The sequence below is a fragment of the Streptococcus sp. ZY171113 genome (assembly GCF_057748235.1).
In genome coordinates, this window is sequence record NZ_CM173243.1 from 1,952,035 (window position 1) to 2,067,377 (window position 115,343).

Genomic DNA, 115,343 nt, shown 5'->3' on the forward strand with positions numbered 1-115,343 from the left:
GTTGACCACCTGAAAACTGGTGGGGGAAATCATCAAATCGCTTGTCCGCAGATGGAATCCCCAAGCGGTTCATGAGGTCAACCGCCTTGGCCCTAGCCTCAGCCTTGGTCACCTTGTAGTGTTCGGTCAAGGCTTCGGTAATCTGGCTCCCCACCGAATAGACCGGGTTCAGGGCTGTCAGCGGGTCCTGGAAAATCATGGCCAGCTTGTCAGCACGGAGCTTGCGAAACTCTGGGCCGTACTGGGGCAGTTTTTGCAGCTCGGTCACCGTGTCATCGGTGTAGAGCTTAATTTGCCCTTCCTTGATGTGGCCGTTTTTAGGCAGGAGGTTGATGATTGTGTTGGCCAGCATGGATTTGCCACAGCCTGACTCACCCACAATCCCAAGAACACGTCCCTTTTGAATCTGGTAGGTGATGTCCTTGAGGATGCTAACCTCAGTTTTCTTTTTGGTGTTACGAATCACCGTTCTGACCTGATTGAGGTCAATAATTGTCTCTTGTTTGACCATAAGTCCTCCTATTGTTGTTTGGCATCCATGGCATCTCGAAGACCGTCACCAATGAAGTTGGTGGACAGGGTAAAGAAGGAGATGATCAGGCCAGGAATCATCCAAACCCACCATGAGTTTTGAATGACATTGATTGACTTAGCAGCGTTGATGATGTTGCCCCAGGTCGGTGTTCCAGACGGCACACCCAGACCCAAGAAACTCAAGCCAGCCTCTGTCAGGATAAAGTGGGCCACGTTCATGGAGAAGGACACCACAACTGGCGACAGGGTATTGGGCAAAATATCACTGAAGATAATCCTCAGGTCGCTGAGACCAAAGGAGCGTGAGGCCTCCACATAGACTTCTTCTTTGACTGACATGAAGCGGTTTCGGACCATGCGAAAGGTCGTCATCCAACCACGAACCGACAGGACCAGGATGATGTTGGCCACACTTGGCCCCAAAATACTGGACAACACCAGAATCAAAATCATGTTGGGGAAGGTCATCAGAACTTCCGAAATCCGCAGGACAATGGCGTCAAACTTGCCACCAAAGTAGCCCGCCAAGGCCCCCAGAACCACCCCGATAGCCCCTGAAATCAGGGAAGAGATGATGCCGACTGCGATAGAGACCCGCCCGCCGTAAAGGACCCGAGCAAAGATGTCCCGCCCCAGCTCGTCCGTCCCAAAAAGGTGGGCCATGGACGGTTTCTGCATAAAGGCCGTGTAGTCGATGGCATTAGGGTCGTATGAGGTAAATAGCGGAGCGAAAATGGACATGATGGTAATGGTCAGAAAGACCAACGTCCCAAGAACGGCCAACTTGTTGCCCATGAACCGTTTTAAATTCCGCTTCCAGAGTTGTTCAACTTGAGTGTTTGACATGGCTCTACTCCTTTCTTCCTAATCTTCCAAGCGAATCCGTGGGTCCAAGTAGGCCGACACGATATCTACCAGCATACTTGACACCAGCATGACAAAGGATACCATGAGGGTGGTAACCATGATAACAGGGTAGTCTCCTGAGGTCACGCTGTTAACCACGATGTTGCCGATACCTGGCCAAGAAAAGACGCTCTCCAAGGCCACCGAACCAGAAATCAGGGCTGGCAAACGGAAAATCAAGAGCACCAAAACTGGGGTCAGGGCATTTCGCAAGATGTGTTTGACATAAACCTTCCACTCAGGAATTCCTTTTGCCCGAGCCGTCTTGACATAGTCTGAGTTGAAGACGTCCAGCATGGCATTACGTGTGTAACGCAGAACAGCTGGGGTCAGGCCAACCGACATGGTCAAGGCTGGCAAGAAGAGGTGCTTGAGGTGGCCGATAAAACCAGGGTTAGCAGTTGAGAACTTGCCCCCGATTGGGAACCATTTAAGCTGAAGGGCAAAAATGTAGAGCAAGATAATCCCGAAGAAGAAGGCTGGCAACGAAGTTCCCAAAACCGCAAAGAAGCGGGTAACGTTATCAATGAAGCCATTTTGCTTAACCGCTGTAATCACCCCCAAGCTGATGCCGACAACTGTTGAAATAATCATAGACACCAAAGCCAATTCAAAGGTTGCTGGCAAAGCTGTTTTTAGGAGGGTTGAAATCTTGTTGCCGTTGACAATCGAGTAACCCAAGTCTCCAGACAAGAGGTCTCCCAACCAGCGGAGATAGCGAACCAAGAAGGGATCGTTCAAGCCCATCCGTTCTCGCAAGGCCTCCAGGTTGGCTGAATTGGTGGCTGCCATATCAGGCGACACCAGGTACTTGATGGGGTCCGCAGGAGTCAGCTCCAGGGTGAAGAAAATCAGAAAACTGATCATCAGGAGCATGGGAATCATTTGAAGTAATTTTTTGATGATAAATTTTGTCATGTGACGTCATCCATCCTTATCTGTTGAAAAAATTTAGGCCAGCAGGCGGTGGAACCCTTGCCTACTGACCTAACAAATGTTGAGGGGGCTTAACTGTGTTTAGGCAGTCTTATCCCTTACTTGATTGACCATTCTTCAAAGCGAAGGTCATTGTAGTACCAAGGGTTGCCAAATTTCAGGTCTTTTGGCACGTCAACCTTGTCGGTATTGATGTAAGTATAGGCTTCTGATGTAAACATTGGGAGTTTGAAGAGTTTTTCTTGCTCAAGAGCTTGCAAGTCTTTCAAGAGTGCCGCACGTTCCTTCTCGTCAGAAGTTGCTGCCAACTTGTCAATCAAGGCGTCAAAGCTGGTGTCCTTGTTCAAAATGGTACCAAAGGTTGGGCTAGTTGACGCATAGTGGCCGTACCAGTTTTCGTAGGCAAATGAGGCAAAACCAGCCAGGGCCATGTCGTAATCACGGGTTTGGTAGAGCATAGCACTTGCGTCTGACGTGATGGCAAAGGTTTCAACGTTGATGCCCACTTCTTTCAACTGCTGGGCAATGGCCGCAATCAGGTTGGTGGTTACAGGGTCAGTATGGTAGTGGGTAACCTTGAAGGTCTTAGAGAAGTCAAAGCCAGCTTCTTCCAGCAATTTCTTAGCCTTGGCTGGGTCATACTTGTAGGTATTGGCAGACTTGTCATACTCAGCCTCATCAGTTGGCACACCTGTGTTGTTAACTTTTACTGTGTCCTTAAAGATGCTCTTAGCCAGGGTCTCACGGTCGATGGCGTAAAGGAGGGCCTCACGCACCTTCTTGTCAGCCAGGGCTGAGTTGCCTTCGCCCAGGTGACCAGTCAAGTTAAGAACGAAATAACGGTAGTACATCACGTCAACATCGAACTGGGTCACACCAGACATCTGACCGAGCTGCTCGATTTCCTCCAGCTTGGTTGCGGTATGGATATAGCTCTGGCCTTCTTGCATGGCAATGACTGGGTCATTGAGGAAGGTGCTAACCACCTTGGTGATTTTTGGCTTGGTGCCTTCGTAGTGTTCGTTTTGGTCAAACTCGATGTAGTTGCCTGCGTTGATTTCCTTAACCTTGAACATACCGCTTGACACTGGGTTCTTCCAGAATTCGTTGTTGTGGATTTCAAGTGGGTCAGCGTTTTCCAACTTGTGTTCTGGCAGAACCAAGGTTTGACCCAAGATGTTGGTAAAGAGACCAGATTTCTCCGTCAACTTGATGGTGATGATGTCATCCTTAACGGTAATACCAGAAATGCTGTCTGCCTTGCCTTCTTGGAAGTCCTTAGCCCCCTCAATCTTGAGGAAGTTTTCTGGGAAAATCCCGTCAACGATAGAGGCTTTCAGCAAGGTCTCAATGGTGAAGACCACATCTTCTGCGGTCAAATCATCACCATCAGACCACTTGAGGCCATCTTTCATGTCCAGCTCGTAGGTCAACTCGTCGTCAGACACCTTCCAGGCCTCAGCCAGGTCTGGTTTGAACTCGCCGCTGGTTGGGTCATATTTAACCAATGGGCGGTAAAGGATGTGAGTGATGAAGCGACCATGAGCTTGACCCGCTACTGGTTCGATGGAGTCGTTTGCCCCCTTACCCAAGCGCTGGGTAATGTGGAAAACCTGCTCTGCTGCAGGAGCTGCTGAGCTGGCTGCTGAATCGCTTGCTGGCTCAGCTTCCTTGCTGCCACAGGCTGCCAAGGACAAAACTGCTGCTGCCGTCAACACCGAACCACAAACAAGTTTAAGATATTTCTTCATTTTATGAAGCCTCCTTATAATTTTTTGAATTGAGTATTCAGTTGGTTTGAATACGTTTTCTTTTGACACTCTTATTATCCCTTTTTGCATAGATTTTGACAAGGTTTTCATGTTTCGTCTTTTATAACATATGTTTCTTATTGCTGTTTTGAAAAATCTTTGATTTTATGCTATACTAAAGCCAAATTTTACTCAGGAGGCCTCCATGAAAAAACAAGTTACCGTCACTGATATTTCCAATCGCCCCAACCTGGATAATGTCACCTTCAAACACTATACTAACCTCTTTAGCTCTTCCTTCAACCTATCCGTCTATCAAAGTGGCCACAAATCCTATTCCACCCCTGGATTTTTATCTCGGGTGAGCATCTACGACCACTACATCATTCACTACATTACCCAGGGCAGGGGCACCTATTTTATCGACGGCCAGGCCTTGCCTGTTGAGCAGGGCCAATGTTTCCTCATCCCACCCTACAAGTTGGTCCAGTACCAGGCTGACCAGGACGACCCCTGGGCCTACTATTGGGTCGGCTTTAATGGCCCCAAAGCCTTGGATGTCTTGCATTCCTCAGACTTTTATCACCAGTATGTCATCACACCAATAGCCACTAATTTAGAAGAACTAATGGAAAATCTGGTCAAGCTGGATCTGCCCAAACGCTCTATGGAATATGGTCTTCTCGGGCACCTCTACTTGATTTTCTCCCAATTGATTACCGATAAGGTTCAAGACACCAGCGAGCAAAATCATTACTACCGTCAAGCCATCGCTTACATCCAAGAGAACTTTGCTGACCCTGACCTCTCTGTTGAAGGGGTGGCCAACCACGTTGGCCTGACCCGCTCCTACCTCTACAAGATTTTTCAAAAAATGGCCAATAGTTCTACTTCCGATACCATTCAAAACTTGCGATTGAGTAAGGCTGTCAGCCTCCTGGAACGCAACGAGCATTCTATTAAAGAAATTTCTAACCTGGTCGGTTTCAATTCCCAGGCCTACTTCTCCAAGCTCTTCAAGGAACAGTTCCAACTCAGTCCGACCGACTACCGAAAAAAACTCATGGAAAAAACAACCGACTAAAAGGGAGTGGGACAGAAAAATTTTGAGTTTTCCAAATCTCATACAATTATCCCCTGCTAAAACAAAAAAGCGAACAAAGAGAGGTTCTGATTTTCAGAAATCCTTCTTTGTTCGTTTTTAATATTGGGGTTTGGACTTTTGTCCCAGTCTCTTTGCTCTGCTATTTTCCAAAATCCTAAAGCTTGAGGGTTAAGCCGTCGTAGGCTGGATAGATGCCATAGGTTGCCCCCTGAGCCACCAGGTCTTCATGATTGCCACAATAACCGTGGACAAAATGGGTGCCATAAACAGGAACCTCAGGGCGACTCTTGACCCCAATAGCCGACAGGGTCTGGGCAATCTCAGGAAAGCCCATGTGTTCCTTGTAGGGGCAGGAGTGGGGGCCGCTGGTGGCATCAAAAATGTAGAGGTCCAAGGGGTGTTGCTTCAGGTAATGCTCAGTTGCCTCTGGCAAAAGCCCCGTGTCCGTCCCATAGAGCAGGGCCTTGTCCCCTGACTGGATTTGGTAGATGTAAGCCTCCTCATCTGGCCCAGCATGGTGGGCAGGAAGGGCTGTAAAGGTCAAGTCCCCAACTGAGAACCGTTCAAAGGGTTGGACGGTCACTAGGGTCATGACCTCCGCCAGCTGGTCCAGACTCCGTTTCATCTCCCCCGTCAGGCAATCCTTGATGTGGCTGATGACCGTCTCATTGCCGTAGATGGTCAGGGGTAGGTTGGGATTGTCAACAGCCATGGGTGGCAAGAGGTTGACCAGTTCCCGTTCATAAAGGTGGTCAGGGTGAGAATGGGTGAAGACCATGTCCGTCACGGCCGACAAGTCCACCACCCCTGTCAGATTAGCCGTGTAGAGGTCGGGACCAAAATCCAGCAAGATGTGGTCGTTGATGAGCCCACAAGACCTGCGACGCAGGTTTTTCCCACCCAAGCGTTTGGCCTCCTGACAGGTTGAGCACCCGCAGAAAGGGGCTGGATACCCTTCCGAGGCTGCCGTCCCAATAAAGGTAAACTTCATCAGCTACTCCCCTTGATAAGGCACAAAAGCCCTCATGTCCTCAAAAGTCGTGTAGTCAATTCGAGAAATCTTGACCTCGGTCAAGTGGTCCAGCAAGACCGCAACCGCCCGCTCCCGGAAGGCGTCGAAATAAACCTGCTCATCAGCGGTCAGCTCCTCGCGGATATAACCGATGGTGATGTGGAACTGATAATTGTTATGGTTGGGGAAAATCACGCCCGTCTGCAAGGAGATGTACTGGCGGATGTCCTCCAGCCGCTGGCGAGTGGCCTCATCTGCCGGCTCCAGCAGGATGTTCTGCCGCCCAATCCCCGTCACCCGCATGGTGATGGTTTCGTCTTTTAGGGGAAAATGGCTGAGCTTGTCACCAAAATAGGCTGAGACAGCTTGGATGGGCAGGTCCAACGGCAAAAACTTGCTCCAAAAGTCTGCCTGACGGTTCTGGTCACACAAGAGCTCCATGACCGTCATGTGAATGGACTGGGGTGGGGTCAGGGTAAACTTGTCAATAAAGGGCAAGGTTTGATAGAGCTCTTGCAGGACAAAAACAGCTGCCATGACCTGCTCATTGTCATAAAGATTAGCGACGACGGTATTTCCCGCAAAGGCATTGAAGTCGCCATTGGGTTTGAATTTGGCTTTGGTCAGATTGGTCATATTTTCTTAACCTTTCTTCTTAAAGTCATCAAAGTAAGTCAGGACCTCAATCCCCAATTCTTCCGCAAAGGCCTCGGCCTTCTCAATGGGCTCACCAACCAAGTGCTCAGGGTCGTGGGCATCCGAGTTAATCAGGTAACGCAGGTCATAGCGTTTGGACAGCTCAAAGGCCCGTTTGTCAGGGTATTCCCGACCGTCACGGAGGCCGTTGGCATTGATTTCAACAGGAATGTCCAGTTTCTCACAGACGGCAAAGACCTGCTTGAGGGCTCCTTGAGCATAATCATCCCAGTCAGGATAACCAACCAGCACCAAGTCTGGGTGGGCCAGGAAGTGGAATTTTCTGGTCTCTAAGGCCTCTGACACCTCGTCCGCATAGAGTTGGAGTTCCTTTTTCCCCTTAGGGGCAAAATGGTCCACCTCACGGTTCTTGCCAGACCGATGCTGACCAAGCACAAAGAGCTCGTAGCCGTAGTCCTTGGCAAACATGTCGTAGGCCGCCAGACTTTCCTTGTAGAACTCGCACTCCCAGCCCTTGTAGATTTTGATTTTGCCCTCGTATTTGGCAATGGCGGCGTTCAGGGCCGCATCGTAGGCTGGAAATTCCTCCCATTGCAGGCGGCGAGGGTCCAGGTTATCCTCATGGGGAACGTGTTCAGTGATGGCCATCTCTGTCATGCCATAAGCCAGGGCTTTTTCGATATAGTCTTCAATCTCACCGACCCCGTGTTTGCACCAACGGGTATGAGAATGGTAGTTAGCAACTTGTTTCATGAGATTCCTCCAATAGATTTAAGATGGTTTCTGGGTAATCACTCTCGATGAGATTGACACCCAGGTCTAAGGCAAGCTCGAGGTCTGCTCTGCTATTGACCACCGAACCGTCCACCAAATAGCCCGCCTGCTTCAGGTCAGCCACCAAAGCTGGGGTCAGGTCCGATAAAAAGTTGAGGTAGATATCGGCCCCCAGGTCAGCCATGAACTGGGCAGGCTGCTCAGGACGCTCTTGGCAGATAACCCCAAGCGGCAGGTCAGGCTCCTGGGCCTTCATGAGCCGCAGCAGGTCCAGGTCTTTTCCAAAAACAAAGCACTGACGCACAAAGTTCTTTTGCTGAATCAGCTCAACCAACTCTTGGCCCAGAGGCAAGCGGTCCTCGGCCATCTCAGGGTAGCGGAGCTTGAGCTCAAAGGCTAGCCCCATGTCATGGATTTTGGCCCAGTCAATGGCCTCAGCCACCGTGCAAAGGTCAAAACTGGCTTGTAATTGGGCCAGGGTATAGTCCCGAACCATGCCGGTCAAACTGGTCTTCTGACTCAAGTCATGGTCGTGGTAGAGCACCAAAATCCCGTCCTTGGTCAGCTGAACATCCACCTCCACATAGGGAATGCCTTTGCCAAGAACTGTGTCAAAGGCTGCCAGGGTGTTTTCACGAACACCCTCCAAAATCTGGCCGCGATGCCCCCCGACAACCATCTGGGATGAGCGTTTTAGGCTTTCAATCAAATCCATACCGTCCTCCTTTAACCGCTTTCATCTCCTTCTATTATCGCTTATTTTAAGCAAATAAACCATTAAGTCATGTTTCCAAAATGATAAGATTTGTGACCTCAAAAACTAATGGTGTGAACCTTTCTCAAAAACCACCAAAAAAAGCACCTCTGGTGTGAACCATAAGGTGCTTGAAAGGTTGATATATCGCTGATAATTAACGTTTTGAGAACTGGCTAGCTTTACGAGCTTTCTTAAGACCTGGTTTTGGGTGTCAGAAGTAAAATGCCTGTAAAAGACTATTAAATCAAGCTTTCAATACTCATTTTCATCTCAAATAAACACTTATAACCCAATCTTACAAACAATGGATTACCATTAGATTACCAAAAATCTGTTTTCGGAGCTTATGTAGTTGAGGAATATCGGCTACTGTATCCTACTGTATCCTACTGTATCCTACTGTATCCTACCTCTTAGAGGATAGACTAATTTTTCGTTAAAGTATAGTATTGATTTCTGTCATTTTTATTGGCACCATACCAGTCAACCATACCCAATTCTTGTAATTTTTTCATGGTTTTTACAATAAACTTACGACTTCTTCCTGTCAGTTCAATCGCTTTGGCCGTTGTCATTTTCTCACCTGAATTATACATGTAGTGAATCAGCAATTGCTCATCAGCATTAAGGTCGCCAAAATCAGAGAACTGTTTTTCTAGGCTGTCTCGTGTACGGAGATGGCGACTGACAATATTGTTTTCAAGCGTCAGAACCACCTTATTTCCAGGCTCTGAGTATTTTGGTTCATGGAGAAAGGCTGATTCCATTTCTGAATAGATCCGTTTAACACCTTCATTCATCTCACGAACCCAGCCAAACTCCGTCAGGGTTCTGGCAATCCGAGGATTTCTTGAAAACCGTTCATGCTTGATATTGTCAACGGTGACGATATTGGGCAATTTCCCTGGGCTATGAATTTCCAAGCGGTCATCAAACATGAGCACTCGAATATGATCGCCATAGACAGAGTAATCACGGTGAGTAACAGCATTGACAACACCTTCAAACCAGGCAAATTCTGGATATTCAGGCAAGATTTGGAATTGCCCATTGTCATCCAGATATTGGAACTCACGCAGCTGGGTACGAATAAAGTCACGAGCCTTGATAATCAGGCTTGGCAGGGCTTCTTCAAAGGTCACTTCCTTAATGACATTAAAGCTAGTTCCTGTTCCCATGTCCGTGCCATCAAACCGCTGAAAACGAACACGAGCTTGAGGGAAGAAAGCTGACGGGTATTTACTAAAGAGTAAGATGGCTGCCTTGGTTAATTTTCCATTGACCAAAAAACGCCGAGCTTTGAGAATTTCTTCGGTGGAACGGTCTGAAATATCAAATCGATTTTTGAAATCCTGAACCAGGTCATCATCGATGTCTTCCAAGGTTGCGTCAGCCACAACTTCATCCTCAAAGAAACGTTGTCCTTTATCATAGCTGAGTTGAGTTCGTTGTTCATAACTAAGTTTAACGGTCTCATCACCCTGACGCAGGTAAACCTCATCATTAGGCGCAGCAATCACTCGGTTTGAGGACAATTCAACTGAGATAACCAAAATCACATCTTCTTCACCCTTGTGATTAACCACAGGAATTTCTTCAAATGACAAATCCAGAGGAGTATCACGCATCTCACGGTCAATCTTTTTGAAGTCATCAATGGGATAGGCTCTACCATCTTTGAAGCCAGTAATGATGTTATTTTGCTTGTCGTCCTCAATACCGATGACCAGCTGGCCACCATCTGCATTAGCAAAGGCAATCAGGTGTTTAAGCAGTTCAGACGGTTTCTTTCGGGCGGATTTCCTGTCCAAATGTTGACTTTCTGGTGAGAATTGGTAGTGGGATAGGGTTTGATTCATGTCATTCTCCTGAGTGTTATAGCTCTATTATAGCACATCTCTAGAACTTTCTTACCTATACCTTATTATCCTAAGAAAGTTTACGTTAACACCTCAAACATTGTCCCTTCGGCTGTTGAAGAGTTCGCCTACCAAAATTTTAAAAAGTAATGGTGTGAAAAGTGGGGTGAACTTTGCTAAAAAACAAGAAAAAAGCACCCATGAGGTAAACTCTTGAGTGCTTTGAAACGTTGATATATCGCTGATATTAACGTTTTGAGAATTGGCTAGCTTTACGAGCTTTCTTAAGGCCTGGTTTTGGGTGATAGAAGTAAAATGTCTATAAAAGATTATTAAATCAAGCTTTCAATACTCAGTTTCATCTCAAATAGACACTTACAACTCAATCTTACAAACAATGGATTACCATTAGATTACCAAAAATCTGTTTTCGGAGCTTATGTAGTTGAGGAATATCGGCTACTGTATCCTACTGTATCCTACTGTATCCTACTGTATTCTACTGTATTCTACTGTATTCTACTGTATTCTACTGTATTCTACTGTATTCTACTGTATTCTACTGTATTCTACTGTATTCTACTGTATTCTTATTACTAATAGTACCCTGACTGCAATCACTTATCAACCAAAAGATAATATTGATTGCGGTCATTTTTGCTTGAACCAAACCAAGTGATGATTTCTAAATCACGAAGATGATGCAACATTTTAACAACAAACGAGCGACTTCTTCCCGTCAGCTCAATGGCTTTTGCGGTGGTCATCTTCTCACCAGAATTGTACATGTAATGAACTAGCAATTGCTCGTCGGCATTGAGGTCTCCAAAATCAGTAAACTGTTTCTCTAAACTGTCTCTGGTTCGTAGGTGTCGACTGACAATATTATTTTCAAGCGTCAGAACCACCTTATTTCCAGGCTCTGAGTATTTTGGTTCATGCAGAAAGGCTGACTCCATCTCAGAATAAATCCGCTTAACCCCTTCATTCATCTCACGGACCCATCCAAACTCCGTCAGGGTTCTGGCAAGCCGAGGATTTCTTGAAAACCGTTCATGCTTGATATTGTCAACGGTGACGATATTGGGCAATTTCCCTGGGCTATGAATCTCCAGTCGATCATCAAACATGAGCACACGAATATGGTCACCATAGACAGAGTAATCGCGGTGAGTGATGGCATTGACCAGACCTTCAAACCAAGCAAATTCAGGATACTCAGGCAAAATTTGGAATTGTCCATCGTCATCCAGATATTGAAATTCACGCAGCTGGGTACGAATAAAATCACGAGCCTTGATAATCAGGCTTGGCAGAGCATCATCAAAGGTTACCTCCTTGATGACATTAAAGCTAGTCCCTATCCCCATGTCCGTGCCATCAAACCGTTGGAAACGAACACGAGCTTGAGGGAAGAAAGCTGACGGGTATTTGCCAAAAAGCAAGATAGCAGCCTTGGTCAATTTTCCATTGACCAGAAAACGCCGAGCTTTGAGAATTTCCTCGGTGGAACGGTCTGCAATATCAAAGCGATTCTTGAAGTCCTGAACCAGGTCATCATCGATGTCTTCCAAGGTCGCGTCAGCCACGACTTCATCTTCAAAGAAGCGTTGTCCTTTATCATAGCTGAGTTGAGTTCGTTGTTCATAACTTAATTTTACCGTTTCATCCCCCTGACGCAGGTAAACTTCATCATTAGGCGCAGCAATCACTCGATTTGAAGACAATTCAACTGAGATAACCAAAATCACATCGTCTTCACCCTTATGGTTTCGCACAGGGATTTCTTCAAAAGATAAATCCAAGGGAGTGTCACGCATCTCACGGTCAATCTTTTTGAACTCATCAATGGGATAGGCTCTGCCATCTTTGAAGCCAGTAATGATGTTATTCTGCTTGTCGTCCTCAATACCGATGATCAGTTGACCACCGTCCGCATTAGCAAAGGCAATCAGGTGCTTGAGGAGCTCAGATGGTTTCTTACGGGCAGATTTTCTGTCCAAATGTTGGCTTTCTGGTGAGAATTGAAAATAAGATAAGTTGTCTGTCATATATTTTTCTCCACACCATCGTTTATTAGTTCAATAATTCTTCTATTTTCTCATAAAAGCACATAGCTAAGTATCTCCCTCTATTTTCGATAGATATGTCATTAAAATCATTTATATCCCATTCCATTGCATGTCTTTTCCTAAAGCCAGTATTTCCTTTTCTATGTTTTTTTATCAAAAATTCCTTCATCTGGTGATATCCTGATTTCTCATACTCTGACAACTTCAATCCAACCGCAATATCACCCAAATCATTATTAATTTGTTTTTCCAATACGACTAAATTCCCTATTGTATATTCTGGTGAAGTCACACCCGCACTAGCACTACTTTTGGGCTTAATGTGTTCAATTGAATATTCATCATCATCTCTCGTTCTATATTCAACACCAGCCCCATGGTTTGTTGTATCTAGCCAATTATTAAGTGTATATATAGCATACCGTGACAATAAATTTTCTTGTTGAACAGTATCCCATGTTCCTTCCTCATGAAACCGTAAGTGAGTAAAAACACCCGTGAAAGTCGACAAATCAGGTAAGTGATTTTTAATAGCTTCTTTTAAGCTAAGTATAGCACTAGATATATCGTTATCAGTTATTCTAATACCCCCCTGAACCGTCAATAATTGTTTACCAAATTCAAGATAGGCTAAATCAAGATCGGAATAATCTACTTGTGAGGTTATTACTCTTGTAAATTCAATAACCGTTAATAATTCAACTAGCTTCACTCTCTGTCTATTAGTTATAACTTGTAATCCCATAATAGCAGCCCATACTTGCTCAGAATTAGACATTTTAATTAACCATTTCAAATTGCGACCAATTTTGTTGTCATTCCCATCGGCATTGGCTTTCCATTTACTAATTGCTTCTGCACCCTGCAACCAATTTTGTAACAAGTTCAGATACTCTGATGATGGAAGTTTACCAAGAAATGATTTATAGAGTCCCTCTTGCTCTATTTTATAGTGAGTATCCCACCAGATTTTTATAAACAAATCGATTGATAAACCTAATGTTGAAGTCTTTTGCAGAAGCTTTTTCCACGATTTCAATACTTCATCATCACCAGTTGGAGGAAGTCGTCTCTCCGTCTCATAAAACAATTTATGCTTAATTAAATCAACATCACTCAACGACAACCCACGAGTATTCAATCTTCCAAAGAGTAGATTACTTTCCAGTTCATCATCTACCACAACGACTGACAGTTTCGTTTTATACAAATGTTCTAATAAAAGAGCTCTATCAATATCACTGTTTTCTTGAAGCATGGTTTTAAAATATACACAGGCTTGATGATAAGAATGTCGCTTCTCATCTTGCGTCAAACAAGAACCTTTCTTTTCTTGTTCCTCTTCCCTACTCAAACTACGACTCTGTTCAAGCAACCACCAAGAACTTAATTCAGCTATTTTTCGCCAGATTTCATTAGTATCAACATTATGAAATTTTAGAGGAAGGTAACCATTATTTTTTTCAATCTCAGTCAATGAAGCAATGAAAAGTAGTAGTGTAATAACTCGTTGTTGACCATCAACCAATTCAAATTCTTTATTTTGTGCATTCTTATAAACAATGATGTTTCCCCAATAATCAGTATCTATCTCTTTCTTAAAGGAGTGTACCAAATCATCAAACAATTCTTGCCATTGCTGTTCACGCCAAGAATACTCTCTTTGATAAATCGGAACTGAAAACTGATAGTTCTCCCCATCAACGCTTAGAAATTCCGAAAATAATTCTCTAATTGTACTTTCTTGAGAAACACTAATATCCATCTATTGTTTTATTCCCTGTTTAATAAGATTATTTTCTAATCGCTTTATGTACTGTTCCATAAAATCAAAATCGACGTGACCATCACTAGTAATTGGTAACAAAAGTTTTTCACGTTTCAATCGACCATCTGTCATCTCGCGACTAAAATGATACTTTTCTTGCATTTGTTTTTTGATAACTAACGAGAGAAAAAGATAATGGTATTTATTCAGATTATCTCCCTTAAATTGCGTCACATGGTCAGTAGCAATAAATTTATATGGATGATAGTACGCAAAACCGGCAGACACACCACCATTAGCAACGCTTAGACAATTTTGATATTCTCTAACGTTATCGTCATTACCAATAAATGCAATCACACCATTATTTCCCCCAGCAAAAGACACAATCGGCTTATTCCCAAATTGATAATTAGAAGAAATAATCCGCTTACCCCTTTTAGGTGTATGAAAAATATCTGTTACAAAAAACTCTCGCCACTCAACCTCATCTAAACCTCTAAAACCACTTATTTCATGCTGTTTAGGAGACTGATAGGTATTCTTGATTTGATTTGATTTGATTTGAACATATTCTTCCATAAATGTCCAGTCGGGCGTACCGTCATTTTTTACAGGTAAATAAATTGGTGTTTTACGCAATCGAACTGGTCGCCATTTTCTTGCATAAGAAAATGGTTCACCTGCCCTCTCCAACATCTTAATTAAAAACAGCGCTAAATGTTCAGTAAGTTCTCGGTCAGGTAAATACAAGGAGGTAACATCATGACTAGATGTATACTGATAAGGCATAAAATAAGCATGACCAACCGAACCATTATTAGTCACCGCAATCCAATTCGGTCCAAACAGCTTATTTTCAGTTGTTTTATCTGTCGCTTCTCCAGTCTTTGTCCATGTATATACAGTATCTACATCGGTATAACCTGTAATACCATTGTTTTTTTCAGTCGCTCCCAAAAATGGTAACTTCCCCCCTGTCATAGGTGGCTTTTTATTATAAAAGCCATCTACAACAATAAAAATTTCTTCTATTCTAAAGGATTTCCACTCTCTATTATTCATCATCATTTCCTTCAAATAAATAACCTCGTCCATGAACATACATATCAAACTGGAAACTTAAATAGTCAGCAATAGTTTTTTCAAAATCTTCGTCTGTTGGAATCTCATCATTGAAGTAATAAAAACTATGCAACCATTCATCGTCTGGTTGTACCGTGGATTTAACCATAAATTTAGTGGTATAGTCATCTTCATTTCCATTGATAACATCAAATAAGTATTGTCTCTTTTCCTTAGCTGATCCATCATTAACTAAGCCAATATGTTTACGAACAACAAAACCATCGTCCTCGAAATTAACAAACTTGACCTTTTTACGTTCGATATCATGTTTTTTACCTGCTTCAAAAATAGCGATGACTGGATTAGTTCCCACACCATGAAAGGTATTTTTATTAACTGTAATAACCATGTCCAACGTGTGTTTCTCAAGAATTTTTTTCTTGTATTCTTTTTCTTCCTTAGACTTTCCAACCATTGTCGATTGTGGGACAATAACTGCTAGCTTACCTCCCACGACTAACATATCTAAAGCATGCTTAATGAAATTGATTTCTGTCAACGTTTTATCTGTTTTCCCCTGTGAATAAGGCGGGTTGAATAAAATCTTATTGACATTCTGGGACTGCATCACCTCACCTGATACCGAGAACATATCATTGAGTTGTAGATTACTTTTTCCATCTCCACGCAAAATCATATTAGTGGTTGCAACTGTAAACATTTTTTCTTGCAATTCAATCCCCAAGAGCTGATGTTGCTTGATGTGTTTAACTTCCTCCTCATCTCTCGCTCTCTCTGTCATTCTATTCATAGCTGAAATCAAGAAAGCACCGCTACCACATGCCGGGTCAAGAACATAGTCATTAGATTGGATATCAATCAATTCTGTCATCAGTTCAGTGATATGGTGAGGCGTTAAAACAATTCCCAATCCATTACCATCACTGCCACCATATTTAACAAATTCCCCATAAAAATTTCCGAGAATATCATAATTAGTGTTTTGCTTAAAATGATGAATGACTTTAGCTTCTAATTTCTTTGCAAAATAATGTAGAGGAGATACTCCTAAAGTCACATTGGTTTCATTAAGTTTGATACTTGTTTCAAGAAAAGCAAATTTATTTAGGAGAATATTAACCTTATCCTCTGGCATAATTCCTTCTGTTTCAATATAATCTTTAACTGCTTTAAGAATACGCCTCCCATCATTATCAATAACTTTTCCCTTTTTATTTAGCTTATTACCCGTCAGCGTCTGAATATCAAAATCAGGCTCATTCAATGCTAAAAGAATGGCCGACACAACTGTTGCCTTATTCTCTCCTTCCAAAGACGCATAGTTGCGTAAATCCTCATGGAGTTCTCGAGAAACATTTTGTAACTCAAAAATTCGCTTTTGCTCCGCAGAGTACTCACCTAGAACATTTACCGAATACCATTCATTGATATTATCTGGGTGAATATCTTGTAAGCTAGAAAGTTTAGGTAGAATTCGTTCACTCACCTGACCATCTGCTATGCTTACTAAAACAGGCTGAATTTCGTGCGATTCCTCATTTCCAGTTATACCAATAGCAATAACTTCATCAAATAGTGTGGCTTTGGTAACAATATGGTTGGCATAATGTACCGCTCCATTAACCGCAAAATGAACTAAAGACGAAATATCTTTGGCAATTCCCTCTTCATCCAAATTAATTAATCTTGAATTGTCTCGCTTGTCTTCAATAACAATTAAATAATCTAAAATTTGGAGAACAAATTCAGGCTTACCAACACCCGTTTTCCCCTGCTTGCTAGCACCCTTAAGTGCTTTTGCAATCTCGGGATGAGACGAACCTTGCTCATCGTAACGAACACCAAACCTCTCTATCTCTCTTCTAACATACTGATCTGTTAGTGTTAATTCATTAACCATATTCTCCGCCTCTGTTTTCTTTTTCCTTTCTATTATACCATTTTCTAACCTTATCTCGAACTATTTTCTCAAGGGGGTTGGGGCTTTGCCCCAAGTGTTAAAATCCATCACCTAAAGGAGCTGTCTGCTCACTCTTGGTGATGGATTTTTTGCGATAGTGTGTATACACTATCTGAGCTCGCAAAGACCTAAACTCAAGTTTCTAAGTCCTTTCTCATTGTCCCGGGTCGGATACGGGGATTGATATTGCAAGGCAACTGATTTTTCAGAAGAATACAAGAAAACCGCTGGCAGCTGCCAACGGCTTTGTTCACTTATTTATTTTTTGCTCGGCTTTTTCCTGGGTTTAACTGAGAGTTCCCTCTCCAATTCCTCCATCAATCGAGTCACCAGCTGACCAAGCTCTATAAAATCCGATTGCGAAATCATTCCAACCTGAGTTGACAACTTAGCAATCGCATTGATTGATCGACCAATCTGAATCAAGTTCTCTGTCATTGGCTCATACTCAGGAAAGCTAACTGTCCATGAGGCTAGTTCATTGTTAAAAAGTTTCTTTCTGGCATAGGCTGAAAAATTCGTCTCCTCTTCCTCAGCCATCAAAGCTAGCAATCTGGTATTTTCTTCTTCAGTCAGAAAGACTTGCTTCACAACATTCTTGATTCTCTTCTTCCTCAATCCACTTTTGATAGCAATCTCTCCTTCTTCTGTTTATGGCGTTTGAGTAGCACTTTTTCATACTTTCCAATCATTTGAACACTATATCCCGTAGCTCGCATGGCTTGAATATTCTGAGATTCTTCTGCAATCCTTGATAGCTGATTCAAATTATTATTGATACGCCTCAAGGAAAATATCAACGACTCAAACGATGTTTCATCAAATGTCACGACAATAGGCTTTTTCTTGAACAACATTTTCCTAGCATAGCTGGAAAAATTTCTTAATCCTGTATAGCTGATAAGATAATCTAAGGCTTGATTCTGTGATTCAGTAATGTAGAATTTTTTTAGAACTGTCCGATAGCGTTCAGCCATGCTGCACCTTCTTTCCATAAAATTCCGCCTGAACAACATCATGCTTCCGTAAACATTCCACCAGGGTTTGATAGTCATGTAGCAAACCTACTTCTAAATCTGGAAAGTCATTTTCCTTGGTTTCGATAATAACTTCCAACTGACTAACAATTTCTCTGACTGAAAAGCTGTAATCCAACGTCTCGGCTTCATAGTCTTGTTTTAACTCTTGATAGTGTTCAAATTCATCTTGCGACTTAAAACCAGCCACCAGCATGTTCTCAAGTTGATAATAATCCGTCATTTCTTCTTACCTCTATTTCTTTTGATACTTTCTTCTAGCATTTTCATGGGCAATGGCTTTCGCTTCTAACAACCTCTCCTCTTTTAACCGTTCTATGGAACTGATTAGATAAGCTAGGGGAGATTCTACATCTTCTGGAATCCTATCAATCATAGCCAAAACCTCATCACTTGTCATGTAGCCATCACTCAAAAATTGACCAATTAGCATCTTTTGTTGATGAGTCAGACTATAGTTGTAAGGATAAATAAACTTTTCGTTGTACTTGTCTGCAATGATTTGTAGCAGAGAATAATATTCAGGTTTGATATAAGGTTGAGTCTCTCTAGAACTATTATCCAGTATAGTCTTATTCTCCTTCTTACTCTTGTTCTTAATCTGTTGCGTTACTTGACCGTTACCATCCGTTACATGTAACGCTTCTGTAACGTTACATTCCAGCTTTAACTGCTCTTTGCCATTGACCACCGCTTTTTGCTTTTGACGAAAGCGTGTTACCCTTTCTCTAGTTTGCTGACGAATTTTCTCAAGGCCATCAATATTCTGATGTTTTTCCCAGTTAGGAATGGTGACAGCACCATCTACAAAGGCTATCATGCTAAACTGTTCAAAGGTCTTTAAGGCTAACTTGACCGTTGTAGCTTTTCGCCTGAAAACTGTCGTCAGCATTTCCTCCGTGTAAAAGATTTTATCACCTAGAGCTAATACGCCACTATAATTCTGTTTGCCCGCTAAGACTAACAACTTGAACCAAATAACAATTAGGGTATCACCCTCTGGCATTGATTCAATCAACTGAATCTTTTCGTCATCAAAAATATCCGTTGTTATCTTAATCCACCGAACATCACTCATAAATGTTCCTCTTTATCTTTCATATTGCTTCAACCAGCGTGTCACAGCCCGTTTATCGTAGAGAGTTACACCATCTATCACCATAGTTGGCATGCCCTCACGTGTCCATTTTTGCAAAGTGGTTGTGGAAACATCTAACCATCTTGCTAAAGCGGCCATTCGCACCATCGGTTTGTAGAGCTCTTTATCCTCTAAAGCTCGCTCCACTGCTGTTGCAATCATCTCATCATAGTGAGCTCGTAATTGCTTTTCTAGTGCTTTTGGAAGTTGGACAACTAAAGTTGTTTCTTCTGACATATCGTTACCTCATTTCTATTTTTCAATTAAATAAACTCCGAAATTTGTATATTTTTTTATACATTTTAAATTATATATACTTTTTGTGTTTTTGTCAACTAAAATTATACTTTTTGTATTGAATGTGTTACAATATCTAATAGGAGGTTACCCATGACCAATAATATCGCCAAACTTATCGAAGAAAGTGGCAAAAAAATAAAAATTATTAGTGAAGCACTCGATATATCTTATCCCACATTATCTAGCTACAATCAAGGTATACGGAAACCCAAAAAAGAAAATGCCCAAAAACTTGCGGACTACTTTGGTGTTTCGGTAGCCTATATTCTAGGTCTAGATGATGATAAGAACGCTCCATCTAATTTGAAAATCGTCGCAGATAGTTTTAAAACATCAGAAATCACCTCTGTGACGCCTTTTAAGAGCGATATGGATAGGCTTAAGAAAAGTATCGAGCTTGGAGAAATTCATCTGTCTATGCCTCTAAATGAGACGTTCTCAGATGAATTTAGACGTGTCTTATCAGGTTACTTGGTTGATTATGAAAATACATTTATCAAACATTTAATCAAGCACATGAACAGTCAAAATCGTGAATCAGATCTTTGGAAGACCTGGACTCAGACAGAAGAGTATCAAATTAGACGAACAGATCGCGAAAAAAAATAAGCTAACATTTCTCAATTACATAAGCTCCGAAAACTTGAATAATACGGAGGAATGTTATGTCAGTTCACAAATACCAATCACTTAAAGGAACAACCTATTTTGTCAAAATTTACCTTGGTCTAAACGACTATGGTAAGAAAAAGTATTACACCAAGCGTGGTTTCAAAACACGAAAAGCAGCCAAAGCTCACGAAGCTGCTGTCAATCATCAACTCAATAGCGGTACCTTTGTTCAACTTTTCCAGAAAACCACCTACACCTACCAAGAATTGTATGACAAGTGGTATCAAGCCTACCAAGACACTGTCGAAGCAACAACTGCGGTAAAGACCGCTGACCTTTTTCGCCTCCACATTCTACCAATTTTGGGCGATAAAAAGATTTCAAAAATCAGTCCTTTTGACTGCCAAACCTTTATCACAGATAAGGCAAAGTCCTACAAAAACATGAAGCAAATCAAATCCTATACTTCAAAGATTTTTGAATTTGCCATCAACATGAATTACATTGAACGTAATCCAATGAGCAAGGTGATTATGCCTAAAATCAAAAAAACTGCCAGCGAAAATTTCTGGTCAGTTAGTGAGTTGCAGCAGTTTTTGCAAATCATTTTAGAAAATGAACCTTACAAACATTTTGCCTTATTCAGACTATTAGCTTACAGCGGCCTACGAAAAGGTGAATTGTATGCTCTTAGATGGTCAGATTTTAATCCAGATACCCAATTACTAACTATCAATAAAAGTCTGGGTAGAATAGATGGTCATGCTCTTGAAAAAGGCACTAAGAACTCTTTTTCTGTACGCACTATCTACCTTGATGATGAAACGTGTGGCATACTCAACAAATGGAAACAAGAATCTATCCAAGAGAACGGCCAGCTACATACCGCACCTCTCTTCATAGAAGATAATTTTATGTTCACTTACTGCTCAAGAACAGGCGATATTGAACCTCTTCACGCTGACTACATCAACAACATTCTAAAACGAATTATTCGCCAGTATAAACTAAAGAAAATCAGTCCACATGGTTTTAGGCATACTCATGCAACACTGATGATTGAGATGGGAATAGACCCTGTCAATACTGCCAAACGGTTAGGACATGCCAGTAGTCAAATGACTCTAGACACCTATAGCCATGCCACAAAAGCTGGTGAAAAACATTCCATTACCAAATTCGCTGAATACCTCAATAGAGCTAACTAACCCTAGCTTTATTTTCCTAACTAAATTTAACCAGGTCTTAAGAGATTACCAAAAGGATTACCAAGCCCACTTTTCCACAAAAAAAGACACCTTGCAAGTGACTTGCAAAGTGCCTGTAAACGTTGATATAACTGGATATTAACGTTTTGAGAATTGTGAAGCTTTACGAGCTTTCTTAAGACCTGGTTTCTTACGTTCAACTTTACGAGCGTCACGAGTCAGAAGACCAGCGCGTTTCAATGAATCGCGGAAGTCTGGGTCAACTTGCAAGAGGGCACGGGCGATACCGTGACGGATTGCACCTGATTGACCAGCGTAACCACCACCAACAACGTTAACGAAAACGTCGTATGAACCAGCAGTTGATGTTACTGCAAATGGTTGGTTGATAACAAGACGGAGGTCAGCGTGTGGGATGTACTCTTCAACATCTTTTTTGTTGACAGTGATTTTACCAGTACCTGGAACCAAACGAACGCGAGCAACAGCGTTCTTACGACGGCCAGTACCTGCATATTGTGCTTTTGCCATAATCTCTATACTCCTTTCTCTTAGATAAGACCTGAAATGTCAAGAACTTCTGGTTGTTGAGCAGCGTGGTTGTGCTCGCCACCAACGAAGACTTTCAACTTCATGCCTTGTGCGCGTCCAAGAGTGTTGTGTGGCAACATGCCCTTAACTGATTTTTCGATCAAACGCACAGCGTTTTTAGAACGAAGCTCACCAGCAGAGATAGCCTTCAAACCACCTGGGTGGAGTGAGTGAGTGTAGTAGATCTTGTCAGTCGCTTTTTTACCAGTCAATTTCACTTTCTCAGCGTTGATAACGATAACGAAGTCACCAGTATCAGTGTGAGGGGTGAAAGTTGGCTTGTTCTTACCACGCAGTACGCTAGCAACTACTGCAGAAAGACGTCCAAGAGGTACATCAGTTGCGTCAACAACGTACCATTTGCGTTCAACTTGGCCTGGTTTAGCCATAAATGTTGTTTTGTTCATGGGTTCTCCTATATATAGTGAATATTTGTTTACAGGTGGTGGGTGTTCCGGCCCACCGAAAGTATTTGGAAGGTTCCGGGGCCTTTCAAATGGGGTAAACAATACCGTCTACTATCATACCAAGAATAGGCCTTGCCGTCAAGTGGTTTGCCTATTTTTTCTTTTGAAAAATGGCAGAGCTAACAATCACGCTAACACTTGTCCCGCAGATCTCCCTCACCAGCAAACGGCTTTGGACTACTAAGCCATCTCCTGCTAAAAATCGCCTCAGTTGCTCGGCTATTTCCCAAAAACAGCAACAGCGATAAGAACCTATCGCTGTTGACTGATGACTTAGTGTCGTGCTTGACGCTTGGTAAGGTAACCAAGGGTTACAAGGCTAAGCACTGCCCAGCCCAAGCTCACCAAGAAGTGGCTATCGCGGGCATTAGTTTGAGGGAGGCTCTTAGGTGATGGAGCGTTTGTTCCCCTAGCTTGACTGGCTGATGGGGCCTGCCCTGTTGGGCGAGGAGCAGCTACTGTTGGCTGAACAGACTGTTTAGGAGTAGATTTTCCAGTCTCTGAGCTGGCTTGACCGCTTGATTGAGGTGCTTTCGCGTCCTCTTTGGTCTTATCAGTCTCTTTTTCAGTCGGCATCGGCGGGGTGACTTGATTACCTTGGCCTGGCTCCTGAGCTTGAGGGCCTGGTTGAGGAGTTGGTGTTTTGTCAGGGACTGGCTTAGCTTCCTCCTTCTCCTTATCCGTTTCCTCACCAGTTCCTGTTGATGGTGGGGTCAAACCTGGTGTTGGAGCGACACCATCCAAAAGCTCATCAGCTGCCGTCAAGAGGGCAAAGGCCTCATCAACCTCCGCTTGAGTGGCTCTTGCTTTAGCCAACAAGACTGTGGCTTGAGCCAATTTAGCTTCAAAATCAGCCTTGTCTGCCTGAGCAGCATAGCGGTAGCGAACAGCATTGGTGGCAACCAGGGCTTGCGACGCTCCTACCAGTTGTTCCAAGGCAGATTTATCGGTCTCTTTACCGTCAAGAGACCTGATGGCTGCTTTCAAAGCGGCAAGGGCCTTATCAACTGCCTCCTGCTCACGGGCTGTCTTATGAGCTTCTTGAGCGGCTGCGAGAGCTTGGTCATAGGCTTCCTTAGCTGAGGCACTACCGTTATAGTAGGCTGGGGTTACAGTCACATCATCGGCAATAGTCGCTTCCAAGGCTGATTTGTCCGTTGGTTTGCCATCCAAGGCGTCGATGGCTGCTTTCAAAGCGACAAGAGCCTTATCAACTGTCGCCTGCTCACGGGCTGTCTTATGAGCTTCTCGAGCGGCTGCGAGAGCTTGGTCATAGGCTTCCTTAGCTGAGGCACTACCGTTATAGTAGGCTGGGGTTACAGTCACATCATCGGCAATAGTCGCTTCCAAGGCTGACTTGTCAGTTGGCTTGCCATCCAAGGCTTTGATAGCCTCGGTCAAAGCGGCAGTCGCAGCGTCAACATCAACTTGATCACGGGCTGTATCAAAGGCCTTGCGAGCACCTACCAAAGCTGTTTCGTAAGCCAGTTTGCTGGCTTCTGTGCCATTATAGTAAGCTGAAGTCGTGAACACCTCTTTGGCAATGGCTGCTTCCAAAGCTGACTTGTCAGTTGGTTTGCCGTCCAAGGCTTTGATAGCCTCGGTCAAAGCGGCAGTCGCAGCGTCAACTGTCGCCTGTGGGTTCTTGTTGTTGAGAACCTCAAGAGCTGCTGCCAAAGCTTTGTCGTAATCTGCTTTCAATTTAGGTGTAGCATTATAGTATTTAGGCTCTGACTTCACCTCTTCCTTGCTGGCCAGAATGAGGTCCGTCTTGTTAATCAGGGTAAAGCGGGTCAGGGACTGGCCATCTTCACCGACAACAACCGCCAAATCTTCCAGAATCTCATAACCTGCTGGCAGTTGAACCGCCAAGGTGTAGTCACCAACCGGAACCTCCTTACCATAGACTTGCTTGTTGTAACGAGCAACTGGTAGGTTGATTTGGGCACCTGAGGCATTTTCAAGAGCCACGGTGCTACCAGCTGGCAGGGTCTGGTCAAAGGCCACTACTGTGACTTGCTTGGCCAGAAGTTTCAAGAGGAAGTCAACCGTCTGACGGCTATTGTCCTCGGTCAAGTCAACCGTAAATGAGGTTTCGCCGTCCACCGCAGAACGCTCCGCGTCGTGGATGAAGAGGTCGATGGTGTAGGTGCCAAATGGCAACTTGAGCACATTCTTGGTCTCTGCGTAGCGAGGAATTTCCATCACCATCTCACCCTTGTCATTCTTAACGGAGAAGGAATGGGTCACGCTGGTTGGCTCACCTGTTTCGCTGTCAACCACACGCACCTCCAGCAAGCCATTCTCATTGCCAATGGTCACCAAGTCAGCCACCTTGGCTGAGGTCAGGTTACCGGCAAAGTCTTCCACAGTATAATAGAACTCTTTCAACTCGGCCAAATCAAGCGGCAGGGTGAAGCTACCATCTTCATTTTGAGCAATGTAAACCCGGTTGTCCACGATGCTCAACTTGCCAGAATCGGCGTCTTTTTCCACCTTGCTGGCATCACCGTCCGCATCACGCACCAGGTAGAAGACCCGCTCCCGCAAGAGGCCAGAAGGGCCATCTTCCACAGCTGGACGAGGGTTGAAGACAAAGGTCGCCTCATCGTAGGTCGCTGTTGTGATTTTTGGTACTTGACGGTCAATCAGCAAATCAAAGGTCATGGTCTGCTTATCCGCCCCAACCACATCTGGGTAGTAGGTCAGCACATACTTGTAGCTGCCATCCTCAAGGGCATTCCCGTCCTTATCTCGACCCAGAAACTCTGTTGGGAAGATGACGCTTGACTTCTCATTTCGAGGGTTACCACTAAAGAAGTTCTTACCGCCACCTGTAGGCTTACTGGCCCAAAGCGGCGTGTTCATCTCGGTATCATCCGCCTTATAAACAGCAGCCACCAGGTTGTTGTAACTTCTCAGGAAGACCCCACGCAGGGCAAGGGAATCTTGGTTGCCATCTCCGTTTGGTGAAATAGCAAAGCGGGGAACACCAGTTTCATCCACCTCCAGAACGAAGGCCCCAGCATCATTTTTGAAGGTTCCCAAGGTCTTGAGTTCAAAACCAGTCCGAGCATTGTTGTTAGAGTAAACCACATCACTGCTGTCCGTCACCAGACCAGTAAAGTTTTCCTTACCTGGGATGGCTTGACCAGCTTCTGGGGTAAAGTAAACCCCACCCTTACCATCGGCCAAGAGCTTGTAAACAGGCTCTTCCAAAACAGCCAAGTTAGCGAAATCACCCTTGAAACCAACGTAAGGGATGCTGACCACATCAGCCTCATCAGTTGGATCCACAAAGCGAACAAAGCCTTCCAGGTAGTAACCATTTGGCATGGCAGCCGTCGCATCTGCGGTAAATTCAGAGGTATCAACGGTGACGGTTACCGTCTTGCTACCACCAGCAGGCACCGTAATCACCTCGCCATCAAACTTGCCCAATTCAATCGGCTTCAGGATCATAAAGCCATTTTCAAAGAAGTCTGTGTTGACATGGGTCACATACTTGAGGGTCTTATCTTCCTTGGTGATGTTGTGAACAGTCACCTCAAAGCTGAAGGTCTCATCTACATTGCCCAAACTGATGCTACCGTAGTTTTCGGCCCCTGTCAGGTAGAGACCTGTCGAGATGGCTGCCTTGGTGTCCAAGACACCTGCCCCCTGCTGACGTGGCGAGGTGTAAGCCCCCATCTCAGTATTGACGTGCAGACGAGCTGTACTCATCATCAGGTACTTAACAAGAGCTTCGTATTCCTCAGCAGACTTACCTGGATAGGCTTCTTTCAGGTACTGTTTCACCAGAACGGCGGCACCAGCAACGTGTGGAGAGGCCATACTGGTTCCGTTCATGGAGTCGTATTTGTTATCGTTGATAGAGGCGTAGATACCGCCACCAGGAGCAGCCAGGTCTGGCTTCAATTCACCATCAGCACTCAAGCCCCAGCTAGAGAAATCAGAGAGTTTACCAGCTGCGGGGTGGGTAGACTTGTCCTTCTCGCCCTTGAAACTCAACTTGAGGGTTGGGTCGTCTTTCAAGGCATTACCAAATTCGTAAGGGATGAAGATGGATGGGATTTCCTTGGCCGTATCATCCAGGGACATGTTGATGTTGGCTGCACCAGCAGTGTGGTTGAAGACAACAACCCCGATGGCACCCCTGGCTGTCGCGTTGGCAATCTTCTCTGAGAAGAAGAGTTCGCCACGTTGAACCAGGGCCACTTTACCCGTCACATCGATACCGTCAAAGTCCTCAGGACGGCCCAAACCAGCGTAAACCAGTTCATACTCGGTGTTTGGCTCGAACTTGTTCTTGCTCAAATCAGGGTTGGTAAAGGAACTCTTACCGTTGTTCAGCTCGGCATTTCCCTCAAGACCAACGATTTGAACCACTTCACTCATGATGGTGGTGTTGTTGAAGGAAGCAACCGAAATAGCATCCCGAGCCGTTGATGGGCTACCCACCAAACCGTAGTCAGGGTTGGTCACTAGAGGGTTGCTGTGCCCAGAACCGAAAGTTCCGTCGTTACCACCCGCCATGACCACCGACACGCCAGCCTTACGGGCCATCTCGATGGCGGCAATCAGGTCTTCACCCACGTTGACCACGGAACCATTGGCCCCACCGAGACTGAGGTTGATGGCATCAGCCTTGAGTTTAACCGCATCCTTGATGGCTTGAACATAGAGGGCCTGACCAGTTGTCGAATGCACATCGGAGAAGACCCTCATGAACATGACCTGAGCTTCTGGCGCCACACCCATGATCAGTTCGTCGCCTACTGGCTGGCTTGGGTTACCTGTTGCGATGCCCGTCACGTGCATGCCGTGGGAACTGGTGGCCGCTTCCTTGAGGTCGGTGTTCACATCCACATAGTTGTAGCCAAAGACCACCTTGTCGCTGTACCATTGGCCGTAAGTGATGCCCGCTTCCGCCAGAGCCGCCTTCATCTGGTCCTCAGACTGGTACTTGGCCTTGGAGACATCGGTCAGTCTCATGGCATCGTGTTCGACATCCAAACCTGAGTCGATAACGGCCACGATCATGCCCTCACCCTTGTAGCCCGATTCCCAAGTTTCTGGAACAGTGATGATGGCATTGCTATCATTGTTTTGAGGAGTTGCGACGACAGGTGCAGCGGCTGCAGCGGGCTGAGCTGGCTTTTCCGTCACCACAGGCAGACCTGCCAGAGGATTCATTGCTGGAGCTGGGTTTTCAGCTGCTACTTCTGCTGCTGGTTCACTAGCTGATCTGGTCGCTGGAGTCACTGCTTCAACTGGCTCAACAGGTGCTTCAGGTGCGCTTTCTGGGCTAACGACAACTTCTGAAGTCGCTACAGCCTCTGGACTGGCTACTGCTTCTGAGGCTGATACCGCTTCAGAACTGCTGCCTGCTTCCGAGGCCACTTGGTCCGTTTGGTTGCTGAGCTGGGTCACAATAGCTGACGCAGCTGTTGTCACATCGGCTTGAACCTGTTGGACTCCTGAAAGGAAGAAGAAGGTACCGATTAACACCGATACTGCTCCAACCTTATATTTCCTTAATGAAAAACGTTCGTGTTTCTGCATTGGTCTGTTCTCCTTAAAATGTTACTAATAGCTAGGCTATTGGTTATATTAAAACACAAATTATCAAAATATTCAATAGTTTTTAGAAAATTTTATCTTTTCTAAAAACAAAGAACAACTGAAAAATTTTCAGTTGTTCTACACTCCAATTACCCCTCCCAGAAAAGCTCATCCAGGGTCTTGTCCAGAGCCTTACAAATGGCCACACAGAGGTTGATGGTGGGGTTATAGTCCCCTTTTTCGATGGCTGAAATGGTCTGGCGGGACACGCCAACCACATCAGCCAAGGCCTGCTGGGACAGGTCCTTGCCTGCCCGCGCAGCCTTTAGTCGCAAATTCTTCATGTCAGTCCTCCGCCTTGTCCTTGATGTGGCGGTAGAAAAGCGCCAGCAAGAGGCCAGCAAAACTGCCTGATAGGACAAAAAAGTTAATCCAGTCCTCGCCTGTCACCTGAACCGAGCCCACATTGACCCAAAAATGAAGCACCAGGGCCAGCAAACTAAGAGCGGCCAGGCCAGTCAAAGGGAGCAGGCTCTTGCCCAGGGGAGCCATGCAGAGCCCCCAGGCCAGAAGCATGCTGTACTTGTAGCTCTTGTAGGTGATTAAGAGCTGGCGCTCGTCGTAGCCCTTTTCCTGAGTGGCCAAACGACGGGCGACGCTGACAAAGAAGATTAGGGCCAAAAGAAAGAGGCCGGCAGTCATTTCAAAGGTTGTGTTCATAAAAAGTCCTCCAATCTGTTTAATACCTAAATGCTAGTCCTCGTCCGCCTCAGCCAACTTGTCCAAGCCTTTCCGATAAAGAAAGCTACAAGCCACGGCAAAGAGGTTGCCGTAGAGGACAAACATGCTGGCTGAACCCCCTCGACCAAAGATAACTGGCAGGGTCTTGTCCATCATCAGCATGTTCCAAACCGACCAAGCCATGACACCAAGTGACAGGACTGCTAGAAGTGGCGCTGTCAGGCTTACCAGCTTGACTGTCTTCGTATGCATGAAGGGATGGGCTCCCTTGATAATGCCGTAGCAAGTCTGAATACAAACCCCACTAATAAGGATGGCAAAGATCACAAACTCCCCTGAGACTACATTTTTCCAAAAGGCACCGAACACCAACTGCACCCAGAGAAGGAGAGCCAAACTCCAAAAACCATAGAAATAAGACTGGTAGGCAAATAGTTGCTGCCGTTCATCCAGTTGAGCGAAATAAGAGTTGTTTTTTGAGTTGTTTGTCATGATTATTTCCTCCTAAACTAGTGATTAATCAGCCTTGCATCGCTTTTCCCAAACTTCCTTGGCCGCAAGCGTCAGAACAATCAAGGTGAAAAAGAGAGCCTGGAAAAAGAGCATAGCACCATCCTTTTCAACAATATAGCTAAACCAGTCACCACCTACTAACAAATCATGACCTCTCAACAGTCGGTGCCAGCTCAGAACCGCTAGAATCAAAAGCCAGAAGAAGCTCCCCCTATGCTTGCCCTTATCCTGCCAGTTAAAGTAGGCATCGGTCCAAATGGCATAGACCGTCCAGCTACCAGCCCCTACAAAAATTGTTGACGCGTAGAAAAAGTGAGTCGATATCTGAAAGCTCTGATTCAGAAATAGCATGTAAAGCAAGGTGAACCAAATCAACATGGCATTAAAAGCCAGACTATAAGCCTTTCCCCTGGCTCGCTCCTGGCGCTCGTCAAAATTCTGGGACAGCACCCCGCCCTTCTTCACATAAATGGCCACCAGCCCAAAACCAAGGGCCAACATCACCAGCATCAGTAGATTTTTCATGATTGTTCCTCCTCCACTTCTTCTCGTTTTTCCTGCCACATGCGGTAGAAATAAATCCCACTCTCCACCAAACCAGATAGCGGGATAAAAAGCGCCTGCCCCGCTCCGCTATGTCCCCAAAACGCCGAAAAAGACTGCTCACTGGCCACCGTTACCGTCATGACCAGCATGCCCAGGCTGATGACCGCCAGGAGGCTAAAGAGCCTGTGGTAGTGCTGTGGCTTGGCGTTAAGGGCAAAGTAGGAGCCCGTCCAAATGTTATGAGCCGCAAGAACAGTCGCCGGTAGCCAGAAAAAGCTGGAGACCACAAAGCGCGCCGAAACGGTCGGGAAAATCCAGAAGCCCAAAACCATGTAGAGGGCTGCCAGCACAAACGTCGTGAAGACCGCATAGCCCAGCCCTTTTCTAGTGAGAAATTGCTGGCGCTCGTCAAAGACGGGTTGGTTCAGAGCCTTGAAAAACCCCTCCTTATGGTAGCGATGGACCAGGCGGAGCAGGTAAATGGTGCCCGCAAAGAGACCCAAGAGCAGTAAAGCAACAATCAGATAAGCCATGATAACAGCCTCCTTTGTAATTGGTTTTGTTAGTGTTACCCTTATTCTACTCCTTTAGATGATTTTTGTCAACTATATTTTACAAAAAGTTTTTTATTTTTGATAAAAATCATCTAGAACTGGGAGGCTTCGCTAAGTCAAAGTTGTTCGTTTCCTCCTTCTTATCACTCAAGCTGAAACGGTTAAAACCAGTGATGTGAGCTGGCTGATTGAGCGAGCCATTACAGACAAGATGATTGACTGCAGGACCAAACGGATTAAAACAAAAAGGACTTAGTCCTGTGCTATACAGAACTAAATCCTTTGCTTACATAAACTGTCCAACTTTTTTATGGTCAGTCCTCATTGCAAGACAGCCCTTTAATTGACTGACTGGGTCAAGATTTTCAGGGTTTCCAGCAGGTTTTCAGCATGAACTTCGATGCTGTCGCCTGTGGCCTTGATTTTGACTTCAACAATGCCTTCGCTGGCTTTCTTACCAACGGTGACACGGATTGGCAGGCCAATCAGATCGCTGTCTGAGAACTTGCTGCCGACCCGTTCGTTACGGTCGTCGGTTAGGACTTCATAACCTGCACCTTGCAAATCTTTTTCAAGTTTAGCCGTCAGGTCGTTGGCCTCTTCGTCCTTGACGTTAACGGTAATCAGGTGGACGTCATAGGGCGCCAATTCTTCTGGGAAGTTGATGCCCCAGGCAAACTTGAAGTCGCCTTTTGGTGTTTTGTTGACGAAGAGTCGAGCGTGTTGTTCAATCACGGCAGACAGGATACGGCTAACGCCAATCCCGTAACAGCCCATAATCATGGGAACAGCTCGGCCATTTTCATCCAAAACCTCCGCCCCCATGCTAGCCGAGTAGCGGGTGCCCAGCTTGAAGATGTGGCCAATCTCGATGCCGCGGGCGAACTGGAGGGTGCCCTTACCGTCTGGCGAGAGCTCGCCCTCTCGGACCTCGCGGATGTCCACGTAGTCAGCGGTAAAGTCACGATCAGGGTTGACACCGGTGTAGTGGTAGCCGTTGTCGTTGGCACCAGCCGCAGCGTTGGCCAGGTCCTGAACCTTGCGGTCGGCGATGATGCGGATGTTTTCCGCCAGGCCAACTGGGCCAAGAGAACCGAAGTTGGCACCTAAGTGTTGAAGGGCTTGATCCTCGGTCGCAGGCTCAAGGAAGTCGGCACCTAGGTAGTTTTTGAGCTTGACATCGTTGACCTGGTCGTTGCCGACAAGGAGGGCCAGAACAGGCTGGTCGTCAGCCATGAAAAGCAGGGTCTTGATGGTCTGGCTCTCGTCAAGAGACAGGAAGGCTGCGACCTCGTCGATGGTCTTGCAGTCAGGGGTCTCAACCTTAACCAGCTCGTCTTGGGTAACCACCTTTTGTTTTGGCTGGTAGAAATCGGTCGCCATTTCCAGGTTGGCGGCATAGCTGGACTCGCTAGAGTAAACAACCGTGTCCTCACCAGACACCATCCAGTTGGTCAATTCAGCCTTGATTTGGTCCAGCACATCTGCTGGAATTTCCTCGATAGAGGCAATAGACTTGTCCAAGACCAACCAGCGGTTGAGATCGGTCCGGTCTGGGGTGATGGCCATGAATTCTTGGCTATCCTTACCGCCCATGGCCCCACCGTCACCGATGATGGCCTTGAACTCCAAACCAGCACGGGTAAAGATGGCCTCGTAGGCCTTGCGGTAGTCTTCGTAGGTCACATCCAGGCTGTCATAGCTCTGGTGGAAACTGTAAGCATCCTTCATGATGAACTCACGGGTACGGAGAAGACCATTCCGAGGGCGTTTTTCATCACGGTACTTGGATTGGATTTGGTAAAGGCTCAAGGGAAGTTGCTTGTAAGACTTGACCGCATCACGGACCAACATGGTAAAGGTTTCTTCGTGGGTTGGCCCCAAAATGAAATCCGACTGGTCACGGTTTTTGAGCTTGTAAAGGTCAGCACCGTAGGTCTCATAACGGCCTGATTCCCGCCAAAGGTCGGCCGTCAAGAGGGCTGGCGCCAGCATTTCCACGGCACCAATTTTGTCAAATTCTTCCCGCATGATTTGCTTAGCTTTTTCAATGACACGGTTGGCCAGGGGCAAATAAGCATAGATACCAGCTGAGACCTGGCGGACATAACCTGCCCGCACCAGGAGGGCATGGCTAATTACCTGGGCCTCACTTGGCATTTCACGCAGGGTTGGGATGAGTAAATTACTTTGTTTCATAGGAAAATTCTCCAATCATGTCTTAAAAGAAGGTTCTGACAATGTCGTTCCAGGTGGTGGCAATCATGAGCAGTAACATAACCGCAACACCAGCCAGGGTAATGTAACCTTCGGTTTCTTGTTTGAGGGGCTTCTTGCGGATGCCTTCCAGGATATTGAGGACAATCTTGCCCCCATCTAAAGCAGGAATGGGCAGGAGGTTGAAAATCCCCAGGTTGATGGACAACATGCCCATGAGGCTGAGGATGGCCACCAGGCCCTCCTTGGCTGCCGAGGTGCTCATCTGGTAGATGGCAATAGGGCCACCGAGCTTGCTCATATCAGGTTTGAGAATGAGCCCCTTGAGGGCATTGATGATGGCAAAGGCTGATTCCCAAGTCATCTTGAGACCACCGACCAGCTTGTCCACCAAGCCCGTTTTCATGCTGGGCAAAACCCCAATCAGGTAACGGTCACCATCTTTTTTAGGTGCGATAGCAACCTTACCTTGGTCCGCCAATTCAACCGTCACCTGACCGCTGGTTTGAACCTCTTGACCAGCAGCTTGAACGGCCTCGCTCAGGCTTTCCCAGTCGGTGACCGCTCGGCCATTGACCGACAAAACCGTCACCTGACCGCTGACGCCAGCAGTAGCCAGGGCACCGCCCTCAGCCACCTGGACCTGGTTGGTTTCGTAGTTACGAACCCCACCTTGGAGGAAAACCAGAAGGGTAAAGAGGACTGCTCCCAAAATGAAATTGTTCATAGGGCCTGCAAAGTTGGTCATCATGCGGCCTAGAACGCTGGCGTTCTGGTACTGGACATCCAGCGGTGCAATCCGAACCTCGGTCCCGTCTTCTTCGACAATGGTAGCATCATGGGCCACCGTGTAGGTCTGGCTCTGACCCTGAACCAGGCCAGTGATTTCCAAACTGTCTTCCAGATCATAGCTGGTCACTTCCAAAGGCAAAGCCGCTGGATCCAGTGACTGGTCTGACAGGTTGATGCGGACCACCTGACCATCAGGGGCCAAACTCAAACTGGCCAAGGTTCCCGTCCGAATCTCGGTCTTGTCCTCGCCCCAGCCTGCCATACGGACATAGCCTCCCAAAGGCAGGGCCCGAAGGGTGTAGAGGGTCCCGTCCTTGCCTTGATGGGCAAAGAGTTTCGGCCCCATGCCGATGGCAAATTCCCGAACCAGGATACCTGCCCGTTTGGCAAAGTAGAAATGGCCGAGCTCATGGATCAGGACTAAAATTCCAAAGATGATGATAAAGGTTATAAACCCTTGCATAATTCTGACTTTCTAAATTAAAACAATCCGAAAAGGTGCATGAGAGGCAGGACAAAAATGAGGCTGTCAAAGCGATCAAAAATGCCGCCGTGGCCAGGAATCAACTGGCTAGAATCTTTCGCACCGTATTGGCGTTTGATGGCACTCTCAATCAAATCCCCAAACTGAGAAAAGACACTGAACAGAGCAACCAAAGGAAGCAGGGTCAGCAGAGACTGAGGGGCAACTGCTGGACGAACGGTCACGAAGATGCCCGCCACCACAAGGGCAGACACAATGCCACCAATAAAGCCTTCAACACTCTTGTTGGGAGAAACCCGAGGTGCTAACTTTCGTTTGCCCTTGAGCATGCCAATGGTATAGGCACCAATATCTGTTGCCCAAACAATCAAGAGGGCAAAGAGGGCCTTGTCAAAACCAGCCTGACGAGCCAAAATTAATTGCTGGAAACCAATTCCCATGTAAAAACTGACACCGATAGCAAAGCCAGCATCCTCCAAACGGTACTTAGGGAAGTTGAAAACCAAGCCTGAGAGCAGGAGAAAGGCAAACAGGGTAAAGACCGCTAAACTCCCATCCAGAGGCAGGGAAGTGTAATAATTGCCCATCGGCACAGCCAAGGAAAAGGCAGCCAGCATGGCCAAAACACCCTCGAATGAAAAAATCTCAAGCCCCTTCATTCGGAACAATTCACTGACAGCCAGCATGGCCAGGCCACCAATAAGAAAATCAAAGGCCACACCACCTAAAAACAAAATCGGCAGAAATAGACCCGCAGCCACAAGGCCAAAAATCACACGTTGTTTCATGACTTACCTCTCCTTAAATCCCACCAAAACGGCGGTGACGACGATTATAGGCGGTGATAGCCGCCACCAATTCTGGCCCCTTAAAATCTGGCCAGAGCACTTGCGTAAAATAAAACTCGCTATAAGCAGCCTGCCAAGGCAAAAAATTGCTCAACCGCTCCTCACCGCTGGTTCGAATAATCAAATCAGGGTCTCGATAGGCAGGTGGCAAAGTAGCCGTCATCAAATGCTCTGCAATTAGGCTTTCCGTGATGGCCTCAGGCAACAGTTGCCCACTAGCCACCTGTTCAGCCAACTGCTTCATGGCTAAGGTCAACTCAGCCCGCCCACCATAGTTTAGAGCAAAGTTTAGCACCAAACCAGTATTGTCCTTGGTCAAGGCAATGGCTCGCTCCAAGGCCTGCAAGGTCTCCTGGGGCAGTCGATCAAGTTCCCCCATCAGTTGCACCTTGATGTTGTTAGCATGAAGTTTAGGCACATACTTGTCAAAAAACTCCACTGGTAATTTCATGATAAAGTTGACCTCATCAGCTGGACGAGCCCAGTTCTCCGTCGAAAAAGCATAGACCGTCAAGACCTTAACCCCCAACTCAGACGCTGTCAAGGTCACCTCCTGCAAGGCATCCATGCCCGCCTTATGCCCGAACACCCGAGGTTGCAGGCGTTTCTTGGCCCAACGACCATTGCCATCCATGATGATGCCGATATGGGCTGGAACGGTCAATTCTTCCGCCCCTTTTTTGAAGACATTAAACATGATTTGTCCTATCTTATTTTAGAATACTCCTTTTATTTTACCATAAAAGGCTTGATTTGTGCTAGTTTGCTATCTCTTTGGATGGGAAAAAGGGTTGAGACCACAGGTCTCAACCCTTGCTCGCGCTAGTTTTTAGCGTCGTCAGCTGTTTGCAAGCTACCATCTGCCAGATGAGCCTTGATAACACGCTTGATAGCGGTCAATTCAAAGGTCAAAAAGATGCCGTCCGCATCAAGCACAACCGTGCCTTTTTCAGGGTCAACAGCATCCACCGTGGCATACAGCCCACCGATGGTGACAATCTGATCGCCCTTAGACAACTTTTTCAACTGCTCAAACCGCTCCTTGGCCTGTTTGGTCTGACGGCGTTGCATCAAAAACATCATGCCAAAGATGGCAACAAAGGTAATAATGGTAATTGGGTTGATGTTCATGTCAGTTCTCCTTTTTTCTTAACCCTACTATTATACCATTTTAGGGGGATTTTTCAAGTCCTCATCAGTCCTTAGACACGCCGTACGCATGAAGAAAATGCATGAAACTATCTTTTTGAGTTACATGAATTTTTCAGAAATTTTCTTGAAAATGCCTCGATAATCGGTACTATTCTATTCATCTCACGAGATTTATACCAATATTTTCATCTAAAAAGTGCAACACTTCTCTAAAAAAGCGTTTTCTGAAATCGTCGTTTTCTTCATGCGTTTGTCCTAGTCCTTAGACAAGTCTGCTATCCGCTTCTTCATCTCCTCCATATCATAGTCAAAGAGCAGGTCTCGACAGAAGGTAAACATCCCCTTGAGCCGTTGACGATTGACCATGGCCAAGTCCACCCCTCGGTCATCATAGCAATGATAAAGCACCTGGTCCGTGGACGACAGAAAACTCACCGATGCTGCCAGATAGAAAAGTCCGCCCAGATTTCGATGATCGTTCCAAACAATCTCTCGCAAAATGGCCTTGAGGTCCTGGTTAGTCACTGGAAAGAGATGTCGCCGCCAAGTAAAGAACTCCCCCACACCATCCATCACCTCAGGAAAATCGACCTGGACTGGACGGTCAAAGCCAAACCGCTCCATAAAATCAGCCAAGTCCGCATCCCAATCCCTGTCTTCATGAGGAAATTGGGAAAACATCACATAATCATAATCAGCTTTCGAAGCCTCCAAGAGCCTGACAGCACGCCGATAGGCCCGCTCTAAATACTCCTCCCGAGGAAGGTTGGCAGCTTCGAATGCTGGTCCGATTTCAAATCGCAGGGCCAGAGGGGTCTTGTAGAAAAATGGGCCGACGAGAGGGTTCTCATCCAGTTGGAAAGCCGCTAAGTAGTCGTTTAAATCCATATCATAAATCCTCCTTTTGTCTATTTTAACATATAATGAAATAACTGTCTAGCAGCTCTGCTATTTCCCAAAAGAAAACCCGCCAAAGGGCGGGCAAAAACTAGGCGATAAAGGCCGCGATGGCGTCAACAGGAAGCGAGGAGTCGCAGACCACACTCACCTGGCCGCCCTCAGCCACCAAGAGCCCTGGAACGGTCTTGATGCCGTGGGTGGAACGCAGGTCAGCAAGAGCCTGGTCAGCGGCATTGCTGCTATCGACAAAGTAAACCTTGGCGCCAGTCTCCGCCTGAACCTGAGCCAGTTTTGGAGCAAAGCGTTGGCAGTAAGGGCAGGTGGCACGGCCAACAAAGGTGATGGTTTTCTGACCAGAAGCAATGAGCTTGGCCAGGTTTTGGGCAGTTGTTGACTCAAAGTGAGTCAGGGCTTGTTCAAATGACATAAGCAGTCTCCTTTACAAATCTTAGCCCCAGTATAGCAAAAAGTTTGGTCAAGTTCAATTTTCTGACACGGTTTGCGATAGGGGAAGACGAGTTGTTTTCAGGACCTAGTTTTCAGAGAACTCTCTGAAAACTTACAAAAACCAACTCAAACTGAGTTGGTTTTCAAGGGTAAACCTAATCTTTTCGTTCCAAATCCCGTAGCATTTGGTCAATCTTGTTGCCGTAGGCGATGGATTGGTCTTTGACAAAGGTCAAATCAGGAATCTTGTAGAGGGTCAACTGTTTGCCCAGTTCCCGTTTGATGGTGCCTTTGGCCTTTTCCAGACCTTCCTGGGCTTTTTTATTGTCCGAGGCCAAATCTGACAGAATGGTGTAGAAAACCTTGGCACTAGACAGATCGCCCACCATCTGCACATCAGTGATGGTCACGCCCTGAACCCGTGGGTCACGAACTTTTTTCTGCAAAATCTCGTTGACCTCACGCTTGAGCTCCATGCCCACTCGGTCCATCCGAAATGAATTTCCCATGCTTGCTCCTTTCGTTCTTAATCTCACAAGATAAGATGAAAGCTAGGAAAACCTAGCTCATCTTTTTGTTGTTTCGTCGGTTTTTCTGAAAGTTTCAGAAAATTAACAAATAAACATTACTCCGAAAGACTCAACTCTTTCTAGTCTTTAGGCAAGGTCCCGTAGGACTTGCCGTAGAAGGACAGAAACCAAGGGTTTCTAGTCAGTCTTACGACGATTTTCTTAGCCGTTCGATCATAACGGCGAAGAAAATCTAGTTTGAGACTTAGAGAGTTGTCATAGCAACTCTCGTGTTGCGATTAGCGTTTTTAAACGCAATCGCAACTAGTCTCATCGTTTCGACGATTTTCTCAACCAGTCGATAACACTGGTTGAGAAAAGCTAGTGTAACGTTTAGGCAAGGTCCCGTAAGACTTGCCGTAGAAGGACAGAAACCAAGGGTTTCTAGTCAATCTTACGACGATTTTCGTCGCTGTTCGATTATAACGGCGAAGAAAATCTAGTTTGAGACTTAGAGAGTTGTCATAGCAACTCTCGTGTTGCGATTAGCGTTTTTAAACGCAATCGCAACTAGTCTCATCGTTTGATTTCTTCCATGATGTAGGCTTCGATCACGTCGTCAATCTTGAGGTCGTTGTAGTTGTCAATCATGAGACCACCTTCACGGCCGACACCAAGTTCCTTGACATCGTCCTTGAAGTGCTTGAGGCTAGCCAAATCGCCATCGTGGATAACCACGGCATCACGGATGACACGCACCTTGGCGTTGCGTTGGATTTTACCACGGGTAACCATGAAGCCACCGATGGTGCCAATCTTAGCGACTTTGAAGGTTTCACGGATAATAGCTTCACCGATGATTTTCTCGGTAAATTCAGGATCCAGCATGCCCTTCATGGCATCTTCAACTTCCTCAATCACCTTGTAGATGATGGAGTGGAGGCGGATTTCCACCTCGTCAGTATCCGCCTGAACACGGGCTTGCGGGGTCGGACGGACGTTGAAACCAATCAGGATGGCGTTAGAGGCTTCTGCCAGGGTCACGTCAGATTCGTTGATGGCACCAACGGCTGAGTGGACCACATTGACCTTAACGCCTTCCACGTCAATCTTCAAGAGGGAACCAGCCAGGGCCTCAACCGAACCTTGCACATCCGCCTTGATGATGACGTTAACTGACTTAACTTGACCTGCCTTGAGGGTGTCAAAGAGGTTCTCCAAGCTAACCCGTTGGGTGTTCTGACGCTGTTTGTGGAGGGCACGTTTGGCACGCTCTTCACCTGCTGCACGAGCGGTTTTCTCATCCTCGTAAACCACGAAGTGGTCACCCGCCATCGGGGTCTCGTTCAAACCTGTGATGGATACTGGGGTAGATGGCAGAGCGGTCTTGACGCGACGCCCCAGGTCATTGGTCATGGCACGGACACGGCCGTAGGTGTTACCAACAACGATTGGGTCTTGAACGTTCAGGGTACCTTGTTGCACCAAGAGGGTCGCTACCGCACCCTTACCTTTGTCCAACTGGGCTTCAATAACTGTACCGATAGCACGCACGGTAGGGTCAGCTTTCAGCTCCTGCAATTCCGCCACCAAAAGAACCGTATCAAGGAGTTCAGTGATGTTCTTGTTGAACTTGGCAGAGATTTCCACAAATTCAGAATCGCCACCCCAGGCTGTTGACATGACCCCATGCTCGGCCAATTCGTTGATAACCCGTTGGGGGTTGGCCTCTGGTTTATCAATCTTGTTGATGGCAACGATGATTGGTACGGCAGCAGCTTTGGAGTGGTTGATGGCTTCAATGGTCTGTGGCATAACACCGTCATCTGCCGCCACCACCAAGATGGTGATGTCGGTAACAGAGGCACCACGGGCCCGCATGCTGGTAAAGGCCGCGTGACCTGGGGTATCCAGGAAAGTGATCAGCTTGCCATTTTCTTCAATTTGGTAGGCACCGATGTGCTGAGTGATACCACCCGCCTCACCTGTGGCCACACGGGAATTGCGAAGCGTGTCAAGGAGGGTTGTCTTACCGTGGTCAACGTGACCCATGATGGTCACGACTGGTGGCCGCTCAACCATTTCCTCTGGGTTGAGGTAGTCCTCATCCACAAAGAAGCGTTCAATGTCAGCATTGTCCACTTCCACCTTGGCCTTGGCCTCGATACCATAATCCACCATGAGCAGCTCGATGGTGTCCCCATCCAGTGACTGGTTCTGAGTGGCCATCACGCCCATCATGAAGAGCTTTTTAACAATCTCAGCAGGCTCACGTTTGATCCGCTTGGCAATCTCAGCGACAGTCATGCCCTCGCTGTATTCAAATTCTTTTGGCAATTCGTGGAATTTACGCTCGGTGACTGGTTTTGGAGCCTCGTTACGCTTGCCTTTTTTATTTTTCTTGGTGTTGTTCCAGTTAGAGTTTCGTTGATTTCGCACTTGGTTTTGGTTCCAGTTTTTCTTATTTTTACTTGGTTTTGGTCCGTCTTCGTTGTCGCTGACAAAGTCACGCTCCTTCTCAGGACGGGCTTTCTTTCTCCGATTGTCCGTTGCCGCTGGGCTGGTCGCTGGGGCAGCAGCTGGTTTAGCCTCCGCCACCACGCTCTTCTCCAACCGCTCTTGAGTGGCCAATTCCTCAGCCAGACGGGCTTTCCGTGCCTCTTCCAGAGCCTGCTCTTGACGGCGTTTAGCCTCTTCTTGCTCACGGAAACGTTGCTCGCTGGTGCGGCTGTATTCTGCGTTTTGCTCCGCTTTTAGAGCCGCTGCCCGAGCCTTAAAGTCAATCTTAGGTGCAGCTGCTGCACGGTTGGGTTGGCGATTATCTTGACGGTTGCCCTGACGATTATCCTGGCGACGGTCCTGGCCACGGTTGTCCCTGCGGTCATCACGGCGGCGGTTATCACCAGCTTGCCCACGCTCATCACGGCGACGGTCGTCACGACGGTTTTCCCGCTGCTGGGCGTTGCGGTCACGGTTGCCACCTTGGCCCTGCTTGCGACGCTCAGCCTCTGCCTTTTGGCGGGCCTCACGCTCGGCCTTAAAGTTCCGACTCTGAGGTCGCACTGGGGCTGGCTTGGCCTCAGCAGGGGCCTCCTGCTTGGCTTCTGGCTTAGCCTCTGCCTTCTCCTCTTTTGGAGCCAATGGCTGAGCTGGAGCAGGTTTTTCGACCGCTGGTTTCGCTTCTGCTGGCTTAGCAACTACTGACTCAGCCTTTTTCTCAACCTTAGGTTGGTCAGCCTTAGGGGCCACCACAGGCTTGGCCCCAAAACTGGCCAAGAGTTGCTTGGCCTGGGCCTCATCAATGTTGCTAGAATGCGTTTTAACTGGCAGGCCCAGTTCCTGGGCCTTGGCCACCAAATCCTTGTTGCTGATGCCCGTTTCTCGGGCAATTTCGTTAATTCGTTTCTTTGACAACTCGTGTCCTCCTTGTCCTTAGTCCATAAGAGTCCTCATTTTCTTTGAAAATCCGGCGTCAAGCACAGCCAAGACCTTTCTGGCTCGGCCGATTGCCGTACTGAGTTCCAGCGTGTCAAACGCTGTCGAGACTTCTAATTCATAATAGTTGCATTTATCGGTGATGGTCTTGGTCAGGTTAGGACCAGCATCCTTGGCTAGAAAAACCAAGTGGGCCTGGTCGTTTTGGATGGCCTTGATGACCAAATCCTCACCTGAGATAACCTTCCCCGCCCGCTGGGCCAAACCCAACAGGTTCAATAATTTCTGTTGATTAGTCAAGGCCTAACTCTCTTCTTTTTACCTTGTGGTCCACGTAGGCAATCAGTTCATCGTAGAAGGCTTCTGGCACGTCCATGGAGAAGCTGCGGTTAAAGACCTGTTTTTTCTTGGCCTGAGCAGCCTCCTCGTTGTCCAGTTTGATGTAGGCCCCACGGCCGTTTTTCTTGCCGGTCGGGTCGATAAAAATCTCCCCTTCCTTGGTCTTGACAATGCGGAGCAAGTCCCGTTTGTCAATCACCTCACCAGACACGACCGATTTTCTCAAGGGTACTTTTCTGGTCTTTGCCATTTGGGCCTCCTTAGTCAGCTGCCTGACTGTCCTCAAGTACCGGCTCAGCCAAGTCCACTTCAGCCTGGGCAGCTTCCATCTCCTCATAAGCAGAGGCAGACTTGATGTCGATGCGGTAGCCTGTCAAGTGAGCGGCCAAGCGAACGTTTTGCCCCCGACGACCAATGGCCAAAGACAATTTGCTATCAGGAACGACCACCAGGGCCCGCTTGCTGTCGTTTTCGTCGAAGATGACGTAGTCAACTTCAGCTGGGGCGATGGCGTTGTAGATGTACTCGGCTGGATCTTCTACCCACTGGATGACGTCGATGTTCTCCTCAACAGGGACCAAAAGACCTGTTTTTTGGTCCAAGCGTTTTGGATGGAACTTGCTGATAACCTTCTGGATGTTGGCACCCTTACGGCCAACGATGGTACCAATGGCATCCACGTTAGGATTGTGGCTGCGGACAGCCACCTTGCTACGGTCACCAGCTTCACGAGACACGCCCATGATTTCAACGGTGCCGTCAAAGACTTCAGGAATCTCCTGCTCCATCAGGCGTTTGATGAATTCTGGATGGCTACGGCTAACGAAGACGTTAACGCCACGCGGGTTGTTTTCTACCTTGTAAACGTAGACCTCAATGCGGTCGTGGGACTTAAAGGTCTCGCCTGGGATTTGATCCTGATGAGACAGTTGAGCCTCGATAGAACCCAGGTTGACGTAGATAAAGCGTTGGTCAAAGCGTTCAACGGTACCCGTCATGATTTCACCCTCATGCTGCTTGTACTCATTGTAGGTCACTTCGCGGAATTGCTTACGCATTTTTTCCATGATGGTCTGCTTGGCAGACTGAGCCGCCACCCGACCAAATTCCTTAACCGACTCTTCAAAACGAATCTTGTCGCCCAACTCGTAAGCTGAACTGATGGCCAGGGCGTCTTTAAGGCTGATTTCCAGACGGCTGTCAAAAACTTCGTCAACCACTTCACGGACGGTAAAGACCTTGAAGTCGCCAGTTTTTTCGTTAAATTCGACCACACAGGATTCAGCTTGGCCGTAACGGCGACGATAGGCAGACTTGAGGGATTCTTGAACCGTCTCAATGATGTCGTTTTTGTCGATGTGTTTTTCTTCTTCCAGAATGCGGAAGGCTTCTAGCATTTCTTTGCTCATTGTTGTTATTTTTCTTGAGAAATGAAGCGACGATTGGTGATTGGCTCGCTCCACCTTCTCTTGAACAAATCCTTTCTTGTCTTATAATTTTACAGCCATGCGGGCCTTGGAAACCAGCTTGTAGGGGATGTCAACCGTTTTTTGACGGGTCTTGTCCAGATAGGCCAGGGTCAGGGTCTCTCCGTCAAAGCTCTGCAATGTTCCCTCAAAAACCTTGACCTTATCAATAGCCTGGTAGAGGCTAACGTTAATGTAACTGCCAACCGCAGCTTCCAGGGCCTCCTTGGTTTTGAGCGGACGCTCAAGGCCAGGGCTGGAAATCTCAAGGAAATACTGGGCCGAGAAGGGGTCAGGCTGGATGGTGTCTAAAAGTGGGCTGATAACCTCGGTCAACTCCGCCGTGTCCTCGACCGTGATGCCCCCAGGCTTGTCCACCAAAATAGACAGGACATAGTCGCCACCCATCTTCTCATACTCAATGTCCACCAGCTCAAAGGGCTCTGGAATGGCAGGGGCCACCACGGCCTCAACCTGCTCAATAATCGTTGCGATAAAAATCCCTCCTTTTCTGACAAAGAGGGGGACCTAGCTGTTTGCTCGTCCCCTTTCATCATCTTCATTTTTTATTATTGTAACACATTTCACCAAGACCTGCAAGGAAAAACACTTTTTCTACACGCCGTACGCATGAAGAAAATGCATGCAACTATCTTTTTGAGCTACATGCATTTTTCAGAAATTTTCTTGAAAACACCTCAATAATCGGTACTATTCTATTCATCTAACGGAAATTATACCAAAATTTTCATCTAAAAAGTGCAACACTTATCTGAAAAATTGTTTTCTGAAATCGTCGTTTTCTTCATGCGTTTGGCGTGCCTTTTCTATGGTTTCCTTGATTTCTTAATGGCCATGCCGACTGCTGTCAGAATCAGGCCAATAATGGCTAGCCCTGACACCGACTCGCCTGTTGAGGGCAGGGTTTGACGCAAGGTCAATACTTGGTACAGTTTTTGAATCAGATTGCCCTCATCCTTAACAACTTGTTTTTCTTGTTTGGCTGAATCAGAAGAAATGGCTTCTGTATGTGAACTTTTCTTAGACGATGAGCTCGTTGGCGTGGTCGATTTCGTCTCAGTAAGCTGCTTGTCGACATCTGCAATCCGTTTCCAGTCAAAGCCAGTAACCTCATCACTGGCAACAAGTTGTCGGCCAACTTCTGACCCAACTTGGAAGCTTGTCTCTTTAATGTTATCCACACCTGAATTGTCTCGACGCAAGGCATAGACAGTGACCCATAGCTCTCCGATACCGGCACGCCCACCTGTGGACAGGTGACCATTTTGGTAAATGGTCACGACCATATTGTCCTGAATCGCAATCACTTGTTCAGGCTTCCCCGAAATCATAGCATAAACGCCCAACACAGACGGCTCTCCCTCGTTATCATGCCCCAGTAAGAGCTCTGCTGTGCCATTGTCATCCACATCATAAAGAGCATAGTAAGTTGGGGTCACCTCCCCATTTCGGGTTGAAAAACGGATGCTCTTGATCAGATCAGCCTTGTAGGGATTAGGACCAGAAAATGGCTTGGCAGGCACTTTTTTGATGTCTTGAACTGAACTAGATGGCGAGGTGTTCTCTCTACTCACAACCCGATTATAGTAAAGTTGATGACCTGGTTGAGGCATGTATTCTGAATGCGAATAGAGGATAATCGCATCCTGATTTGGATCATAATAAAAACCGGATGCTCCAACTTGGTAAGACTGATAGGCAGAAAAATTAGAGGTCACTGAACGCAAAGTAATTCCCGACTCTTCTCCCTGAAGGGTCTTACCGTAAAACTTACCATCTTCTGTAATCTTAATCGTTTCTCCTTGAGCATTATGCCATTCACCAACCAACTGACTGGAATCAACTGACGCTCCTTCACTAGACCCCTTCAAGGTCCCATAAGTTTCCGAGCCATCTATTTTCCCAATCGCCACATAGTTTCGATTGCCAGAAGCACCGACATAAGAAACCCAACGATAACCATCTCCAGTTACGATACTATCGTATGCAATCACTTCGCCCGACGAATAGCTGGCTACTTGAGAGGCACTAACCCTCGGCTCTGAGCGAACATTTAGAGTGTCACCTCCCACGATAAATACACCTGACTCCGCATACACAGGAGAGCCGATAAGCATTGTCACCGCTGTAACTAAACTAGCGATAACACCCCAGCGATAAATCACTTTTTTCATCATAACATTCCTTATCCCTATTTTTTACTATTCTACCCTCAAAATCACGCATTTGTCAACAAAATAGAAAACAGACTGGGCAAGAGGTTAGTCTAAAGACAGAACAATACCCCTGTAAAGCACCATCTGTTGACAAAGAGCCTTCATTTCAAGCTAAAAAAACCAAGGCTAGGCCTTGGTGAGAGGGGTAAAGGAGAGGAGGGGATTCGAACCCCCGAGCCCCGTTAAGGACTACTAGCTTTCCAAGCCAGCGCACTCGGCCACTATGCGACCTCTCCAGATGTGATACACCTAGTGTACCACAAGATTAACCTTTCGTCAATCCAGTTTGGTCAAGTCTTTCTCAGGAAAGTGAAACTACATTTTCTGAAAAAGAATGCCCCTAATCAAACTTGGCTTCCAGACGGTAGATGGGCTGGCCTTTCTTGGAGAATTTCTCCTCGTACTCAGTCATGACATTGCCCTCATAGTCACTGGCATGGAGGTCCAGCCAGACCTGCTTGAGGGTCATGCCATACTGGGACAAACTAGCCAAACTGTATTCAAAGAGGCCACGGTTGTCAGTCTTGAAGTGGATTTCCCCGCCAGCAGGCAAAATCTGCTGGTAGGTCTCCAAGAAAGTCTTGTAGGTCAAGCGGCGTTTTTCATGCCGAGTCTTGGGCCACGGGTCAGAAAAGTTGAGGTACATGAGGTCAACTTCGCCCTTTTCAAAATAATTGGTCAAACTAGACCCATCCACTCGGAGCAGCTTGATATTGGGCAGGCCACTGTCCAGCACCTTGTCCAAAGCGTAAGCCAGAACCGACAGCTGAATGTCGATGCCGATGTAGTTGATGTCAGGGTTTTGGGCAGCCATGCCAGTCACGAAACGCCCCTTACCTGAACCCACCTCGATGTGGATGGGGTTGTCATTGCCAAAGACCTGACGCCACTTGCCCTTGCTGTCTTCGGGGTTCAAAATCACATACTGGGAATTTTCCGCCAAGTAATCGGCCGCCCCTTTTCTATTTCTAATACGCATACTAACTTTCTAAGACTTGTTTTCTAAATTGACGCAAGTCGTAAATCTCCTGGTTAACCTTGTCCATCTCCCGCAGGTCAAAGAAGGTCAAAATCTGATAAAGGTAGGACAACTGCCCATACCAATAAAACTTCTTCTGCACCAGCTCATTATCCTTATAGCCATAGTTGGTCAACCAAGCCTTCCAGTGACTTTTTGGAATGTAGTGACTCACCAGATGGGCCACATCAAACATGCGGTCCGTCAAACGAACCGTGTCCCAGTCCACCAAATAAATCATACCACTGGTTGTAATCACCCAGTTGCTGTGACGAATATCGCCATGCACAATAGTTGCCAGCTCCGTCTTAAATTCAGGCAAACTCCGTTTCAATTCCTGCACAATAGACTGAAGATAGGTATTGTCCTGCAATTGCTTAGGAGCCCGACGCTCCCAACCCGTGATTAAATCATAGGGGTTTTCCACCTGGTAGTCCAACTGCTGTAAACGAGTTACCAAGGCCTTGGACTTGTGCAGTCGCAAGAGGAGCTGAGCCACCTGCTTGCCCCCCATATCAGACCGCTCCAAAAGCCGACCATCCAGCCACTCCTGGAGGGTCATTTCATCACCGTTTGCTGTCCATTTGGTCCCCACAACATTTGGGGCAATTTGTTCCTTGGACAGGGCTGCTAAAATCGTTGGGGTGTTCAATTTCACAAACACCCGATCACCATTAGGGTAGGTCCCCATAAAGGCTTGGCCGCTCTTTCCTTTGAGCGGGGTCAGGGTCAAATCTTTCTCACTTGTCACAGGAAGTCTCCTTTTCTTATCACTCTTATTTTACTTGTTTTCGCCCACTTCGTCAACGACCTTGCCCAACTTCCAGGGCAGGTAGCCGACGGCTAGGATAAACATTCCCAGGGTTAATAGCAGAGCTGCCGACCAGGATTGGATAAAGGGAACTAGGATTAGCCAGGCCAGAGCCAGAACCCTTCTGAGCACCCACAAGAGACCAGCCCTTTTCTTGCTTGACCTCTGCGGAGCAATGGTCAAAAATAGCCGATGGTCATAGTGTCGCCCCAAGCCAAGCAGCTGAAAGACCGCCAAAAAGGTAACCACCAGGGCCAAACCAGCCGCCAAAAAGGGATGAGGCAGGCCAAACTGGGCCAGAATCCCTAGAAAAAGCAGCCGTAGGGTCAGGGCCAAATAATCACCCGACCGCAAAAAAGCCCGCCAGTAGAGGTTATGGTAGAGCCAGCCCCTCTCCTTGGGCACCAGAGCAAGGGTCCAGTTAAGGTAAGGCCGCTTCTGGCTAGTGCTGGTCAATCCCTTGACCCGAGTAAAGAGGGCAAAAAAACGCAAGATGTTCTGCTGGCGGCGGCCCTCCTTGGCCAGTAAAACTGGCCAGTCGAGGCCGCCAGCCGTCAAGAAGACCTGGCCCCGCCTGGCCATGACCAGCCAACGAACCAGCAAAACAATCACCATCAGCACAACCAGCTGCCAACTCGCCCAGCCCGCCTTGATGAGCAGGGGAAAGCCAGCCACCAAACTCAAGGCTTGAGCAAGCGTCCAAACCAGCTGAGCCCGCAGGGTCGCTGCCTTAACCAAGGCCACCAAGTCCCCCTCCTTAGCCAAGAGGTAGTGACGGTCAGCTGGCTTGACATAGGTCGCCACTTGACCCAGACCTAGGACCAAGACCTGGATGGCCACAAGCCCCAGATAAACCCAGATGGGATTGCTTGGAAAATGAGCCAGCAACTCTCGGTACTGGTAGAGAACTGCCCCCAGCCCCACCAAGAGCACCAGAACAAAATGGTCATTAAACACATAGGGCAGGTACTTGGCCAGACGGGTCTGAAAGGCCTGCCGCCGCTTGTCAAAGATTGCCTTCATCTCAGGCCTCCTTGGTCAGGGCCAGGTAGAGCTGGTGGAGGTCAGCCGTCGGCTGGCCAAAGGCCACTCGGAGCTCCTCTAGGGTCCCCTGGGCCCGCACCCGGCCCTCGTGCAAAATCACAAAGCGGTCACAGAGTTTCTCTGCACTGTCCAAGACATGGGTGGACATGAGAGTGGCCTGGCCGGCCGCCTTGGCCTGAGCCAGCAAGGACTTGAGCTCCTCGATGGCCAGAGGGTCCAGCCCCAAGAAGGGTTCGTCAATCAAGAGCAACTTGGGTTCGACCACAAAAGAACAGACCAGCATGACCTTCTGCTGCATGCCCTTGGAAAAATCCGTTGGAAACCAGTCCAATTTTTCTGCCAAACGAAAGGCCTGAAGCAAGGGCTGGGCCCGCTCCAAAACCAAAGCGGGGTCTAAATCATAGGCCATGGCCACCGTTTCCAAGTGCTCCCGCAAGGTCAATTCTTCATATAAACTCGGGGTTTCTGGCACAAAGCCCAATTGCTGGCGATAGGCCTGGGCATGGTCAGACAAACTGACCCCGCCAACCCTAATCTGGCCAGCATAGGGCCGCAAGAGGCCCAAGATTTCCTTGATGGTGGTCGATTTCCCAGCCCCATTGAGACCAATCAAGCCAACCAATTCACCAGCTGCCACTTCAAAGGAAACCTCCTGCAAGACAGGCAGGTTCTGATAGCCACCGGTCACTTTTTCAACTTTTAACATGACCTTTCTCACTTTCTTTGTTATACTTGTATTAAGTATAGCAAAATTTCAACCATAAAGGGGAGATAAACATGGAAAACACCTGCATTTTCTGCAAAATCGTGGCTGGCGAGATTCCAGCCAGCAAGGTTTATGAAGACGACCAGGCCTTGGCTTTTTTGGACATCACCCAGGTCACACCTGGCCACACCCTGCTCATTCCCAAAAACCACTGCAAAAACCTCCTGGACATGACGGCCGAGACCGCCGCCCAGCTCTTTAGCCTGGTGCCTAAACTCAGCCAGAGCCTCCTCAAGGCCACAGGAGCCACCGGCCTCAACCTGGTCAACAACAGTGAGGAAATCGCCGGCCAAACCGTCCTTCACGCCCACATCCACCTCTTGCCCCGCTTTGAGGGGGGCGACGGCTTGGACATTCGCTTTGTTCAGAACGAGCCTGATTTTGGAAAAATGGCTGAGCTGGCCAGCCAGATTCGGGAGGTGATTTAGGATGAAACTGAAAAAACTGATTTTCACAGGCCTCTTGGCCAATGCCGCCTATCAACTTTACAAAAACAAGGACCAAATCCGTGCTAAACTCCAAACCAGTCAAGCTGCCATCAGCCAGGGCAAATCAAGCCTGACAAGAGCCCAAAACCAACTCCAAGACCTCAAGGACCAGGTCCCAGAGCTCAAAAAAGCACAGGACAAACTCAACTACAAGCTCCGTGTCTTCAAAGAGGAAACCCACCCTCACACGGAAGCCCTCCGAGACATTCTAGGCAAGAACAAAAAAGGTAAGTATATCCTTTAAACCAGCCTCAGCCCCACCCATTTCATGACAAACAAAAAGCGAGTTAGACTCGCTTTTTATGATACCCAAACTGACTGAAAAGAAGGTTTGGTTGCTCATTCTAAATAACTCTGAAGCACTAGGCTCTTATTGGTCTGATGATGGTGGTGCATCCGTCGGAATCGTGTCAGCAACCGGCGGTGTTTCAACAGCTTCTGTACTAGGCGTTACAGGTGTCACTGCTTCCACAACCGCATCAACAGAGACAGTTGACGGTTCTGTCGGCACCACCACGAGCTCAGGTTGGCTAATCGGTTCGTAGTAACCCCCAAAGGACTCCGACGTCTCTGCCGTTCCCACTTCCGTCACCTCAGCCTCGCCCCTTTCTTCTGATGCGAGGTTTCGAACAACAGTCGTCTCTAAACCAAATAAGGTTTCATAGAGCAAGGCAGTCGTAGTCAATTCCTCTGCTTCTTCCAAGCCCAATTCCCGTTTAATACGGTTCTGGGTTTCCAGCAGGTGTTCAGCCGTCACTGCCTGGTAGCTACCGCCATCCAACTCAGCATCCTCACCATGAAGCTGGTAGGTTTTCAGATTGGCCAGGGCGTTCCGATAGGCCAAGAGACTTGGAATGGTGGTGCTGTTAATGGCAATATCGGTCTGCATGTTCTTGGTCACTGCCTTTAGAATCCGTCGGTAACTGCTCAAGCTATCCAGCGCCAGCAATTTTTTCAAAATCTTTTGAATCACATCCCGCTGCCGCTTTTGACGGCCATAGTCTCCCTCTGGATCGTCATACCGCATGCGGGCAAAAACCAAAGCCTGGTCCCCATTGACCTTGTGGGTTCCAGGGGCAACACTGGCGGTGTACTCTGGCTCCCACTCATCAATCCGAATGGGGTAATCAAACTCGTTGGTCACCGTAATCCCGCCAATCGCGTCCACCAGATCGACTAAGCCCTGCATGTTGAGCTGCATGTAGTAATCAATCTTAATGTCAAGCAAACCCTCAATCGTCTTGATGGCCATGGGAGCCCCGTCATTGGCATAGGCCGCATTGAGCTTGGCTTGTTCGCCTGTCAACCGCCCCCTTTTGTCAACCAAGTCCACCAAAATATCCCGCTCCAAGCTGGTCACCGTGGTGCTATTGGTTTCAGGATTGACCGTCACCACAATCATGGTGTCGCTGTTGCCAACCCACTGGTCCTCACGAGAACCAGAGCCCGTGTCAACCCCCATCAAGAGAACCGAAAAAGGTTTAGAATCCACAATCGCCGTGCTTTCCTCTTCCCGATACATCTTAAAGGTCTTGGCCAGCTCACTGGTCGAAAAGTTGTAGGCCGTAAACACATACAAGCCCAAAGCCAGCAGGGTCACACTCACAATCCCCATCAACATGAGGCTTATTTTTTTTCCAATCGTCATACACTTATCCTATCATTTTTGCCATCAAGTGGACGTCCAAAAAGGCACCGTCACGGGATTTAGCCCCCCGCTGCTTGGTTCCCTCCAACTCAAAGCCGTGTTTTTTATAGAGGGCAATAGCCGAGCTGTTTCTGGCTTGGACGGTCAGTTCCAGTCGTTTGATGGTCTCAGTTTGCTCAGCCCAGTAGATGGCTTCCTCTAGCAGAGCTGAACCCAGCCCTTGGCCCCAGTAGGCCTTTTTGACAGCGATAAAAACATCGCCGATATGGGCTAGTTTATCTCGGTGGTCAGCCTTGATGTTGAGGACCCCGATGATCTCCTCACCGTTTTTGGCCAGGAGGCAGAGCTGGTTATCCAGACCCAACTGGCTATCAAAGTGACGGGCCAGAGCTTCTGGACTGGCGTCCAAACCGCCCTCGTCCATGGCCAGAAAGTCCGTTTCATCTGCGACAGCCCTCATAAAGTCTAAAAAGGCTACCGCATCCGCACCTTCTGCCACCGAAAAGTCAATCTCAAGCTCTGCCATGTCCAAAATCCTCCAAAAAAGCTTGCGACCGCGGACCATGGGCCAGGAAACGCACCCGCCGGCCCTCGCCCCAAGGCTCGATGACCAGCTCCATGTGGTCGCCCAAGAGGTCAGGAGGCAGAAGCTGGCCCCACTCGATGACCGTCACGCCCTGCCCGTAGAGGAAGTCGTCCAGGTCGATGGAATCAGGGTCGTCGCCAATCCGGTAAACGTCCAGGTGGTAAAGGGGCAAACGGCCCTCGTACTCCCGAACGATGGTATAGGTGGGGCTCTTAATCATCTGGTCGATGCCCAGCCCCTTGGCCAGCCCCTTGGTCAAGGTGGTTTTTCCAGCTCCCAAATCGCCTGTCAAGACCAGAACCTGACCAGCCGTCAAACGGCTACCCAAGTCCTGACCCAGAGCGATTAACTCGGCCTCGTTCTTCGTTTCAAACATAGACCTATTATAACAAAAAAACAGTTGGGAAGCCAACTGTTTTTTTGTGACAAGTCTCTTACAACTTAGTCAAGATGATAAAGTTGAGGATAAAGAGGGCAGTTGCACCCCACATGATTGGGTGAACGTCCTTGGTCTTGCCAGTGATGATTTTAACCAAGCAATGGAAGATGAAGGCCACAGCAATACCGTAAGAGATGCTGAAGCTCATGGCCATGAAGACCGCTGCAAAGAAAGCAGGCAGGGCTTCTTCAAACTTGTTCCACTCCACATCAAGGAAGGATGACACCATCATGACACCAACAATGATGAGGGCTGGAGCCGTTGCGGCTGCTGGAACCAGACCAGCAATCGGGGCCAAGAAAGTGGCCAAAAGGAAGAGAACTGCAGTCGTTACGGCTGTCAAGCCAGTACGGCCACCAGCTGAGATACCTGCAGCTGATTCCACATAAGTGGTGGTGTTAGAGGTACCAAAGATAGCACCGATTGAGGTACCGATAGCGTCGGCAAAGAGGGCCTTGTCCATCTTAGAGTTGAAGCCTGAACCAGACTCCAAAGCACGCTCGTCCTCTTCTGAGAAGATGCCCGTCTTGCGGCCTGTACCGATAAAGGTTCCCAGGGTGTCAAAGGTGTCTGACAAGCTGAAGGCAAAGATGGTCATGAGAACCGTTGGCAATTTAGCTGAGTCGCTAAAGAGAGAAGCCATGCCGTCAAAAGCAGCAAATAGGGTTGTGCCCAGTTCTGCAAAGGCAGTGCCCAGGTTGTTGTTGGCCAAATCCAGGGTTGACAGGTCAACCACACCAAATGGAATGCCCAAGAGGGTCGTAGCCACGATACCAATCAAGATGGCACCACGGATGTTTTTTACGACAAGAATAGCGGTCAAAATCAAACCGAATGACGCCAAGAGCACGCTAGGCTCTGTGAAGTTAGTAATGGCAGGAACCACACCTCCGCCAGCAAAAACAGAGAAGACACCATTTTCAAAGGTAGCCGCAGTTGCCTCAGCAGGGGCCACACCGTTAACGTTGATGATGTCGCTACCAGAGGTCAAGAAGGTAATCATGTTAGCGTTTTTGAAGCCCAGGTAAGCGATAAAAACCCCGATACCGCCACCGATGGCGTGTTGCAGACCAAGCGGGATGGACTTGATGATGCTCTTACGCACCTTGGTCACGGTAATAAAGATGTTGAAGAGACCACAGATGAAGACCATGGCTAGGGCTTCCTGCCAGGTAAAACCAAGGTTGAAAACAACCGTGTAGGTGAAGAAGGCGTTAAGACCCATACCTGGTGCCAGGGCGTAAGGCACGTTGGCAAAGAGACCCATGATCAGGGTTGATACCGCTGACGCGATAATGGTGGCCAGAAAGACCGCCTGGGTTGGCATACCAGCTGCACTCAGAATGCTTGGGTTAACAAACAAGATGTAACTCATGGCAAAGAAAGTCGTGATTCCTGCCATAATTTCGGTTGAGGTCTTGGTTCCATGCTCGCTGAGCTTGAAAAACTTATCCATCAGAGAAAAAACTCCTTTGTTACTATAAAATTTCCGAACGGAGATTCTATTATAACACAGGAGTTTTAGGGTGACAATGTTTTTTTATTTTTTTGCTTTAATCGTTCGGTTTTTAATCGTCAAGTTCCATAAAAAGCAGGGCCATGAATTGAATGAAGGTAAAGCCGAGAATAAATGGTAGGGCCTCATGGCTGACCACCGCTAGGATTTGTTCCATAACAACCAAGGGACGGGTAAAGATGTCCCAAGTGTTAAGACGAGCATAGCGGCCGATGTGAATGCCAAAACTAGCCACAAAAGACAGGAGGGCAACCAGAAAGAGCCGCAGGTAGGGCTGCTTGAGGTTGAGGCTATCAAAAACGTAGCGAACACTCAGGATGCCCGAAAAGACCCCCAAAAGAATGCTAGGCACATAGAGCATGAAGAGAATCATGCTGCTGCGTTCCCAAAGCACCGTTGAGGTAAAGTTCATGTGCACCATGTCTGTCAACATGTAGAAGGTGTTGGGATAGAAAAAGAGCCAGAAGGGCAGGAGCAGAATTTTCAAATCCGAACGCTGGCTAAACCTAGCCCAGGCCGCCAAATCCAGAGCCAAAAGGGCTAAAAACATGTTCCAAATCAAATTTGGCCCCTGCAAATCGACGTAAAAAATACTGGCCGACAAAATAACAAAGCAGGCGTGAATCAAGACTAACTTTCTAAACATAAACATCTCCTTTAAGACTGAGGCCAACCGTTTCGGTGGCGTTTTCTTGATTGTAGCATATTTTGCCCCATTTGAAAAGCTGGGTTTTGGGGAAAATCGCAGAGCAGGCACCAAAACTGTTCAAAAAACCAAAAGGACTTAGTTCTGCACCAGACAGAACTAAATCCTTCGCTTAGCTAAACGTGCAAGGGGTGAAGGTCAGTACAAGTTCCCAACCGCTTCATGGTCAGTCCTTTTAATTGCCCATGTTTTTAGAAGCTGGTTTCTTGCTGGCCTGGTTGTGGGAGAGAAACTCTCGTCTTACTTGAAGCGACGGCGACGTTTCATCAGACCAAAGACTGATACCAGCAAGCCCATACCCACAAGGGAAGCGACTGAGCGAGCCGAACCTGTGTTTGGCAAAGCTTTTGCTTGCTGACCACTTGGCGAGGTAGATTGAGCTGAACCTCCATTGTTGACTTGAGCTGATTGCTGTGGTACAACCGCTTGTGACTTCACAACAAGAGGTGTTGTTGCCAACGCTTTTACCGGAGCTTGAGTAGCTTCTTCAGTAACGGTATCAGTTTTCAGGCCTTCCACAGGCTGACCAGTCCCAATCTCCGTGATGCCCTCCATCGGACGGGTAACAGGTTTATTTGCAACTGGTGCTCCACCACCTGAGACATCATTCTGGTCTTTTTGTTCGTCCATCAGGCCAGATTGGGTCGGAGCTGGACGGTAGATACCAACAGGTTTCTCGTCAGCAGTTTCAGCGTCAATCTTAGCCGTTGTTCCCTCTTGGGTTTCTGAAATCAAGTGCACAGTTGGTAGGTCTTCAACAGTTTCTGGCTCACCTTTAAGAACTAGTTGACTTCCATCTGACTGGTCAGTGCTCGTTTTGGGTTGCTCTGGTACTGGTGGTGTTCCGAGCGAATCATTCCCTGGGGTTAGTCCCTCTGTGACTGACGGTTTTTCTGGTGAACCCTCACCTGGTCGGCTCTCTTGATTGCTTGGCAACTGGTCAGCTGGTTTTGTTTGAGGGTTTGGGGTTGTTGGCTGAGGCACTGTCTGTTGGGCTTTCAAACTGGTCAGTTTAGCCTGGGCTTGCTTCAGAAGCTCCTTAGCGTTATCCACGCGTGTTTGAGCTCCAACCAGAAGACCTTTCGCTTCCTCAACTCGTTTCTTTGCCGCCTCTACCGCTGGTCCAGCCGGCACAGCCAAGACTAAGGTCGCCTGTTCTACTAAAAGCTCGCTAAGCTTGTTCTTCAAGAGCCACTCCTCTTTGAAAGCTGTTTCTCTTTTTTGTTGTGACTCTTCATCAGCTTCAAGTGCTTTTTCAAGATCAGCCCTTGCTATTTTCAACTTGTCATTTGCTTTATCAACCGCAACTTGGGCAGTCTCTTTCTTGGTTACCAACTCCTGGTCTGGTTGAGCTGACTTCAGAGTCTCCAGCTCCTCTGTCGCTTTAGCAACCGCCTCCTTGGCCTGCTCATAAGCCTGTACAAATGTAACATAATTAGCAAAGAGATCCGGATCTAGCGTTTCGATGTCTTCATTGGTCAAGGCAACATTCTTCATCATAAAGATGTAAGGAGCTGGTAGAACTACTTGTTTACCGTCAAGAGTATGAACCAATTCTCCTGTATCAGGGTTTTCTGTCTCAGCGATTCTTGGAAGAATCTGGCTCCGATAGGTTTTTTTAGAGTCATGGTTTTCAGGACTGGCGTAAACAAGAACAGCATGTTTCCCATTATTGGCATAGGCCACCTTGACAGGGACAGTATCTGAGCTATTGTTGATGAGAATGGTCCGAGCATGCCCGTAGTTTCTGCCTGTAATATTGAAATAATCCGTCATCCAGCCCAACATACTTGGCACAACCGTGGCTTTGAGGGATTTCTTTTGGAAGATGTCTGGCTCATGCACACCCGCAATGTTTTCTCCAACCCGCTCCCAACCAGCTGCTACCTTAGTCGTTGAGGTCGCATGGGTTGTTTCAGCTGTCCCACCACTCAGGCTATTATCAAACTTAGCCAACTCCTGCAATCGGAATTCTGCGTAGTCTTGAATGGCCTTGTCAGTGGTCAAGTTGGTGGTTAAACCGTTAGCTTGGCGAATAGCTGTAATAATCTTAATGGCTTCATCTGTGAGTGCAGCCGTTGTGGGTTCAACATCAGCAGGGTTTGAACCCAAATCAACCGTCATCGGCGTGCCAACTGAGGGAGTAAAGGCCATCTTGTTGGGCTGAACATCGTAGTTAGCATCTTCGTGTTCGGAATAGTTGATAGGCTCAATCTCTACATTTCCCTGACGATAGGCATCGTAAGTTGCTTTCCAGTCAGCATTTTCAGAAGCCTTGCCCGACAAGGTTTTCTCCGCAATGTCTAAGGTAGTTTGCTTGGTTGCAAGAGCAGCTTTAGCTGCTGAGAGAGCCTCTTCATTAGCACGTTGCTGCTCAGCAAGGGCAATCTCGGCACTGTCCAAAGCCAACTGAGCTTCTCCAAGCTCTTTCTCAGCTGCTTGAACCTTCTCATCTGAAATCTTTAGTCTGTCAGCAGATTGGTGAATAGCGGGTAAAGTCGCATCAACTTCAGCTGTTGCACGTTTGAGGTCTTTTCGTACTTGCTCAATAACCTTAGCCGTCTCTTGAGTTAGTGCTGTTAAAGCAGCAGCTTCTGCCTCTTTGAGAGCCGAGTTCGCAGCATTGAGCTCAGCACTTGCAGTAGCGGCATCAGTTTCAGCAGTTTTTAGAGCTTCCTCAGCTGCGACCTGCTCAGCCTCTGCCACTTCAAGCTCAGAGGGGGTGCTGGCTGTTGTTTCAGTAACAGGTTGCACCACTTCCTCAGCAAAAGCTGCTGGAGCAAGAGCAAGACCTGCACCTGCGAGGGTAACGAGGGCACCTGTTCGAAGTTTCTTTAAGGTGTTTTTCATAGATTCTCCTTTAACGTTTTTTGTTCTATTTTAGAATACTAAACTAAAAAAATCAAGCCATAACCAGTCTTCCATAAACATTTCGTCCAGTAAACATGGTCTGCTCTGCTATTTCCTCTAAAACTGACAAAGTACAGGAACTTTATCTAGTTTTAACTGTTCTTGTTTTTGAGAGTTGGTTTCTTACTGACCTGGTTGTGGGAGAGAAGGTCAGCGTAGGCCTTGCGACTGTTGTTGACCACACCCAGCAAATCCTTGTAGAGTTAGAGGCTCTTGACTTGAGAAGTAACGTTGATATCATCTGCCACCAGCTGGTAGGTGAACTGGAGCTGGTTGCTCAACTCCTTGACCTCGTAAGAGACCTTGGTCAACTGTTCCTTAGAACGGCTGGCATAGAGGGTCTCAAAAGCCGTATTGCTTTCCGTCAAGTTGTCCACGAAGCGATTGAGGCCAAGCAGCTTGACCTGGGCCTGGTAGGGTGTGGCCGCCAGTTTTCCAAAAGCGTCGCCACCAAGAGAGGCTGAGCTTCGTCGTTTCGACAGTTGGCCTCCTTGTACTGCTTAAAGAGCAAGTTTAGGCTAGTGTAGGCTTCTGCCTCGTTAGGGACTTATATCGCTCAGTTAGCGTAGCCGTCTAATAATGGCTAAGGTGTTTTTTATAAACTCTGATTCATCCTGGAACCGACAAAAGACCTAATGTCTTAAAAGCACTGTGCAACTGTTTCTTCTATACACCACTCACAATCTCGAAATTGGTATTTTGTCAAGCTGTTTTTGCCGATTAACCCAACATTCTTAGATGAGTTTAATGTCCTTTTAGAAGGACTTGGCCTGAAAGGTCAAGTCCTATATACTAGTATATAGGCATTTTGTCAAGTAAAAGGCCTTTATTTTTGGAGTTTTTGGGCTTATCTCTGGCTTTTTTAGGGTAAAAAGCAACCTATTTCTGCTCCCCTTTCCCTCAAACGCCCTAAATCACTCCCAACCAGCTGCCACGCAACCCACCTCCCCTGTCCTCACAGACGCTAGGCCCAAGGAACAAGCGTTCACACCAGAAACGCCTACAACAGGGCCAATCCCCTTCCATTTACCCCCTCGTCAGCAACTCTAGGGCAAACTGATGTTCAAGGGTGCTAGCGTCACCACCAATCAGCTCAACTCAAGGCCTTTGACAGGGGCGACAGCTCCTTTGTCTGCTCTGCCATTTTCCAACAAAAAACAGGCCGACCAAGAGGTCGAACCTGTTAACGTCTTTAGATACTGCCCTCTGCCTCACGGGCGATGTTCATGGCCAGGGCAAAGTTGCCGACTGTGGCTGAACCGTTGTTGGGCACAATCGGGGTCACGATGTAGTCCTCAACCGCAGGCACCGGCAGGTAGCCGTTGAGGAGGCTGGTGAAGTAGTCACGCACCCGCTTGAGCATGTGGCTTTGTGCCATGACGCCGCCGCCAAAGACGATAACCTCTGGGCGGAACATCATGGTCGCCTGGATGGCCGCCTGGGCGATGTAGTAGGCCTGCTTGTCCCAAACGTCGCTGTCCAGCGGGATGTTCTCGCCCCGGATACCCGTCCGAGCCTCAAGGGATGGGCCTGCTGCTAGGCCCTCCAAGCAGTTTTTGTGAAATGGGCAGACGCCAGTAAAGTCGCCTTCCTCTGGGTGGATGGCCATGTAGGTATGACCCATCTCCGTGTGGCCGATACCGCCGATAAACTGGCCGTTCATGTAGGCACCAGCCCCGATACCTGTACCGATGGTGTAGTAAACCAGGTTTTCAACGCTGTCGCGGGAAATGACCTCACCATAGGCAGACGAGTTCACGTCTGTGGTGAAGAAAATCGGCACATTGAGGGCCTGTTTCATAGGGCCAATCATGTCGGCGTTAGACCAATACGGTTTCGGTGTTGTCGTCACATAACCGTAGGTTGGGGATTTTTCGTCGATGTCGATGGGACCAAAAGAGCCCACCGCAATGGCTTCCAAGCCTTCAAATTGCTCAAAGAAGGCGATGACCTGGGCCATGGTCTCCTCTGGTGTGGTCGTCGGGAACTGGTGGCGGGCCACCACTTCAAAATCGCTGTTGCCGACGGCACAGATAAACTTGGTGCCGCCCGCCTCTAAACTGCCATAAAGTTTTGTCATCTTTTCTTATCCAGGTCTTGGTCAGAACCTGGCCTCTCTATCATTTTGGTTGGGGCTTGACCCCAAGATTAAACCTAGCCTATCAGCCAGTTTAACCAGCAAACAAGGCCAGGTTGACCTAGCCTTGTTCAAACATTATTTCAGGGTGATCAAGTCTTGACCAACTTGGACATTGCCTTCCGCCAGAGGCGATACCAGGCTGTAGTCAGCTGTGTTGGTGATGATCATCATGGTTGTGTCATCAAGACCTGCGGCAGCAATTTTCGCCAAGTCAAAGGTCGCCAGTACATCACCAGCCTTAACAGCTTGGCCTGTTTTAACCTTAGCATCAAAGCCGTCACCAGCCATTGACACGGTGTCGATACCGATGTGGAGGAGGATTTCTGCCCCTTTCTCGGTTTGGATACCGTAAGCATGGCCTGTTTCAAAGGCAACTGAGATGGTTCCGTCTGCTGGAGCATAGAGGGTGTTGCCAGTCGGTTTGATGGCAATTCCCTTGCCCATGGCTTCGCTGGCAAAGACAGGGTCATTTACCTTAGTCAAGGTAACCGTTTGACCCTCAAGCGGGCTAACCAAAACCTCATCTTTAGACGTCGCAGCAGCTACTGGTGCTTGAACAGGAGCAACTGGTGTCGCTGCTGCACTAGGCTTTTTTACAGAAACCTCATCTTCGAAACCGAAGAAGTAAGTGAAGGCAAAACCAAGGGCAAATGATACCGCAACCATAAGGAGGTATTGGAACAACTGACCGTTACCAACGTAAAGCATTGTTCCTGGAATGATAGTGATACCTGAACCTGTACCAGCAAGACCAAGGAGAGAAGCCAACAAACCACCGATAGCACCTGCACCAAGTGACAGGAAGAATGGCTTGCGGAAACGCAAGTTAACACCGAAGATAGCTGGCTCAGTAATACCCAGGAAGGCAGAAAGAGCAGCTGGGAAAGCCAAGGCTTTCAGTTTAGCGTCTTTGGTTTTCACACCAACCGCAACGGTTGCCGCACCTTGTGCCGTCATGGCTGCTGTGATGATGGCGTTGAATGGGTTAGCAGCAAGACCTGTCGCATTCAAACTTTCAGAAACCAGGTTAGCTTCAAGCAAGTTGAAAATGTGGTGAACACCTGATACCACGATAATCTGTTGGGTACCACCGATGATAAGACCACCAAGACCCATAGGCAAACCAAGGAGAGCCTTAGTTCCAGCCAGGATGTACTCTTCAACCACGTGGAAGACTGGACCAATGATAAAGAGGCCGACAATAGACATTACAAAGAGAGTAATGAATGGTGTCAACAAGAGGTCAAGAACTTCTGGGACAACCTTGCGAACAGTTTTTTCAAACTTGGCACCAAGAATACCGATAATGAAGGCTGGCAAAACAGAACCTTGCAAACCAACAACTGGGATACCACCAAAGAATTTCATAGCTTCAGCTTCACCACCAGCAACGCCCCAAGCGTTAGGCAATTGCACAGCAATCAACATTGAACCCAAAACGATACCGATTGTTTGGTTACCGCCAAAAACACGGAAGGTTGACCAAACAACCAAAGCTGGCAAGATGATAAAGGCTGTATCAGTCAGAATTTGTGAATAAGTGTTAACATCTTCTGGCAAGGCAACACCTAAAGCACCAAGCAAACCACGAAGACCCATGAAGAGACCAGTCGCTACGATAGCTGGGATGATTGGAACAAAAACGTCACCGAAGGTACGAATAGCACGCTGGAAGGCGTTGCCTTGAGCCGCAGCTTCTGCTTTTTGCTCGCCAGTTGTTGCTGTTGGCAAACCAAGAGCGACAACTTCGTCGTAGATCTTGTTAACGGTACCTGTACCGAAGATCAATTGGTATTGACCAGAATTGAAGAAGGCACCTTTCACCTTCTCGATGTTCTCAGCCTTTTCCTTGTCAATCTTGGCCTCATCGACCACCATGACACGCAGGCGGGTTGCACAGTGGGCAACGCTCTTGACGTTCTCGCGACCACCCAGGGCCTCGATCACCTCTTTTGCAATTTGTGTGTTATCCATTTGCAAAATGCTCCTTTAGAAATTTTTATTAGTGTTTTCATGAAAGCGTTTCATGCTAACGACACTATCTATTTTATCACCTTTTAGAAATATGTCAAGCGTTTTGCAGAAATTTTTTATTTTTGGTAAAAATCCTTGATTTTTCAAGGGCAAACGTTTACTATATAATAGACAAACAATGACAGAAAAGGAAGCGAAGATGAATCTACCTACCGAAATCCGCTACAAACGCTACGAGGATTGGACAGAAAAAGAACTGGCTGACCTACAAACTAAAACAGCCAGCTCCCCTTGGCGGGCAGGCTACCACATTGAACCAAAGAGCGGCATGCTCAACGACCCCAACGGCTTTTCTTATTTTAATGGGAAGTTTAGCCTCTTCTACCAAAACTGGCCTTACGGCCCTGCCCACGGCCTCAAGTCTTGGGTACACACTGAGAGCGAGGACCTGGTTCGCTTTACCGAAACGGGTACCACTCTCCTACCTGACACGGCCTTGGACAGCCACGGGGCCTATTCTGGGTCAGCCTATGAAGTTGACGGCAAACTCTTTATCTTTTACACGGGCAATGTCCGTGACGAGAATTGGGTCAGAACACCTCTTCAAGTCGGGGCTTGGATGGACAAGACTGGCCAGATTGAAAAAATCGCTGAGGTCCTGATTGAGCCTGCAGCTGATGCCACCGAACATTTTCGTGACCCACAGATTTTTGAGCATGAGGGTGACTTCTACGCCATCGTCGGGGCTCAAAACCATGACAAACAGGGCTTTATCAAGCTCTACAAGGCAGAAAACCGTGACGTGACCAAGTGGTCTGAGGTCGGTAACCTAGACTTCGGTGGCACAGGCAGCGAGTACATGGTCGAATGCCCCAACCTGGTCTTTGTGGATGGCAAGCCTGTTCTGCTCTACAGCCCACAGGGCCTAGACAAGGCAGAGCTGGCCTACCAAAACATCTACCCAAACACTTATGTCATCGGTCAGACCTTTGATGTGGCAGCAGCCAAACTGACCGACCCAAGCCCAATCATCAACCTGGATGAAGGCTTTGAGTGCTATGCCACCCAGGGGTTCAACACCCCAGACGGTCGAGCCCTGACTGTCAGCTGGATTGGCCTGCCTGACGTGGACTACCCAAGCGACGATTATGGTTACCAGGGTGCCATGAGCCTGGTCAAGGAATTAACCCTCAAAGACGGTAAGCTCTATCAATACCCTGTCCCTGCCATCACCACGCTGAGAACCAGTGAACAAGCCTTCTCTGCTCTGCCATCAACCCAAAACAGCTACGAGCTGGAGCTGGACTTCACCCCAGGTCAGACCCACCAAATCCGACTTTTCGCCGACGGCCAAGGTCAGGGACTGGTGCTGACGGTGGATACTGCAGCGGGCCGCATCGAGCTTGACCGTACCAAGGCTGGCCAGGCCTTTGCTACCCAATATGGCACCACTCGTGCCTGTGACATCCCTGCGGGTAGCGTGACTGCCAACATCTTTATCGACCAGTCCATTTTTGAAATTTTCATCAACAAAGGTGAAAAAGTCTTTACTGGCCGGGTCTTCCCAACCGCTGACCAGACAGGTATCGAGGTCCTGGCAGGTCATGTGACCGGTAGCTACTTTGAGCTGAAAAAATAATCAAAACCACTCGTCCAAATCCCTTGGGCGAGTTGTTTTTTGTCGCCGTCTATGCTACAATGTTATCACTGGCGAAAAAGTGAAAACGATTTTTCCTTTTCTTTTCGCCCATTCTGCTAAACGTTTAACACAAAAGGAACGACTAATGGTTGCAAAACTCACTGACGTGGCCGCCTTGGCTGGGGTCAGCCCCACCACCGTGTCCCGTGTCATCAACAAAAAGGGCTACCTGTCCGACAAAACCATCAAAAAGGTCCAGGCAGCCATGAAAGAACTGGGCTACAAGCCCAACAACCTGGCCCGAAGCCTCCAGGGCAAGTCGGCCAAGCTGATTGGCCTGATTTTCCCCAAGATTTCCAACGTCTTCTACGCCGAGCTGATTGAGTACCTGGAGATTGAGCTCTTCAAAAAGGGCTACAAGGTCATCATCTGCAACAGCCAGAACGACCCCGACAAGGAGCGGGACTACTTGGAGATGCTGGCGGCCAACCAGGTCGATGGCATCATCTCCTCCAGCCATAACCTTGGCATTGACGACTACCAGCGGGTGGAGGCCCCCATCGTCTCCTTTGACCGCAACCTGGCCCCTGGCCTCACGGTCGTCTCCTCGGACAACTTTGCGGGTGGCATCACGGCGGCGACCACTTTGAGGAAAAATGGCTGTGCCCGCATCATGATGATTGCAGGTAACGACAACTCCAACTCCCCGACCGGACTCCGTAGGCAGGGCTTCCAATCCATCCTGCCCGACGCCCCCGTTATCAACCTGCCCAGCGATTATTCACCCATCCGCAAGGAAATGGAAATCAAAACCCTCCTGACCCAGGACAAACCCGATGGCCTCTTTATCTCCGATGACTTGACCGCCATCCTGACCATCAAGATTGCCAAGGAACTGGGCCTCAGTATCCCTGACCAGCTCAAGCTAATTGGCTACGACGGCAGCAAGTTTGTCGAGACCTACCACCCTGAGCTGACCACTATCAAGCAACCCATCAAGGAACTGGCCCAACTCATGGTAGACGTCCTCGTCAAACAGATTGACGGCCAAAAAACCAATAAAGAATACATCCTGCCCATCAGTCTCCTGAGCGGGGGGAGTGTGTAAAGAAAAACTGGAAGCCTTAGCGGTCTTCCAGTTTTTTTCTTTAGTCAGATTCACAGACCCAAAAAACGCAGAAGGGCCACGGCTGCCACCCCGACCAGCACGGTGGCAATAAGGTTTTTGAACCTGTAGAGGACCAGGGCCGTTGGTAGGATGGCAAGCGTTTCAACCCATTTAATCTGAGGGAGTTGGCCGGGGCTGGTCTGCGTGATGCTGGACAGGAGCAGGGCAAACATGATGCAGCTGGGGAGGTAGGAGAGAAAGGCCAGCACCTTCTGTGGTGGCTTGGCCCATTTGACCAAAAAATAGGGAAACATCTTGGGCAACCAGTTGGCTAGAGCAGCCAGCAAAATCAAGGTTATGGTCTTAGTCATCGGTCAACACCCCCACAAAACAGCCGACCAAGGTGGCCAGCAAAACCGCCAGGGAGCTCGGCAAGAAGAAGGTCCCCAAGCCATAGGCCCCTGCTACCGCTCCTAACATCAGGACCAGTCGCTGGCGGGCCACACGCTTGGCTAGGGCCTCCAGCTGGCCGGCAAAGATGGCCACGAACATGGCAACCAAGGCAAAATCAATGCCCAAACGGGTCGGGTCAGGCAGGAGCTCGCCCAAGACCGTCCCCAAAACCGTAAACACCACCCAACTGGCCTGGCTGGCCAGGTTGTTGCCGTACATCCAGGCTGGCTCCACCTGACCTGTCTCCAGGTCGTGGGTCAGCATGAGGGCATAACTCTCATCCGTCATGAAACTGGCCATGAGCAGCTGCTGGCCAAAACTGGCCGTCCGCCCAAAAATGGTGGCCGCATGCAGGTTAAGGAGAAGATTTCTCAGGTTCATGAGGAAAATGGTCAGGACACCGCTCAGGACATCAGTTCCAGACAAGACCAGACCACAGATGGCAAACTGGGCTGACCCTGAGTAAACCAAGAGGCTCATGAGCAACATCTCTGCTGGCGAAATTCCTGACTGGGCAGCCAAAATCCCACAGGCCAGACCGATACTGGCATAGCCAAAAACGGTCGGCACCGCCGCCCGCAGACCTTGTTGAAAAGCTGTCATCGCAAGTTCCTTTCAGGTTTTTTTAGAACCTTATCATATCACAAAACCGCCCTAGTAACAAGAGGGCTATTGAGCTTCGGGGAAAATAGCTGAGCAGCTCTGCCATTTTCCACAAAAATCTTAAAAAAATCTGTCAAGTAACTTTACTTTACAAAAAAGGTGTGGTAGAATAAGTAAGTTGATGAAAATCAAAACACATCATTGGAGGAAACAAAGAAATGGCAGTACCTGCACGTCGCACATCAAAAGCGAAAAAGAACAAACGCCGCACTCACTACAAATTGACAGCTAAGACTGTAAAATTTGACGAAGTAACTGGTGACTACTCACGCTCCCACCGTGTATCTCTTAAAGGATACTACAAGGGCCGTAAAATCGCCAAAGCTGCTGCAGCTGAATAATAGAAGGGAGCTATCATGCGCGTAAACATTACACTTGAACACAAAGAATCTGGTGAGCGTCTGTACTTGACTTCTAAAAACAAACGTAACACCCCAGACCGTCTTCAATTGAAAAAATACTCTCCAAAATTGCGTAAGCACGTGATTTTCACTGAGATTAAGTAAGGGGTTCACTACACGTCATTAGACGTCAAATCATTGATTTTAAGCGATTTTTGAATTTTTTAAGTTCATTACATTGCAATATAAATCAATAAGAACTCAACCTTTTACTCTACCTTTTTTAGATGAATATATCATTTGGATATTGAAGTTAAGTCCTGCTATCATTTCGATGGCAGGGCTTTTTAATATTTGGTACACTTACTTCTTATCTATATTTTGGTGGAGCTAGAAGTTGACATCTACAAAGTTTAATGTTAAAATACATTCAAAAATATATTTGAATGAGGTGTTTTATGATTCAAAATGTTGTCACTTCAATAATCCTGTATTCTGGGACAGCCGTAGACTTACTTATTATCCTAATGTTATTCTTTGCCAAAAGAAAAAGCAGAAAAGACATCATTAACATCTATTTAGGACAATTTCTAGGCTCTGTTAGTCTAATATTGCTAAGTTTGCTTTTTGCATTTGTCTTAGATTTTATTCCTAGTAAAGAGATTTTAGGTTTGCTCGGTTTGATTCCAATTCTCCTAGGCCTCAAAGTTTTGCTTTTAGGAGATTCTGATGGAGAAGCTATTGCCAAAGAAGGTTTGCGCAAAGATAATAAAAACCTGATTTTTCTAGTCGCTATGATTACTTTTGCAAGTTGTGGTGCTGACAATATTGGTGTCTTTGTCCCATATTTTACTACCTTAAATTTAGCAAATTTGATAGTGGCTTTACTTACCTTTCTAGTCATGATTTATCTCTTGGTTTTCTCTGCCCAAAAATTGGCACAAGTCCCTTCTGTTGGAGAAACTTTGGAAAAATATAGCAGATGGTTTATTGCCGTTGTTTATATAGGATTGGGGATATATATCCTGATTGAAAACAACAGTTTTGACATGCTATGGACTGTGTTAGGCTAGGAGAAAATATTATGAAAAAAGATAGTATCTGCCAAGTAAATGTTATAAATCAACAAAATGTTACAACTGCAACGAACTACATTGAAAAGGAAAAAGTCCAAAAATCACTTCGCATTTTATCAAAGTTTACCGATAATAAACAGATAAATATCATCTTTTATCTCCTTGCTGTTGAAGAACTCTGTGTCTGCGATATAGCCTGTTTACTAAATCTCAGTATGGCATCTGCCTCCCACCATCTTCGTAAACTAGCCAACCAAAACATCTTGGACACTAGAAGAGAGGGGAAAATTATATATTATTTTATAAAAGATGAGGAAATCCGAGATTTTTTTAATCAACTAGGATAACAACTATTTTTACTACTTTTCCATGTTTATAGGGGGCTTATCTATGAAATTCTTTGATGAAAATTACTCACAAGAAATACCTACTCGTATCAGGGAATCTCTAAAAACTAGCATTTTACTGACTTTTTCTAAGTTAAAAGCCTATTAAATCAGCGTTTTGACTTTTGTTAATTGAGTTTTTAGAGATGCCCATCAAATGTTTAAGAAAAAAGTATAATTTAAAGCAAAGTGACCTAGGTAATGCAGGTCAAGTTAGCCAAGTTGAAAAGGGAAAGCGACAAGTTACCGCTTCAATATTGCTTTATTTGAATACTCAAACCGACTCGGACTATAAAGAAATTATTTTTGGAGATATTGCCAAGTTTGTTGAAAATATGTTTTACCACTGCTTCAGCTCTATTTTATTTAGAGATTTGGAATCTGTAGATAAAAGAATGTATACTTACGCTGAATTAGCACCACAACGAAAATTAGAAGCTGTGGGTATTTATCTTGATAAAATTGCTGAACTAACGCAATAACTACTCTACCATTCACTCTACCTTTTGCTAAGGAACATTACAAAAACGTTGATATATAAACGTTTCTAACAGCTAAAATAGAAAATACTTAACCTTTACTGAGATTAAGTAAGACAACCGACGGATAAACTCTAGCTTGATGGCCAGGGTTTATTTTTTACCTTCAATTTGAACTCGCCAAAAACACATCAAAAACGGCCCAAGGGCCGTTTTTGCCATTTCTTCTAGTCTTAACCCAGCAAGATTTTCTCCAAATCAAGTGGGAGAATGTAGGTGTCACCCTGATAGGCCCGCATGTTGCCGCCTGAAATTTCGTCAATCAGGGCCACCTTGCCATCGATCAAGCCAAATTCAAACTTGATGTCGTAGAGGTCCAAATCCTTCTTGGCCAATTCATCCTTGACCACCTGACCGATTTCCTTGGCCAAGCCTTCCAGCTCAGCGTATTGGTCCAAGGTCATGATGCCCAAAACGGCCAAACCATCCGCCGTCACCAAAGGATCCTGACGGGCGTCATCTTTAAGGGTCACTTCCACGTAAGCTGGCAGGGTAGTGCCTTCAGCGATGTAGTCGCCATAACGACGGGTAAAGGAGCCAGTCGCTCGGTAACGCACAATCACCTCAACCCCCTTACCAAAGACCTGGGCCTTCTTGACCACCGCCTGGTTCTTCTCCACCTCAGCAGAAACAAAGTGGGTGTTGAGCCCCAGAGCGTTAAGCTTCTCATAGAAAAACTCGGTCATGGCCAAGGCTGCACGACCCGCTCCCTCGATCTGCAGACCCACCTGGTTCTCACCCGGATCAAAAACCCCGTCCTTGCCCGTCACATCATCCTTAAAGTGCAAAAGGACAGTTTTGTCGTCCAACTCAAAGACATCCTTGGTCTTGCCGGTATAAATCTTCCGCATGATAGCCTCCGTTTTTTTAATTATTGTTCCTTTATTATACAACTTTTAATTAAAATAAGCTAGCCTTTTATTTATTTTCGTTCTTTTTCCGATTATTTTTATTGTTTTGATAAAAAATGGTGCTGGGAAAACTCCCAGCACCATGCTGACGCTTCAGATTAGACTAACTTGGCACCCAGGACCCCTTGCAGGTGGGCCAGAGCGAACTGGCTGCGCGACTCATCCAAAGAAGCCACCGCAGCCTCAACCACCTCAATCTCATAACCCAAGTTATAGGCAGAGATGGCCGTGTGCAGGACACAGATATCCGTCAGGACACCGGTCAAGACCACTGTCTTGACCCCGCGTTCCCGCAGACGAACATCCAAATCCGTCCCAGAAAAGGCCGAATAGTGCCGCTTGTCCATCCAGAAAACCCGATCTGAACCTGCAATTTTCTCATAGAGACCTGCGAGACTACCGTAGAGGTCACGGCCGCTGGTCCCCTTGATATTGTGAGGGGGAAAGAGCCTGCTCTCAGGGTGGAACTGGTCGTTTTCATCATGGCCATCAACGGCAAAAAAGACATAATCCCCCGCCGCATAGGCCGACTCAACCGCCCCTACCAGGGCGGTTTCGATGGCCTGGGCAGGCTTCCCTGCGGTCAGCTTGCCCTCGTCGGCCACAAAGTCCACGGTGTAATCAATACAAATCAAGGCCTTGGTCATTACTGGTAATCCTCTAATTGGTCAAAAATGCCCTCGTTGAGGACTTTGAGGTAGGTCCCCTTCATGCCCAGAGACCTACTCTCGATGATGCCTGCACTCTCTAATTTTCTCAAAGCGTTGACAATCACGCTTCGGGTAATCCCAATCCGATCCGCCACGACAGAGGCTGTCAGGCGACCTTCCGTCCCGTCCAGCTCGTTCAGGATGGCTGCGACAGCCTTCATTTCCGAATAAGACAGGGTATTAACCGCCATGGTCACAGCCGTCTGCTTGCGAATGGTTTCCTCCAGGTTCTCCGTTTGGAGGTTGAGAAGCTGGATACCCACCACCGTGGCCGCCAACTCAACCAAAACCAAATCCTCTTCCGTAAATTTTTGGTCATTTCGCCAGATAATCAAAGAACCCAGCCGCATACCGCCACCGTAAATGGGAGCAAAAGTGGTCACTCCGTCAGGGAAAACGTCCTGTAACTCCACAGGAAAGACCGTCAGCTCATTGCTAACAGGAAGATTGGCCTCGGTCTCATAGGCCCGAGTAGTGGCCCGCATATAGGTTTCAGGCAACTGGAGGTTTTCAAAAAAATTGTCCACTCGCTCGTTGCTGGTTTTATACTTGAGGTGATAACCCAAGAAATGGCCCTGGGTATCAATAATCAGGGCGTTACAGTCAATGATGTCTGCCATCTGACTGGCTGTTGCCGTGTAAGGCAAGTCGTCGTGCAGGCTGTCCGCAGCCCGCTGCAACATGGCTGTGATTTTCCTTGTTTTCGCTAGTAAATTCACTGGTCTACTTCTTTCTACTAAATGTCATTTCATATTATAGCAAAGCTGGGGCCATTATGCAAATAATTATCAGAAAATTTTTGATTATTTTAACAATTAGACCAATTATCACATGAAAAGTTAGCAAATCAGGCAAAAACGCCCCGAAAGGCGTTTGGTTTTACCGTTTGTAACGTTGCAAATGACGATAGAGTTTTTCCTGCAAGTCCCCCAGTTCTTCGACGGTTGGCAGGTAAACGATGCGGAAGTGGTCTGGGTCCTTCCAGTTGAAGCCTCGGCCATGAACCAGCATGACCTTTTCTTTTTTCAAGAATTCCAAAACAAACTGCTCGTCATCCTCCACTCGGTACATGTCTCGGTCAATCTTAGGAAAGACGTAAAGACCAGCCTTGGGCTTAACGGTTGACAGGCCAGGAATGTCGTTGATGGCCTTGGTGATGAATTGGCGTTGCTCGTAGAGGCGGCCGCCAGGCTGGAGGAGCTTGTCCACCGATTGGTAGCCTCCCAGAGAGGTCTGAACCACCTGCTGGGCCAGAACGTTAGAACAAAGCCGCATGTTGGACATCATGTTGAGGCCCTCGATGTAACCCTGAACGTGGTCCTTACGGCCTGACAGAACCATCCAGCCCACTCGGAAACCGCAGATGCGGTGGGACTTGGACAGGCCATTCATGGTCACCACAAAGACGTCAGGAGCTAGACTAGCAATCGGTGTGTGCTCCAAACCGTCAAAGACCATGCGGTCATAGATTTCATCAGAGAAAATCAACAGCTCGTGCTGGCGGGCAATTTCCACGATTTCCTCCAGCAATTCCTTGGGATAAAGAGCACCTGTTGGGTTGTTTGGGTTGATGATGACGATGGCCTTGGTCCGGTCGGTGATTTTTGACTTGATGTCGGCAATGTCTGGGTTCCAGTCAGCCTGTTCATCACAGATATAGTGAACGGCCTTACCACCTGCTAGACTGACCGAAGCCGTCCAAAGCGGGTAGTCAGGCATAGGCACCAAAACCTCATCGCCATTGTCCAAGAGGGCATGCATGGACATGGTAATTAGCTCAGACACCCCGTTACCGATGTAGATATCATCGACGTCAATGTTAGGGAAGTCTTTCAGCTGGCAGTACTGCATAATGGCCTTGCGGGCGGAGAAGATGCCCTTAGAGTTGGAGTAACCTTCTGACTGACGGGCATTGCGAATCAGGTCTCGAATGACCTCGTCTGGGGCCGTAAACCCAAACTCAGCTGGGTTACCGGTGTTCAACCGCAGGATACTCTCGCCGTTGGCTCTCATGCGGTTAGCTTCGTCCAAGACTGGGCCACGGATGTCGTAGGCCACATGTTCTAATTTTGATGATTTGTTAAATATCTTCATAAACTTTACCTCGTGATATGATTATACCCCGATTTGACCAAAATGTAAAAACATTTTCACCTAAATTCTCATCATCTTAAATCCCATAGTAGAACTCCCAAACCTGCTCTGCTATTTCCCCAAAAAATCCTAACCAATCGCCTTGATATAAATCTGACAAGGGCTCCATTGGTCCTAAAGGGTTGGGAAGCACTCCAGTTCCTTAAAGCCCATGGCCTGGTAAAAGGCATTGGTGCGATCATAGACCTCGTAGTGACCCGTCTGAACGGTTTTCACTTGAGTATAGGTGTAGCCTAGATTGCTCGCTAATTCCTCGTAGGCTTGATAGAGTTGGCGTCCGATACCTTTACGATGGTAGGCCTGCTTAATCCCCATGACAAAGATGTCGGCACAGTCCTTGCTACTAGCTTTAAGGACAATGTAGCCGATGGCTTCCTCTCCCTTAAAGGCTGCAATAAAAGGCAAATCCTGACCTTCCAGAATGTAGGTTGCAGTGCTGTCAGGCAGGCCGAACCAGTCTGGTAGGTCTGCTAAAATGGCTGTGGCGATTGTTTTTTTCTCTTCTTTGTTTATGATTTCTTTTAACTGAATAGTCATGATTTTTTCCTTTTCACTGTATCACAAAGAATCCACACACGGTGGGTCGATTTTTAGGCGTCAAGTATCAGTTAAAATCTTACAATCATAAGCCCATTATAACTAAAAACCCTTGACAGAGCAAGGGTGACCGTCCAAATCGTCTTGGACACTAGTTTTAGAAATTTCGACCGTTTTTGCCATAGCCGTAGCGTTCCATGAAGTCCTGGCGGAACTCCAGGAGGTTGTCGTCCATGATGGCCTGGCGGACCTTTTTCATAAGGTTGACCAGGAAGTAGAGGTTGTGGTAGCTGGTCAGACGGATACCGAAGGTCTCGTCAGCCTTGAGCAGGTGACGGAGGTAGGCTCGGGTGTAGTTCTTACAGGTGTAGCAGTCACAGTCATGGTCAAGCGGGGTAAAATCCTCAGCGAACTGGGCATTTTTGACCACCAAACGCCCCTCAGAGGTCATGCAGGTGCCGTTGCGGGCAATCCGGGTCGGCAAGACGCAGTCGAACATGTCCACGCCACGGATAACCGCATCAATCAGGCTGTCAGGGGCTCCAACACCCATCAGGTAACGGGGCTTGTCGTTTGGTAGGAGGGGCACGGTGAAGTCCAGAACCGCATTCATCTCCTCGTGGGTTTCACCCACAGCCAGACCACCGATGGAGTAGCCTGGGAAGTCCATGCTGACCAGGTCCTGGGCTGACTGGCGACGGAGGTCCTCAAAGCCAGCCCCTTGAACGATGCCGAAAAGGCCTTGGTCATGCGGGCGGCGGTGGGCTTTGAGCCCCCGCTCCGCCCAGCGGCTGGTCCGCTCGATGGATTTTTTCACATAATCATAAGGCTGGTAGAACTGGGGACACTCATCAAAACTCATCATGATGTCCGAGCCTAGATTGTTCTGGATAGAGATGGCTTTTTCAGGTGACAGGAACATCTTGGACCCGTTGAGGTGGTTTTTGAAGGTCACCCCTTCTTCGGTAATGTTACGGCTGTCCGCCAGAGAATAAACCTGGAAACCACCGCTATCAGTCAAAATAGCCTGGTCCCAGTTCATGAACTTGTGCAAGCCACCAGCCCTGGCAATCAGCTCATCACCTGGTCGCAACCAGAGGTGGTAGGTGTTGGACAGGATAATGCCTGAACCCATTTCCTTGAGCTCTTCAGGTGACTGGGTCTTGACCGTGGCCTGGGTGCCAACGGGCATGAACATAGGGGTTGGGAAAGTGCCGTGGGGGGTGATGATTTCACCCAGACGGGCACCGGTGTGTTTTTCCGTCTTAATCAGACGGTATTTGATGGGGTAATCTGTCATGTTTTCTCCTTTGCAACCAGAAAATACAGTTCTGGGCTGATAACCTCCCTATTTTACCATAAAAAGCTTAGTCTGGCGACTGGCTGAATTTCTGATTTAAGCCTGTTCGTTATCAGCTCTCGTCTGTTTTGCTTGACCTTTCCGTCAAAAATACAGCCATCAAACTTGTTCTAACTCCGGCTCCGACTAGCCTTGTCTCCCTTGCCCCCCTCCCTTAAAAGGTGTATAATATAAACAAGAAAAAAACAAGGAGGTCCAAACCATGACCGCACACGACATTCGCCAAGAAGCCCGCCAACTCCTAAAGAACCTGATAGGTAAAGGCAAACTCTTTCTCTTCCCCATTTTAGCCAATCTCCTGCCAGGTTTCCTCCGTGTCAAGGCTAGCTGGGAAAATCAAGTCTACCATTACGGAGAGGAAAGTAGCCTACCCACCTCCATCAGCCATTCAACAGGTATCTCCGCCGACATCTTCAACCAACTCCTATCCTTTATCACCACCGTCCTCCTCATGTCAGCCGCCTACACCTTGCTAGAGGCCTACCGCAAAAAGCGGACTGAGGCCAGCTACGAAGACAGCTTTAGGGCTTTTAACAGTCCCTACCTGTTCCGTCTCTTCCTACTCTACCTGGTTCATATTCTCCTGCTTCTGCCTTGGTTCCTGCTCATGTTCACTCCCCTCTTTGGCTTGGCTATCTACGCCATCTTGGGTTCAACCTCTGGCGGCATGGCAATAGACGGTAGCGGAGCCCTGCTCATCGTCCCAGTCATCATCGGTTTTGTCATGTTCATCATCAAGACCTACGCCTACAGTCAGGCCAACTTCATCCTCTTTGATCGGGTGGAAGAAGGAGGCAACCTAAACCCCTTTGACATCATCAAGGAGAGCGTTCAGCTCATGAAAGGCCATAAATTTGACCTCTTCATCCTCCACCTCTCCTTCATCGGCTGGCTCCTCCTCATCCCTCTGACCCTAGGCCTGGCCTCCTTCTACGTTATCCCCTACCACTGGGCAGCCCAAACCATTTTCTACGACCAACTCAAACACCCCAAAACCGCCTAGTTAAGTGACCTGCTCCTTGAACTGCTCCCTGTCAAGTGGACAATGAAATAATAAAAGTTTTAAGCCATGGCCTTGCCCCTCTTGAAATGAGGAGCAAGGCCATTTTTATTCTCTTGAAACCGTTCATGATTGTAAAAATAAATGTAGGCATCGATGTCTTCGACCAATTCTTCGAAGGTCTTGTAAGTCTTCAAGTCATAGCACTCGGTCTTAAAATGCCCAAAGAAACTCTCGATTGGCTCATTGTCAATGCACTTACCAACCCGTGACATTGATCTGGACAGTTGAAGTTGGTTGGTGACCAGGCGGTACTCTCTGGAGGTATACTGGGAGCCTCGGTCACTATGGAGCAGTGGCCTGGCACTTGGATTCGCCGCCATTGCCTTTCGCAGGTTCTCCATCACGAGGGAATTGTCCTTGTGCTGGCTGATATGGTAGGCAACGATTGAGCCGTCATAGAGAGCCTTGATGGCACTCAAATAAGCCTTCGAACCTAGACCATAGTGCAAGAAAGTCACATCGGTACACCACTTCTGATTAGGTGCATCAGCTGTGAACTCTCGATTGAGCAAATTCTCCTCAAAGTTCACAAAACCTTGACTCCCATCCTTCTTAAACTTGCGAACCAAAGCATAGACTTGTTGGTAGGAGGCACCATAGGTCTCAATCGCTGTCTGATAATTCTTGTTGTGAGAAATCGTGAAGTTGACAATCTCAACACCTTCTTCAAAAGTGATTTTACGGCCTTGTTTCATGCGACTCAATCCTTTACTAGTAGCTGTTAATGGTTTACCACTAGTATACTGCTTTATCCAACGGTTGAGAACACTGCGGTGAGAAATATTGTAACAATCAACAATCTTCTCTAATCCTCCTCGGCCAGCTAGATAATCTTGTAAAGCCTGTTCTTTCAACTCTTTACGATAATGATTCCAAGTTCGACTCTCTTTTAGTCCCTCGACTCCCAATCGTTTGTATCGTCTTATCCAACTCTTGATAGTTGTCTTAGCCACGCCATAAGAACTGACTAGGGTTGAAATGGATACCCCCTGTTCTAGATACAGCAAGACAAGTTCTAACGTTTCTTCGACTGATTTTGGACTTCGTTTGGACATATGAAAACTCCCTCTATAGTTTCTAGTGAATTGTTGTTTTTTCACTGTCCACTATAGGGGGAGTATATCAATCATTCCTTAGAGTGTTTTCCAGTTAGTCTCTCAGTTTACTCATTATCACGACGTCTGAGACCAACCAAACCAGCGTTGAACAGGAAGCCACCAATCAATGGCGCAATACCCCCAAGTTCTCCTGTGTTTGGCAATCGGTCAGCAGCTATCGATTGAGACTGAACAACTCGTTCTTCCGCTACCTCTGACAACATTGCAGAGGAAACAGGGACCGTCGGAGTAGGAATTTCAATGATTTGGACCGATACCCCTTGATTGCGCTGCCCTTCAGAATCTGACGAATTAAACACGTATTCTGGGAGAGGGTCGCTAGTAACAGATTCACCTGACATGCTAATCATCGGTTCCGAGACTAGGGGAACTTCTGACGGTAGAACATCTGCAAAATCTGACGGGTTAAACACGTATTCTGGGAGAGGATCGCTAGTAACGGATTCACCTGACATGCTAATCATCGGTTCTGAGACTGGGGGAACTTCTGACGGTAGAACATCTGCAAAATCTGACGGGTTAAACACATATTCTGGGAGAGGGTCGCTAGTAACAGATTCACCCGACATACTCACCTTCGGTTCCGGGGTCGGAACTGGTTCTGGTGTTGGAGTTGGTTCCGGCGTTGGAACTGGTTCTGGCGTTGGAATTGGTTCCGGTGCTGGAGTTGGTTCCGGACTTGGAACTGGTTCTGGCGTTGGAATTGGTTCCGGGGTTGGAACTGGTTCCGGACTTGGAACTGGTTCCGGGGTTGGAACTGGTTCCGGACTTGGAACTGGTTCTGGCGTTGGAATTGGTTCCGGTGCTGGAGTTGGTTCCGGACTTGGAACTGGTTCTGGTGCTGGAGTTGGTTCCGGACTGGGAACTGGTTCTGGTGCTGGAGTTGGTTCCGGACTTGGAACTGGTTCTGGCGTTGGAGTTGGTTCCGGACTTGGAACTGGTTCCGGTGCTGGAGTTGGTTCCGGACTTGGAACTGGTTCCGGTGCTGGAGTTGGTTCCGGACTTGGAACTGGTTCTGGTGTTGGAACTGGTTCTGGCGTTGGAGTTGGTTCCGAACTTGGAACTGGTTCTGGCGTTGGAGTTGGTTCCGGACTTGGAACTGGTTCTGGCGTTGGAGTTGGTTCCGGTCTTGATTCTGGATCAATCGCAGCGATGGCTGCCAACCCACTCGCTCGAACACCTGTCACCGCTGCATTAGAACCGACCTGACGAATGCCCTCAATCGCAGCTTCTCGCTCTTGGTCAACCTGAGCCTTAGCCACTGCACGTTCCTCATCCGTTAAGCCTGACTTAGCGTCAATAGCTGCCTTACGAGCAGCCGCCAAGCTGCGAATCGCTTCGATGGCTGCAGGCTTGATTTGAGCCATTGGCGTTACCGCCTGAATAGCGGTCGTCGCCGTTTGACGAATGCTTGTGATGCCATCTGTTGTGGTCGAACGGATAACCGCTACAATCGCTGCCGCACGTTTACTTTCAACTTCAGCCAAAGCAATCGCTTGCTCCTCCGTCGTCAAGGCTGTGTCAGCTTCAATCAGAGCACTCTTTTCAGCCGCAATACGGTTGATATTTTCTGTTGCTGCTGCTTTCACAGTTGGCGGTACTGGAATAATATCACGGATGTCTTCTGCCTCAGCTTCTTTTTGACTAGCCACTGTTGCATTGTTCTTGGCAAAATCAATCGCCTCTAGAGCAGCCAAACGTTCCGCTTCTACCTGAGCCTTGTAAACAGCCTTCTCTTCAACCATCAGAGTATTGTCAGCATCAAGAGCAGCCTGCTTCGCTGCAGCAATATCATTGATTTCAGAGATGGCTTTTGGTTTGACCTCGGCAATAGCTTCAACGGCCTCAACCGCAGCTGTACCGATAGCTTGACTGTTCGTAACATCCTCTGCACTTACCGCACTGATAACCGCTGCGACAGCATTGGCACGCTCAACTTCCAGTTGCTCCTTAGCGGCCAAACGCTCTTCATCGGTCAGGGTAGTGTCCGCATCTAGGGCTGCACCTCGGTTAGCAGCCAATTGGTTGATGGCGTCGATGGCTCCCTGTTTGACCACAGGTTCTGGGTTGATTTCAGAAATGCCGCTGATACCCTGGTTCTTGGCTTCAGTAATGGCTTCATCCGTCATGGCATTAGTGATGCGTTCCACAACAGCTTCACGCTCACGCTCTGCCTGAGCAATGGCCTCAGCCTTCTCCTCAACGGTCAGGATGTCATTGGCCTCAATCGCTGCCAACTTCGCATCGGTCACTTCATTGACGTCCGCAATGGCTGCCGCACGGGCCTGGGCTTCTGGTTGAATCACCGAAATGGCCGCCGCTCCAGCTTCCTGGGCAGCCTCAACCGCCTTGGTTGTCAAGAGGGTCTTGATGATGTTCAGAGCAATTTGACGCTCCTTCTCAATCTGCTCACGAGCCACTTGTTTCTCATTTTCCGTCGCATCTGGGTGGGCACCTGGGGCATCCACATCAGCCAGACGAGCAGCTGCCAACTGGTTAATAGCTGCCAGAGCTGCTGGCTTAGCGATAGCAACAGGGCTTACTGCTGCAACCTGAGCAAGACCAGCTTGAGCTGCCTGGGCCACGTCAGCATTGCTCAAAGCCTGGGCAATCGCTGCGATAGCCTGACGACGCTCTTCTTCCACTTGAGCAATCGCTGCTTCCCGCTCTTCGATGGTCAGCTCATCATTAGCATTGATGGCTGCACGCTTAGCCAGACTAGCCTCGTCCAAACTTGCAATGGCTGCTGACTTGGCCTGAGCAATCGGTGCCAAACCAGTAATAGCTGCAATGCTATTGGCCTTAACCGCTGCAATTGCCGCATTATCAACCGCTTCTTCAACAGCTTCCAAGGCTTGACGGCGTTCCGCTTCCACCTGAAGTTTAGCCACCGCCTTCTCTTCAATGGTCAAGTTGCTATCTTGGTCAATGGCAACTAATTTCGCATCAGCGGCTTGGTTCACTTCAGCAATAGCTGCTGGTTTGACCTGACTAACAGGAGTGATGGCCGCGACAGCCGTAACGCCGCTGTCTTTAGCTGACGCCACGTCAGCATTGGTTGTTGCCTGTTCGATGGCTTGTTGAGCACGGGCAACAGCCGCTTCCACCTGAACCTTAGCTTCATCTTTTTCCTCATTGGTCAAGCTATTGTCGGCATCAATAGCCGCCAGCTTATCAGCTTGAGCCTGACGCAAGGCTGCTTGAGCGTCCTGCTTGGCAACAGGGGTTGGGCTGATGCTGGTAATCTTGCTTGTGCCTTGGTTCTTGGCTGCTGTCAAACTCTCATCCGTTGCCGCGTCAGTGATACCTTGGGTCGCCGCAGAACGTGCTGCTTCCACCTGGTCACGAGCAGCTGCCTTTTCTTCCGTCGTCAAGGCAGTATTGTTGTTGATTTCTGCCAACTTAGCTTCCGCCACTCGATTGATATCATCCAGAACTGTTTGCTTGTTTTGAGCTTCAGGCTTAACATCTGTCAGGGCTGTTGTTGCCGTTTCTTTGGCACCTTGGATGGCCTCATCCGTTGTGGCAGTATTGATATTGGTAATCGCTGTGTTGCGTTCCCGCTCAACCTGCTCCTTGGCCACACGTTTTTCTTCTTCAGTGGCTTGTGGGTCAGCCTCGATAGCGGCCAATTTCTCATCCGCCACTCGGTTCACTTCAGCAATAGCTGCTGGTTTGACCTCAGAAGTTGGGTTGATGCTTGAAATCTCAGCTAGAGCAGCTGCCTTGCTGGCCGCAGTGTCCGTACTGTTTACAGCATCACGAATAGCCGCCTGAGCCTTGGCCAACTGGTCATCAACTTGAGCCTTAGCCGCTGCTTTTTCGCTCTCCGTCAAGTTAGGGTTAGCGTCGATTTGAGCACGCTTGTCTTCTGCCGCTTGGGTAAGTTCCGCCACAGCTGTCGGCTTAACGTTGGATTGCGGATTGATAGCAGGCAGGACATCTGTTGCTTTTTTATTAGTAATAGCAACTTCTGCATTGCTACCTGACTTGCTGATGGCATCAAGGAGCTTAACCGACTCCTTATCAACCCCCGCCTTGGCCGCTTCTTTTTCTTCTGCGGTCAGGTCAGGGTTGGCATCAATTTGAGCACGTTTCTCATCTACCAAACGGTTGACGGTCTGACGTGCGGCAGTCTTGCTGGCTGATTCCAGACTGATAGCTGTGACGTCAGCCACACCCGCATCTTGGGCTGCCTGAGCTTGGGCCGTTGTGGTGGCATTTTCCACTGCCGCCAAGGCTGCCTGGCGTTCCGCTTCAATAGCTGCACGTGCCTCCGCTTTCTCCTCACGGGTCAAATCACGATTGGAGTTGAGGGCCAAACGCTTCTGGCGAGCCGCTTCATTGATGGCGTCAATAGCCGCTGGCTTAGCGACCGGAGTTGCTGTAAAGTTATCAAGGGTGGCACGGCCAGCATCACGGGCCGCTGCTGCTGCTTCTGGCGTTGTTGCCGCACGAACGGCTTCAACCGATTTGGCTTTTTCTGCTTCCACTTGGGCCTTGGCCGCTTCTTTTTCGTCGCTAGTCAAAGCTGGGTCACGATCAATGGCCGCTTTCTTGTCCTCAGCCGCTTGTTCCAATTCAGCAATGTTAGGGTTCGCATTAGCTTGTGGGTTAATGGCAGGGATAACTTGATTAGCTTTACGGCTGGTCAGAGCAACCTCAGTATTGCTACCTGACTTATTAATCGCATCTCGAAGCTTATCCGCTTCCTTGTCCACCAGGGTCTTAGCAGACGCCTTTTCTTCTGGTGTCAAATCTGTTCGGTTATCAATCTGAGCCTTCTTATCCGCTACCAGATTGTCTACTGTGCTACGTGCTGCATTTTTGACTTCCGAAACCAATGGCAGGGCTGAAATGGTCGCAACACCTCTATCTTGTGCCGCCAAAATCTCCTCTGGGGTATTCGCCGCTTCAAGAGCTGCAAGGGCTGCTTGACGCTCATTTTCAATTTCAACACGTGCCTCAGCTCGCTCCTCTCGAGTCATATCTCGGTTGGAGTTGAGGGCCAAACGTTTCTCACGAGCTGCCGCATTGATGGCGTCAAGGGCTGCTGGCTTGATTGACGTTGGATTGATGGCATCGATTGCTGTCACACCTTGGGCTTTAGCTGCCGTCACCGTGTCATGACTTGGGCTGTCGTTTACCGCAGTGATGGCCTTGTCTTTTTCAGCATCCACCTGGGCTTTAGCAGCCTCTTTTTCTGCTGGCGTCAGGTTGGTATTGTTATCAATCTCCGCTTTCTTAGCGTCAGCCGCTTGGGTTAGGTCTGCAATCGCTGCTGGTTTAGCAACAGGAGCTGGGTTAACCTGACTGATTGCTGTCGTTCCAGCCGTTTGAGCGGCTGTTACTGCTTGATTGGTCTGAGCAGCATTGACAGCTGCAAGAGCTTGGGCTGTCTGCTCATCAACTTGAGCCTTAGCTGCGGCTTTCTCCTCAGCAGTCAAGTTACTATTGTTGTCAATAGCAGTTTTCTTAGCTTCAGCTGCTTGATTGATGGCCTCAAGGGCTGCTGGCTTGGCAACAGGGGTTGGGTTAACCTGATTGACGGCTGTCGTCCCAGCTGTTTGAGCCGCACTTACCGCCTGATTAGTCCGAGCAGCATTGACAGCTGCAACCGCTTGGGCTGTTTGCTCATCAACCTGAGCCTTGGCTGCGGCTTTTTCATCATCGGTCAAATCAGCAGCATCAATCTCAGCTTTTTTGTTAATCGCTGCCTGGTTAACGGCTGCGACAGCCGTTGACTTGGCAACAGGGGCTGGGTTAACTTGATTAACAGCACTGGTACCTGAGTTTTTCGCCGTTTCGATGGCCTGGCTAGTGGTCGCCGCGTTGACAGCATCAAGGGACTTGGTTTTCTCCTCAGTGACACGGGCCTTAGCAGCAGCTTTTTCCTCATCTGTCAGGTTGTCATTGCTGTCAATTTGATTGGTCTTGGCTGTTGCCGCCTCTTCAATGGCTTGACGGGCCGCAGTTTGGGCAGCATTTGGCGTTACATTGACCAGTACTTCAACAATGTCTTCACTCAAATCAGGGTAGACAACCTTAACAGGGATAATATGACGACCTTGCTGAAGCGGGGGATTCCCTTGAATAACTTTAGTGACATTACCAGCCGCTGGATCTACTGTCACAGCCGCACGAATAGCCTCAGCCGCCGCTTCAGCAGTATCAGTATCTGAATAAGTCGTTTCACCACCTTGAGCAGTGAACTTGTCCCCAATCGGCGAGAAATTAACCGTTACCGGCACTACCTTGGTCGATCCGTCTGGTAACTGAACAACGACACTAACCGTACTGGTACCATAAATCGGCAAACCACCCTCAGGGATAATGACAGATTTGACAATGTCATCATCGCTAATCAGAGGATTGCGTCCTTTTTCAACACGGACAGCATTCCGAACATCTTCTTCAGTAACAGGAACACCATACTCCACTGGCACTTCGTTAGTCGTCACGTTGACCACTTGAAGATTCACACGATCGCTTCGGTAGCGCCCAGTTTCATTCTCAAAAATGAACTCACGCGTATAAATCCCTGCAACCTCAGGAAAAGTTCCTGATAAGACCCCATCCGTACCCAAGGTAATCCCTGGAATTGGCTGCTCAGTATTGCTATTGATACCAGCAAATACCATCTTGGTCCGCACGATAGGCGTGTCCGATACAATTGTCATCGGAATGTGGACTGTTTGACCAAAGAAACTATAAATATTAGTAGGAACATCCGAAACACTTGGCGGATTAACACCTGTCACCGCCGCCCTAAAAGCTGTTCGACCAGCGGATCTAAATCCCGTCTGTCCAGTTACCTCTGTCTCAGGCTGCCCCTCAACAGCTGTCGCACTCGGAAGCGTTTCTAAAGCGATCTGAATATCCTCTACTACTGAGGTAATTGAAACTACAGGAGAAGGATTAGCTTCTACCGTTGGAGAAGTCACAAGCTCTGATTGGATAAGTGTTTTCTCTTCTTCATCAGAAACTAGAACAGATTCCTTTTCAATGCCATCAACCGTCGCTTCTAAATCTGAGTCTTTTTCAGAAGTTTGGTTAGTTACTGGCGGCTCTTCAACAATTGATACTCGTGAACCCTGTCCAATACTAGACTCATCCCCAACAGCTGCATCTGATTTCGAAGTTTCCAAAACACCAGTCTCAATATCTTGAGCCTGAGCGGTTACTCCCATAAAAATACTTGCTGCAACAGCTACTGATGCCGCTCCAAACTTGAACTTACGAATACCGTAACGAAGGACTTTTTCCCCACTCGGGTGAGTATTTTGATTTTGAACTTTCATGACGAGAACATTCTCCTTAATCTATAGTCACTCAATACTATTCTACCATACCTTTTCTTGGTTATCCAGTTTTTTAACCACACTCATCATTCTAGAACTCTAATAGTGCTCAAAAAATCGCACATCAAAAGGTTCAAGGCAAAACCCTGAACCTTTGTGAATTTATAAGAAAATCTTACTCACCACGGTGTTTTTTGATGATTTCTTCTTGTACAGACTTAGGCACATCTTCGTAGTGGTCGAAGACCATCATGAAGGTACCACGACCTTGAGTCGCTGAACGGAGAACTGTCGCGTAACCGAACATTTCAGCAAGTGGCACATAAGCACGAACCACTTGAACGTTACCGCGAGCTTCCATACCGTCAACACGACCACGACGTGCAGTCACGTGACCCATAACGTCACCAAGGTTGTCTTCTGGAGCTGTGATAGTAACAAGCATCATTGGCTCAAGGATAGCTGGTTGTGCAGCTTTAGCCGCTTCTTTCAAAGCGAGTGACGCCGCGATCTTGAAGGCCGTCTCAGATGAGTCGACATCGTGGTATGAACCATCGAAGAGTTTAGCCTTGATGTCAACCATTGGGTAGCCGGCAAGAACACCGTTAGCCATTGATTCAACGAGACCTTTTTCAACCGCTGGGATGAATTCACGTGGAACCACACCACCGACGATAGCGTTCTCGAACTCGAAACCTGCACCTTCTTCGTTTGGTGTGAATTCGATCCATACGTCACCGAATTGACCTTTACCACCAGACTGGCGTTTGAAGAAACCACGGGCTTGAGTAGAGGCACGGAAGGTTTCACGGTAAGATACCTGAGGTGCACCAACGTTAGCTTCTACCTTGAACTCACGACGCATACGGTCAACAAGAACGTCCAAGTGAAGCTCACCCATACCAGAGATAACTGTTTCACCAGTTTCTGGGTTGGTTTCAACGCGGAAGGTTGGGTCTTCTTCAGCCAATTTAGACAGGGCAACCCCCATCTTGTCTTGGTCAGCTTTAGACTTAGGCTCAACCATCAATTGGATAACTGGTTCTGGAACGTTGATTGACTCAAGGATGATTTTGGCTTTCTCGTCAGTCAATGAGTCACCAGTAGTGGTGTCTTTCAAACCAACGGCAGCAGCGATGTCACCAGAGTAAACTGTTTCGATTTCTTGACGGCTGTTAGCGTGCATCTGAAGGATACGACCGATACGCTCACGTTTACCTTTAGAGGTGTTCATCACGTATGAACCTGAGTTAAGGACACCTGAGTAAACACGGAAGAAGGTCAAACGACCTACGAATGGGTCAGTCATGATCTTGAAGGCAAGGGCCGCAAATGGCTCTTCGTCAGATGATGGACGCTCTTCTTCTGCATCTGTATCTGGGTTAATACCCTTGATCGCTGGGATGTCGATTGGGCTTGGGAGGTAGTCAAGTACCGCGTCAAGCATCAACTGAACACCCTTGTTCTTGAAGGCAGAACCACAAAGAACTGGGAAGAATTCAACGTTGATGGTCGCTTTACGGATACCAGCTTTAAGTTCCTCGTTAGTGATTTCTTCACCTTCAAGGTACTTCATCATGAGCTCTTCGTCAGTTTCAGCTACAGCTTCAACCAATTTCTCACGGTACTCTTGAGCTTGCTCAAGGTACTCAGCTGGGATGTCTTCTTCGCGGATATCTGTACCAAGGTCGTTGGTGTAGATTTCAGCCTTCATCTTGATCAAGTCAATGATACCACAGAAGTCGTCTTCAGCACCGATTGGGAGTTGGATTGGGTGAGCATTTGCTTGCAAACGATCGTGAAGAGTCGATACTGAGTAAAGGAAGTCTGCACCGATTTTGTCCATTTTGTTGGCAAATACGATACGAGGAACACGGTACTCAGTCGCTTGACGCCATACAGTTTCAGTTTGTGGCTCTACACCTGACTGTGAGTCCAAAACGGTAACCGCACCGTCAAGAACGCGGAGGGAACGTTGTACTTCGATGGTGAAGTCAACGTGTCCCGGGGTGTCAATGATGTTTACACGAGTGTCTTTCCATTGAGCAGTTGTCGCAGCTGAGGTGATGGTGATACCACGCTCTTGCTCTTGCTCCATCCAGTCCATCTGAGATGCACCTTCGTGAGTTTCACCGATTTTGTGGATTTTACCAGTGTAGTAAAGGATACGCTCGGTAGTCGTGGTTTTACCCGCGTCAACGTGGGCCATGATACCGATGTTACGAGTTTTAGCAAGTGAAAATTCGCGTGCCATGAGGTCTTGTTCTCCTATATAATTTTAATAACGGTAGTATTATACCATATTTTGAGAAAAACGGATAGGCAGAGGCCCACCCGTTCGGCTTTTCTCTTTTGAATTGGGTATTGGTAATGTTCAAAACAAATTGCTTTATTAAACCAGTTGAATTGAACTCGAGCTACAAGTCACTGACAAAAAGATAAAATCTCCTATTTTGTCTAGGACTTGTTTAAGGCTCTCGTGTCTTAGATTACCAACGGAAGTGTGCGAAGGCACGGTTGGCTTCAGCCATTTTGTGGGTGTCTTCACGTTTCTTAACAGACGCACCTGTGTTGTTAGCAGCGTCCATGATTTCTTTAGCCAAGCGGTCAACCATAGTGTGCTCACCACGGGCACGAGAAGCGTTTACCAACCAACGAAGACCGAGGGTTGTACGACGCTCTGGACGAACTTCAACTGGTACTTGGTAGTTAGAACCACCAACACGGCGGGCACGAACTTCAAGAACAGGCATGATGTTTTCCATAGCTGTTTCGAAGACTTCGTTAGCATCGTTGCCAGTTACTTCTTTGATTTGCTCGAAAGCACCGTAAACGATGCTAGCAGCAGTACCGCGTTTACCGTCAAGCATGACACGGTTGATCAAACGAGTAACCAATTTAGAATTGTACAATGGATCTGCCAAAACTTCGCGTTTTGGTGCACGGTTTTTACGACTCATTCTCTTACTCCCCTTTCTTAACCTTTAGGACGTTTCGCACCGTATTTAGAACGGCCTTGTTTACGGTTAGCTACACCTGCAGTATCAAGTGCACCACGAACGATGTGGTAACGCACACCCGGAAGGTCTTTTACACGTCCACCGCGGATAAGCACCACGCTGTGCTCTTGCAAGTTGTGGCCGATACCTGGGATGTAAGCAGTAACCTCGATCAAGTTGCTCAAGCGAACACGAGCGAACTTACGAAGAGCCGAGTTAGGTTTTTTAGGGGTCATGGTACCAACACGGGTAGCAACACCACGTTTTTGTGGTGAAGAGATGTTAGTAGCAACCTTGCGGTGGCTGTTGTAACCAACGTTAAGCGCTGGTGACTTAGATTTTTCTACTTTAGATTGACGTGGTTTACGAACCAACTGGTTAATTGTAGGCATCTACATTCTCCTGTAAAAATTTTAATTTTGGTTGATAGGCCAGCGGTGACGCCCCTACCTGGGTGTACTTTTGCAACATTTGTCAGCACGTCTCTGTACACTCTTGAGAGACCAAAAGTAAAAAGTACCGTTAGTTATAATACCATAGACTCGCATTAAAAGTCAAGACAAATCTCTCTAAAAAGTTGCCTCAACAGTTTTTAGCAGTTGATTGCGATTTCCTTTCTGGAGATGGCCCATCATTGATTGTAAAAATTCCCTATTTATGGTATTCTTTCTATAATATAACCCCGAGGAGAACCCATGATTAAGGAATTTTTGCTATCCTGGAAAACCACCGATAGCGATGTGAATAGCAGCGCTGAGATTTTGACCTGGATTCAAAAACTTAATGAAGAGACCAAGGTTAATATTCAAGAAATCAGTGTTCACAAGAGCTCATTTTGGTTTTATGACGACTACAAGGGGGAAATCCTCAATCGCAAGCGCAGCTTTTTCTCCATTACTGGCATGCGGTATTTCCGCAACGACCACTTTCTTTATGAGCAACCGGTGATTTTACAACCTGAAATCGGGTACCTGGGCATTATTTGCCAAAAGATCAATGGGGTGCTCCATTTCCTCATGCAGGCCAAGATTGAGCCTGGCAACATCAACTGTGTGCAAATTTCGCCGACCATTCAAGCCACCAAGAGCAATTTTACTCGGGCTCATGGCGGCAACCTGCCCCACTACTATGACTATTTTGAACAATCTCACAACCATCACGTGATCTACGACCAAATCCAATCCGAGCAATCCAGCCGTTTCTACCACAAACGCAACCGTAACATGATTATGCTGGTGGAAGAAGATATCGAGGCCCTTCCTAACTTCAAATGGATGACCCTGGGCCAGATTAAGGAATTGCTCAAAATTGACAATCTGGTCAACATGGACACTCGGACCGTCCTGTCAGGTATTCCCTTTATCGGTGGCTCTTATTCTGAAGCTGAACTGGCGGAGTTGGAGGCCCTATTTACTGACAAGGCCCTCTTTAAGTCGATTTTCCAAGCCAACCCGCTCCTAGGCCTGCCCACTATTTACCAGGCCATCAACAACTTCAAGATGTTTGAAGACATCACCTGTGTCCCCGTCTCCCTCAACCAGTTGGTTGACTGGGAGGTCTCCGAGTACGGAGTTACCAGTCGGGTCCAGTCACCTTTCATGGTGCGTCATTACGACATTTCCATTTCTGGTCGCGAAGTCTCACGTTGGGACCAACCCCTCTTTAAGGCCATTGGCATGGCCACTTTCGGCCTAATCACTAGTGTGATGGATGGCAAACGCCAGTTTTTAGTCTCTCTCAAGCCTGAAATCGGTAGCTTTGATAAGGTCGAAGTCGGGCCAACTGTCCAATGGGAAGCCACCCACTCTCCTGATCGAGACGACCTCATGGAAGCCCTGTTCAGGAAACACTTAGCCAACAACCACCACGCCTATGTTGATGTCATTCTCTCTGAGGAGGGCGGCCGTTTCCACCACGAACAGAACCGTAATGTGATTCTTGATTTGCCTCAAGACCTCTTGCCAGAACTGCCAGATGGCTACTTCTGGTTGGATTTTGCTACTCTGAATGTCATGATTCAAGTCAACAACACCTGCAACATCCAACTAAGGAACCTCTTATCTCTAATCAAACTGTAAGTAAGGAGTGTCCATGATTAAACTTGGCATTATCAGCCCATCCGAAATCGCCTTGCGTCGGTTTATGCCTGCTATTACAGCCAACCCTCATTTTGACTGCGTGGGCTATGCCATCAATAGCATCGAAGAACGTTATGAGGGCCAAGCCGTCGCTGACCACGAAGCGCAAGCCATGTTGGCTCGCCAAAAGGAAAAGGTTCAAAACTTTGTCACAACCTACGGCGGTCGGGTTTTTGAGAGTTATAGGGCTCTGGCGACCTCTCCCGATGTGGACGCGGTCTATATCCCCCTACCACCAGCCCTCCACTACAAGTGGGCTAGGTTGGCTTTAGAACACGGCAAACACGTCCTGGTCGAAAAGCCCTGCACCCTCTCCTACCAGGACAGTCATGATCTCTGTCAATTAGCCTTGGAGAAAAAACTGGGTTTTCATGAAAATTACATGTTTGCCTACCACCAGCAGTTGGCGGATGTGCAAGACCTGGTTGCATCTGGTTTGGTTGGCGATGTCCGCCTCTATCGAATCAACTTTGGTTTCCCAAAACGAGCCGCCAACGACTTTCGTTATGATCCCACGATGGGGGGCGGTGCCTTGATTGATGCAGGCGGCTACACCATTCGCTACGCCAGCATGATTTTAGGGGAATCCGCTCAGATTGCCTTCGCCCAGAAAAATTACGAAGACGGTTGCGAGGTTGACCTCTATGGCTCTGGTATCCTGACCAATGCAGCTGGTCAGGTGGTCCAGATTGCCTTTGGCATGGACAACGATTACAAGTGCGAACTGGAAGTCTGGGGCAGTCAGGGCACTCTGACCTCTGATCGGATTTTAACCGCTCCAGCTGGTTTTCAGCCTCGGGCCATTCTCAAGCAAAATGGAACCGAAACCGAGTACAAACTCAGCGTTGACGATAGTTTCGCCAAGTCCATCGACCAGTTTTACCAGACCATCATCGACGAAGCTAGCCGACAGGACGCTATCAATAGTATCCTCAAGCAGGCCAAGCTGATTGAAGCCTTTCAAGAGCAAGCGACAGAAAGGGCCTAGACCATGAAACATGTTGCCATTATCGGTGCGAACAGCTACATCGCTAGAAACCTTTACGCGGTCCTGAGTGACCAGTTCTCTGGGCTGACCATCGCCCTCTACGATGTTCAAGACCAGTCCCTTGATCAACGCCCCAACTACACTTCGCTTTCTTTGGTTGACGGCGACCTATCCAAACTTGATTTGAGCGTTGATACCGTCTTTTTCTTCACCGGAAAGACTGGTACTCACGATGGCTTTACCAATTACGAGGCCTTCATTGACATCAACGAAAAAGCCCTCCTAACCTTTCTCAACGCTTATGTGCAACAAGGCTCTCAGGCTAAAATCATTTTCCCATCAACCCGTCTGGTCTATCGAGGAGCCGACCAGCCACTGGCCGAGGATGCTCCCAAAGAGTTTAAGACTGTCTATGCCATCAACAAGTTTGCCTGCGAGCAATACTTAGACCTATTTCACCGCAACTTCGGGGTCAACTATGCGATCGTCCGCCTCTGCCTGCCTTATGGCACCCTGATTCCCGAGGCATCTTCCTACGGGACTGCTGAATTCATGATTCGCAACGCCAAGGAAAATGGTGTCATCACCCTCTACGGTGACGGCAGCCTGCGTCGCACCCTAACCTCCATGGAGGACCTTTGTGATGATTTGATCCAAGTTGCTCTTTCGGAGCATTGCAAAGCAGATGTTTACAATATCGGTGGTGAAGATTATAGCCTACTGGAAATGGCTAACCTGATTGCCAAGAAATACGGAGCAGAGGTTACTTTCGTTCCCTGGCCAGAACAGGCAGCTTTGATTGAGAGTGGCAGCACCGTCTTTGATTCCACCAAGCTGGATCAGCTGATAAGCAAAAAACGCCTACGAACCTTCGCAGACTGGGCAAGAACTAACGACTAATAAAAGGAGACCATCAATGACCAAAATCCAAACCCTACTAAACCAGCTGGCACAGGTTGATGTCCATGCAGCCGTTGTTTCTGACCCTGTTTCGGTCAACTACTTGACGGGCTACTATGGTGACCCTCACGAACGCTACATGTTCCTCTTTCTGACGGCAGACCGTGAGCCCCTCCTTTTCTTGCCTGCCCTGGACCTGGAACGGGCTAAGGCAGCTCTGCCATTTCCCGTCGTGGGCTATATGGATAGCGAAAACCCTTGGGAGAAAATCAAGGCCATCCTGCCCAAAACCGACTACCCGCAGGTGGCCATCGAGTTTGACAGCCTCAACGTGACCAAGTTTAAGGGGTTGGAAACTGTCTTTTCAGGCACCTTCACCAACCTGACCCCGACCATCAACCAGCTCCGCCTGATAAAGACAGCAGATGAGATTGAGAAGATGCACGTTGCAGGCAAGCTAGCCGACAAGGCCGTGCAAATCGGCTTTGAAGCCATCAGCCTGGACAAGACCGAGACCGATATCATCGCCCACATCGAGTACCAGATGAAGCGTGAGGGCTACGGCATGAGTTTTGACACCATGGTTCTGGCGGGCAACAATGCCGCCAACCCGCACGGCATCCCTGGCAATGTCAAGATTGAAAACGACGCCCTTCTGCTTTTTGACCTGGGGATTGCGGCCAACGGCTACATGAGTGACATGACCAGGACTGTTGCCGTCGGCAAGCCTGACCAGTTCAAGCAGGACATCTACCAACTCTGCTTGGAGGCCCAGCTGACCGCCCAGGACATGATTAGGCCAGGTGTGACCGCCAGCCAGGTGGACGCTGCTGCTCGTCAGGTTATCGAAAAGGCTGGCTACGGCGAGTATTTCAACCACCGTCTGGGCCATGGCATCGGCATGGACCTGCACGAATTCCCGTCCATCATGGATGGCAACGACCTGGTCCTAGAAGAAGGCATGTGCTTCTCCGTTGAGCCAGGCATCTACATTCCTGGCAAGGTCGGCGTCCGCATCGAGGACTGCGGTGTGGTGACCAAGTCTGGTTTTGAGGTCTTTACCCAGACCAGCAAGGACCTGCTCTACTACTAAACAACAACTGCAACCAATACCAAGCTCTTGGGAAATGTCAATCTCCAAGAGCTTTTGTCGTCTAAAAAGCCAGAGAAGTCATCCCCTGGCCTAAATCATTTTCTAACTATTTCAATGAACACCTTCAACTAATTAGTGAATCGCCCACTATAATCAATATTTTCATCTAATGGCCGAGCTAGTTTTGGAGAGACACTCGTGTACTGCCAAGCCGCAAACTGGTTGTAATAAGCAAAATGCGCTGCCTCTTCTTGTGTCATATAAACTTGCCCTTTCGGATAATGGGCCAACCAAAAATTCTGTTCCCCAAACCTCGCAACTTCAATCGGACCGTTTTTGAAATCTAACCACCGTGCACCAGTGTAGTAGATGGTATTATGAAAACCAAGTTGGTTCAAGGCTGCTGTCCATGCGGCCATATTATTGTTGATATTTGGAATCATTTTATCTTCTTCAATATCACCAACCATCAACGTCTCTGGAGAAAGGCCAAATTCCTGAGCCACCTTCACAAAAAATGCTGCTTCATCAGCGGCTTCTTGGGCAGTGGTGTAATGTGAGTAATGGTAAGCTGAGATTTTCATATTTGCCGCTAAAGCATTCATAATCTGACCTTGAGCATAGGGGTTAATGTAAGTGGTCCCTTCCGTCAATTTGATTGTAACCCCACTAATCCCCTGTTCTCTCAAGGCTTGAAAATCAGCAACAGAAACCTGCCCATTATGGCTACTAATGTCAATAAAGTAGTTGCTTGCAAGCACTGGTTTAGCCTGGCTTTGCTCAAACAAGGCCTCGTCTAAAACGTGGTAAGCAACACCTTCATCCTGCCAGCCCAAACTAGTAAGATTTGCTAATTCTTCCATATTAGCTGTGAAATGGTGCACCCCTGCGTTGGGGTTATAAACCCTATAAATAGGTATTCCTGATTTAGCCGCATGGAAGACAATTTCTCCCAATTGCCACCCCTTGGCAACTAGACCATTGATTTCTTCTTGGTTAGCTGTAAAATGATAGTAGCCCCTCGGACTAGTTAGGACATAGGTCGGTAGCTCTTTCCCAAACGCCTCAAAGGCCTTCCCTTCAACTTGCCAGCCCTGGCTGGCCAAATTGTTCACCGTTTGTTCCTGAGTCGTAAACCAGTGATTTCCATCATTCGGATTATAGAGACGGGTAACTGTTTCTGCTGAAGCAGAATACCCTGTCGCTAAGAACAGCCCTGCTAAAATCATCATTTTCTTAAACATTACAAAAAACCTCCAATTTTTAATAACCACTTTTTTCAGGTTCAAGAACCTGGGCAACATTACAACTTTCTCTAACAACAAACTGAGGAGCTTTATTGCCATTGAGATAGATTCGACCAATATACTCCCCTAACAAGCCTAACATCATCATGATGCTCCCTCCGATAATCAAGAGCATCGACATTAACGACGCCCAGCCCTTGATAGGATAGCCTTGGGTTAAGGCGATAAACACAATATAGGTCACATAGGCGAACCCCAAGCAGGCAAAAAACGCACCTAGAAACGAGGCTAATCTTAACGGTTTAACCGAAAAAGCCGTAAAACCATTAAGCCATAGACCAACCAATTTACTAAAGGTGTAGGTCGAACCGCCCACTTCACGAGGATGATGTTTCACCTCTTGATTAGCCAAACGGTTGGTTGTCCGCAAGAGTAATCCCCATACATAGGGAAAAGCCCCTTCGTATTTAATAATTTCTTTAGCGATGAAACGCGTCATAATAAAGTGACTGCACAGGGTAAGATCACTCGGCTTGCCAATAACGAGGTTCGCCATTTTATCATTTATTCGGCTACCGATATTCTTAAAAAGGCTATGTTCCTTTACAGGATACTTCCCAAACACCACATCATGGCCCTCTTCTAGGGTCGCAATCAAGCGGTGGATTTCTCCAGGAGGATTTTGACCATCATCATCAAGAGAAATAATGTAGTCCCCTGTTGCATAACGATACCCCGCCATTAAAGCACTGTCTTGACCAAAATTCTTGGCTAAATTAATACCTTTAACAAAGGCATACGATTGGCACAATTGCTCAATCACCTGATAGGTCCTATCTTTTGAGCCATCATTAACCAGAAGAATTTCCATCGGCACCGACTGAAATTCTTCAATAATGCCCTCTACCACCCCTGCTAAGTATTTTTCCGAATAATAACAAGGAATCACAAACGATAATTTTTTAGCTTTCATTTTCTATTCATTTCTTAACTGACATGCATTAACAGGACAGTTACCTCCTTAATCCTAATTCTATAAACGACTGGTAAATGTAATGCTGGTAGACTGAGGCACTCTGCCAACACAAGAGCAATAAACTCAGTATAACCGCAAGCCCCCTAACCCACTGAGGGAGTTTAGCCAGTAACTTCGCATAGCCCACACTAGCCATTAAAAACAGGGGCAAGAGCAGCATAATGATGTACCTGCCTTGAGCCTGATAATCCACCTTAAAGCTCCGATACAAAAAGAGAAGAACCGTTACCAGAGAGGATAAGGTAAGTGTTAGGGAAAACAAAACCTCTCCTTGGCTCAATCGCTGCCGCCCCAAAACCTTCACTCGTGTTCCTATAAAAAGACCAAGACCTGCCACCAAACCACCAAGGTAGGAAACATATTCTACCGATGATAACCATATGGTCATGTAACCAAAAGTACCAATCAGAGATTTAAGAGTAGATTCCCAAAGAGAGACTGATAAAATCATTTCCACCATTCCCCCTTCTCTATAAGGGAAAAGTGTTGGAAGATTCCCCTCCGACAACCATTGCTGATTTCTTGCTTCAAAAATGCGATTACCTAACCAATCTCCATATAAGAGGTAATTTCGAGCAAAAAACGGAACAACCAACAGAAACATCAAAAGTGCTAACACCAAACAATGGTTGAGAACCCAAACATTGGTTCTAGCTCTTTCTTGCTTAACCCTGATAATCATCAGAAGAAAATAGAAACTTGAAAATAGAACTATGGGGTAAGCATTAAGATAGCCTAGCAAACAAATCACATACCCCAAAGCAACTTGAAGGGTATCCTTTAATCGCCACTCCGTCTCCCTCAATAATTTCACCATGCTGTCAATAACAAGAGCAGCTCCGAACAAGCCAATAATATCATTGTTGAGGTAGGCAGATAAGAAGGTCAGCTGTGGCCAGGTTACAATCAGAAACATGGCAACTAACCTGCTTGAAAACTGATTGGTTAAGCGCTGGACAGTCTTTCCAAAAATGTATGAAAGCCCCAACCCAGAAAGGACGCTGGTCAAGCGGGCAAAGTAAATTAAATCGATTTTTCCAAAAGACAGAAACTGCCCCAGCCTCATGAGAAAAGCCGAAACTAAAGAACCTAACAACTGGGGATAAAAGGCGTAAGAATAGTAGCCTTCACGATAGATAACAGCTTCGTCAAAACCTGTCGGCAAAGCCAAATGCTCATAAATGTAATAAGGCACCAGGTAACGCAATTCTTCATCTGGAGCGGCATCAAATGGTATAGTAAAAACCCAGACAAGTAAGTAGCAAAAACAAACAAACATGCTCAGAGAAACTAACTGACGCTGCCTGTTCAGGGGAACGGTCACATTTTTCACATCTCCTCCTTCATTAACCTCATTCTTACATAACCACCTAAAGTCTTTAAGGTCGTTTCCGCTTCAAAAAATTGATTAGCTTGGTTGTCAGTAACCAGCGACGTGAACCAATAACTGAGTGGTAATCCGTATGAAGTTGCTGGTAACTTTCCTGCAGGGCTTTATAGGCTTCTTCCTTGTGAGACATCTCTGACAAATGAGTTTGTCGCTGACGCTCCACAATGGCCGCTAATTGCCGCGGCAAATCATCAAAAGACAACTTCCGATAAGAAAAAGTCAACGTATCATTCGCATATGGTCTAGTATCATAAATCAACTGAGGGTCTCTATCAACGAAGAGTAGTCTCCCCGATTCCATCATTCCTGACCGAATAGATGGCTCCAGTACAACATTATAAGTTTTAGACCGCAAAGAAACATCTGTAAACGCAGCTGGAAATTCTGACAAATCAATTCGCAACTGGGGTTCATTGGACAATTGAATCTCAAAGGAACCCTCGTCTTCTAGAGGGAGGACCAGGGAACGACTTGGCGAAAACACGCCCTGCTCATCACCAAAGAAAATAGTGACCTGCTCCCATTTTAAGCGATCCAACCACTCCTTAGCCAACTCGAGTCCCCAAAAAGACGCCATAGACGCAAACAAGTCCGAGCTAGTCTTCTGTTCAAGCCTTTCCAATTGATCAAGGAAGGGTTGTGACACCTTTGGCAAGGTATAACTTTCCCTTATGCGAGCTTTTGCTTGCTCTGCTGCTTCTTTTTGGCACGAAAACTGGTCAAGAGCAGCAGACAATTTAGCTGTCAACTCCTCCACATTTCCCAACTCATAAACAGTTCCCGCATCAAAGGCCTTGTAAACGGAGAGGTGTCCTCCATTATCCGACACAATCACGGGAAGCCCGTTCAATAGTGCTTCGACATAAACCATGGGGAAAGCCTCCATTTTTGATGGAAAGACAACGATATCCTTGTCTGTAAGATAACTCCATGGGTCCTTCTGATGACCCAAAAACGAAACGTTCTGTAACTGATTTTCTAAGATGTAATCATCGCAAATTTTCTTATACTCATCGTCCCACCCCCCGATAAAAACCAGTTCCAGCGTCTCATCATTTAACTGGTGATAAGCTTTGATTAACTCCAACTGATTTTTTCGATCAATAACGCCACCAACCGACACAATCCTGGTCTTTTCCCCCTGCTGAAGTTCTCGGGCAGTCACATGCGTGTAGGGAATAAAAGGCAATAATTTGTCTTGTGGAAAGTAGGCCTGTAAAACATCATAAAGATGTCCTGAAACCGCAAAAATTTTAGAAGACAAGTGAGTGATTAACTCTATTTTTTCCCGATAATAGGAAAACTCCCCCTCAGGAAATTCATGGATAAGGTAAAAATGAGGGACTCGCTCACAAGCAGCCGCAATAGCTCCTTGAAAAACATTGACCGTGTTCGAAATCACCAAATCAATCTCTTCCGTCACAAGGAGACGTCGAATCTCAAAAATGGCCTTATGCTGAAAAGCATTGATGGCTTTTTTAGGAAACATCCGATAATTATCTGACTCCTGCCACCACCACCCCAATTGAGGTAACTGATACACAGTAATGTCAAAAACCGCCATTTTCTCAAGATAGTCCGAATCCTTATTGACCCCATTATCAGGAATAACATTAAAAATCGTGTGTCCCTGTTGGGATAAATAAGTCATTAGATTGACAATGGAAACTTCTGCGCCACTGAAAAAAGAACCTGTGGGAGAAACAAATAAAATTCTCATAAAACTCCACTTCTAGTGCTACTACTTTTAACACCTTAAACAATTAACAGAAATCTTAAAACCCATGAACCAGACTATAAACTTCCTGACGGTTGAGCCCGTAACTCTTAGCAACTTCCTTGATGGCGGCGTTTGGTTTCTGGCCTTGGGCAATGGCTGACGCAACCAAGTCCTTAATGGCCTGATCAGTCAGTTCTTGGGCCTCCAGCTGGCTGTCTTCATAACCTGCCACCAAGAGCAGGCATTCTCCCTTAGCAGGGTTTGCAGCCAGATGAGCTAGAACCTCCGTCACTGAGCCCCGTTGGTACTCCTCATAGAGTTTAGTCAGCTCACGCACCACCACCACCTGGCGGTCGCCGTAAACGGTCAAGATATTCTCCAGAGTGGCCACCAAGCGGTGGGGCGACTCGTAGAAAATCTGGGTCTCTGGGTAGGCCTTTTTAGCCTCCAAAAAAGCCTGTTGCTGGCCAGATTTTCGAGGGAGAAAGCCATAAAAGGCATGGGGTTGAGGAAGCAAGCCACTAGCAATCAAAGCCGTCAGACCCGCACTAGGGCCAGGAAGAGCCACCACGGGAAGGCCTTCAGCCACCGCAGCCACCACCAAATCATGACCCGGGTCCGAGATGCTGGGCATGCCCGCATCCGATACCTGGGCGATGGACTGACCAGACCGCAAGCGGTCCAACAAATCAGGGATTTTCTGACTGGCATTGTGCTCGTGAAAACTGGTCTGCTTGGTACTAATCTCAAAATGCTTGAGCAAGAGGCCAGTATTTCTGGTATCCTCTGCCGCAATCAAGTCCACCCCCTTTAAAACCTCCACTGCCCTAAAGGTCATGTCCTGTAAGTTACCAATCGGTGTCGGCACCAGATACAAGGTGCCCGCTCCGCTATTATCCTTAAAACTCCGCTGAATCTTCATCACTAATCCCTATACAAGACTTCCAAGCAATGCATGCACTCCTCGCTACTGCCTCTGGCATCACCATAAAAATAGTTGCACACATGGAAGCCCTCATCGTAAATACTCTCCAAATACTCCCTAGCTTGCTGGCTCGGTTTACCTGCCCTTGAAGCCTCGGGTTGTTGAAGTTGCTCCTGCAACTGACGATTTTCCAGCCGTAACCGCGTGTTTTCCTCCACTAGGTCTTGAACAACCCGCTTCACACGGTCACTTTCTGCCAAAATCGTGAGCAAACGTTCTGAAAAATCATCAAACATTCCTAACAATTCTTTATTGGTCATTTCTTATCCTTTCCACTCAAAGGGTTAGCACCAAATAGTCCAGACAGTTCTGAAAACTCACATTGGCCTGCCACATGGCTCGCACCTCTTGGATTTTTTGTAAAATAGCCAAGCTCTGTAAACTGGTCAACTCAGACGACACTTGAACCGTCAGCACCTGCCAGAACAGTTCCTGGTCTGCTTTCTCAGGAGCTTGTAGCAGCAAACGCCCCACAAAAAGATAGGATTGATCCCTCTTGTTTTTCAACTGAGTCACAAAAGTCTGGGTCAAACCAAGCAGTTCAAGCAAACGATGATTGTTGGCCAGCTCGGTTACCTGATTGGGATCATTGGTCAACTGGGCTAAAATCTTAGCCTGTCCTTTCAATAATCCAGCTTCCTCAAAGCATCTTTCCAGATAAGCCCTGTCCGTCGGCAACCGATAAATCTGGCAACGGCTCTTGATGGTGGGCAAGACCTTACTCTCATCACTGGTCAGTAAAAACACATAGTAGGAGCCCGTCGGCTCTTCAATTTGCTTGAGCAGGCTATTGGCAGCATTCACATGCATCTTCTCTGCTTCTTTGATAATAAAAACCTGACTGGCCCCCTCATAACCTGACCGAGAAAAATCCTTAACCAGACGCCTAACCTGGTCTGTCTTAATCAGTTGGCCGTTCGGTTCAAGTATGGTCACATCGGCAAATTCCCCTGCTTTAATCAAGCGACAGGCCCTGCACTGCTGACAAGGGAGTTTTTGATCAGATAGGGTCTCACAAAAACGACTTTGAGCTAGATAAATCGCCAAATCAACAGCAGCAAATTCTCCCGAAAAAAGGTAAGCATGGCTTAGTCTATCCTGGTCTAAAATAGCCTGAAACTGACTAAAAAGTGCTGGTTGTAACTGGCTTAACCGTTCCATCATCGTCTTAATAGCTCCTCTAACACCCGATAGGTCGCTTCAACCACACTCTCCAGGTCCTGACTGGCGTCAATCACAACAAGCCGACTGGTCTGCTCTGCTATTTGTCCATAACCCTGCCTTACCTTTTGGTGCATCTCCAACCGCTCCAAATCAAGGCGATTAACCTCTCTCTCAGCGTTTTGAGCAATACGGGCTAGGCCCAGTTCCGATGGCAAATCAAAGAGAATAGTCGCATCAGGCAATAACCCATCTGTCGCATAGCGGTTTAACCAATCAATGGCTTCGACCTCTAAACCACGACCGTAGCCCTGATAGGCCACAGAACTGTCGATAAAACGATCCATCAAAACCAGCTTCCCTGCGTCCAAGGCTGGAAGAACCTTTTCTACCAAGTGCTGACGGCGGGCCGCAATATAAAGCAACAGCTCCGTCTTATCGTCCATAGCTTCATTTTCAACGGCCAAAATGACCTCACGAATCTGCTCAGAAATCGCAACACCACCAGGTTCTCTGCTAGTCACTACTCCTGCTGGCCACAGGCTTTCTAAACGTGGAACGAGTGCCTTCAAAACACTCGTTTTTCCTGCACCATCTGGCCCTTCAAAACTAATCAAGATTCCCTTGGTCATGCTTACCCCTTTGCGTGTCTTTTCCTTCTATTTTACCATGTTTTAAGGGAAAAAACACCCGAAAATATAGCCTCTTCCGAGGAAAATCGCCTAAAATGAGCACGAAATTTTGATTTTTCCCTGCTTTTACGGTAAAATAGTAGGGATGAGAAAGCGAATTAAACCCGTGGTCGTCTTGGTTTTTCTAAGCCTCTTCGGCCTATTCATGGCTATCACAGCCATTGCCAATAACCTCAGGGAACAAAACCTGTTGAAAGCTGCTCGCCAGACCATACCATCAACCACACAGACATCTAGCTCTAGTTCGAAAAAAACCACCCCATCCTCTTCGAAAGAAAAAGAATTTGTAGAGCTAAAACCGATTATTGATGTATCTGGTTGGCAACTCCCTTCTGAGATGGATTATGACACCCTCTCTCAAAATATTTCTGCCGTTATCGTGCGGGTCTATGGTGGCTCACAAATCACCAAGCACAACGCCGCTTCCCACACGACAGGTTTGGATAAGTCCTACAAAACTCATATCCAGGAATTTCAAAAACGTAACATTCCGGTAGCTGTTTATGCTTATGCCCTCGGGACCAGTGAAGAGGAAATGCGTGAGGAAGCTCGTGAATTTTATAAGGCTGCTTCTCCTTACAACCCAACCTACTACTGGGTTGATGTTGAAGAAGAAACCATGACCAATATGGATTTAGGCGTACAAGCCTTCCAGGATGAGCTCCGAAAACTCGGTGCTAAAAAAGTTGGCCTATACATCGGGACCTACTTTATGGAAGAACAGCAAATTTCAGCCAACGGTTTTGATGCCATTTGGATTCCGACCTATGGTGCTAATACTGGTTACTATGACGCTGCACCACAAACTGACCTCGAATACCACCTCCACCAATACACCGACCGCGGTTGGGTCAGTGGTTTTGACAACGACCTCGACCTCAACCAGATTGCTCCTACCCAGGATACCCTCTCAACATTCGAAGAACTCTTCAATAAAAAACTCAACACCCCTTAACCTAGCCTAACAGCTAGGTTTTTTAGTCTATTGAGGTTTCCTAGTGACCGCTTCTAATCGTTTATCGCTGTCCCACAGCCAACTCAAAACACCTCCTCTTAAATGAAAAAGCCAAAAAACAGCCCTGCATGAGCAGGGCTGGGGATACTTAAAACCGTTTTTTATTACTCGTCGTCGTCCTCGTCATTAGAGAAGAGGTCGTTCAGACGTTGAATATTACTTGTACCGAAGTGAATCAAATCCACATCTTGATCCAAGAGAGCTCCATTCAAGAAACCGATAACCATCGGCATGTTCATACCAGCGTAGACATCCAAGTCCTTGCCTTCAAGCAAGATTCTTGAAACGACATTTGCAGGTGTTCCGCCCAGCAAGTCTGCAAAGACGACAACCTTATCCAAACCTGCAATGGTTTCTTCAAACTTGGTACGAAACTCCTCAGGTCCTTCTTCTGGAAGAAGCGCTACCGCGTGGATTGTTTCTTGTGGTCCCATAATCATTTCTGTTGATTTTTTCAATTCCTCACAGAAACGACCGTGGCTGACCAAAACCAAATGTTTACTCATGGGTAACCCTTTCTTAAACGGTGAAGATTGGGAAATGCAAGAACTGACCGATGAATGCTGAAGCAACTGCGATAGCGATAACCACAAGGATTGCTTTCGTTGAGTTCATACCCTTGCGACCAAGCAACCAGTACACAAAACCTGCGAACATTGCTGGAACAAGACGTGGGAACATCATGTCAAGAGTGTTTTGAACATCAAGAGTAACACCGTTAACAGTTGCAGCGATAGCGAACTTGAAGTTAATCATGGTCGCAATCAAAGCACCAGTCATGAAGACACCGAGCAGGGTAGCAGCGTCAGTAAGTGCTGACAACTGGCCTTGCATGGTAGTAACCAACTTAGTACCTTCTTTGTGAGCCAACTCAAGTTGTGGCCAACGGATGAGGGCGTTGATTGCCATGTTAGCTGCAATCCAGAGGAAGATACCGAATGGGCTCTTAGAATCAACAGCCATGGTCGCAGCAATCGCACCAAGAATAGCTGGTACAGTCGCACCGAAGATTGAGTCACCAACCGCCGCAAATGGTCCCATGAGGGCTGTCTTGATACCTGAAACAGTATCTTTAGCAGCCACGCCTTGCTGCTCTTCGAGCGCCAAGTCAATACCAGTTACGATGGTGTGGAAGAATGGAGACGTGTTGAAGAATTGTGTGTGCGTACGCATCATTTCAAGCAATTCTGGCGTGCCATCTCCATACATTTTACGAAGTTGCGGCAAAATCATGTAGAGGTAGCCTGAAGCCTGCATCCGCTCATAGTTCCAGCCCAGCTGGAAAGTGAACAAGCTACGTTTGTTAATTTGGTTAAAATCTGCTTTTGTCAGTTTGTAATTAGATTTCGTCATCTTCAATTTCCCCACTTTCTGAGTTAGATACTGAAACAACAGTTACGTTTTGGCTGTTTTTGAAGCTGATAGCTGCCAAGGCGAAACCGATGAGTGAGATACCAATCATTGGAAGGCCATGGAATTTAGCTGTGAAGTCTTCTGAGAGACCAGCTACTGCACCACCGAGGCTAGAGATACCACCGTAGAGTGAGCCAAGCATAGCTGTCAACACAAAACCAAGGATGAGGTAAGGGATGTTTTTCTTAACTGGGAGGTAACGAAGCAAGATTGCGAAACCAACACCTGGGAGCATTTTACCAGCAAGAGTCAAACCAGCACCCAACCAAGCAAGAGGAGCACCTTCAGCCAATTGAGCTGTGATTGCTTCTACAAGGCCACCACCGAAGGCAAGGGCAAGGAATACAGGAAGCGCACGTGAGAGGGCCCATGGAAGAGCACCGAGCAAGTAGTTAAGTTCGATACCTTTGTAGTCGAAGCGTTCAACCGCTGCGTCAACACGGTGTGCAAAGTAAGTTGTTGTGAAACGTCCGAGAACGTCAGTGTAAACCATCAGAGCAGCTACTGGAACCGCGATAGTTGAAATCGCAAGTTCTGGTTCCAAACCATTAGCTACTGAGAAAGCTGTCGCAAGAACCGCACCTGAAGTTGCGTCGATACGAGATGCACCACCGAAGGTACCTACACCAAGTACCATGAGCTGAAGACCGCCACCGATAGCAAGACCGGTTTGGACGTCACCCATGATGATACCTGAGATGAAGCCTGCGAACACTGGCGAACCAGCAGACGAAACAATTGTTAACTCATCACAAATCTGATAAGCAGAATAGAGAGTTAAGAGTAGAATTTGCCAGAATGGAATCATGGTCTTTCTCCTTTTAAAATATTTTTAATTACTTATTTATCAAGCAATGGCAGGAACTCCGCTACTGGGTCGTTCGGAACCATTTGCTGGGTCAATTTCACGCCTTTAGCAGCCAAAGTTTTGAAATCTTCAACGTCTTTGTCTGTCACATGGATAGTCCGTGTGATTGAGCGTGTTTCTGGAGTTGCTGACATGTTACCAACGTTGAGAGCCTCAAGTGGTACACCATGTTCAACCAACTTCAAGAAGCGGTCTGGGTAACGAGCAACGATGAAGAGGCGTTGTGAGTCGTAGTTGCCAGCCAAGATGTTTGCTGCAGCCTTCTCAACTGGAAGGATAGACAGTTTAACACCTGGAGGGCAAGCTAATTTCAAGCCAGCTTTCTCGATGTCGTTTTGAGCGACTTCGTCATCAATAACCATGATGCGAGAAATCTTGAGCGAGGTTGCCCACAAGTTGGCAACCTGACCGTGGATGAGACGGCCGTCGATACGTGTTCCAATGATAGCCATGAAACAAGTTCCTCACTTTTCTATAAAGTTTTTATTATTGGTGTTGCTGAGAAGGTTACACTATCTCGATAACGGCCCTCAGTTTCAAAGACGACAATCTCGTTGCGTCCTTGTTTTAAGTATCCCTTAGGTAGATAGAGAGATAGTATTGGTCCTTTTTCCCAGAAACGACCGATGTTAACAGAATTAATGAAGACGGCACCCTTGCCAAAGCCTGTCATGTCCAAGTAGGTGTCTGCCAGCTCATCTAGCTCTACCTCATAGCGATAGAAACTCGGTAGGCCTTCTGACCATTCACTTGTCCAATCCAACTGATCGGTATTGTCAAGTGGTAGCGGATACATTTTCCAGTTGCCGATAAAGTGTAGGTCTGCCATTGCCCCGCGTCCCAAGCCCTTGCTTTGGGTTGGTGCGGTCAATTTATGACCGTAGGTCACCCGTCCCATGTTCTCAACCAAGATTTTGATGTTGGTGAAAGGCTCTTCCTGTGGAAGGACGATATCGTCACCAATTTCTTCTTGATACTGGGTGATGACATGCTTATCATTAGCATAGACCTGGATACGGTCACGGGCATCAATCACTCTAAACCGTTCATCTTCTAGCTTGTCCCGCTCGATGGTCGTCTCATAGAGAACATAACCAACATTCTGACCAAGAGCTTCCATATTTTTTGGATAGAAACTCTCAACGCTGTCAGCAATCGGTGCTAAAGAGGTAAAGAGATTAGATTTGTTGACGAGGGGTGCTGACGGGTGAGCTTTAGCAGGCTTAATCAGTGGCTCTGCAAAACTCAGGTCTGGGTAACGAGCTTTCAAGCGTTCCTGCAAGGCGTAAAACTTGCGAGTCGGGTTACCAGCTTCGTCTAAAATGGCATCGTAGTCATAAGAGGTGACCTGTGGCAGGTCTTTCTGACCTCTAGCCGAACAGCCATTCATAAAGCCGAAGTTAGTACCCCCGTGGAACATGTAGAGGTTGACTGAGCCAATCTCTAGAGCTTCCATGACACTATCTGCCAGTTCTTCTGGATCCCTGCGGATAACCTCTTCGCCCCAACGGTTGAACCAGCCGTCCCAGAATTCCATGCACATGAGTGGCCATTTCTTACCATACTCATCAAAGAAATCCTGAACCTCAGCGAACCGTTCTTTGGCTCTGGAGCCAAAGTTGGCGGTTACTAGAATGTCATCTTCAATCAGACTACCTGCTCGAAGTGTCGCACGCCAGTTGCCGTCTGAGGTAAAGAAGGGACTGTCAATGCCATGTTTCTCCATGAGTTTTTTCAACTCACGTAGGTAAGTCTTGTCCTCTCCGTAAGACCCGTACTCATTCTCAATTTGGAACATGAGGATGTTCCCTCCTCGAGTCAGCTGGTACTTAGCCAGTTTGGGCAAGAGGTAGGCAAAGTAGTCGTCAACGAATTTTAGGTATTTTTCATCCGATGAACGTACCCTAACATCTTCTTCTAACAACCAGGCTGGTAATCCGCCCATCTCCCACTCAGAACAGATGTAAGGTGAAGGACGAACAATGGCGTAGAGCCCAAGGTCAGCAGCGATTCGCAAAAAACGTTCCACATCTAGAATGCCTTCTGTCGTAAACTGGCCTTTCTTAGGTTCATGCAAATTCCAAGGGACATAAGTTTCAACGGTGTTAAAACCCAAAGCTTTCAAGTTGTAGAGAGAATGATACCAATCGTCTGGATGGACCCTAAAATAGTGGATTGCACCAGACAATATCTTAAAGGGTTGGCCGTCCAAATAAAAATCTTCCCCGATGGTGAATTTCATGGTTTTGAAACCCCTTTCCTCGTCTATGTTAATATGATACCACATCCAACTGGTTATGACAAGTCTTTTTTGAAAAAAATTTTTTAATTTTTTCAAACTTTTTTTTTGGCTTTTCTAAAATCATTTAGTATAATGTTGTTGTAATCATATTTTTCATGAAATTTACAACCAAAGAAAGGAGTTAAATATGAGAGTTCCAAAGTACCAACTCATCAAAAATGACTTAAAGAAACAGATTACATCAGGAAAATTTGAAAACGGTGACCGTTTTTACACCGAGGCAGAATTGACCAAAATTTACGACGTGAGTTCCATCACGGTTATCCGTGCCTTAAACGACTTGGTAAAAGACGGCTATCTGGTTCGTCACCAAGGTAAGGGCACCTTCGTATCACGCTCCCGTAAAGGTAAGGCCGTGGCCTTCTCAGATATCGAACGCTTCCCAATCGCTGAGGACATCGTGACCGTTTTGTCCATGACCAAAGGCAACGACCCTGAGTACCTAGCCAAGCTGAACCTGCCTAAGACAGCTAACTACTATAAGATTGTTCGCTTGAGAAAAACCAAGACAGCTCCTTACCTCTATCAAGAATCCTACATTCCTGAACAGTACATTTCAAATCCAAAGGCTAAGAAGAACCACTACGTTTCCATCTACCAGCGATTCAAATTGGATTTCGACCTGCACTTGTCAGAAGAACCATTCATTGAAACCAATGAAATTCGCTTGCCAACACCAACCCATGTTGCTGAGCTTTTGGAACTGTCTCCAAATGAACCAACAGTTCTGCAAATTCGGACGACCAAACGTCATGACAGTAATGATGTTTTAGAATATGTTGAAAGTCACAAGCATTGGAATTTCTACAAATTCGAGATTTCTGTTAATAAGCACTAAGAAAATCGGCGGAGCGGAAAAAGCGCTCCGCCTTTTTACTATCTACTTGTAATCATGGATTATCACACCTTTTACAACTCGGTTAACGGTACCAGTTGCTGATGGGGTATCTGGGGTATTGCCAACCTTAACAGAGGCAAGAAGAGAGATGGTTTGAGCCACAAAGACCATTGGCAGAGCCAGGTAGGCATCGTCAATGAGGGTATCAGACAAGAGCTCGAAGGTCTCACCGCTGAAGTTACGCTCACCTTTTTGGGCAACAGCCAGAGTTTTAAGGGCAATCTTATCACCATAAACTTCCTCAAGCAAGTCAAGGTCATAGTCACGAGTGTAAGGGTTGTTATTAACAAAGTCAATCAAGAGGGTCTTCTCGTTAACGAAGGATTTAGGACCGTGACGGAAGCCCATAGACGAGTCGAACATGGTCGCCAATTGACCCGCAGTCAATTCAAGCACCTTGAGTTGGGCCTCACGTGTCAAGCCAGACAATGGGCCTGAACCCAGGTAAACAATCCGTTCGATGTCCAAATCAACGATGGCCTTGATGTCTGCCTCACGGCTGGCCACATCTTCTGCCAAACGAACGATTTCCTTGATAACAGCTTCTTTAGCCGCCAAATCTTTGGTCTCATCAAAGACAAGCAGGGCAGTCAAAAGCATGCAGGTGAAGCTGCCCGTCATGGCAAAGCCCGCATCGTTAGAACGGCTTGGCTGCAAGAGCAAGCAGTTGCGGTCGTCACCTTCAGCACGCTTGGCCAACTGACCTTCTGGGGCACAGGTGATGGTCAAGTGGAAGGCGTTTGGCACGAGTTGGTTGGCCAATTCAACGGCAGCCACGCTCTCAGGGCTGTTACCTGAACGGGCAAAGGAGACCAGTAGCAAAGTCTCATCGGCAAAAAGGTGGTGGAAAGGTACAGATACAAGATCGGTTGTTCCCACACTCTCAAAAATGTAACGGCTTCGGTCACCACTAGCCTTGAGGTAAGGCAGGATGGTATCGCCCACGTATTGAGAAGTTCCAGCACCAGTGAAAATCACCTTGATGCGTTTGTTAGGGCTGCTTGCACGCACCTTATCCAGGAAAGCCGAAACCTTCTCTTGAGCTTCCTTATAAAGCTCCAATGCCTCCTGCCAGAGTTCTGGCTGTTGACGGATTTCACGGGTCGTAATCTCCGCACCCAACTCCAACAGGGTTTCCTTAGATAGTTCAAACATCTATCTATCCTCCTATTTCTTTTTAGTAAAATTGATGCCAAAAAATGGTTTTTTCTGTTGCCTGTGGGTAATCTTATAGCGGAACTGGTCAGCCCGAGCCACGCTAACAGTGTACTCGACCAATTTGTTCTTGGCATTATAAGATTTCCGCAGCAATTGTAAAACAGGACTATGCTCAGGGATTTCCAGCCACTTGGCCGCCAAGTCTAAAGCCAAACTGGCATAGAACTCCTCCTCAGCCACCCGAATGGATTGCTTGTAGTCCTCAGCAAAAATGTCATAGAGCGGTTTTCGCTCCAACAGGTCCCTGGCTAGGTTCGGAAAAGTGGCGACAGGAATGTAAGAGGTTTCCAACATCATGGGCACATGGTCCGCAGACCGCAACCGTTCAAGGACGTAAACCTCGCTATCTTTTTCAAGCCCCATCTCCTTAGCCAATTCCTCGCTAACAAGGCTGGTGGTAAAGGTGATAATGGTGGTCATGGGAATCTTCCCCATTTTCCGCATCTGCTCGGTAAAGCTATAAGCCTTGGACAAATCGACAACCGAATCGCCCACTTCCGACACAAAGGTTCCCTTACCTTGTTTTTTATAGACAAGACCTCTCTGTTCAAGCTCTTGCAAGGCCAAACGAACTGTGATGCGACTGACCCCATATTGGTCCGTCAACTCTCTCTCCGATAGCAACTTGTCATGGGCTGACATCTGCTCCCGAATCGTGGTCTCCAGCTCATCAACCAGTTGAAGATAGAGAGGCTTGTCATTTGATGATTCATGCATAGCAAGTCCTCCTAACTTGTTATAACCACCTTACTATTATAACGCTTTCAAAACCATTAGTCAATACTTAGCGAACGATTTCGAAAAATAAAAAACAAGAACCCTTCGATTCTTGTTTGTTTTTTTAGAAAATAGCCGAGCTGATTAGTTTTCTTGGCCTAACCAAGCGACAACCTTATCGACTGATTGCTGTCTGTCCAAAACCAGCAGTCGACCCGAAAACTGCTTCAACTGGTCTGCAATTTTGGGAGATACGGTTTTGGGAAAGGTCCAGACAAACTGTAAAAACGCCAGATACTCTCTATCGAAACGCTCCCTAAACTGCTCTGCCATGTCAGGCCGTTTTTTACCCAAAAAACGGGCCTGAAAAGACCGCAAAAGGACACGGTAGAGGCAGAGCCAGCGGTAATAATCCAGCCAAATCACATGGTCTGCCTGGGCCAGACGCTGGGGCAGGCGATTGGCGTAGTTGCCATCGATGAGCCAAGAATCGTGACTAGCCATAAAGGCCTCAATCTCCTGGCGAAACCTCTCCCGCGCCGCCGCCGAATAATCCGTCGCATGCCAGAGCTTATCGAGATGAAGGATAGGTAGTTGCAGCTCCTCAGCCAGCTGGAGGGCCAGGGTGGACTTACCCGCACCAGGGCTACCGATCAGCAGAACTTTCATGATTTTCCTTTCTTTTGGACCATAGCAGAGCGATCAGATGACTTCCCACCAGAGCCAGAGCAAAAACCAGCTGACCCGTCTGCCACTTGGGCAGGGCCAGAGGCTTTAGAAGCAACAAACCCAGCTCGATAAAGAGGGGATGGATAAAATAGTAGAATTGGGCCAGTTGACGCAGGCGAGGCTTGACCCAACTGGGTTGCCAAGGCGATTTGAGGCAAAAATTGACTAAACAGACCGCCACCAGAGGCAGGGTCAGGAAAAAGTTCTTGTCCAGACCTTGGTTAACATAAATAAAGCTGGCTTCGACCAACCAGACCAGGAGGGCTAAGAGTAGCTTGACCCCAGGTCGCTGGGTCAGGAAGCGGCTCTTGTCATGGTCAGCCAAGGCTTGTCCCAGGAGGAGAAAAATAGGAACATAGAAAAGCCCATTTCGGCTGGTCACGAAAATGCTGGCATAAGTCTGATAGGCTACTCCTAAGCTTGTTCCCTCCAGATAACCCATATAGGTTTCGATGCTGCCTAGGGCGTACAAGCTGATAGCAGCCCCAAACAGTACCCTTGGCGACCAACATGACTGCCCTGCTTTGACCAAAAAATGACCGAGAAAAAGGGCGGGCAGGTACCAGAGTTGGTAGCAGGTGCCCAGGTAGAGGAAGGCGACCAAGAGAGCCAGGGGGAGGAGGTAGAGTGGCAGATTGAGGCTCAGGAAGTAAGCGAGGGTGTAGGGCAGGTAGACCAAGCTCCACTTGAGGTAGGTCGACAAGAGTTTTTTGAGGTGGGCAGCGGTCGCCCCTAGCTCGACCCGCTCCTGCTTTCGCAGAAAATAAGCCGAGCTGACCAGAAAGACCGGTACTGCCAAGCGGCCATAAAGGCTCTTGGCCACAAAATGGGCTACCGGGTTGGGAAAGAGGCTGCCGCTGTGGACCACCAAAACTCCAATGGCGAGGACATACTGGACTAGGGTTAAGAGGGGGTAGCTTGGGCGTTGAGGCATGGGAAACCTTTCTTAACGAAAATAACTAGGCAACTGCCCGTACGTCACAACAGTCACACTCAAAAGTTACTACGCTAGTTTATCTTGAGATAAGATTAGCCTTAATCTCTTCAGTCTGTTTTCATTCTAACTTATCCAGGTTAGAAATGCAAGAAACAGCCGATAAGGTTTAAGTAACGATAACATTTTTGATAATATAAAAAGAGTATGCTAACAACTATCATTTTCGTTAGCATATTCTTTTTATTTAACGGTTTACACTCTTTTAACACATGTGATGATATACTATATATTTAGCCCCAGCTGTTCTCTAAATAAAACATGACCCAACTTGTTTTGAATCAGGGAACCAGTTGGGTGCTCGTGGATTTATTCTATCCTAGTTTAGCACTATTGTCAACTCTGCTCTATTTCACCCAGGACGTACTGTCGTTAGCACTAATATGTGTTATCACCTAACTTTTGTGTCTTCCGCAAACAGGCGAGATAAAAACACTCACCTCAAGCTCCTTTTTTTGAACTTTTTTCAGTCCTCCAAGACCATCATCTACAAATACAAAATGCTTGAAAAACTGCTTAAAATCAAGGATTTTTAGCAATTCTTTCGTTGTAGTTTCACAACCGCCTCGGTCCGAAGCGCCCGCCTCTTGAACAAACAATTGTTTAGTTTTCTCATTCTGTCTTCAACCAGCCTTTTTCTCCTATCTCTCATCTGTTTACTACTAAGCAATCATTCCCCACCTATCAATTCATGATAGCATGAAAATCCTCATCATACAAGCCCTGACCAAGCAAAGCAGTTTCATCTTAATCTCATTACAAAAAACTCCACGACAAACATGGAAATTCACCAATAAACATTAGAGCGATTCGCACATCTATAAGATTGTGATGTCAAACTCTTTACGACCCATTTGACCTGGTGCAATACAGTCAACTTGACGTTTTTGGTGGAAGTAATCACCTTCCTCAAGAGACGTCGACAGACCACTCCAGGGTTCCAGGGCAATAAATGGACCTTTATTGGTCGTTGACCAAATGATAAGATTTGAAAAATCAGCAAAATCCACTCTCAGACCCTTATGACTTTTTCTAGATTTGAGGCTGACACTACGAGAAATCAGTTGATCTAGCGTAATCGCATCATGACTAAATAAATCGTAATCTAAATCTAAAATCTTTTGTCCATTCAAAAATGGTGTTCGATCGTTTACATCCAACAAACCAGTTTCTGGAAAGCTCCGCGGAACGGTACAGGTTTCATCAGTCTCGAACTCCAGATAATAATCTTCGTAAGCTTCACCATCAAGTAGAGGACAATTGAAACCAGGATGACCACCGATAAAATAAGGCAATTCCTTCTCTGTTTCATGGTTGATTACCTGATAAGTTGTCCTAAGCGTTTTTCCAATTAAGGTATAAGTAATTTTCAATTCAAACCGATAAGGGTATTGTGCCAACATCTCATCAGTTGCTTGAATAGCAAATGTTACCTGATTCTCACTATGGTCTACTAATTCAAAGTCACACTTACGAACGAGACCATGACGAGGCATAAAACCAACTTCATTATCATCGTAAATAGCTTTGTCATTTCGTAAACTACCACAAATCGGGAACAGCACAGGTGCCTGCCCACTCCAATAAGTGGCATCTCCCTGCCAAAGGTATTCGATACCATCTCTATCTTTGATTGACGAAAGAGCTCCGCCCAAAGTTGAAAATTCAACCGTTAACTCATCATTTTTTAATTGAATAACCATCATCTATCCTCCACGCAGAAGAGGGAGAGGCGTTAAGTGCGACCCTCCCATCAAAAATATCTCTTATAAAATTGTTAATGTCTCAGCTACTTCTTTGTACCAATAAGCCGATTTCTTAGGGTATCTTTCTTGAGTTTCAAAATCAACATAGAACAAACCATACCGTTTTTCGTAGCCGTTTGACCATGAGAAAACATCCATCAGTGACCAGATAAAGTAGCCTTTGACATTTGCACCGTCAGCAATCGCGTCAGAAATCACTTCTAGGTGTTTCTTGACATAGTCAATCCGACCATCATCATAAACGGTGCCATCGACAAATTCATCCTTATATCCCAGACCATTTTCTGTAATATAGATTTTTTTATAGTTTGGATAGTCTGTTTTAACACGCATGATTTGATCATACAACCCTTGTGGGTAAATAATCCAATCCCAATCTGTTTTTGGAATGTTGACAGGTGCTTCACGACGACCGACACCCTTAATTTGATATTTGGAACTACCTTTTTCACCTTTACCATTGTGAATGATTTCCGTCTCGCCATCGAAAGCACGCATCCAATCACTCATATAATAGTTAATTCCCAAGAAATCATTAAGATCCTTGGCTGCTTCTAAGGCTGCAAAATCATCCTCACGGAGATCTAATTCACCGCCGTTAATCGCTAAAATATGATTAACTCCAGACATGGTTGCCTCAGAATAATGACCCAAATAGGTGGCATCAAGAATAAATTTATTATGGATAATATCCTCTAATTCCGCTGCACGAACGTCTTCTGGATTCTCTGGATTGTAAGGATATTTTGTTGGTAAGGCATGAACCACGCCAATTTCACCAGTATAACCCTTATCTTTATAGAGTTTAACCGCACGCGCATGGGAAACCATCATGTTATGGTGAGATTGGAAGACCTTAGCTAAATCGTACTGGATTCCAGGAGGGAATTTTCCGACCAAATACTGTCCGTCACCAATCGGACCAATTTCATTGAAGGTTGTCCAGTAATTAACTTCTGGGAATTCTTCAAAACAAAAGGCTGCGTAATTCACAAAGTGATCAATATTATCACGGTTCAAGAAGTCACCATTCGAATGTAGTGCTTCTGGGGTATCAAAATGGTGCAGTGTGACAAATGGCTCCACCCCGCGTTTATGACATTCCGCAAAAAGATTGTGATAGTAGGCAACACCTTTGGGATTGACCTCGCCAAATCCAGTTGGAAAAATGCGTGACCAAGCAATTGAAATCCGAATGCCATTAACACCAAATTCCTCTGCTAACTTCAAATCAACTGGATAACGGTTATAAAAATCACTAGCTGGCTCTGCAGTGTACCAGTAATTTTCTTCCAGGTATTTATCCCAGGCAACTGCTCCCTTACCATCTGTTTTTGTTGCCCCTTCTGCTTGGTAAGCAGCTGTTGCGCCACCGAAAATAAAGTCTTTTGGCAATGTTTTTGTCATCATATTCCTCTTCTAAAAATAGTTCTTCTAAGCCAAATAGAAGGCTGAGTTCCCCCAACCTTCCAAGTGTTATTGTTTAATTTTCAAATTGTTGCTTAACAAACTCAAGCGAACCTTGACCATCACGGGTCAAACCAATGTATTGAGCCCCCTCAGTCTTAGCCAATTTAATACCAAGTTTATCAGTTTCTGCCTTCATATCCTCATAGTTAGAGGCAACCTGAGGAGCAAGAATAACCAATTGGTATTGTGGCAAGATTTCACGGTGCGCACCATAGCTTCCAGCAGCAGCAGTTACTGGAGCACCATACTCTTTCGCAGCCTTATTCAAGGCATTAGCCAGGAGACCACTTGTACCACCACCTGCACAAAGGACGAGGACATTAGTCTGCTCAGTGATTTCTGTTTCTGATGCTTTTTCTGTCACACCAGCTTTTTCAAGAATGGCATCCGCTTTAGCTGTATTAAAGTTCGACGCAACTTTTTCTTTCAAGCTATCATTGCTGGTACCAGCCGCTTCCTCTGCTAAAATTTGGTCATCGTACACTTTCAAGAATGGGTAGTAGATGGCAACGTCAACAACAATGAGCAGAGCTGCCAGAACAAACGACAGGGCTGCAAACTGTGTTCCCATGATAATGCCCAGCGGTCCTGGGGTTGTCCAAGGAAGGTTCACAGAGAAACTGTTCATGCCCAAGGTATCAACGAAGAATTTGAAGATCCAGACGTTAACAATTGGGGTCAAGATAAATGGTACGAAGAAAATCGGGTTAAGAACAAGAGGTGCACCAAACAAAATTGGTTCGTTAACACCGAAGAAAGTTGGAACTACTGAAGCACGTCCAATGGCCTGATTGCGTTTTGATTTTGTCAACCACATGAACATGAATGGGACTACCAAGGTAGCTCCAGTACCACCCATGGTCACGATAAACATTTGTGTTCCTGAAGTCAACACTTTATCGGCGTGCTGACCTGCTTGGAGCAACTGCAAGTTAGTTTCAATGTTTGCATAAGTAATGGCTGCGATCGCTGGCTCAACAATTGATGGACCATGAATACCAACAAACCAGAAGAGGGCATAGGCACCAAAGATAATGGTGATACCAAGGTAACCGTCTGCAGCAGTAAAGAGAGGGGCAAGTAGCGTACCGATAGCTTCAGCAACGCTGGTTCCAATGATGTTGCGGGCAAGCAAATCTAAACCATAGAGAGCAAAGATTGAGAAAGAGAATGGGAACAAATCTTTGAATACCTGTGAAATATTCGGTGGAACTTCAGCAGGCATGCGAATGGTGACATTGTTTTTTACACAAACTTTGTAAATGTTAACGGTGATAAAAGCCGCCAAGAAGGCTGAAAGCAAACCCTTCGTACCCAAAAAGCCATTAGCAAAACCACCCTCGATAGAATCAGAAGCTAGCAACAAAAATCCTGTGATTGATGCCAACATGGTAGACATGTAGTTGATCTGATTGGTGCTTTCCAAATCACGGTTAACAGAATCTGTTAATGATTTTGCTGTCGTACCAGCAACCAACAGAGCCACAACCCCCATCGTATAACCATAAGGTTTCATGAGCATGCTGACAACATCATCGCTCCAAGTGAAGCCAAAAATGTTTGGAACGAAAGCAATCAACAGGAAAATACTAGAGAAAAGAATAACTGGCATGCTGGCGATAAAGCCATCACGAATAGCACGGAGATAAATGTTCCGTGAAATTTTCTCAAACAAAGGTTTTTGTTTTTCTAACGCGTTAATCAAAGCATTCATTATCGACTACTCCTTCTGTAAAGTTCAATCATATGTTTCATCATATCTTTCAACAACAGGGTTGTCATCAAGTGGTCTTGACCATGCATCAAGGTCACACTAAAGGCCAGATCTTCACCCAGGGCTTCTTTTTGAAGCAAACTTGTCTGAGCTTTATGGGCATTGGTGATACACTCCCCGGCTGCTTCAACAAGTGACTCAGCTTTGTCATAATCACCCGCTTGTGCAGCCGATAAGGCTTCCAGGAGACGTGAGCGGGCGTCGCCTGCATAAGCAACGATTTCAAACCCTAACAGGGTAATTTCTTCTCTATTCATCAGAGAATTCCTCCTAAAGATAGTGTTTTTTATAGAAGACTAAACGATTGGTAACCGTGTTCTAATCGTGATATTCTCCACGATCCCATTTTTCTAAAAATTCATTAAAGAACTCTGGTTTAGCTTGTTCCGCATTTTGCGTTTCAATTTGACTGATTTTTTCAATCAACAGTTTATTTTCCGGTGTTTCTTTGTATTCAGCAGCAATGAATGCATCAATAATATCACACATCAAAAGCTCCCCTGTTACTTTGCCTCCAAAACCAATAACATTGGCATTCAATTCCTCCTTGGCATATACTGCAGAAGACATGTCTCGGACAAGTGCTGAGCGGACACCCGGAACCTTGTTCACGGCATTGTTGATGCCGACACCAGTTCCGCAGATACAAACGCCCAAGTCTGCTTGACCACTGACAACAGCCTCACCAACCTTTTTTCCATAAATCGGATAGTGTGTTCTCACATGGTCATAAGTCCCGCAGTCAATGACCTCATGACCTTGGTTTTTTAGGTAATCAACAACAGCCATTTTCTCGTCTGTCACAATGTGGTCACAACCAACAGCAATTCTCATAATTAGTATCCCCTTCTTCTATTTTAACCCATTTTATTCAGCATATCGACACGAATTTGGTGTCTACCACCATCATAGGAACCAAAGACAAATCCTTTAACAATGTTTTTAGCAAGAGTTGTACCAACAATCTCCGACCCAATTGTAATCATCCGAGAATTGTTGTGACCTCTCGTCATGTAAGCGGACCGTTCATCCGATACCTCTGCCGCCACCATGCCTTTTACCTTGGTAGCGACCATGAAACTACCTGCTCCATAAGCATCAATCGCAATACCCAAGTTTTCATCGTTCTTTTGAACCTCTTTGGCAA

General features: G+C 47.0%; 107 protein-coding genes, 1 tRNA gene and 4 pseudogenes (2 of these 112 only partly in view). 19 read left to right on the forward strand and 93 right to left on the reverse strand.

Going from position 1 to position 115,343, the window contains the following annotated elements; genetic code table 11:
• The 4 genes from AC3ARB_RS09255 to AC3ARB_RS09270 all read right to left on the reverse strand — a co-directional run.
• Positions 1 to 511: the 5' end (the start) of a dipeptide ABC transporter ATP-binding protein gene (locus AC3ARB_RS09255; RefSeq protein WP_488320276.1), read on the reverse strand. Its footprint begins 1,475 nt before the window's first position; the window shows 511 of its 1,986 coding nt (coding positions 1-511); it begins with the start codon at positions 509 to 511; the stop codon falls past the left edge of the window.
• A gap of 8 nt (positions 512 to 519) precedes the next feature.
• Positions 520 to 1,380 carry an ABC transporter permease gene (locus AC3ARB_RS09260; RefSeq protein WP_488320277.1) on the reverse strand — a complete coding sequence of 287 codons (861 nt, stop codon included), beginning with the start codon at positions 1,378 to 1,380 and terminating at the stop codon, positions 520 to 522.
• Between the two features lie 18 nt (positions 1,381 to 1,398).
• On the reverse strand, positions 1,399 to 2,358 hold the full coding sequence (locus AC3ARB_RS09265; protein WP_488320278.1) for an ABC transporter permease: 960 nt from the start codon (positions 2,356 to 2,358) through the stop codon (positions 1,399 to 1,401).
• A gap of 116 nt (positions 2,359 to 2,474) precedes the next feature.
• Positions 2,475 to 4,127, reverse strand: a complete 1,653-nt coding sequence (locus tag AC3ARB_RS09270; protein WP_488320279.1) for an ABC transporter substrate-binding protein — start codon at positions 4,125 to 4,127, stop codon at positions 2,475 to 2,477.
• Between the two features lie 205 nt (positions 4,128 to 4,332).
• On the opposite strand from AC3ARB_RS09270, the gene AC3ARB_RS09275 reads away from it, so the two are divergent.
• Positions 4,333 to 5,211: an AraC family transcriptional regulator gene (locus AC3ARB_RS09275; RefSeq protein WP_488320280.1), complete on the forward strand. Its 879-nt coding sequence runs from the start codon at positions 4,333 to 4,335 to the stop codon at positions 5,209 to 5,211.
• Positions 5,212 to 5,386: 175 nt separating this feature from the next.
• Here the strand turns inward: AC3ARB_RS09275 and AC3ARB_RS09280 are convergent, their stop codons facing one another.
• From AC3ARB_RS09280 to AC3ARB_RS09345, 14 genes are all read right to left on the reverse strand, one after another.
• Complete coding sequence (locus tag AC3ARB_RS09280; protein ID WP_488320281.1) at positions 5,387 to 6,223, reverse strand: MBL fold metallo-hydrolase; 837 nt, start codon at positions 6,221 to 6,223, stop codon at positions 5,387 to 5,389.
• Between the two features lie 3 nt (positions 6,224 to 6,226).
• On the reverse strand, positions 6,227 to 6,880 hold the full coding sequence (locus AC3ARB_RS09285) for a DUF1868 domain-containing protein (protein ID WP_488320282.1): 654 nt from the start codon (positions 6,878 to 6,880) through the stop codon (positions 6,227 to 6,229).
• Between the two features lie 6 nt (positions 6,881 to 6,886).
• Positions 6,887 to 7,654: a PHP domain-containing protein gene (locus AC3ARB_RS09290; RefSeq protein WP_488320283.1), complete on the reverse strand. Its 768-nt coding sequence runs from the start codon at positions 7,652 to 7,654 to the stop codon at positions 6,887 to 6,889.
• Positions 7,638 to 8,390: a glycerophosphodiester phosphodiesterase gene (locus AC3ARB_RS09295; RefSeq protein WP_488320284.1), complete on the reverse strand. Its 753-nt coding sequence runs from the start codon at positions 8,388 to 8,390 to the stop codon at positions 7,638 to 7,640. Before AC3ARB_RS09295 ends, AC3ARB_RS09290 begins: the two co-directional genes overlap by 17 nt.
• Positions 8,391 to 8,857: 467 nt before the next feature.
• Positions 8,858 to 10,291, reverse strand: coding sequence for an ATP-binding protein (locus AC3ARB_RS09300; protein ID WP_488320285.1), 1,434 nt, complete (start codon positions 10,289 to 10,291; stop codon positions 8,858 to 8,860).
• Positions 10,292 to 10,908: 617 nt separating this feature from the next.
• Positions 10,909 to 12,342 (reverse strand): ATP-binding protein, encoded by a 1,434-nt coding sequence (locus tag AC3ARB_RS09305; RefSeq protein WP_488320286.1) that lies wholly within the window; start codon positions 12,340 to 12,342, stop codon positions 10,909 to 10,911.
• Between the two features lie 25 nt (positions 12,343 to 12,367).
• Positions 12,368 to 14,128 (reverse strand): DUF262 domain-containing protein, encoded by a 1,761-nt coding sequence (locus AC3ARB_RS09310; protein WP_488320287.1) that lies wholly within the window; start codon positions 14,126 to 14,128, stop codon positions 12,368 to 12,370.
• Positions 14,129 to 15,196, reverse strand: a complete 1,068-nt coding sequence (locus tag AC3ARB_RS09315; protein WP_488320288.1) for a restriction endonuclease subunit S — start codon at positions 15,194 to 15,196, stop codon at positions 14,129 to 14,131. It abuts the gene before it with no gap.
• A complete protein-coding gene (locus AC3ARB_RS09320; protein WP_488320289.1) occupies positions 15,189 to 17,120 on the reverse strand; it encodes an HsdM family class I SAM-dependent methyltransferase in 1,932 nt (643 codons plus the stop codon). Before AC3ARB_RS09320 ends, AC3ARB_RS09315 begins: the two co-directional genes overlap by 8 nt.
• Positions 17,121 to 17,438: 318 nt before the next feature.
• Positions 17,439 to 17,798, reverse strand: coding sequence for a transposase (locus AC3ARB_RS09325; protein WP_488320290.1), 360 nt, complete (start codon positions 17,796 to 17,798; stop codon positions 17,439 to 17,441).
• Complete coding sequence (locus tag AC3ARB_RS09330) at positions 17,795 to 18,157, reverse strand: plasmid mobilization protein (protein WP_488320291.1); 363 nt, start codon at positions 18,155 to 18,157, stop codon at positions 17,795 to 17,797. Before AC3ARB_RS09330 ends, AC3ARB_RS09325 begins: the two co-directional genes overlap by 4 nt.
• Positions 18,150 to 18,440, reverse strand: coding sequence for a DUF5962 family protein (locus tag AC3ARB_RS09335; protein ID WP_488320292.1), 291 nt, complete (start codon positions 18,438 to 18,440; stop codon positions 18,150 to 18,152). Before AC3ARB_RS09335 ends, AC3ARB_RS09330 begins: the two co-directional genes overlap by 8 nt.
• Positions 18,441 to 18,452: 12 nt before the next feature.
• Positions 18,453 to 19,295 (reverse strand): phage replisome organizer N-terminal domain-containing protein, encoded by an 843-nt coding sequence (locus AC3ARB_RS09340; protein WP_488320293.1) that lies wholly within the window; start codon positions 19,293 to 19,295, stop codon positions 18,453 to 18,455.
• A gap of 12 nt (positions 19,296 to 19,307) precedes the next feature.
• Positions 19,308 to 19,592 (reverse strand): DNA-binding protein, encoded by a 285-nt coding sequence (locus AC3ARB_RS09345; protein WP_065957486.1) that lies wholly within the window; start codon positions 19,590 to 19,592, stop codon positions 19,308 to 19,310.
• Between the two features lie 153 nt (positions 19,593 to 19,745).
• Between AC3ARB_RS09345 and AC3ARB_RS09350 the strand changes: the two genes are divergently transcribed.
• The gene (locus tag AC3ARB_RS09350) at positions 19,746 to 20,264 is read left to right on the forward strand and encodes a helix-turn-helix domain-containing protein (RefSeq protein WP_488320294.1); all 519 of its coding nucleotides are present in this window, start codon (positions 19,746 to 19,748) and stop codon (positions 20,262 to 20,264) included.
• A gap of 56 nt (positions 20,265 to 20,320) precedes the next feature.
• On the forward strand, positions 20,321 to 21,475 hold the full coding sequence (locus AC3ARB_RS09355) for a site-specific integrase (protein WP_488320295.1): 1,155 nt from the start codon (positions 20,321 to 20,323) through the stop codon (positions 21,473 to 21,475).
• Positions 21,476 to 21,613: 138 nt separating this feature from the next.
• On the opposite strand, the gene rpsI is transcribed toward AC3ARB_RS09355, so the two are convergent.
• The 27 genes from rpsI to AC3ARB_RS09490 all read right to left on the reverse strand — a co-directional run bounded on the left by rpsI (position 21,614) and on the right by AC3ARB_RS09490 (position 48,857).
• Complete coding sequence (gene rpsI, locus AC3ARB_RS09360; RefSeq protein ID WP_488320296.1) at positions 21,614 to 22,006, reverse strand: 30S ribosomal protein S9; 393 nt, start codon at positions 22,004 to 22,006, stop codon at positions 21,614 to 21,616.
• A gap of 20 nt (positions 22,007 to 22,026) precedes the next feature.
• On the reverse strand, positions 22,027 to 22,473 hold the full coding sequence (gene rplM, locus AC3ARB_RS09365) for a 50S ribosomal protein L13 (RefSeq protein WP_488320297.1): 447 nt from the start codon (positions 22,471 to 22,473) through the stop codon (positions 22,027 to 22,029).
• Positions 22,474 to 22,806: 333 nt separating this feature from the next.
• Positions 22,807 to 28,098 carry a S8 family serine peptidase gene (locus AC3ARB_RS09370; RefSeq protein ID WP_488320298.1) on the reverse strand — a complete coding sequence of 1,764 codons (5,292 nt, stop codon included), beginning with the start codon at positions 28,096 to 28,098 and terminating at the stop codon, positions 22,807 to 22,809.
• Between the two features lie 149 nt (positions 28,099 to 28,247).
• Positions 28,248 to 28,442 (reverse strand): helix-turn-helix transcriptional regulator, encoded by a 195-nt coding sequence (locus AC3ARB_RS09375; RefSeq protein ID WP_488320299.1) that lies wholly within the window; start codon positions 28,440 to 28,442, stop codon positions 28,248 to 28,250.
• Position 28,443: 1 nt separating this feature from the next.
• Positions 28,444 to 28,818 carry a hypothetical protein gene (locus AC3ARB_RS09380; protein WP_488320300.1) on the reverse strand — a complete coding sequence of 125 codons (375 nt, stop codon included), beginning with the start codon at positions 28,816 to 28,818 and terminating at the stop codon, positions 28,444 to 28,446.
• A 33-nt stretch (positions 28,819 to 28,851) separates the two neighbouring features.
• Entirely contained in the window at positions 28,852 to 29,331 is a 480-nt protein-coding gene (locus AC3ARB_RS09385; RefSeq protein ID WP_488320301.1) for a hypothetical protein, read from the reverse strand.
• 24 nt (positions 29,332 to 29,355) lie between these two features.
• The gene (locus tag AC3ARB_RS09390) at positions 29,356 to 29,877 is read right to left on the reverse strand and encodes a hypothetical protein (protein WP_488320302.1); all 522 of its coding nucleotides are present in this window, start codon (positions 29,875 to 29,877) and stop codon (positions 29,356 to 29,358) included.
• Positions 29,874 to 30,431 carry a hypothetical protein gene (locus tag AC3ARB_RS09395; RefSeq protein ID WP_488320303.1) on the reverse strand — a complete coding sequence of 186 codons (558 nt, stop codon included), beginning with the start codon at positions 30,429 to 30,431 and terminating at the stop codon, positions 29,874 to 29,876. The genes AC3ARB_RS09390 and AC3ARB_RS09395 overlap by 4 nt, the downstream gene beginning before the upstream one ends.
• Before the next feature lie 360 nt (positions 30,432 to 30,791).
• Complete coding sequence (locus AC3ARB_RS09400; RefSeq protein ID WP_488320304.1) at positions 30,792 to 32,651, reverse strand: proline--tRNA ligase; 1,860 nt, start codon at positions 32,649 to 32,651, stop codon at positions 30,792 to 30,794.
• 22 nt (positions 32,652 to 32,673) lie between these two features.
• Complete coding sequence (rseP, locus tag AC3ARB_RS09405) at positions 32,674 to 33,924, reverse strand: RIP metalloprotease RseP (RefSeq protein ID WP_488320305.1); 1,251 nt, start codon at positions 33,922 to 33,924, stop codon at positions 32,674 to 32,676.
• A gap of 17 nt (positions 33,925 to 33,941) precedes the next feature.
• A complete protein-coding gene (locus AC3ARB_RS09410) occupies positions 33,942 to 34,733 on the reverse strand; it encodes a phosphatidate cytidylyltransferase (protein ID WP_488320306.1) in 792 nt (263 codons plus the stop codon).
• A 13-nt stretch (positions 34,734 to 34,746) separates the two neighbouring features.
• On the reverse strand, positions 34,747 to 35,490 hold the full coding sequence (gene uppS / locus AC3ARB_RS09415) for an undecaprenyl pyrophosphate synthase (RefSeq protein ID WP_488320307.1): 744 nt from the start codon (positions 35,488 to 35,490) through the stop codon (positions 34,747 to 34,749).
• A 125-nt stretch (positions 35,491 to 35,615) separates the two neighbouring features.
• Positions 35,616 to 35,924 (reverse strand): preprotein translocase subunit YajC, encoded by a 309-nt coding sequence (yajC, locus tag AC3ARB_RS09420; RefSeq protein ID WP_488320308.1) that lies wholly within the window; start codon positions 35,922 to 35,924, stop codon positions 35,616 to 35,618.
• A gap of 276 nt (positions 35,925 to 36,200) precedes the next feature.
• Positions 36,201 to 36,833 (reverse strand): DUF3885 domain-containing protein, encoded by a 633-nt coding sequence (locus tag AC3ARB_RS09425; RefSeq protein ID WP_488320309.1) that lies wholly within the window; start codon positions 36,831 to 36,833, stop codon positions 36,201 to 36,203.
• A 100-nt stretch (positions 36,834 to 36,933) separates the two neighbouring features.
• Positions 36,934 to 37,272: a DUF6568 family protein gene (locus AC3ARB_RS09430; protein ID WP_488320310.1), complete on the reverse strand. Its 339-nt coding sequence runs from the start codon at positions 37,270 to 37,272 to the stop codon at positions 36,934 to 36,936.
• Positions 37,273 to 37,447: 175 nt separating this feature from the next.
• Entirely contained in the window at positions 37,448 to 37,801 is a 354-nt protein-coding gene (gene rbfA, locus AC3ARB_RS09435; protein WP_488320311.1) for a 30S ribosome-binding factor RbfA, read from the reverse strand.
• A 576-nt stretch (positions 37,802 to 38,377) separates the two neighbouring features.
• Complete coding sequence (gene infB, locus AC3ARB_RS09440) at positions 38,378 to 41,215, reverse strand: translation initiation factor IF-2 (protein ID WP_488320312.1); 2,838 nt, start codon at positions 41,213 to 41,215, stop codon at positions 38,378 to 38,380.
• Positions 41,216 to 41,233: 18 nt separating this feature from the next.
• Entirely contained in the window at positions 41,234 to 41,536 is a 303-nt protein-coding gene (locus AC3ARB_RS09445; RefSeq protein WP_488320313.1) for a YlxQ-related RNA-binding protein, read from the reverse strand.
• Positions 41,529 to 41,825, reverse strand: a complete 297-nt coding sequence (rnpM, locus tag AC3ARB_RS09450) for an RNase P modulator RnpM (RefSeq protein WP_488320314.1) — start codon at positions 41,823 to 41,825, stop codon at positions 41,529 to 41,531. The genes AC3ARB_RS09445 and rnpM overlap by 8 nt, the downstream gene beginning before the upstream one ends.
• A gap of 10 nt (positions 41,826 to 41,835) precedes the next feature.
• Positions 41,836 to 42,984, reverse strand: a complete 1,149-nt coding sequence (gene nusA / locus AC3ARB_RS09455) for a transcription termination factor NusA (RefSeq protein ID WP_488320315.1) — start codon at positions 42,982 to 42,984, stop codon at positions 41,836 to 41,838.
• 81 nt (positions 42,985 to 43,065) lie between these two features.
• Positions 43,066 to 43,542 (reverse strand): ribosome maturation factor RimP, encoded by a 477-nt coding sequence (gene rimP / locus AC3ARB_RS09460; protein ID WP_488321557.1) that lies wholly within the window; start codon positions 43,540 to 43,542, stop codon positions 43,066 to 43,068.
• Positions 43,543 to 43,868: 326 nt separating this feature from the next.
• A complete protein-coding gene (locus AC3ARB_RS09465; protein WP_488320316.1) occupies positions 43,869 to 45,236 on the reverse strand; it encodes an SH3 domain-containing protein in 1,368 nt (455 codons plus the stop codon).
• 191 nt (positions 45,237 to 45,427) lie between these two features.
• Positions 45,428 to 45,514: transfer RNA gene (locus AC3ARB_RS09470), tRNA-Ser, on the reverse strand.
• Between the two features lie 104 nt (positions 45,515 to 45,618).
• Entirely contained in the window at positions 45,619 to 46,257 is a 639-nt protein-coding gene (trmB, locus tag AC3ARB_RS09475; protein ID WP_488320317.1) for a tRNA (guanosine(46)-N7)-methyltransferase TrmB, read from the reverse strand.
• 1 nt (position 46,258) lies between these two features.
• Positions 46,259 to 47,047, reverse strand: a complete 789-nt coding sequence (gene ccrZ / locus AC3ARB_RS09480; protein WP_488320318.1) for a cell cycle regulator CcrZ — start codon at positions 47,045 to 47,047, stop codon at positions 46,259 to 46,261.
• A 30-nt stretch (positions 47,048 to 47,077) separates the two neighbouring features.
• Positions 47,078 to 48,130: an ABC transporter permease gene (locus AC3ARB_RS09485; protein WP_488320319.1), complete on the reverse strand. Its 1,053-nt coding sequence runs from the start codon at positions 48,128 to 48,130 to the stop codon at positions 47,078 to 47,080.
• Between the two features lies 1 nt (position 48,131).
• A complete protein-coding gene (locus AC3ARB_RS09490) occupies positions 48,132 to 48,857 on the reverse strand; it encodes an ABC transporter ATP-binding protein (protein ID WP_488320320.1) in 726 nt (241 codons plus the stop codon).
• Between the two features lie 71 nt (positions 48,858 to 48,928).
• On the opposite strand from AC3ARB_RS09490, the gene AC3ARB_RS09495 reads away from it, so the two are divergent.
• Both AC3ARB_RS09495 and AC3ARB_RS09500 read left to right on the forward strand, forming a co-directional pair.
• A complete protein-coding gene (locus AC3ARB_RS09495) occupies positions 48,929 to 49,345 on the forward strand; it encodes an HIT family protein (protein WP_488320321.1) in 417 nt (138 codons plus the stop codon).
• A gap of 1 nt (position 49,346) precedes the next feature.
• Entirely contained in the window at positions 49,347 to 49,649 is a 303-nt protein-coding gene (locus AC3ARB_RS09500; RefSeq protein WP_488320322.1) for a hypothetical protein, read from the forward strand.
• Between the two features lie 126 nt (positions 49,650 to 49,775).
• On the opposite strand, the gene lytR is transcribed toward AC3ARB_RS09500, so the two are convergent.
• The 9 genes from lytR to AC3ARB_RS09545 all read right to left on the reverse strand — a co-directional run bounded on the left by lytR (position 49,776) and on the right by AC3ARB_RS09545 (position 61,324).
• Positions 49,776 to 51,053, reverse strand: coding sequence for a glycopolymer--peptidoglycan transferase LytR (lytR, locus tag AC3ARB_RS09505; protein ID WP_488320323.1), 1,278 nt, complete (start codon positions 51,051 to 51,053; stop codon positions 49,776 to 49,778).
• 4 nt (positions 51,054 to 51,057) lie between these two features.
• Positions 51,058 to 51,579 carry a GNAT family N-acetyltransferase gene (locus AC3ARB_RS09510; protein ID WP_488320324.1) on the reverse strand — a complete coding sequence of 174 codons (522 nt, stop codon included), beginning with the start codon at positions 51,577 to 51,579 and terminating at the stop codon, positions 51,058 to 51,060.
• The gene (gene tsaE, locus AC3ARB_RS09515; RefSeq protein WP_488320325.1) at positions 51,566 to 52,015 is read right to left on the reverse strand and encodes a tRNA (adenosine(37)-N6)-threonylcarbamoyltransferase complex ATPase subunit type 1 TsaE; all 450 of its coding nucleotides are present in this window, start codon (positions 52,013 to 52,015) and stop codon (positions 51,566 to 51,568) included. The genes AC3ARB_RS09510 and tsaE overlap by 14 nt, the downstream gene beginning before the upstream one ends.
• Before the next feature lie 58 nt (positions 52,016 to 52,073).
• Complete coding sequence (locus AC3ARB_RS09520; protein ID WP_488320326.1) at positions 52,074 to 53,534, reverse strand: NCS2 family permease; 1,461 nt, start codon at positions 53,532 to 53,534, stop codon at positions 52,074 to 52,076.
• 112 nt (positions 53,535 to 53,646) lie between these two features.
• Positions 53,647 to 54,240 (reverse strand): DUF1361 domain-containing protein, encoded by a 594-nt coding sequence (locus AC3ARB_RS09525; RefSeq protein WP_488320327.1) that lies wholly within the window; start codon positions 54,238 to 54,240, stop codon positions 53,647 to 53,649.
• A 300-nt stretch (positions 54,241 to 54,540) separates the two neighbouring features.
• Complete coding sequence (locus AC3ARB_RS09530) at positions 54,541 to 57,150, reverse strand: LPXTG cell wall anchor domain-containing protein (protein ID WP_488320328.1); 2,610 nt, start codon at positions 57,148 to 57,150, stop codon at positions 54,541 to 54,543.
• 263 nt (positions 57,151 to 57,413) lie between these two features.
• Entirely contained in the window at positions 57,414 to 57,692 is a 279-nt protein-coding gene (locus AC3ARB_RS09535; protein ID WP_488321558.1) for a DUF6261 family protein, read from the reverse strand.
• 710 nt (positions 57,693 to 58,402) lie between these two features.
• Complete coding sequence (gene scrK / locus AC3ARB_RS09540) at positions 58,403 to 59,290, reverse strand: fructokinase ScrK (protein ID WP_488320329.1); 888 nt, start codon at positions 59,288 to 59,290, stop codon at positions 58,403 to 58,405.
• Between the two features lie 135 nt (positions 59,291 to 59,425).
• Positions 59,426 to 61,324, reverse strand: a complete 1,899-nt coding sequence (locus tag AC3ARB_RS09545) for a PTS sucrose transporter subunit IIABC (protein WP_488320330.1) — start codon at positions 61,322 to 61,324, stop codon at positions 59,426 to 59,428.
• Positions 61,325 to 61,523: 199 nt separating this feature from the next.
• Between AC3ARB_RS09545 and AC3ARB_RS09550 the strand changes: the two genes are divergently transcribed.
• A complete protein-coding gene (locus AC3ARB_RS09550) occupies positions 61,524 to 62,963 on the forward strand; it encodes a sucrose-6-phosphate hydrolase (protein ID WP_488320331.1) in 1,440 nt (479 codons plus the stop codon).
• Between the two features lie 145 nt (positions 62,964 to 63,108).
• Positions 63,109 to 64,071 (forward strand): LacI family DNA-binding transcriptional regulator, encoded by a 963-nt coding sequence (locus AC3ARB_RS09555; RefSeq protein ID WP_488320332.1) that lies wholly within the window; start codon positions 63,109 to 63,111, stop codon positions 64,069 to 64,071.
• A gap of 50 nt (positions 64,072 to 64,121) precedes the next feature.
• On the opposite strand, the gene AC3ARB_RS09560 is transcribed toward AC3ARB_RS09555, so the two are convergent.
• The gene (locus AC3ARB_RS09560; RefSeq protein ID WP_488320333.1) at positions 64,122 to 64,442 is read right to left on the reverse strand and encodes an AzlD domain-containing protein; all 321 of its coding nucleotides are present in this window, start codon (positions 64,440 to 64,442) and stop codon (positions 64,122 to 64,124) included.
• Positions 64,435 to 65,127, reverse strand: a complete 693-nt coding sequence (locus tag AC3ARB_RS09565; RefSeq protein ID WP_488320334.1) for an AzlC family ABC transporter permease — start codon at positions 65,125 to 65,127, stop codon at positions 64,435 to 64,437. The genes AC3ARB_RS09560 and AC3ARB_RS09565 overlap by 8 nt, the downstream gene beginning before the upstream one ends.
• 218 nt (positions 65,128 to 65,345) lie before the next feature.
• Between AC3ARB_RS09565 and rpmF the strand changes: the two genes are divergently transcribed.
• Both rpmF and rpmG read left to right on the forward strand, forming a co-directional pair.
• Positions 65,346 to 65,528 carry a 50S ribosomal protein L32 gene (rpmF, locus tag AC3ARB_RS09570; protein ID WP_488320335.1) on the forward strand — a complete coding sequence of 61 codons (183 nt, stop codon included), beginning with the start codon at positions 65,346 to 65,348 and terminating at the stop codon, positions 65,526 to 65,528.
• A 15-nt stretch (positions 65,529 to 65,543) separates the two neighbouring features.
• Positions 65,544 to 65,693, forward strand: a complete 150-nt coding sequence (gene rpmG / locus AC3ARB_RS09575; RefSeq protein WP_039692519.1) for a 50S ribosomal protein L33 — start codon at positions 65,544 to 65,546, stop codon at positions 65,691 to 65,693.
• A gap of 96 nt (positions 65,694 to 65,789) precedes the next feature.
• On the opposite strand, the pseudogene AC3ARB_RS09580 reads toward rpmG, so the two are convergent.
• A pseudogene (locus AC3ARB_RS09580) lies at positions 65,790 to 65,958 on the reverse strand (FanG protein).
• A 28-nt stretch (positions 65,959 to 65,986) separates the two neighbouring features.
• On the opposite strand from AC3ARB_RS09580, the gene AC3ARB_RS09585 reads away from it, so the two are divergent.
• The 3 genes and pseudogenes from AC3ARB_RS09585 to AC3ARB_RS09595 all read left to right on the forward strand — a co-directional run.
• Positions 65,987 to 66,601 carry a CadD family cadmium resistance transporter gene (locus AC3ARB_RS09585; protein ID WP_488320336.1) on the forward strand — a complete coding sequence of 205 codons (615 nt, stop codon included), beginning with the start codon at positions 65,987 to 65,989 and terminating at the stop codon, positions 66,599 to 66,601.
• A gap of 11 nt (positions 66,602 to 66,612) precedes the next feature.
• Positions 66,613 to 66,951, forward strand: coding sequence for a Cd(II)/Zn(II)-sensing metalloregulatory transcriptional regulator CadX (gene cadX, locus AC3ARB_RS09590; RefSeq protein WP_488320337.1), 339 nt, complete (start codon positions 66,613 to 66,615; stop codon positions 66,949 to 66,951).
• Positions 66,952 to 67,136: 185 nt separating this feature from the next.
• Positions 67,137 to 67,397, forward strand: a pseudogene (locus tag AC3ARB_RS09595) (helix-turn-helix domain-containing protein); the annotation flags it as partial.
• A 305-nt stretch (positions 67,398 to 67,702) separates the two neighbouring features.
• On the opposite strand, the gene AC3ARB_RS09600 reads toward AC3ARB_RS09595, so the two are convergent.
• The 6 genes from AC3ARB_RS09600 to tgt all read right to left on the reverse strand — a co-directional run bounded on the left by AC3ARB_RS09600 (position 67,703) and on the right by tgt (position 73,141).
• A complete protein-coding gene (locus AC3ARB_RS09600; protein WP_488320338.1) occupies positions 67,703 to 68,380 on the reverse strand; it encodes a phosphoribosylaminoimidazolesuccinocarboxamide synthase in 678 nt (225 codons plus the stop codon).
• 158 nt (positions 68,381 to 68,538) lie between these two features.
• Positions 68,539 to 69,087, reverse strand: coding sequence for a cysteine hydrolase family protein (locus AC3ARB_RS09605; protein WP_488320339.1), 549 nt, complete (start codon positions 69,085 to 69,087; stop codon positions 68,539 to 68,541).
• Positions 69,087 to 69,869: a GTP-sensing pleiotropic transcriptional regulator CodY gene (gene codY / locus AC3ARB_RS09610; RefSeq protein WP_488320340.1), complete on the reverse strand. Its 783-nt coding sequence runs from the start codon at positions 69,867 to 69,869 to the stop codon at positions 69,087 to 69,089. Before codY ends, AC3ARB_RS09605 begins: the two co-directional genes overlap by 1 nt.
• A gap of 160 nt (positions 69,870 to 70,029) precedes the next feature.
• Positions 70,030 to 71,244 carry a pyridoxal phosphate-dependent aminotransferase gene (locus AC3ARB_RS09615; protein ID WP_488320341.1) on the reverse strand — a complete coding sequence of 405 codons (1,215 nt, stop codon included), beginning with the start codon at positions 71,242 to 71,244 and terminating at the stop codon, positions 70,030 to 70,032.
• A gap of 174 nt (positions 71,245 to 71,418) precedes the next feature.
• Entirely contained in the window at positions 71,419 to 71,841 is a 423-nt protein-coding gene (locus AC3ARB_RS09620; RefSeq protein ID WP_488320342.1) for a GNAT family N-acetyltransferase, read from the reverse strand.
• Positions 71,842 to 71,998: 157 nt separating this feature from the next.
• Complete coding sequence (gene tgt, locus AC3ARB_RS09625) at positions 71,999 to 73,141, reverse strand: tRNA guanosine(34) transglycosylase Tgt (RefSeq protein WP_488320343.1); 1,143 nt, start codon at positions 73,139 to 73,141, stop codon at positions 71,999 to 72,001.
• Between the two features lie 262 nt (positions 73,142 to 73,403).
• Between tgt and AC3ARB_RS09630 the strand changes: the two genes are divergently transcribed.
• Positions 73,404 to 74,204, forward strand: a complete 801-nt coding sequence (locus AC3ARB_RS09630; protein WP_488320344.1) for a DUF975 family protein — start codon at positions 73,404 to 73,406, stop codon at positions 74,202 to 74,204.
• A gap of 59 nt (positions 74,205 to 74,263) precedes the next feature.
• Here AC3ARB_RS09630 and AC3ARB_RS09635 read toward each other — a convergent pair whose 3' ends face one another.
• From AC3ARB_RS09635 to rpsL, 5 genes are all read right to left on the reverse strand, one after another.
• Positions 74,264 to 75,319 carry an IS3 family transposase gene (locus AC3ARB_RS09635; RefSeq protein WP_488320345.1) on the reverse strand — a complete coding sequence of 352 codons (1,056 nt, stop codon included), beginning with the start codon at positions 75,317 to 75,319 and terminating at the stop codon, positions 74,264 to 74,266.
• A 107-nt stretch (positions 75,320 to 75,426) separates the two neighbouring features.
• The gene (locus AC3ARB_RS09640) at positions 75,427 to 82,683 is read right to left on the reverse strand and encodes a DUF1542 domain-containing protein (RefSeq protein WP_488320346.1); all 7,257 of its coding nucleotides are present in this window, start codon (positions 82,681 to 82,683) and stop codon (positions 75,427 to 75,429) included.
• A 175-nt stretch (positions 82,684 to 82,858) separates the two neighbouring features.
• Positions 82,859 to 84,937, reverse strand: coding sequence for an elongation factor G (gene fusA, locus AC3ARB_RS09645; protein WP_488320347.1), 2,079 nt, complete (start codon positions 84,935 to 84,937; stop codon positions 82,859 to 82,861).
• Positions 84,938 to 85,172: 235 nt separating this feature from the next.
• Positions 85,173 to 85,643 carry a 30S ribosomal protein S7 gene (rpsG, locus tag AC3ARB_RS09650; RefSeq protein WP_488320348.1) on the reverse strand — a complete coding sequence of 157 codons (471 nt, stop codon included), beginning with the start codon at positions 85,641 to 85,643 and terminating at the stop codon, positions 85,173 to 85,175.
• A 17-nt stretch (positions 85,644 to 85,660) separates the two neighbouring features.
• Entirely contained in the window at positions 85,661 to 86,074 is a 414-nt protein-coding gene (gene rpsL / locus AC3ARB_RS09655) for a 30S ribosomal protein S12 (protein ID WP_488320349.1), read from the reverse strand.
• A gap of 303 nt (positions 86,075 to 86,377) precedes the next feature.
• Here rpsL and AC3ARB_RS09660 point away from each other — a divergent pair, with 303 nt between their 5' ends.
• The 4 genes from AC3ARB_RS09660 to AC3ARB_RS09675 are packed head-to-tail and all read left to right on the forward strand — an operon-like array spanning position 86,378 to position 90,801.
• Positions 86,378 to 87,760, forward strand: coding sequence for an NDP-hexose 2,3-dehydratase family protein (locus AC3ARB_RS09660; RefSeq protein ID WP_488320350.1), 1,383 nt, complete (start codon positions 86,378 to 86,380; stop codon positions 87,758 to 87,760).
• Between the two features lie 13 nt (positions 87,761 to 87,773).
• Positions 87,774 to 88,808 carry a Gfo/Idh/MocA family protein gene (locus AC3ARB_RS09665; protein ID WP_488320351.1) on the forward strand — a complete coding sequence of 345 codons (1,035 nt, stop codon included), beginning with the start codon at positions 87,774 to 87,776 and terminating at the stop codon, positions 88,806 to 88,808.
• Between the two features lie 3 nt (positions 88,809 to 88,811).
• The gene (locus tag AC3ARB_RS09670; protein ID WP_488320352.1) at positions 88,812 to 89,708 is read left to right on the forward strand and encodes an NAD-dependent epimerase/dehydratase family protein; all 897 of its coding nucleotides are present in this window, start codon (positions 88,812 to 88,814) and stop codon (positions 89,706 to 89,708) included.
• Positions 89,709 to 89,724: 16 nt separating this feature from the next.
• Positions 89,725 to 90,801: a M24 family metallopeptidase gene (locus AC3ARB_RS09675; RefSeq protein WP_488320353.1), complete on the forward strand. Its 1,077-nt coding sequence runs from the start codon at positions 89,725 to 89,727 to the stop codon at positions 90,799 to 90,801.
• Positions 90,802 to 90,929: 128 nt separating this feature from the next.
• Here the strand turns inward: AC3ARB_RS09675 and AC3ARB_RS09680 are convergent.
• The 9 genes and pseudogenes from AC3ARB_RS09680 to tmk form a co-directional block, all read right to left on the reverse strand.
• A pseudogene (locus tag AC3ARB_RS09680) lies at positions 90,930 to 91,568 on the reverse strand (GH25 family lysozyme); the annotation flags it as partial.
• A 45-nt stretch (positions 91,569 to 91,613) separates the two neighbouring features.
• A pseudogene (locus tag AC3ARB_RS09685) lies at positions 91,614 to 92,147 on the reverse strand (hypothetical protein); the annotation flags it as partial.
• Positions 92,065 to 93,021 (reverse strand): glycosyltransferase family 2 protein, encoded by a 957-nt coding sequence (locus AC3ARB_RS09690; RefSeq protein ID WP_488320354.1) that lies wholly within the window; start codon positions 93,019 to 93,021, stop codon positions 92,065 to 92,067. The pseudogene AC3ARB_RS09685 and the gene AC3ARB_RS09690, both read right to left, overlap by 83 nt.
• 40 nt (positions 93,022 to 93,061) lie before the next feature.
• Positions 93,062 to 94,417: a hypothetical protein gene (locus AC3ARB_RS09695; protein WP_488320355.1), complete on the reverse strand. Its 1,356-nt coding sequence runs from the start codon at positions 94,415 to 94,417 to the stop codon at positions 93,062 to 93,064.
• Positions 94,418 to 94,463: 46 nt separating this feature from the next.
• Positions 94,464 to 96,194 (reverse strand): glycosyltransferase family 4 protein, encoded by a 1,731-nt coding sequence (locus AC3ARB_RS09700; RefSeq protein WP_488320356.1) that lies wholly within the window; start codon positions 96,192 to 96,194, stop codon positions 94,464 to 94,466.
• A gap of 55 nt (positions 96,195 to 96,249) precedes the next feature.
• Positions 96,250 to 97,116 (reverse strand): 16S rRNA (cytidine(1402)-2'-O)-methyltransferase, encoded by an 867-nt coding sequence (gene rsmI, locus AC3ARB_RS09705; RefSeq protein ID WP_488320357.1) that lies wholly within the window; start codon positions 97,114 to 97,116, stop codon positions 96,250 to 96,252.
• Between the two features lie 2 nt (positions 97,117 to 97,118).
• Entirely contained in the window at positions 97,119 to 97,439 is a 321-nt protein-coding gene (locus tag AC3ARB_RS09710; protein WP_488320358.1) for an initiation control protein YabA, read from the reverse strand.
• Positions 97,440 to 97,455: 16 nt separating this feature from the next.
• Positions 97,456 to 98,343, reverse strand: a complete 888-nt coding sequence (locus AC3ARB_RS09715) for a DNA polymerase III subunit delta' (RefSeq protein WP_488320359.1) — start codon at positions 98,341 to 98,343, stop codon at positions 97,456 to 97,458.
• Positions 98,340 to 98,972: a dTMP kinase gene (gene tmk, locus AC3ARB_RS09720; RefSeq protein WP_488320360.1), complete on the reverse strand. Its 633-nt coding sequence runs from the start codon at positions 98,970 to 98,972 to the stop codon at positions 98,340 to 98,342. The genes AC3ARB_RS09715 and tmk overlap by 4 nt, the downstream gene beginning before the upstream one ends.
• A gap of 145 nt (positions 98,973 to 99,117) precedes the next feature.
• On the opposite strand from tmk, the gene AC3ARB_RS09725 reads away from it, so the two are divergent.
• The gene (locus AC3ARB_RS09725; RefSeq protein ID WP_488320361.1) at positions 99,118 to 99,987 is read left to right on the forward strand and encodes a glycoside hydrolase family 25 protein; all 870 of its coding nucleotides are present in this window, start codon (positions 99,118 to 99,120) and stop codon (positions 99,985 to 99,987) included.
• Positions 99,988 to 100,151: 164 nt separating this feature from the next.
• Here the strand turns inward: AC3ARB_RS09725 and AC3ARB_RS09730 are convergent, their stop codons facing one another.
• From AC3ARB_RS09730 to AC3ARB_RS09750, 5 genes are read right to left on the reverse strand one after another with little or no spacing between them, the layout of a single operon-like run.
• Entirely contained in the window at positions 100,152 to 100,553 is a 402-nt protein-coding gene (locus AC3ARB_RS09730) for a PTS sugar transporter subunit IIA (RefSeq protein WP_488320362.1), read from the reverse strand.
• A gap of 13 nt (positions 100,554 to 100,566) precedes the next feature.
• Positions 100,567 to 101,400: a PTS system mannose/fructose/sorbose family transporter subunit IID gene (locus AC3ARB_RS09735; protein WP_488320363.1), complete on the reverse strand. Its 834-nt coding sequence runs from the start codon at positions 101,398 to 101,400 to the stop codon at positions 100,567 to 100,569.
• On the reverse strand, positions 101,387 to 102,268 hold the full coding sequence (locus AC3ARB_RS09740; protein ID WP_488320364.1) for a PTS mannose/fructose/sorbose/N-acetylgalactosamine transporter subunit IIC: 882 nt from the start codon (positions 102,266 to 102,268) through the stop codon (positions 101,387 to 101,389). The genes AC3ARB_RS09735 and AC3ARB_RS09740 overlap by 14 nt, the downstream gene beginning before the upstream one ends.
• A 32-nt stretch (positions 102,269 to 102,300) precedes the next feature.
• Positions 102,301 to 102,780: a PTS sugar transporter subunit IIB gene (locus AC3ARB_RS09745; RefSeq protein WP_488320365.1), complete on the reverse strand. Its 480-nt coding sequence runs from the start codon at positions 102,778 to 102,780 to the stop codon at positions 102,301 to 102,303.
• Between the two features lie 20 nt (positions 102,781 to 102,800).
• Positions 102,801 to 104,570, reverse strand: a complete 1,770-nt coding sequence (locus AC3ARB_RS09750; protein WP_488320366.1) for a glycoside hydrolase family 35 protein — start codon at positions 104,568 to 104,570, stop codon at positions 102,801 to 102,803.
• Between the two features lie 187 nt (positions 104,571 to 104,757).
• Here AC3ARB_RS09750 and AC3ARB_RS09755 point away from each other — a divergent pair, with 187 nt between their 5' ends.
• On the forward strand, positions 104,758 to 105,468 hold the full coding sequence (locus tag AC3ARB_RS09755) for a GntR family transcriptional regulator (RefSeq protein ID WP_488320367.1): 711 nt from the start codon (positions 104,758 to 104,760) through the stop codon (positions 105,466 to 105,468).
• 42 nt (positions 105,469 to 105,510) lie between these two features.
• Here AC3ARB_RS09755 and AC3ARB_RS09760 read toward each other — a convergent pair whose 3' ends face one another.
• The 11 genes from AC3ARB_RS09760 to lacA all read right to left on the reverse strand — a co-directional run.
• Positions 105,511 to 106,683 (reverse strand): SIS domain-containing protein, encoded by a 1,173-nt coding sequence (locus tag AC3ARB_RS09760; protein ID WP_488320368.1) that lies wholly within the window; start codon positions 106,681 to 106,683, stop codon positions 105,511 to 105,513.
• Between the two features lie 12 nt (positions 106,684 to 106,695).
• Entirely contained in the window at positions 106,696 to 107,463 is a 768-nt protein-coding gene (locus tag AC3ARB_RS09765) for a GntR family transcriptional regulator (protein WP_488320369.1), read from the reverse strand.
• A 144-nt stretch (positions 107,464 to 107,607) separates the two neighbouring features.
• Positions 107,608 to 108,132: an AAA family ATPase gene (locus AC3ARB_RS09770; protein WP_488320370.1), complete on the reverse strand. Its 525-nt coding sequence runs from the start codon at positions 108,130 to 108,132 to the stop codon at positions 107,608 to 107,610.
• Entirely contained in the window at positions 108,110 to 109,126 is a 1,017-nt protein-coding gene (locus AC3ARB_RS09775; RefSeq protein WP_488320371.1) for an acyltransferase family protein, read from the reverse strand. Before AC3ARB_RS09775 ends, AC3ARB_RS09770 begins: the two co-directional genes overlap by 23 nt.
• A gap of 455 nt (positions 109,127 to 109,581) precedes the next feature.
• Positions 109,582 to 109,785 (reverse strand): hypothetical protein, encoded by a 204-nt coding sequence (locus AC3ARB_RS09780; protein WP_488321564.1) that lies wholly within the window; start codon positions 109,783 to 109,785, stop codon positions 109,582 to 109,584.
• Between the two features lie 219 nt (positions 109,786 to 110,004).
• On the reverse strand, positions 110,005 to 110,889 hold the full coding sequence (locus tag AC3ARB_RS09785; RefSeq protein WP_488321559.1) for an aldose 1-epimerase family protein: 885 nt from the start codon (positions 110,887 to 110,889) through the stop codon (positions 110,005 to 110,007).
• 63 nt (positions 110,890 to 110,952) lie between these two features.
• Positions 110,953 to 112,359, reverse strand: coding sequence for a 6-phospho-beta-galactosidase (lacG, locus tag AC3ARB_RS09790; RefSeq protein ID WP_488320372.1), 1,407 nt, complete (start codon positions 112,357 to 112,359; stop codon positions 110,953 to 110,955).
• A gap of 76 nt (positions 112,360 to 112,435) precedes the next feature.
• Complete coding sequence (locus AC3ARB_RS09795) at positions 112,436 to 114,136, reverse strand: lactose-specific PTS transporter subunit EIIC (RefSeq protein ID WP_488320373.1); 1,701 nt, start codon at positions 114,134 to 114,136, stop codon at positions 112,436 to 112,438.
• Positions 114,136 to 114,453: a PTS lactose/cellobiose transporter subunit IIA gene (locus AC3ARB_RS09800; protein ID WP_488320374.1), complete on the reverse strand. Its 318-nt coding sequence runs from the start codon at positions 114,451 to 114,453 to the stop codon at positions 114,136 to 114,138. Before AC3ARB_RS09800 ends, AC3ARB_RS09795 begins: the two co-directional genes overlap by 1 nt.
• Positions 114,454 to 114,514: 61 nt before the next feature.
• Positions 114,515 to 115,030 (reverse strand): galactose-6-phosphate isomerase subunit LacB, encoded by a 516-nt coding sequence (gene lacB, locus AC3ARB_RS09805; RefSeq protein ID WP_488320375.1) that lies wholly within the window; start codon positions 115,028 to 115,030, stop codon positions 114,515 to 114,517.
• Positions 115,031 to 115,053: 23 nt separating this feature from the next.
• A protein-coding gene (gene lacA, locus AC3ARB_RS09810) for a galactose-6-phosphate isomerase subunit LacA (protein WP_168549468.1) crosses the window boundary here: on the reverse strand, positions 115,054 to 115,343 show its 3' portion. Its footprint extends 139 nt past the window's final position; 290 of the gene's 429 nt are visible here — the last part of the coding sequence; its start codon lies off the right edge, out of view; its stop codon occupies positions 115,054 to 115,056.

Coding starts and splice junctions, on each gene's coding strand:
- AC3ARB_RS09630 (WP_488320344.1), top strand. CDS start 73,404: ATGACCGCACACGACATTCGCCAAGAAGCCCGCCAACTCCTAAAGAAC.
- AC3ARB_RS09605 (WP_488320339.1), bottom strand. CDS start 69,087: ATGACCAAGGCCTTGATTTGTATTGATTACACCGTGGACTTTGTGGCC.
- AC3ARB_RS09545 (WP_488320330.1), bottom strand. CDS start 61,324: ATGGATAACACACAAATTGCAAAAGAGGTGATCGAGGCCCTGGGTGGT.
- AC3ARB_RS09300 (WP_488320285.1), bottom strand. CDS start 10,291: ATGAATCAAACCCTATCCCACTACCAATTCTCACCAGAAAGTCAACAT.
- rseP (WP_488320305.1), bottom strand. CDS start 33,924: ATGCAAGGGTTTATAACCTTTATCATCATCTTTGGAATTTTAGTCCTG.
- rpsI (WP_488320296.1), bottom strand. CDS start 22,006: ATGGCAAAAGCACAATATGCAGGTACTGGCCGTCGTAAGAACGCTGTT.
- rsmI (WP_488320357.1), bottom strand. CDS start 97,116: ATGAAGATTCAGCGGAGTTTTAAGGATAATAGCGGAGCGGGCACCTTG.
- AC3ARB_RS09280 (WP_488320281.1), bottom strand. CDS start 6,223: ATGAAGTTTACCTTTATTGGGACGGCAGCCTCGGAAGGGTATCCAGCC.
- AC3ARB_RS09660 (WP_488320350.1), top strand. CDS start 86,378: ATGATTAAGGAATTTTTGCTATCCTGGAAAACCACCGATAGCGATGTG.
- AC3ARB_RS09665 (WP_488320351.1), top strand. CDS start 87,774: ATGATTAAACTTGGCATTATCAGCCCATCCGAAATCGCCTTGCGTCGG.
- AC3ARB_RS09730 (WP_488320362.1), bottom strand. CDS start 100,553: ATGAGTAAACATTTGGTTTTGGTCAGCCACGGTCGTTTCTGTGAGGAA.
- AC3ARB_RS09465 (WP_488320316.1), bottom strand. CDS start 45,236: ATGAAAAAAGTGATTTATCGCTGGGGTGTTATCGCTAGTTTAGTTACA.
- AC3ARB_RS09565 (WP_488320334.1), bottom strand. CDS start 65,127: ATGACAGCTTTTCAACAAGGTCTGCGGGCGGCGGTGCCGACCGTTTTT.
- AC3ARB_RS09425 (WP_488320309.1), bottom strand. CDS start 36,833: ATGGATTTAAACGACTACTTAGCGGCTTTCCAACTGGATGAGAACCCT.
- AC3ARB_RS09310 (WP_488320287.1), bottom strand. CDS start 14,128: ATGGATATTAGTGTTTCTCAAGAAAGTACAATTAGAGAATTATTTTCG.
- AC3ARB_RS09500 (WP_488320322.1), top strand. CDS start 49,347: ATGAAACTGAAAAAACTGATTTTCACAGGCCTCTTGGCCAATGCCGCC.
- AC3ARB_RS09750 (WP_488320366.1), bottom strand. CDS start 104,570: ATGAAATTCACCATCGGGGAAGATTTTTATTTGGACGGCCAACCCTTT.
- rplM (WP_488320297.1), bottom strand. CDS start 22,473: ATGAACAAAACAACATTTATGGCTAAACCAGGCCAAGTTGAACGCAAA.
- AC3ARB_RS09510 (WP_488320324.1), bottom strand. CDS start 51,579: ATGGCAGAGCTTGAGATTGACTTTTCGGTGGCAGAAGGTGCGGATGCG.
- AC3ARB_RS09785 (WP_488321559.1), bottom strand. CDS start 110,889: ATGGTTATTCAATTAAAAAATGATGAGTTAACGGTTGAATTTTCAACT.
- AC3ARB_RS09770 (WP_488320370.1), bottom strand. CDS start 108,132: ATGAAAGTTCTGCTGATCGGTAGCCCTGGTGCGGGTAAGTCCACCCTG.
- AC3ARB_RS09560 (WP_488320333.1), bottom strand. CDS start 64,442: ATGACTAAGACCATAACCTTGATTTTGCTGGCTGCTCTAGCCAACTGG.
- AC3ARB_RS09275 (WP_488320280.1), top strand. CDS start 4,333: ATGAAAAAACAAGTTACCGTCACTGATATTTCCAATCGCCCCAACCTG.
- AC3ARB_RS09485 (WP_488320319.1), bottom strand. CDS start 48,130: ATGAAGGCAATCTTTGACAAGCGGCGGCAGGCCTTTCAGACCCGTCTG.
- AC3ARB_RS09520 (WP_488320326.1), bottom strand. CDS start 53,534: ATGGATAAGTTTTTCAAGCTCAGCGAGCATGGAACCAAGACCTCAACC.
- AC3ARB_RS09585 (WP_488320336.1), top strand. CDS start 65,987: ATGATTCAAAATGTTGTCACTTCAATAATCCTGTATTCTGGGACAGCC.
- AC3ARB_RS09675 (WP_488320353.1), top strand. CDS start 89,725: ATGACCAAAATCCAAACCCTACTAAACCAGCTGGCACAGGTTGATGTC.
- rpmG (WP_039692519.1), top strand. CDS start 65,544: ATGCGCGTAAACATTACACTTGAACACAAAGAATCTGGTGAGCGTCTG.
- fusA (WP_488320347.1), bottom strand. CDS start 84,937: ATGGCACGCGAATTTTCACTTGCTAAAACTCGTAACATCGGTATCATG.
- tgt (WP_488320343.1), bottom strand. CDS start 73,141: ATGACAGATTACCCCATCAAATACCGTCTGATTAAGACGGAAAAACAC.
- AC3ARB_RS09320 (WP_488320289.1), bottom strand. CDS start 17,120: ATGGTTAATGAATTAACACTAACAGATCAGTATGTTAGAAGAGAGATA.
- uppS (WP_488320307.1), bottom strand. CDS start 35,490: ATGTTTAATGTCTTCAAAAAAGGGGCGGAAGAATTGACCGTTCCAGCC.
- AC3ARB_RS09495 (WP_488320321.1), top strand. CDS start 48,929: ATGGAAAACACCTGCATTTTCTGCAAAATCGTGGCTGGCGAGATTCCA.
- AC3ARB_RS09490 (WP_488320320.1), bottom strand. CDS start 48,857: ATGTTAAAAGTTGAAAAAGTGACCGGTGGCTATCAGAACCTGCCTGTC.
- AC3ARB_RS09765 (WP_488320369.1), bottom strand. CDS start 107,463: ATGCATGAATCATCAAATGACAAGCCTCTCTATCTTCAACTGGTTGAT.
- AC3ARB_RS09380 (WP_488320300.1), bottom strand. CDS start 28,818: ATGAACACAACCTTTGAAATGACTGCCGGCCTCTTTCTTTTGGCCCTA.
- AC3ARB_RS09710 (WP_488320358.1), bottom strand. CDS start 97,439: ATGACCAATAAAGAATTGTTAGGAATGTTTGATGATTTTTCAGAACGT.
- AC3ARB_RS09715 (WP_488320359.1), bottom strand. CDS start 98,343: ATGATGGAACGGTTAAGCCAGTTACAACCAGCACTTTTTAGTCAGTTT.
- AC3ARB_RS09735 (WP_488320363.1), bottom strand. CDS start 101,400: ATGACGAAATCTAATTACAAACTGACAAAAGCAGATTTTAACCAAATT.
- lacB (WP_488320375.1), bottom strand. CDS start 115,030: ATGAGAATTGCTGTTGGTTGTGACCACATTGTGACAGACGAGAAAATG.
- AC3ARB_RS09395 (WP_488320303.1), bottom strand. CDS start 30,431: ATGGCTTATCTGATTGTTGCTTTACTGCTCTTGGGTCTCTTTGCGGGC.
- trmB (WP_488320317.1), bottom strand. CDS start 46,257: ATGCGTATTAGAAATAGAAAAGGGGCGGCCGATTACTTGGCGGAAAAT.
- AC3ARB_RS09330 (WP_488320291.1), bottom strand. CDS start 18,157: ATGGCTGAACGCTATCGGACAGTTCTAAAAAAATTCTACATTACTGAA.
- lytR (WP_488320323.1), bottom strand. CDS start 51,053: ATGACGATTGGAAAAAAAATAAGCCTCATGTTGATGGGGATTGTGAGT.
- tsaE (WP_488320325.1), bottom strand. CDS start 52,015: ATGTTTGAAACGAAGAACGAGGCCGAGTTAATCGCTCTGGGTCAGGAC.
- rpsG (WP_488320348.1), bottom strand. CDS start 85,643: ATGAGTCGTAAAAACCGTGCACCAAAACGCGAAGTTTTGGCAGATCCA.
- rpmF (WP_488320335.1), top strand. CDS start 65,346: ATGGCAGTACCTGCACGTCGCACATCAAAAGCGAAAAAGAACAAACGC.
- AC3ARB_RS09355 (WP_488320295.1), top strand. CDS start 20,321: ATGTCAGTTCACAAATACCAATCACTTAAAGGAACAACCTATTTTGTC.
- AC3ARB_RS09635 (WP_488320345.1), bottom strand. CDS start 75,319: ATGTCCAAACGAAGTCCAAAATCAGTCGAAGAAACGTTAGAACTTGTC.
- AC3ARB_RS09640 (WP_488320346.1), bottom strand. CDS start 82,683: ATGAAAGTTCAAAATCAAAATACTCACCCGAGTGGGGAAAAAGTCCTT.
- scrK (WP_488320329.1), bottom strand. CDS start 59,290: ATGACAAAACTTTATGGCAGTTTAGAGGCGGGCGGCACCAAGTTTATC.
- AC3ARB_RS09410 (WP_488320306.1), bottom strand. CDS start 34,733: ATGAAACAACGTGTGATTTTTGGCCTTGTGGCTGCGGGTCTATTTCTG.
- AC3ARB_RS09555 (WP_488320332.1), top strand. CDS start 63,109: ATGGTTGCAAAACTCACTGACGTGGCCGCCTTGGCTGGGGTCAGCCCC.
- AC3ARB_RS09800 (WP_488320374.1), bottom strand. CDS start 114,453: ATGAATAGAGAAGAAATTACCCTGTTAGGGTTTGAAATCGTTGCTTAT.
- AC3ARB_RS09265 (WP_488320278.1), bottom strand. CDS start 2,358: ATGACAAAATTTATCATCAAAAAATTACTTCAAATGATTCCCATGCTC.
- AC3ARB_RS09400 (WP_488320304.1), bottom strand. CDS start 32,651: ATGAAACAAAGTAATTTACTCATCCCAACCCTGCGTGAAATGCCAAGT.
- AC3ARB_RS09370 (WP_488320298.1), bottom strand. CDS start 28,098: ATGCAGAAACACGAACGTTTTTCATTAAGGAAATATAAGGTTGGAGCA.
- AC3ARB_RS09525 (WP_488320327.1), bottom strand. CDS start 54,240: ATGTTTAGAAAGTTAGTCTTGATTCACGCCTGCTTTGTTATTTTGTCG.
- AC3ARB_RS09345 (WP_065957486.1), bottom strand. CDS start 19,592: ATGTCAGAAGAAACAACTTTAGTTGTCCAACTTCCAAAAGCACTAGAA.
- AC3ARB_RS09700 (WP_488320356.1), bottom strand. CDS start 96,194: ATGAGAATTTTATTTGTTTCTCCCACAGGTTCTTTTTTCAGTGGCGCA.
- rbfA (WP_488320311.1), bottom strand. CDS start 37,801: ATGGGAAATTCATTTCGGATGGACCGAGTGGGCATGGAGCTCAAGCGT.
- AC3ARB_RS09305 (WP_488320286.1), bottom strand. CDS start 12,342: ATGACAGACAACTTATCTTATTTTCAATTCTCACCAGAAAGCCAACAT.
- AC3ARB_RS09350 (WP_488320294.1), top strand. CDS start 19,746: ATGACCAATAATATCGCCAAACTTATCGAAGAAAGTGGCAAAAAAATA.
- AC3ARB_RS09290 (WP_488320283.1), bottom strand. CDS start 7,654: ATGAAACAAGTTGCTAACTACCATTCTCATACCCGTTGGTGCAAACAC.
- tmk (WP_488320360.1), bottom strand. CDS start 98,972: ATGACCAAGGGAATCTTGATTAGTTTTGAAGGGCCAGATGGTGCAGGA.
- AC3ARB_RS09615 (WP_488320341.1), bottom strand. CDS start 71,244: ATGAAGATATTTAACAAATCATCAAAATTAGAACATGTGGCCTACGAC.
- AC3ARB_RS09795 (WP_488320373.1), bottom strand. CDS start 114,136: ATGAATGCTTTGATTAACGCGTTAGAAAAACAAAAACCTTTGTTTGAG.
- AC3ARB_RS09260 (WP_488320277.1), bottom strand. CDS start 1,380: ATGTCAAACACTCAAGTTGAACAACTCTGGAAGCGGAATTTAAAACGG.
- AC3ARB_RS09335 (WP_488320292.1), bottom strand. CDS start 18,440: ATGACGGATTATTATCAACTTGAGAACATGCTGGTGGCTGGTTTTAAG.
- AC3ARB_RS09600 (WP_488320338.1), bottom strand. CDS start 68,380: ATGCGGAAGATTTATACCGGCAAGACCAAGGATGTCTTTGAGTTGGAC.
- lacG (WP_488320372.1), bottom strand. CDS start 112,359: ATGACAAAAACATTGCCAAAAGACTTTATTTTCGGTGGCGCAACAGCT.
- AC3ARB_RS09375 (WP_488320299.1), bottom strand. CDS start 28,442: ATGAAGAATTTGCGACTAAAGGCTGCGCGGGCAGGCAAGGACCTGTCC.
- AC3ARB_RS09745 (WP_488320365.1), bottom strand. CDS start 102,780: ATGGCTATCATTGGAACACGTATCGACGGCCGTCTCATCCACGGTCAG.
- AC3ARB_RS09725 (WP_488320361.1), top strand. CDS start 99,118: ATGAGAAAGCGAATTAAACCCGTGGTCGTCTTGGTTTTTCTAAGCCTC.
- yajC (WP_488320308.1), bottom strand. CDS start 35,924: ATGAACATCAACCCAATTACCATTATTACCTTTGTTGCCATCTTTGGC.
- AC3ARB_RS09760 (WP_488320368.1), bottom strand. CDS start 106,683: ATGTTTGAACTATCTAAGGAAACCCTGTTGGAGTTGGGTGCGGAGATT.
- AC3ARB_RS09315 (WP_488320288.1), bottom strand. CDS start 15,196: ATGAATAATAGAGAGTGGAAATCCTTTAGAATAGAAGAAATTTTTATT.
- nusA (WP_488320315.1), bottom strand. CDS start 42,984: ATGAGCAAAGAAATGCTAGAAGCCTTCCGCATTCTGGAAGAAGAAAAA.
- AC3ARB_RS09285 (WP_488320282.1), bottom strand. CDS start 6,880: ATGACCAATCTGACCAAAGCCAAATTCAAACCCAATGGCGACTTCAAT.
- AC3ARB_RS09390 (WP_488320302.1), bottom strand. CDS start 29,877: ATGAAAAATCTACTGATGCTGGTGATGTTGGCCCTTGGTTTTGGGCTG.
- AC3ARB_RS09740 (WP_488320364.1), bottom strand. CDS start 102,268: ATGATTCCATTCTGGCAAATTCTACTCTTAACTCTCTATTCTGCTTAT.
- AC3ARB_RS09620 (WP_488320342.1), bottom strand. CDS start 71,841: ATGACTATTCAGTTAAAAGAAATCATAAACAAAGAAGAGAAAAAAACA.
- AC3ARB_RS09295 (WP_488320284.1), bottom strand. CDS start 8,390: ATGGATTTGATTGAAAGCCTAAAACGCTCATCCCAGATGGTTGTCGGG.
- rpsL (WP_488320349.1), bottom strand. CDS start 86,074: ATGCCTACAATTAACCAGTTGGTTCGTAAACCACGTCAATCTAAAGTA.
- AC3ARB_RS09270 (WP_488320279.1), bottom strand. CDS start 4,127: ATGAAGAAATATCTTAAACTTGTTTGTGGTTCGGTGTTGACGGCAGCA.
- AC3ARB_RS09550 (WP_488320331.1), top strand. CDS start 61,524: ATGAATCTACCTACCGAAATCCGCTACAAACGCTACGAGGATTGGACA.
- AC3ARB_RS09530 (WP_488320328.1), bottom strand. CDS start 57,150: ATGAAAAACACCTTAAAGAAACTTCGAACAGGTGCCCTCGTTACCCTC.
- AC3ARB_RS09670 (WP_488320352.1), top strand. CDS start 88,812: ATGAAACATGTTGCCATTATCGGTGCGAACAGCTACATCGCTAGAAAC.
- rnpM (WP_488320314.1), bottom strand. CDS start 41,825: ATGGCAAAGACCAGAAAAGTACCCTTGAGAAAATCGGTCGTGTCTGGT.
- AC3ARB_RS09385 (WP_488320301.1), bottom strand. CDS start 29,331: ATGACAAACAACTCAAAAAACAACTCTTATTTCGCTCAACTGGATGAA.
- AC3ARB_RS09430 (WP_488320310.1), bottom strand. CDS start 37,272: ATGTCATTTGAACAAGCCCTGACTCACTTTGAGTCAACAACTGCCCAA.
- AC3ARB_RS09340 (WP_488320293.1), bottom strand. CDS start 19,295: ATGAGTGATGTTCGGTGGATTAAGATAACAACGGATATTTTTGATGAC.
- AC3ARB_RS09775 (WP_488320371.1), bottom strand. CDS start 109,126: ATGCCTCAACGCCCAAGCTACCCCCTCTTAACCCTAGTCCAGTATGTC.
- AC3ARB_RS09690 (WP_488320354.1), bottom strand. CDS start 93,021: ATGAAAGCTAAAAAATTATCGTTTGTGATTCCTTGTTATTATTCGGAA.
- cadX (WP_488320337.1), top strand. CDS start 66,613: ATGAAAAAAGATAGTATCTGCCAAGTAAATGTTATAAATCAACAAAAT.
- AC3ARB_RS09755 (WP_488320367.1), top strand. CDS start 104,758: ATGAGAGTTCCAAAGTACCAACTCATCAAAAATGACTTAAAGAAACAG.